Here is a 115343-nt window from a genome sequence, read left to right on the forward strand (position 1 = left end):
ATGTGTTGTTGTTTATTTATTTCTTCATACATGGTTATTAAATGATGAAGAGAGTAAAGTAGTCCGAACTAGTAAGGATATCATCTCCTTTTTAGAATCTCAGGGTCCCAATATTACGATTCAGCAAATCCAACAAAATACAGGTTTACTGAAATCAATTGCCGATCGAGATGAAACGGTCAGATTGTTTAATGTAGATGGCATAGAAATCCTACGTATTAATCATACGTCAGAAGCCGTACCTCTTACTGCAATGCAAGAGGTTATCGAGACGACAATCGACAAGCAGGATGTATTAGTAATCAACGAGCCATTGCAACTAGGCTTTTTTCAGGGATATATTCAAGTCATACATCCGTTAACAAGCTTTCAATCACTGATGCATTATCTACTGACAGCGATGCTTATAGCAGGGATAGGCGCATTAGTGTTATCGGGTTCTATCGGCTATTATCTTGCCAATTATTTAATGAAGCCATTACGGGAATTGCGTGCATCGATGAAAAAGGTGATGGATCAGGGGTTTAATGAGCCTATCCAATTGACTTATACATCACATGATGAGATTGGCGATTTATTGAAAATGTACAATGCTATGATGAATGAGCTGCAAATTTCTTTTACTAAGCAGCAACAATTTGTGGCAGACGCTTCCCATGAGCTGCGAACACCCATACAAGCAATTGAAGGACATCTTTCACTTTTAAAAAGATGGGGCAAAAACGATCCTGCCATTTTAGAAGAATCGATAGATACCTCTTTATCGGAAATCGCACGTATGCGCAAAATGATAGAGGAATTATTAGAGCTTGCACGGCGTGAAGAAAAAGATCATGCGAGTGAGGCAAATGCACTGGTGGTACTCCAAGCGGTGATAGATGAACTGAAGCTCGTGCATCCACAAGCGCGAATTTTGCTGTCGAAGCATGGTGAAATAGGTCCGTTATTTATTACCGAAAATGCACTAAGTCAAATCGTTCGTAATATAATAGAGAATGCTATTCGTTATTGTGAAAAAATTCCTGAGATACAAATTTCTATTTCTGTTGCTGGAAATTATGCATGTTTAGAAATTGCTGATAATGGTATAGGAATAGCACAAGACAATATTCCGTTTATTTTTGATCGTTTTTATCGCGTGGATGAGGCAAGAAATCGTCAAATTGGTGGAACTGGCTTAGGGCTAAGTATTTCGAAGATGTTACTTGAAAAATACAATGCAACAGTAGAAGTCAAGAGTGAGGTTAATATTGGAACCGTTTTCTTCTTGAAAATCCCGCTAAAATATTAAGAAAAATGCACGCTTTATTTCATTATTCCATCCTTTGCGAAAAAAATTGCTTAATTTGCTAAAAAGAGTTGTATTTTTTGTGAAGAGTAGTAAGATTGAGATGGAAAAAACGTTCTTTAAAATATGGAAAAGTAGTGTGAAACATTCTTTTAAAGAACGGCTAAATATTATATAATTAATTGCAATTTAATTAATGGAACTGCCGAAAGGCAAAATTTGGAGGTCATTTTTCATGTCGAACAACGTTACAACTGTAAGTTCTCCATGGTCAGCTTTCTCTGGTCCTAACTTAGGATATGTGATGGAGCAATACGACTTATTCTTACAGTCTCCTGAAGAAGTAGAACCGGAGTTAGTATCTTTATTCCAACAATTTGGTGCACCAGTAGTAGTAGAAGGTGAAGTAGCTGTAGCTAGTCATACAGCAGCGGCTCCTGCTGGCGATTACAAAAAAGTGTTAGCCGCTGTAAAATTAGCAGACACAATCCGTACACGCGGTCATTTAGCGGCAGATATTTATCCACTGAAAAACCGTGAACTACAAACAGCTCAAATTGAAGAAAGCGCGTTCAACTTAAGCGCTGCAGATTTAGCTGAAATTCCTGCAGCAATCTTCTTCAAAGATGTGCCAGCAAACGTGAAAAATGGTAAGGATGCAATTGACTATTTAAAAGCTATTTATACAGATAAAGTAGCATTTGAATATGGTCACGTAGTAGCTACAGAAGAACGTGATTGGATTCAAGCGCAAATCGAATCAGGCTTATTTAAACAAGCATTATCTCCTGATGAGAAAAAAGCCTTATTAGATCGTTTAACTCGCGTTGAAAATTTCGAGAAATTTATTCATAAAACTTTTGTAGGACAAAAGCGTTTCTCTGGTGAGGGCTTAGATACGCAAATCGTTCTTTTTGATGAAATCATTAAAACAGCAGAAGCGAAAAACGTGGAAAACGTACGTATTGGTATGGCACACCGTGGTCGCTTAAATGTTTTAACTCACATTTTAAATAAACCGTATGACATGATGTTCTCTGACTTTGCACATGTTTCTAATGATTTATTTATGCCAGAGCATGGTCGCCTTGAAATCACAAAAGGTTGGACAGGTGATGTTAAATACCACATGGGTGCTTCTTACAACCGTGAATCAGGTATGAATGTGAAATTGGCTTACAACCCTTCTCACTTAGAAGTTGGAAATCCAGTGGTACTTGGTGCGACTCGTGCAACACAAGATGATACGTCTAAACCAGGTCAACCTGTTTTCGATCGTACAAAAGGCTTAGGCATTCTTGTACATGGTGACGCTGCATTCCCAGGTCAAGGGATTGTAACGGAAGTGTTAAACTTCGCTAAAACAGAAGGCTTTACAACAGGTGGTACAATCCACATTATCGCAAACAATATGATCGGGTTCACAACTGAACATTATGATTCTCGTTCTTCTGTGTACTCTTCTGACCCTGCTAAAGGCTATGAAGTACCAGTAATCCATGTGAACGCGGACAGCCCAGAGGCAGTGGCACAAGTGGGTCGCTTTGCAGCTAACTACCGTCAAACATTTGGCAAAGATATTATCGTAGACCTAGTAGGTTACCGTCGTCATGGTCATAATGAAACAGATGACCCAACTGTAACAAACCCAGAAACATATAAATTAGTTTCAAAACATGAAACAGTACGTGCATTATATGGTGCACAATTAGTGGCTGAAGGTCTTGTATCTACTGATGATGTAGCAGCTTTAGATACAGCTATCTATGCAGAAATGCAAGCAGCCTATGACCATGTAAAAGAAATGGCAGATAAAGATGATCATCATCAATTAGAAATGCCAGAAGAATTAAAAGTAGATTTCCCACAAATTGATACAGCGGTTGGTGCGGAACGTTTAGAAAAAATCAATGAAGAGCTCCTAGTGTTTGAAGAAAACTTTGAGCCTCAGAAAAAGCTTGGTAAAATTTTAGAAAAACGTCGTGATGCTTATGCGTCAGCTAAAATCGACTGGGGTCATGCGGAAACTTTAGCATATGCAACAATTATCCAAGATGGCACACCAGTACGTTTTACAGGTCAAGATGCACAGCGTGGTACATTCTCTCAACGTCACTTAGTACTACATGATAAAAACAATGGCAATGTATTCACACCACTTCACCATATTTCTGGTGCGAACGCATCCTTTACAGTACACAACTCACCACTGACAGAAGCAGGGGTAGTAGGCTTTGAGTATGGTTACAACCTAGAAAACAGCCATGTATTAACTGTCTGGGAAGCACAATTCGGTGACTTTGCGAATATGGCGCAAGTGATGTTTGATAACTTTATTTCAGGGGCACGCTCTAAATGGGGTCAAAAATCTGGCTTAGTGATCCTTTTACCACATGGTTATGAAGGTCAAGGTCCAGAGCACTCTTCAAGCCGTATGGAACGTTATTTACAAATGTCAGCTGAAAATAACTGGTTTGTAGCAAACTGTTCAAACGCAGGCAACTACTACCACTTATTACGCCGTCAAGCAGCGTTATTAGGTACTGAAGGGGTACGTCCACTTGTAGTCGTATCACCAAAATCATTATTACGTCATCCATTAGCAGCCGCTAATGCTGAGCAATTAGCAAATGGTTCATTCCAAGAAGTGATTGAACAACCAGGTTTAGGTGCTAAACCAGAAGCTGTAGAACGCATCGTTTTAGGTACAGGTAAAGTGATGATCGATTTAGCCGATCGCGTGAAAGACGGAGAAGGCTTCGATCACTTACACATTATTCGTGTAGAACAACTTTACCCATTCCCAAAAGAGCAAGTTGCTGGTATTATTGCTAAGTATCCTAATGTGAAAGAAATTGTTTGGGTACAAGAAGAACCTAAAAACCAAGGCTCATGGAATTATGCATTAGAAACATTATATGAACTTTCAGAAGGTAAAAAGCTTCGCTATGTAGGTCGTCCTGCAATGAGCTCAACTTCTGAAGGAGACGCAGATTCTCATAAAGCTGCACAATCAGCATTAATTGAAGAAGCAGTTGCTGAGCCAGTAAAGGTTAAATAATCACATATAAATATTGAAACCGGGCTACTTGCCCTTAAGCGGTAGCCCTTCTATGTGCGTAAGCACGTTAATCAAAGGAGGAAATGAAAGTGGCTGAAATTAAAGTCCCTGAATTAGCAGAATCGATTACAGAAGGTAGTATCGCACAGTGGGTTAAAAAAGTGGGCGATCGCGTTGAAAAAGGTGAATTCATCGTTGAACTTGAAACAGATAAAGTAAACGCTGAAATCATTTCTGAAGAAGCAGGTGTATTAACACAAATTTTAGCTGAAGAAGGCGACACTGTTCTAGTTGGTCAAGTTATCGCAGTAGTAGAAGCAGGCGAAGGCGCAGCACCTGCACCAGCAGCGGCTCCAGCTGAAGCAGCTCCAGCTCCAGCAGCACCACAAGCAGCACCTGCACCAGCGGCAGCAGCTCCAGTAGTAGAAGAAACTTCTGGTGAGCGTGTTATCGCATCTCCAGCAGCACGTCGTCTTGCACGTGAAAAAGGTATTGACCTTGCAGCAGTATCTCCAGTAGATCCACAAGGTCGCGTACGTGTACAAGATGTAGTAGCACACGGAACTGCACCAGCGGCAGCAGTAGCACCTACACCAGTAGCAACTACAGGTGGCCCAGTTGTATTCACACCAGCAGCTAATTCTGATCGTGTAACAATTGAAAAAATGAGCCGTCGTCGTCAAACAATTGCAAAACGTTTATTAGAAGTTAAACAATCAACAGCTATGTTAACAACATTCAACGAAATTGACATGACAAACATCATGGCACTTCGTAAACGTAAACAAGAAGAGTTTGTGAAAGCAAACGACATCAAACTTGGTTTCATGTCATTCTTCACAAAAGCTGTTGTTGCAGCACTGAAAAAATACCCATACGTAAACGCTCAAATCGTTGGCGATGAAATTCATTTAAATAACTTCTTCGATATCGGTATCGCTGTATCAACTGAAGAAGGTTTAGTAGTACCAGTTGTACGTGATGCAAACAGCAAAAACTTCGCTGAAATCGAAAAAGATATTGCTAACTTAGCGACAAAAGCTCGTGATAAAAAATTAGGCTTAAATGATATGGCTGGTGGATCATTCACAATCACAAACGGTGGTGTATTCGGTTCATTAATGTCAACACCAATTATGAACGGTACTCAAGCTGGTATTTTAGGTATGCACTCTATTGTTAACCGTCCAGTTGCTGTAAATGGGGAAGTTCAAATCCGTCCAATGATGTATGTAGCACTTTCTTACGATCACCGTATCATCGATGGAAAAGATTCAGTAGGATTCTTAAAAACAGTTAAAGAATTAATTGAAAACCCAGAAGATTTATTATTAAATTCATAATACCATTAAACCCTGCGAACAATGTTCAGCAGGGTTTTTTTGTGCATATGAAATCTTTCGACCGATTCTATTTTTGAAAGAGTACTAATGTTATATCGTATAGAGGAGCAAAAAAGAAATAAACACAACTTTTCTCACATAGAAAACATACTCTATAATAAAAATGTGTTGTAATTTTCAGAAATATTGACGAAAGCTCAATGATTTAAAATGGATAGAGAACGCATAATAACCTAATATTGTCATTAATCAGAAAAATGTTAAAATCGTCTTGACGAACATATTAGTTTTATAGTAGTATCTAAATATCAATTAAATAAACAAACCTCACGAATGTTACCAGTGAGGTAGAGGCGCGGTATTTATTAGTTCATTGTTGAGTACAAGCAAGCGAAGACGCAATGAAGAAGGAAATATCGCCGAAGTATAAAAGGAGCTCGTACTTTTATGCTGGGTCTGCAGTGAATAAGTGCAGGACTGTCCTAGTAAATTGATTTCCAGGTTTACTAGGTTGTGCTATCTCGGAAATATGGAAATAATAGTGAGGATTTGGGCAACTGTCATAAAAGGTAAGACCTAAGTTCAATAAACTTAGGTCTTTTTTAGTACAGTTGTCTTATTTTTTTACAGAAAAGGGGAGTTTTTCATGAAAAGAAAATGGTTGTTAGTAATGATCTCTATCATGACAGCAATTGTGCTAGCTGCATGTGGCACTAGCGACAAAAAAGACGGCGGTTCAGGTGATGCTGGCGCGGACAAGGAAGAAGGCGGCGGTGAATTCCGCATTGGAATGGAGGCTGGCTACCCACCATTCAACTGGACACAGCAGGACGATGCTAATGGCGCGGTAAAAATTGCTGATAATGCAGAGTATGCAGGCGGCTATGATGTACAAATGGCGAAAAAAATCGCTGAAGGCTTAGGCAAAGAGCTAGTTATCGTAAAAATGGAATGGGACGGCTTAGTTCCAGCGCTACAATCAAACAAAATTGATGCAATCATTGCGGGTATGTCACCAACAGAAGAACGTAAGAAAACAATCGACTTTACTGAAAACTACTACACGTCGGATTTCGTAATGGTGATTAAAAAGGGTAGCAAATATGAAGGGGCAAAATCAATTCAAGATTTCTCTGGTGCAAAAATTACATCCCAATTAAATACATCGAACTACACAGTTATTGATCAAATTAAAGGTGTAGACAAACAAACTGCTATGGAAAGCTTCCCGGCAATGCGTGTCGCTTTAGAGGCTGGCAAAATTGATGGTTATGTAGCAGAACGTCCAGAAGGAATTTCCGCTGCAGCAGCGAACGATAAGTTCACATATGTTGCATTTGAAGAAGGCTTTGATACAGATCTTTCTAACACTTCAATTGCTGTAGGTTTACGCAAAGAAGATGCAAATCGTGAAAAAATTAACGAAATATTAAAAGGTATTACAGAGGACGATCGTCAAGCCATTATGGAAGAAGCGATTAAGAATCAACCAGCAGCACAATAATGACAAGGCACGGACTAGTTGCTGGTCCGTGCATGATCATTTCATCATTATCAAAATGAGAACCTCTCTACATAATGATAATGTCCTAGCGTGACAAATCATAGAATGGTAGAAAGAGCTAGGACACGAAAAAGATAAGCAAGCAACATGACATTGTAAGGAGGAACATCATGAGTCTTGAATGGATAATTTCAATTATTGAAAACAACTGGCAAATGTTTTTACGAGGTGCGTATTATACGTTACTGATTTCGATTATTAGTACAATTATTGGTGCATTCATCGGATTTTTCATCGGAATTATGCATACGATTCCAGTTCGTAAAAAAGGAATAAAATTTTATAGCCTGAAGCTTATTAATTTTATCCTAACATGCTATGTTGAATTTTTCCGTGGTACACCAATGATTGTACAGGCTATGGTTGTCTACTACGGATTAGATATCGCGTTTGGAATTGACATGCATTTTATCACAGCAGGTATTTTAGTCGTTTCTCTTAATACAGGGGCATACATGGCAGAGATTGTGCGTGGTGGGATTGTATCGATTGATAATGGTCAATACGAGGCAGCATCAGCGATTGGGATGAATCACTTCCAAATCATGCTTCACGTAGTCCTGCCGCAAGTAGCACGTAACGTTTTACCAGCAACAGGTAACCAACTAATTATGAATATTAAAGATACAGCCGTATTAAATGTCATCGGCGTAACAGAGTTATTCTTCCAAACAAAATCAATTTCAGGTAACAACTTCCGTTATTTTGAATCGTTCTTTGTCGCATGTGTTCTTTATTTCATTATGACATTTACCGCATCTCGCATCCTTCTATATGTTGAAAAACGTTTGGATGGACCGGATGCCTATCAAAAAGAACAAAAAGAAGCTGTATAGGGGGACGCACAAATGGCAGTCATTAAAATCGAACATTTAAGTAAATCATTTGGACGTAACCAAGTGTTAAAAGATGTGAATTTCCAAGTGGAAAAAGGCGAGGTTGTTTGTTTAATTGGTTCCTCTGGTTCTGGTAAGTCTACACTACTTCGTTGCATAAATTTATTAGAAACACCAAGTGGCGGGCAAATAATTTATCAGGGAGAAGACATCCTAGATGAAAAGCACAATATCCAAGAATATCGTACCCATCTAGGAATGGTATTCCAGCAGTTCAATTTATTTAATAATCATAATGTGTTAAGTAATTGCACAGTCGGCCAAATCAAAGTACTTAAGCGCTCGAAGAAAGAAGCGGAAGAAACAGCGCTGAAATATTTGAAGATCGTAGGTATGGATCAATATGTAAACGCTAAGCCACGTCAGCTTTCAGGCGGACAAAAGCAACGTGTAGCAATTGCTCGAGCACTGTCTATGAATCCCGAAGTAATGCTATTTGATGAACCGACATCAGCACTGGACCCAGAAATGGTAGGAGAGGTGCTGAAGGTTATGCGACAATTAGCAGACGCAGGGAATACAATGTTAATTGTGACACATGAAATGGAGTTTGCTAAAGAAGTGGCAGATCGTGTCGTCTTTATGGATAAAGGTGTGATTGTGGAAGAAGGCCCACCATCACAAGTATTAGTCAATCCACAGCATGAACGTACGAAAGAGTTTTTAAAACGTACTTTAAAATAAGCACAAAAAAGTGAGTCCATTATTTTGGACTCACTTATTTTCTAGAATTCCATTCTGCATAGAGCACAAAGCAGATTGCGAATGCTACAGCAATGATAAAAAACCATTGCGGTACACCACCAAAACTCATGAGAACACCCCGAATTTCATTTTTTTTTGGATAGAATAGGTATAGTATTTCTTTTTTCTCCACAAAAGACCAAAAATATTATAAAATAAGCAATAGACATTAGCTTTTGCTAGTAAAGAGAGGTAGAGAGAATATGTTACATTTAAAATGGAAAGATGCGCCAACATTACGAACGGTTACCTGCAAACATACAAATGCATCGAAATACTTAGTGTCCAACGTCTTAACAGTAGGTAAAGAATATGAAGTAAAAAACGAAACAGAAGAATTCATTTTTATTATCGACAACACAGGTAATGTCGGCGGCTATTATAAGGATTATTTCGAATAAATAAAAACAGGGTGGTTCAGAGCATTTGCTGAGCCACCCATTTTTTAATCTCGCTGATAGCCTTGAGCACCCGCTACATCTTGCAGCTGTTGTTTCTCTTGTTCGGTTGCCGTATGCAAAGCAAAGACATCCTTAATTGCTGTTTGTAATTCATGCTGTGTTTCTTTAAATTTTGAAACTTGCTGTTCAAAAGATGGACTTGTAAAACGATCATGTGTCTTTGATAACCGTTCCTCTAGTCGGGCATAGTGCTGATCCATATGCATCGATAGCATCATTGCCAGTTGGTTTTTCCATAGCGGAATTAGCGTAACAATTGAGAACTCAATTTTTTCGGCTAACGTTTGATTAGCTTGTTGAATCATCCGTATCTGAGGAGCCGTTTGCAGGGCTACTTGCTGAGATACTTGTAAATCATAAATACGTTGGTCCAATCGTTCAATTTGCGCAGCAAAATCATTGAGCTGCTGAATAGCGAGCGGCTGTTTGCTTGCTTGGACACTCATTATTTGTGCTGGTAGCTCTACTTCAATAGCTTGTTGTTTTTTCATTTGACCTGCTGCAATGGCAGTAGCCAGTTCCTCAAAAAATCCTCGATTATGGTTATAAAGTGCTTCTAAGTTTTCCACATCTTTAATCAGCTGGAGCTGTGCACGTTCTAGTTGAACACCAATACGTTCTACCTGAATACTAATACGCTCAAATTCTGTTAACGTTTGCTTGACCGAGGGCTCTGTTTTACCAAACATTTTTTTGAAGAACGTTTGCTTCTTTGGTTCTAAAGCTGTCGGGTCTACTCGATCTAGTGTCTGCATTAAGGAATCAAGCATTTGCCCAATTTTAGTAACGTCCTTTTGCTTCACCTGTGCAAGCATTCGATCCGCAAATTGAGATAGGGCTCGCTGCGAATCTTGCCCAAGAGATAGCAATGATTCAAAATCAGTTAAATCGATTTGACTGGCATATAGTAATGCACGACTTTGTGCAAGAGGCGATAGCGTTTCATATGTCGCCATCGCCTCATTTTGTGGAGTTGTTTCTAAGTAGGATTGGACTAGTGGAGAAAGTCCAGGTATGGTATTAAGTTGAAATGCGTGTTCATTAGCCGTCATTTATCATCGCCTCGCCAGTCCAATTGTTCTCTACGTCTTAAATTGGAGCGATTTGCGAACTCGATCTCCATTTGCAGATGATCGATATCATTAGCAAGCGCATCCTTTAAATCAATTTGTATTGTATCATTTAAATCGGTAAGAGTTTCACGTGTTTTGGATAACGTCAATTGAATTTCCTTATCCTTCACAGGCTGCCTTGAAAGCATTGTATATTTATCCGTTAATTCCACCGCAGAAGGTAAATGCGCATAGAAAAATGGTTCCACATTATAAAACTTTCGCGGGTCTGTCTTCACAATTTTAACAATATTTTTTGAGATACGTGTCATCTCAAGAAGTTGTTTAAAAGCAGATACAGAACGGACACGTAAATAGTTTTGACTTAATGTTTGAATATGCTTATTGGCTGTAGATAATTGTGTGTCAATATGCTTGAACTCTTCTTTTGTGATACCTGCTATTTGCATGACCTTCTTTTTTTGTCTATGTTTCAGCAACGTTGTACTCGTCGCATATGAACCCGCAAACAGTAAACCACCAAGGAAGAATCCAGGATTTGCCGCAATTGCTGCGATAGAAACAGTTGTAAGCGAAATAAGAAAGCTGGCACTATGTCTAGAGAAAAACTGTCCGACACTAAGCATTGTTTCATCCTCCTTGCTTTTCAATATGTCTATCTTCTTATACGAAATAATCGACATAAAGTTTCATTGAAAAATAAACCCTTACATAAATTTTACTGCTAATTGTTAACTTTCTCAATGATAATACATAGAATAAGTGAGATGTTTCGATGGAAAAATAGCGGGAGACCGCTTTTCGATAAAATGTGTGTGAGTCGATTTTCATCAAAGAGACCGATGAGCCGTTGGTTACTATGTTTTTTACTTGAATGAGTGGTTCTATACGGTATATGATCGATTTTGGTAGTAGTGAGAGCGGTTCTATACGAAATATGATCAGTTTCGGCAGTAATGAGAGCGGTTCAATACGGTATATGATCGGGTTTTCCATTAGTGTGAGCATTTTTAATCAACCCAAGAATACATCTAACAAGGTGTGGCTTTTTCTTTTGTCATTCTAAATTGATTATAGAAGGTACATCGAATTATCGTCTTTTCCCTTAGCATCTGGGCAAATTGCCTAGGTGTTTTTTAAAATAAAAATTTAAAAATTCTAAAAAATTAAAGGGATTTATAAAATAATGCAGAATATAACAATTGTAAACCAAATTATCAAATATATGGAGGATGGAAATGATGAAAAAGAAAAAATCGATGTTGTCTATTTTAGGTGTTCTATTTTTAAGCTTAGGATTAGCTAGTGGTGCAAGCGCGAGTGCTAGCAAACCACATTATGAAAATGACGGCGGTGGAGGTTCATCAAAGCCACCAAGTTGTGTCAAAGCACCTTGCCCAATGCAATAATTAATGAAGATAGAGCATCCATTTAATCGTGGATGCTCATTTTTTATGACAAAATTTTATGAAATACAATGATTTCCACTCATATCATGATTCATGTAAAGTAAGCTATAAAATAATGAAGCGATTTTCTGTTATATATGGTGAGGGGAAATGCAAAGTGCCATATAATGGAAGAATTCTTTCCGACAGACTTCATCAAAAATAAGAAGATGTATAATGAAACATCTCCCCAAATTTGAGGACTTCACCAGCCTCATGCGTAATTCTCGCTGCAGAGGTAATTGGTAGCTGAATTTTGACCGCAAGATACAATGTAGCAGATATACAAAATAAAAAGACTGGGGACTTTACCCCAATCTTAATAAACTTGCCCCCGGAAACGTATTCAAGATAACAATATTCATACTATCAGTAAAGGTGCCATAAACCTTGATAAAATGTTAAAAGGCAAGAGCCAAACTAAACAATGTCTGACTCCATGCGTATATAGCCTTTTAAATCATCGTACATTTCTAATGAAAAGGAATTGGAATCAGCTTGTGGACTAACGCCTTTTTGGACAAAAAGGAGGAATTCATTGAGTGCTTTTTCAGAGCCTTCCACTTCGACCTCAATTTGCTCAGCATTATTTAGTCGACAGTATCCTTTTAATCCTAATTCAATAGCCTTTTGTTTGATAAAGAAACGATAACCTGTGCCGTATACATCACCAAAAAATTTGATACTTGCTCGTTTGTTCACGGGAATACCTCCTACTAGTGAAAAGGGGAATACCTCTTCTTTTTAATGCATAACACGTTCTTTTTCTAAATAGGCAATCAAGTTATTAATATAATAGAGAACATGCTTAGATGCTTCATCCACTTCTTTGAGGTGGACATCTGCTTTTTCGATATTACCTGCTTTATGAGCTTCTGCGGCAAGCTTTGCTGATTCATGGACACGTAAATGGTAGCCATCTAAATCATGATAGTCCTGAAGATGGCCGAAACGTTCTACTGTGCGAGGTGCTGTATACCATTTGCCAAGTCGACAGTCTCTATGAGAAGAAACATCATTTGGTTCAACACTTTCAAGGCCTAAGAACATGTTGTAAATACGCCACTTCCATAAAATGTGATCTGCTTTCGATAATTGAAGAAGGGCAATAGAGGAAAGCTGTACATTATTGTTGGCAATAATATCATTACGGAAACGATTAATTTCTTTCCCTAATAGATGAATATCACTAGATGTATTGTGACTATAATCACGAATATCTTCCTGCAAGCTTGAAATTTCAATCATTCGTGCGGAGACTTCATCAATCGCTGCCGCTTGTTGCTGAGAAATGGCTGCTGTATTTGTTACATCTACATTAATACCCTCAATTGCATGCACTATAGCATTTAAGAGCGGTAACGAATCTTTTGCCTCAACGGTTGCTTCCTTAATAATCGCTGTCGTTTCGGTAATTGAGTTGGATACATCATTAGAGTAGCTCTTTAAATGATGGACGTTTGTCGATACTTCACTAAGTGCAGAAACTGTATTTTCCGCAAGCTTTCGTACTTCTTGTGCAACGACCGCAAAGCCTTTGCCATGTTCACCCGCACGCGCGGCTTCTATGGAGGCATTGAGTGCCAGTAGGTTTGTTTGATCGGCGATTTGATTAATTAATGTTACAACCTGTTCAATATCATTTACCCGTTTTTGCAATTCTGAAAATGATTCGACAATGGACGTAAAGGTTTCTTCCGTTTTAAATATTTCCGCTAAGGCATGCTCAATGGCATTTTTTCCTTTCGTTGCATGATCAACCGATTCAGTCGTTTTCTCAGATATATGGGAAGACATACGCGCTACCTCATTAATAGAAGCGGCAATCTGTTCTGTTGCGGCAGTGGAAGATTGAATTTCTTCATTTTGCTTATCTAAGCTAAACACTAAATCTTTCATGTACATAATTTTTGCATTGACATCCATTAACGAGGATACTTCGCCTACTACGTTTTCAACGATGCGTTCTGTTAATACTTCCACTAGCAATTCTTGATCGACATTGACAGCGGCTTGGAAAGATTTCATGTATTGAAAAGCTTTATTCGGCTTAATTCCGAAATTATGTAAAATATAGGTAGTGATATAGAAGGCAAATTGATTGAATACAACAATTAATTTACCAGGCTCGTATTGATGTTGACGAAATAGATTGAAAAATTTTACCGTTTCATCGACGTAATCATCGTCACGCGTTGCTAAGAAAAACTGTGTTAAGTATTGATTGATATTTTCTTCACTAATGGTTAATTGAGAGGTAGGGGAAATCTCGCTTAAATAATGATGAAAAATGGCATTCATAGAAGGGGTAATATCTTTTAGCTTTTGGTAGAGTGTTTTTAAATGCTCCTCGTCCTGTGAATTGAAGTGATTAAATGCCAATGTTTGATGAAATCGGCCTGTTGCATGTAAATCTGTACCACGTTGAAGTAGCTGTTCTAGCTCTGCTTTCGGTCGAATACTTGAAAACATAAAAATACCTCCCAAAAAGTATGTATAATAAGGTAATAATAGCATAATTCAGGTGGTTTTAATAGACATTTCAGATGTGTTTGATAAAATGAAAATATCTAATGACAGCAAGGAATGGGCAAATATGTATACAATTATTTACATGAAAGCGGACTATGAGCCTTGGTGGAAATTTGAAGGTTGGGAAGCTTTTATTCAAACAGAAGATACATTTGAAACAAAGGAGCTCTTTGAACGAGCTTTACAGCAAAAATTAGCACACTTTCGTTCCTCATATGACAATGAAGTGGCGAAGGAAGGGCAGTACTGGGCGTTTTGGTCTGAGGATGAAAGCTTTTATTGTGAGGCTTGTGATGACGATGCACAAGTATATCATGGGATAATTGCGTGTAAAATAGAAGAGAAGTAAAATAATTTTGAAATAAAATAAAAAAAGATTTTTTCTTTATTTGACAAAATTATGAATGGCGTTTATACTTAAGTTAACAATTTAATTGCTTCACCGGAAACATGAATTCACATATTACAAAAAGTGATCGCGTTAGTTCGGTACTCTTTGTAATATGTGAATTTTTTCAATCGCTGAAGAAATTACATATTGTTCACTTTTATTTTTTGGAGGTTTTCTTAAATGAAACAAGGTACAGTAAAATGGTTTAACTCAGAAAAAGGTTTTGGATTCATCGAAGTTGAAGGTGAAAACGACGTATTCGTACACTTCTCAGCTATCCAAGGCGAAGGTTTCAAAACTCTTGACGAAGGTCAAAAAGTGGAATTCGAAGTTGTAGATGGCAACCGCGGACCACAAGCTGCTAACGTAACTAAACTTTAATTCTCCATAATTAAAATTACTTTCGTTAAACCCAAGACATCCTATGCAAATAGGATGTCTTTTTTGTATCATTTGAAAGTTTATGGATTACAAATCTAAATTTAGGTTAAATATAAAGTAGGGGTAGATAGCTTCGGCAAAGTAGAGGATAGCCTTGTAAACGTGAAGGATAGCATCGCCAAAGTAGCGGATAGTTCCTCAAAAGTGTGGATAGCCTTTCCTATGTGAAGGATAGCCTTGCCAAAGTGAAGGATAGCACAGCCAAAGTAGCGGATAGTTCCTCAAAAGTGGCGGATAGCCTTGCCAAAGTGAAGGATAGCTTGGCCAAAGTGAAGGATAGCTTCCCAAAAGTGGCGGATAGCACAGCCGAAGTAGAGGATAGCTCCCCCGAAAGTAGCGGATAACTGAGCCAAAATGAAGGATAAAGCTACCAAACTGAAGGGTAACGTCCCAAAAGCAGAGGGATAACCCCTCAAAATGAAAGAAAAACCCCACAAGTATTCAAGATAGCTTGTAAGATAGGAGGCAGATCAATATGGATAACTTAGAGAAACTACCGGATGAGCAGGAGCAGCAAGATTTTTATCAGAAGCTACGTACGAAATTAGTAGCTTTTCTTGGATCGAAAAAGGGAAAAAGTAATAAGTTTACGCCGTATTTAATGTTTGTGCCTGATTTATTTCATTTATTAGTGAAGACATTAACGGATGCAGGGGTTGATAAAAAAAGCCGTACATTGATAGGGGCGTCCATTGCGTATTTTATATTGCCACTGGATTTGATGCCAGAAGGGTTGCTGGGCTTTGGTGGTTATTTAGATGATATTGTCTTAGCGACATTTGTGGTGAATACGATCATTAATAAATTGGGGCCAGATGTGGTTGACAAGCATTGGACGGGTGATGACAAGCTGTTACATGTGCTGCAAAAAGTGGCGGAAGTCAGTGATGAGGTAGTGAGTAAAATTCCTGTTAAATTGCCCATTGCTCAGATTGTTAAGCAAGAGAGTAAAGATAAATAATATTATTATGTAAACTAAATTCCGGAATGAACCTGTGTAAGCAGGTTCATTTTTTATGTTGTTCCAGTACATGATGGAGCTGTTGAACTGGTACAAATAGGCCGACACGTCCAATAGGTTCATATTTCATCGTTGCAAAGATAATGCCAATGACCTCGCCATATTGATCAATTACTGGGCTACCACTATTTCCACGATATACAGGTGCTTGTAACATCACCACTGGTTCCTGCCAATCCTCTAATTGGATTGGTTCGAGTAATGTCCCTTCATTGGCTATACCCGTGAAGGCAAGAGGGTTACCAATAAAATAGACATGTTCATCAGTTGAAAACGGTGGATCTTCAGCAAGAGGAAGATAGGGGAGTTGCTCAGCTTGCACTTGTATTAAAGCTAAGTCGATAGCTGGATAGCTCTCAATTAATGTAGCTTCCATCAGTCCCTCATCTGGAAATACAACAGATAATGTCGTTGCATGTTCTACTACGTGAGCATTGGTGACAATTAGACCATCAGAAGAGACGGCAAAACCTGTCCCTTTACTCGAGCCTGTCGAAATTTCAACGATAGCCTTTTTATACGTTTGGATATCTTCTTGTGCTGAGAGTCGTGTCGACACCTTCATAAATTCAATGGCAGGGATGGAGTAAATTTGAAAAATTAGCGCAAAAGTATTGAAAAACAGCATCAAAGCGATCCCCCATACGATCCAGCGTACAAAAGGTTTTTGTTTCTTGGGTTTCCTACCATGGAAGCGTTCTTCTCGTTCTTGTGCTAATGCTTTTTGCTGCTCCTCGAGTACGAGTTCAATAAATTCTTCTTCCGTCAATTCTTCTTCTTTCGTTGTTGCATTATGTATATCACTCATATAAGGCCCCCTTAGCTAAAAAACAGACGCCCAAGCAGGACGCCTGTTAACAGCAAATTACTCTATTTTTTGCAAGGTAGATGTCACAACAAACGGTTCTTCTTGATCGGTCTCCATCGTATCTTCTGAACGAATTAAGCCTATGCCATGCGCAAAATATTTGGTCGTCGTGACTTTATCATCGGTGCGTGATAGCTGGATGGCATTTTGATAGACTGTTGTGCCTGTATGAACTGTGGCAGTCGTTGATTGGATGGTCCAGCCTTGAAAGCTTGTCCCCACTTTTAGGGGCTTTTGCAGAATTGTTTCTAGTACTGGGTAAGATGCAGCCTCTGTCGCACTTGGTAGGCTTGGCTTACTGTCAACAGGTTCACGATAGACTAGGTCAATACTTGAATCGGAAATGCGATAGATTTTTAAAAGAGTTACTCCACCATTATCCTCAATTTGTGCAATGTGTTGTGAATCGAGATAGGAAGTTTGCAGGGTATAGCTGGCAAATTCATTGCCTTCCCCTTGAAAATAGGCGGTTGAGCCATCAGGTGGAAAATAGGATAGAAGTGATGTTTGATCTTGTTCTACAGGTTGCTTGTCCTCCACAGGCAATGGTGATTGTTCTGATTCTTTGTTGACTTCTTCACTACAACCGAAGAATAAAAATGCAAGAGAAAGTACTAGGACATGATGTCTCATAGGCAAACTCCTTTGCTATTTTCTTTCATTATACGTGAATGGGGACGGTTATACGAATGAAAAGAGATAACAACTTATAATATTATTATGTAAACAAAACAAGAAACTTGTAACAAGGGAGAAAATTAACTATGATAGAAATGAAGTTAAAAAATGGGGGGCACACATATGTATAGACATGTAGATGATTTTTTACAGGAATGGTCGAATGCATCTAATGGAACATTAAATGTGTTACAAGCTTTAACAGATGATAAATTAGATCAAAGTATTGTGGAGGGTCACAGTACACTTGGCTGGTTGGGCTGGCATTTAGTCGGTTCAGCAGGTTATTTTAGTTATCTAGCAGGCTTAAACGTGCCATCGATTCGTCAAGAAGATCCAGTACCAACAACAGCTGCTGAAATCGTAGCTGCTTATGAAAAGGTTGCAAACGGTGTAAGTGAGGCAGTCGCAAAGCTTTCAAATGAGGACTTACTAGAAGTTGTCACTGGTTTTAAAGCTCCAATGCCAAAAGGCGCTCTATTACGAGTATTAATCGATCATCAAACACATCATCGTGGACAAATGACAGTCTTATTGCGTCAAGCAGGTTTACCAGTTCCAGGTGTTATGGGACCAACAAAAGAAATGCAATAAGCAATGATGCAGCAGATAAGTAAATAATCTGCTGCATTTTTTTATTTGACACTTACCTACTAGTAAGTTAGTATAAAGCCATGACAAATAGAAAATCACAAATAATTGAATTAACATTAAAGAATATTCAAGAAAAAGGTTTCACATCATTTAGTTATGATCATTTAGCAAAAGAGCTAGGGGTTACAAAGGCAAGTATTCACTATCATTTTGAAAAGAAAGGGGATTTAGGTGTTGCTGTTTGCGAAAGAATTCAGCATGGTTTAGAGGGGGCATATACATTCATTAAAGAATCTTCTATGCCAGCTGTGGAAAAGCCTTTCGCTTTTATTTTGCGACGTGTACAATTTCTTGAGCAAGATGGAGTTTGCCCGATTTCTGCTCTACAGGCAGACTATCAAGAATTATCACCATCTATGCAAGAAAAGATTCAAGAGCTTAGTCAAATGGAAATCGATGTCTTTGTAGTGTTATTGAAAGAGGCAAAACAACATGGTGCACTGAAATCGACAAATGAGGAGGATTTAGCGTCATTGGCTATGCTACTCATTTCCAGTACAAAAGGTGCTTTACAATATAAACGTGTTTTAGGTGAAGATTTCTTTCAGAAAACGCTGGAGCAATTAAAGGAACTATTAAAGTAAATGAAAAGGAGCGTTGTCCATGGTACGTAGAGTCGTAGTCACAGGATATGGGGTGGTCTCCCCTTTAGGTAACACAGTATCAGCCTTATGGGAAAACATTAAAGAAGGAAAGTCAGGAATTGATAAAATTCATGCAGAGGAATTTAGCGGGATTAACACCCAAATTGCAGGTACCATCACGGATTTTGATGCAGCGCAATATATGGATAAAAAAGAACTGAGTAAGTATGATCGATTTGTTCAATATGCTATTGCCGCTTCACAGCAGGCTTTAGAGCAAGCAAATCTAAACATGGAACAGGTCGATAAGGAGCGACTAGGCGTATATATTGGCTCGGGTATTGGGGGCATAGATACTATTCTAGCGAATCATCAAGCGTTCATCGAAAACGGCCCAAGGAAGGTGTCACCATTTATGGTGCCGATGATGATTAGTAATATGGCTGCAGGGATACTAGCGATTAAAACAGGCTTTAAAGGGCCGAGCTTTTCACCTGTTTCAGCTTGTGCAACTGGTAACCAAGCCATTGGTGAAGCTTTTTTAGCTATTCGACATGGCTATGCTGATGGTATTTTGGCAGGTGGAGCAGAGGCACCCATTAATCCACTAAGCTTTGCAGGATTCTCACGTATGAAAGCTATGTCTACAAGAAATGAGGAGCCAACAAAAGCGAGTCGTCCATTTGATAGCGCACGAGATGGCTTTGTCATGTCAGAGGGGGCAGGAATCGTGTTCCTAGAGGAATATGAACATGCCAAACAAAGAGGTGCAACCATTCTTGGAGAGATAGTAGGCTATGGAGTTACGACAGATGCTTATCATATTACATCACCGGATTATACGGGAGCTGCCAATGCCATGAAATTAGCTTTAAAAATGGGCGAAATTGATGTATCAGCTGTCGATTATATCAATGCACATGGTACTGGTACGCCAGAGGGTGATAAATCCGAAACAAAGGCGATTAAAAGTGTCTTTGGCAACGATGCCTATCAATTAAAAGTAAGCTCTACAAAATCGATGACTGGTCATCTTTTTGGAGCAGCAGGCGGTATCGAGGCGATCATTACCTTAAAAAGTATCATGGAGAATATCATTCCACCTACAATCAATTATGACACGCCAGATCCCGAGTGTGATTTAAATTATGTGCCAAACGAGGCGCTTCATCAAACGGTCAACATTGCTTTATCCAATGGCTTTGGCTTTGGTGGTCATAATGCAGTACTAGCCTTTAAAAAGTTTGAGGAATAAAATAATAGAAAGAGGATGACAAGGATGGTATGGAATTGGATGTTCATACCATCCTTTCTATTTTGCTGTATAATAATGGAGAAATAATGCCGAAAGTACGAACTATATGGAGACCAATAAAGCAATATTACTATTCTTGCCATACCAGCATTAGGGGAACGAACAGAATTTTATCGTCCATTGGCCAAGCAATTAAATGAATTTCGTTGGGTTGTTTGTGAACTACCAGGACATAAATGGCTATGACACGAAGGATAGTTCGATTATTAGTTATATACATAAATTAAACCATTTACTAGACTCTTTAGCTGTAACAAAAGTTCATTTAGTTGGCGCATCAATTGGAGCGACAATCATACAAGCCTTTTATCAGCAGTACGCGGAGGTTGTTCAATCACTTCTTTTATTAGATGGCGGCTATTATTTTTTAGGTGATCGTCAAGGCTCTCATGAAGAAATGACTTTACAAACAATCGACAATTTTGAAGAGATCAAAGCGGCAGTTCACGAATTCATCTATGGAATTGAAGGGCTAAACCCCAAGAATTACGAGCAATTTGAACAGTATTTTTTAGGGAACTATATTCTTGATAAAGGATTTTATAGACATCATTGTGATGTGGCTTCATATAATGCTCTCAGTCAGGAGGTAGAGACAATTAATTATTGTTTAACGAAGCAGCCTACTATCCCAGTAAATTTACTTCTTGCTGAAAATAGCATAGATGAGTTTAAGGGCAAAAAAATAGTGGAATATCAACAACGGCATCCCTTAGCAAATGTTCAAATCGTTCGTAATGGTCATCACTATTTACCTTTAACCCATACGGAGGAAGTAACAAGTTTTCTACAAATTAATTTAGCAAGAAGTTTGTAATTATATAATTTTTTCTTATGATGTATTAGCAGAAAAACAATATTCTTCTTATGACTGTTATGTGTTAAATTGAGGGAAAGGGGGTTGAAAGATGAAAATTTTTGATGCACATTTTCATATTATCGATTTAAACTTTCCGATTAATGAAAATCAAGGATACACACCACCGAGCTACATGGTAAAAGATTATCTAAAGGCAACTAGTCATCTACATATAGGGGGAGGAGCCATTGTTTCAGGATCTTTCCAAGGTTTTGACCAAGCCTATCTAGTTAAAGCATTGACACAGCTAGGTCCCTCATTCTGTGGTGTGACGCAATTACCGTATACTGTGACGGATGAAGAAATAGTAGATTTACATAACAATGGGGTAAGAGCATTACGCTTTAATATTAAACGAGGTGGCTCAGAGGATGTATCTAAGCTAGATCGCTTTGCTAGAAGAGTGTATGATTTGGTAGGCTGGCATAGTGAATTGTATATCGATGCTAAATCGTTACCGGATATTGCTTCAACCATTGAAGCATTACCCGCTATATCTATCGACCATTTAGGGCTATCGGAGGAAGGGCTTCCTCATTTAGTCAAGCTAGTGGATAAAGGCGTACGGGTGAAAGCGACTGGTTTTGGACGTGTGGAACTCGATGTCAAAAATGCTTTACAAACTATTTATAACGTCAATCCAGATGCGCTTATGTTTGGGACAGATCTGCCATCCACAAGAGCAAAACGTCCTTTTAATAATGCCGACATAGAATTGATTCAACAGCTTTTTGATGAACAGGCTGTTGCTAAAATTCTCTATCAGAATGCGATGCAATGGTATTTCAAATAAATAATAAAATCCTCTACCTAATGATCGGTAGAGGATTTTTTATAGAAATTAGCTTAAGCCTTGACTATCTTTCCATTCTAAAAATTCATCATATGTTAATTGCTTATCTAAAATAGAGCCGTCTTCACGGATTTCGATGACACGGTTCGCAATTGTTTGGATGAACTGATGGTCATGAGATGTGAAAATCATAGCGCCTTTGAAACGAATTAAGCCTTCATTTAAAGCTTGAATTGATTCAAGGTCAAGGTGGTTCGTTGGTTCATCTAGTAAAATAACGTTTGCTGTCGCAAGCATCATTTTTGATAGCATACAACGTACTTTTTCTCCCCCTGATAAAACAGAAGGTGATTTTTTTACTTCCTCGCCTGAGAATAGCATACGTCCTAAGAAACCACGTAGGAAGCTTTCTGTTTCATCATCAGGTGAGTATTGACGTAGCCATTCAACTAATGATTTCTCAGAACCCTCGAAGTACTTATCATGATCGTTTTCGAAGTAGCTTTGAGATGTTGTGACACCCCATTTAAATGTACCAGCATCCGCTTCTCTTTCTTCCATTAAAATATCAAGGAGAGCTGTTTTTGCCATAGGGCTACCAAGTAAAACGATTTTATCTTCTTTGTTCATAGAAAAACGAATATCTTTAAATAACGTTTCGCCATCTTGAGTAGCTGTAAGGCCATCGACTGTTAAAACATCATTACCGATTTCACGGCCAATTTGGAAGTTGATGAATGGATATTTACGGCTTGATGGCTTAATATCATCTAGCTCGATTTTATCCAGCATTTTTTTACGAGATGTCGCTTGCTTCGATTTAGAAGCATTCGCAGAGAATCGTGCGATAAACGCCTGTAATTCTTTAATTTTTTCTTCTTTTTTAGCATTTTGGTCTTGTGCCATTTTTTGTGCTAATTGAGAAGATTCATACCAGAAATCATAGTTACCCACATATAATTGGATTTTAGAGAAGTCCAAGTCCGCAATATGTGTACATACTTTGTTTAAGAAGTGACGGTCATGGGATACAACAATAACTGTGTTCTCAAAGTTAATTAGGAATTCTTCTAACCATTGAATAGCCTTTAAGTCAAGGTGGTTGGTAGGCTCATCGAGTAAAAGAACATCAGGCTGACCGAATAATGCCTGTGCAAGTAATACTTTGACTTTGTCAGAGCCTTCAAGGTCACCCATCAGCATGTAGTGAAGGTCATCTGAAATACCTAAACCGTTTAATAATGTAGCTGCTTCTGAGTCAGCTTCCCAACCGTTTAGCTCTGCAAATTCACCTTCTAGCTCTGCTGCACGCATGCCATCTTCATCTGAGAAGTCTTCCTTAGCATAGATAGCGTCTTTTTCTGTTTTTACATCATAAAGGCGCTTATTCCCCATAATAACAGTATCAAGTACTGTATGCTCATCGTATTCAAAGTGGTTTTGCTTTAGGACGGATAAACGTTCGTCCTTGCCCATTGATACGTGACCTTCCTGTGCTTCAATTTCACCAGAAAGAATTTTTAAGAATGTTGATTTACCAGCACCGTTTGCTCCAATTAAACCGTAGCAATTTCCTGGTGTGAATTTTATATTTACGTCTTCAAATAGTTTACGATCGCCATAGCGAAGACCTACATTACTAACTTGAATCATGCAAGTTCCTCCTTTTTTCACAATGGCTCTAGTATATCATGAAATATGTTCCATAGTCTATAAACATTATTAAATCAAGGTTTTGCGTTCTTTCAACCTATTTTGTTAAACATAAATTGAATAAAGATACAATTAAAAAGTTTTTCTTGATGTAACTTTCTGCAAAGTTGAGACGTCTATATTGTTGTACGATTAACTATTCTTGAAAAAGAATAGAGAAATGACATCATTTACCATGGGGATTTTGGTTGCTTCTTCACAAAGATATCGACTAAAATAATGCTGACTGTTATCAGGTGAACTTAGGTTTCTAATCACCACATGTGTATGTACATAACCCCGTTTGGAATGCCAGCTGATCGTTCCCTTCGATCATTCATACTATTTTTATGCGATTACTACAATTGTCCAATTGGTTGACAAAAAGCATCCAATCCTCATTAATCATTGTATTCATTGATATTAGTAAATCAATTCACATAGAAAAGTTCCGTAGATTAGGTGTGTTTTAATGTACGGTTAAGAGGCTTACATTTGTAGGCAAATGTAGAAATTAGGACATTCAGCTCTTTCAAGAGGTGGAAATGATGATAAAATAAACATGTTTATGGAAAAATTAACTATTGGAGGTACTTTATGGGTAAAGGCTTATTATGGACAGCCACTTGTGTAATAGTAGTTTTACTAGGGTTTGGAAGCTACTATTTTATTAAAGAAATAACAAACTCTATGGCATACAATAAATTAGTGGATGAGTATAAAAAGCCAGAACCAATAAACAATATAGAGGCAGACTATGATGTGATCGTTATTGGTGGAGAACCTGAGGGGGTAGCAGCTGCAGTAGCTGCGGCTCGCAATGGTGCGAAAACATTATTGGTAGAAAAACGACAAGAGCTTGGTGGTTTATTTACATACGGAATGCTGAATTTCCTCGATATCCCCCGTGATGGCCACAATAACTCGATCAGTAAAGGTATTTTCAAAGAGTGGCATGAGCTTGTCAAAGGGAATGACGCTTTTGGCATTGTCGGTGCGAAGGCAGCCTTTAAAAAACTAATTGATGAAGAGCCAAATTTAACCTTATCAGTGCAAACCGAGGTATTGAAAGCGAATGTGAATCAACAGCAAGTAACCTCAGTCGAATTAAAAAATGCGTACGGTACATATGTTGTGACGGGGAAATCTTTTATAGATGCCACACAGGATGCTGATTTTGCTGCAATGTCGAATGTTCCTTTCTTTGTAGGTGGAGAGGATATTGGCATAAAGGATAAACGCATGGCTGTGACTTTAATGCTGCATTTAAAAAATGTAGATTGGGATGAAGTGAAAAAAGCAGCGAAGTCTGACGTATTTGGCGGAGCCAACTTAAATCATACGGTTATGTGGGGCTTCACAAAGCTACATGATGAATACAAGCCTATACAAGAGGGCACGAGATTAAGAGGGTTAAATTTAGCGCGCGTCGATGATGAATATTTTATTAATGCCTTACAAATCTTTGGCATTGATGGCTTGAATGACAACTCCAAACAAGCGGCCATTGCGGCAGGTAAGAAAGAAACGTTACACATTCTCAAATATTTACAGGAAAATTTCCCAGGATTTGAAAAAGCGGAAATTGTCAGCTATCCAGAAGAGCTGTATGTGAGAGAAACAAGACATATTTGGGCCGAATATCAATTACCCATGGCTGATCTTTGGAAAAATAGTGATCAGTGGGATAGTATTGGAATTGCCTCGTACCCAGTGGATGTGCAAGCACAGACACCTCATGACTATGGCTACGTTATTGCTGCACCAAAGCAGTATGCCATTCCTTTCCGTTCATTAGTACCGAAGGATATTGATGGCTTGCTTGTGGTTGGACGCTCAGCCGGTTATTCGTCACTGGCAGCTGGTAGTGCGCGTGTTGTGCCTACCGGAATGGTAACAGGTGAAGCGGCTGGTACTGCGGCTGCACTAGCTTTGAAAGAGAATATCAGCTTTAGAGACATGAGCAAGGATAAAAAGCTTATTGCCTCTTTAAGAAAGCAGCTCGAAAAACAGGGAGCTTATGTTGATTCATTTTCTGTTGAGTATCCGTATCAAGGAAAATGGTATGATGAAGCCATTCAAACACTCATTAATTACGGTCTTGTAGTAGGTGGCTACGAAAATGATTTAAAAGTCGATAGTAAGGCAACAAAAATTAAGTTTGCTAAAATGCTAAAAGAGAGTATGCTCCGTGCTGGTGGAGAGAGTGCCACAGCTAAGAAGGATCAGCTCGAAATTGTCATTAATAAAGTTTATAATAATGGTGATGAAGCCATTATGAGAGATGAAATGGCACAATATTTGGCTGACGTTCTTTTAGGCAAATCCGATGCTACTAGCTGGGATACGTTGATTCAAAAAGGAATCGTCACGGAAAAAGTGGCGAAGAAAGTCAGAGAGAATAAGAATTTAAAATTAAAAGAGATGTACGCCATCATGGCCGATGTCATTCACTATGTAGAAAAAGAACGTTCCTCCTGATGAGGAGCGTTTTTTTCAAAAGGAAAATGAAAATCATATTGACGCCAACTAGAAAGTCCTGTAATATATGTCAAAATCATAAAAAAATTCGATGAAAAAGAGAGTAGTTGATGGGACAGCTGGCAAGCGAGTTAGGGATGGTGTGAGCCTAATACAGAAACCATGAATGAAGCGCACTTTGAAGAAGATTCTCGAACTAGTAGTAGAGAATAGCGGGGCGTCACCTCGTTAACAACGGAAAGTGGTCATAACAATGGCAACTAGAGTGGTACCACGGGATTACTATGCTCTCGTCTCTAATTTATAGAGACGGGGGCTTTTTTATTTGAACAGGAGGATGGGAAAATGAATAAACAAATTGCTAATAGTATTGCAGAAGTTTTTAATCAACAGTTATCGGTGGATGAGATTGAACATTTATTAGAAAAACCAAGAACTTTAGAGCTTGGGGATGTGGCATTTCCGTGCTTTACGTTAGCTAAAACATGGAAGAGATCACCGCAAAGTATTGCCGCGGATATAGCGAATCAGTTAAAAAGTGATGACATCCAGCGTGTGGAGGCTGTGGGTGGCTATGTCAATATTTTTTTGAATCAACAGCAAGTGACGCAGCATGTGTTAAGCAATATCCTGCACGAGAAACACTTATATGGCACCAATCAAACTGCCATGGGACGCGTCGTGTTAGATTTTTCATCGCCCAATATTGCGAAGCCTTTCTCCATGGGACATTTACGTTCAACGGTCATCGGCAATGCATTAGCTAATATTGCTACGAAAAATGGCTATCAAGCGATTCGTATCAATCATCTAGGTGACTGGGGCACCCAATTTGGTAAACTCATCGTGGCGTATCATTATTGGGGTGACAAACAGGCCATTACAGCATCACCGATTGAGGAGTTATTAAAGATTTATGTGAAGTTTCATGAAAAAGCAGAGCAAGATCCAACACTAAACGAACAGGCACGTGCAGCCTTTAAAGCGTTAGAAGACGGCGATGAAGAGGCACTCGCATTATGGCAGTGGTTCAGAGATGTCTCCTTAGTAGAGTTTCAGACAATCTATCAGCTACTCGGCATTGATTTTGATGCCTTTACGGGAGAGGCCTTTTACAATGATAAAATGACAGCCGTTGTGACAGAGCTAAAAGATAAAGAACTCTTAGTAGAATCAGACGGGGCATATGTAGTTGAGTTAGACAATATGCCACCGTGCTTAATTACAAAAACGGATGGAGCTACGCTTTATGCAACGCGTGACTTAGCTGCAGCCTTCTATCGTCAACAGCACTACCAGCCAGAAAAGATTTTCTACGTGGTCGGTAATGAGCAATCACTACACTTTAAGCAACTATTTCAAGTCATCGACAAAATGGGCTATGCTTGGGCAAACCATCTACACCACGTACCATTTGGGATGATGCTTAAGGATGGTAAAAAAATGTCTACACGTAAAGGCAAAGTGGTGTTGCTTGCTGATGTGCTCAAAGAGGCTATTGCAACGGCCAAGCACAATATTGAAGAAAAGAACCCTCATTTACCAAATAAAGAACAAGTAGCACAGCAAGTAGGGGTAGGTGCGGTCATTTTCAATGATTTAAAATATCATCGCCAAAATGATATTGAATTCTCAATCGAACAAATGATGAATTTTGAAGGAGAAACAGGGCCATATGTGCAATACACCTATGCACGTCTGTGTTCAATTTTAGAAAAAGTCGAGGTACCATCACATGACGTGACTCTCGAAGCATTAGGTGAGCAGGCTTGGCCGATTATTTTATTATTAGAACAATTTCCTAACGTGGTGGTCACAGCTTTTGAACAGGCAGATCCGTCGCTAATAGCAAAGTTCGCGTTACAGCTTGCACGTTTATTGAATAAATATTATGCACAACATAAAATATTAGCCGATGATGCACAACAAACATCACGTATAGCACTATGTTATTGTGTCGCAATCATCTTAAAAGAATCACTCACTTTATTGGGCATCGAGTCACCTGCAAATATGTGAGGTAGCACGATCATAGATTGTCTTGTCAAAGTCGCAGTAGAGAGGATATTGAACAAATGGTGAAAAAACAATGGACCGTTTCGCTCATACTGGTGGTAGTAAGTATATTTTTAATTGCGCTCAATATGAGACCAGCAGTAACAGCAATTGGACCACTATTTAACGTATTAGCATCAGCCTTGCATGTCTCCAATACGAGCATCAGTTTACTAACTTCGATTCCCGTTTTTTGTATGGGATTATTTGCTCCACTTGCTGTACCTCTTCAACGAAAGCTTGGGACGAAATCGTCTATCACACTGTTAGGCGTCATCCTTGTTGTAGCGAATGGATTGCGTTTTTTTAAAGAAAGCTATCAATTACTAGTGATCACCAGTTTTATGGCAGGTTTGGCTATCGCTATAATTGGTCCGATATTAAATGCGTATATTAAGAAAAAATTTCCGCAGCGTTTTACGGCAGTGATTGGTATCTATTCATTTGGCATTGGGGTAGGGGCTACCTTAAGTGCAGCGTTAACTGTTGCTTTTTATCATGCTTTTGCTAATAGTTGGACCATTGCACTTGGGCTATGGGTCATACTAGCTATTGTCGCAGTTGTCTTTTGGTTATTGGCCATTCCAACAGAGCAGCCAGAGTTTGGGCAAAACGTGGAAACGTCTGAACAGAGTCGGAATCCGTGGACATCTAGACGTGCCTGGGTGATTTTACTGTACTTTGGTTTACAAACGTCGCTGTTTTTCTCCATCATGTCTTGGCTCACACCTCTTCTGCAGGATAAAGGCTCGACACTAGAGGCAGCTAGTACCATGCTCACATGTATGTCAATTGTGCAAATGATTGGAAATATGGCTGTGCCAGTATTCATGGAAAAATGGCCAAATCGAATGACTTGGATTCGAGCATTAGGCTTAGTAGGCGTCATTGGATTTACACTATTGTGGCTCACATCAGGGACCCTTTTATGGTTAGCTGTTTTATTGATTGGCATAGTCTTAAGTGGTCTATTTCCGATTGGCTTGTTGTTACCACTTGATGAGGCCCAAAACGATCAAGAGGCCAATAGCTGGTCCTCGATGGTGCTATCAGGTGGCTTTATGCTGAGTGCCATAATCCCAATCATGATTGGGGTTGGCTATGACATAACAGGCAACCATATGTGGACATATGTCATCTTTCTTGTGTTGATGGTAGGCATTATAGCAACGACAGGACTATTAAAAAAATAAGAGGATATGCGTTAACAGGCGCATGTCTTTTTTTTGAAAATTATTTTCCGATTCAGTTATCCTCCAATTCTCACAACAAATGTTATGTTTCATAAAAAATAATAGGTAGAATGAAATAAATAGAGACAAGTTGCTGCATTTTTCTAATATTGATTTTTAAATAATAATATTATGTAAACTTGAAACATCACCATTCCTTGATTATGATAGACAATAGAGAATGATGAAAAGAAAGTTTTGGTGAAAGTATGTATAAAAAAGTGCTCGTGTTAGGAGCGACAGCTTTACTCATCACAGGCTGTGATAGTCAAATAGGAGCAGGCTGGTTTCAAAGTAAAAAGGCAGAAGTCCACAAAGAGAGATCGATTGTCGAGCAAGAAGAAAAAATTATTCCAGAAGTAAAAGTTATCGGAGAGCATGGTATTGGGGCAGGCATTATAATTAAACAACAGGATGATCATCTGTTCATTTTAACGAGTGGAGCACTTGTCGCATCCAAACCAACGGCTCTTATCCAGTTCGGTCAAAATAAGTTAGTGGCAGCAGATGTTCATTTCATGTCAACAGCACATAATATGGCCCTTTTACAAGTTTCGTATCAAGCAAATGTCCAAGTGCCCAAAATCTATGAAGGGGAACTTAATCAGCTAGCAGTTTATGTCAATGGCATGCCCTATACCATTCAGAAATACCAAGATAAAGTAGCGGCTTATTATATTCAAGCAGAAGAAGCCCTACCTTTAGGAAGCCCTGTTATGGAGGCAAACAACGGGGCTATTGTTGGACTTTATTTTAATCGTCAGCAACAAGGTGAGTCCCAACCATACATACTGCCAATAAAGGAAGTCCAGTCCTTTGTGGAGGAGTGGATTGAAGATGGCATGACACCTAGTGTTCGTTTATCCCAATCTAAAAACCTATATCCTTATATTGAACAGGGTGATAAGGAAGCAGTACAGCAAGCTATCGACCAATATGGCGAAAATATCTTTGCCTATAATACGGATGAAATTAAGCTATTTTTAGATACGTTCCATAAGTATTTAAAGGGGGCAGTGGCCATTCAGGATGCAAGTGTCATGGAACCAATCGTTGGATCAGAAGATTTACAAGAAACCCTTACAAGTATGGTTGCCTATTATGCCTCCAAACAGGCGAAGATCCATTTCTCTGATACGAGCATACAGGATATTCAAGTGGAAGAATCCCATCTCCTTGTGAGAGCCAAAACGGAATATATACTAACGAATGCTGCTGGGCAGGAAGCGCTTGCCCACTCCATCATGCTGTATGAATTAGAAAAAAATGACCAGGGCGAGTACAAGCTACTTCGTCTAACAACCGAGGAGTGAATTGTACATGGAGCAAGCAAGACAAATGCTACAGCATCATTTTGGCTATGACGCCTTTCGTCAAGGACAAGCCCAAATTATTGAACAAACATTACAAGGGCAATCAAGCCTTTGCGTAATGCCAACAGGTGGAGGGAAGTCCATTTGCTATCAAATTCCTGCCTTAATGCTAGAGGGCTTAACCATTGTTATTTCGCCGCTTATTTCCTTGATGCAAGATCAGGTCGAGGCGTTACGTGCGGCGAACATTCCTGCTGCTTATATTAATAGTACATTGACAGCACAGGAAGTGGATGAAACGATGCAGCTAGCTAGTGCTGGGTATTTAAAACTTCTATATATTGCACCAGAGCGACTAGAAAGTACTACGTTTCTTCAAGCCCTGTCTTCGTTAACTGTACCCCTAATCGCTGTAGATGAGGCTCATTGTATTTCCCAATGGGGTCATGATTTTCGACCAAGCTATCGCTCTATTCAAAAGCTCTTTACTTTGTGGCCACAAAAACCAACTGTTTTAGCGTTGACTGCCACGGCAACGCCAGCAGTCTGTGAGGATATTCGTCAATTATTAACGATTGACGAGCGGGCAACGGTTATCACAGGCTTTGCTCGTGATAATTTGGCTCTCACGGTGTTAATTGGAGAAAATAAGGAACGTTATATTAAAAATTACTTAATGAAAAATAAACAGGAAGTAGGTATTATTTACGCTGCTACTCGAAAAGCAGTAGATGCGATTTATGATATGTTAAGTCGCTCCGGGGAAGCAGTTGCCAAATATCATGCGGGCTTATCAGAGGATTTGCGAATGGCAGAGCAGGAGCGATTTTTAAAGGATGAGGCACGTATTATGGTAGCCACCAATGCTTTTGGCATGGGGATTGATAAAAGTAATGTGCGCTTTGTCTTGCATTATCAAATGCCTCGCAATATGGAGAGCTATTATCAAGAAGCGGGTCGAGCTGGGCGAGATGGTCTACCAAGTGCCTGTCTCTTACTTTACGCCTCTGGCGACGTCCAAACACAGCGTTTTTTAATTGAACAAACACAGGATGAAGCACGTATCACTCAGGAGTTAGCAAAGCTCCAAACAATGGTCGACTATTGCCATACAGAGGGTTGTTTACAAAATGCCATTTTATCGTATTTTGGTGAGGAACAGGAAGAGCCTTGTGGACGCTGCAGTAATTGTAATGATGGACGCACTGTGACAGATGTGACCGAGGATGCGCAGAAGGTGCTTGCTTGTGTCGTGCGTATGGGACAAAAATTCGGTAAGACGATGGTTGCCCAAGTGTTAATTGGCTCTAAAAATCAAAAAATCGCTGAATTTGGTTTTGCTCGATTATCGACCTACGGCATTTTAAAAGGACAGTATTCCTCTAAAGATGTCTCCAACTTTATTGAGTTTTTAATTGCAGAAGGTTTATTGGCCGTGAAGCATGGGACATTCCCAACCATTTATGTATCAGCAGAGGGCAAGGAAGTACTACTTGGCAATCGTCAGGTTATGCGTAAGGAAGCTGTCACAGTGAAGAAGCTGGTGGACAATGATCCATTATTTGAACATTTACGGGTGTTACGAAAAGAGATTGCGGATGAAGAAAAGGTTCCACCATTTGTTGTATTCTCCGATAAAACATTGCGTGATCTATGTGATAAAAGACCAGCTGTACTGGAGGATTTACGACAGGTAAGCGGTATTGGTGGGGTGAAATTTGACAAATACGGTAAGCGCTTTTTTGAGGCGCTGCAATCGTTTGTAGAAGCCTCATCATAAGAATTTTCAGCTGTTTTCGTACAAAAGGTGTCTCCAACATGTGAGACACCTTTTATTATTGCTTATTTTTCCCAATGTTTTGTAATGAATTCATCTCGGCCAGAAATGGCACGATCTTTCTGATAGTGTTCAGCCTCTTTTTTATAATAGTCTTGGTGATAATCTTCTGCTGGATAGAAGCGTTCAGCATCGCGAATTTTGGTTACAATAGGTTTATCAAAGCGCCCACTGTTGGCAAGCTTTTCTTTGGAAGCCAAAGCGATTTGCTTTTGCTCATCTGTATAGGTAAAGATGGCTGTTGTATAGGATTCTCCACGATCATGGAACTGGCCAAATGCATCTGTTGGGTCAATTTGCATCCAATAAATCTCAAGAAGCTGTTCATAACTAAAAATAGTAGGATCGAATTCAATTTCGACTACTTCCAAATGACCTGAAGTCCCTTTCTTGACATCTTCATAGGTTGGATTTTCTAAATGGCCGCCCATGTAGCCAGAAGTGACTTTATGTATACCGTCCCACTCGACGAATGGCTTCACCATGCACCAAAAACATCCGCCAGCAAATGTAGCTTTTTCTATCATATTGCATCATCCTTTCTTTTGTGAAATTATTATAGCATTGTTTTGCTCCAAACTGGGTAAATGGGTGTAAAATAACGAGTAGATAGAAAAACATGGAATCGATACTGTCAAAATGAAACTTTCTAGCTAATCAATCGTTACATTAACTATATCAAAATAGAGGAGTTAGTTGTTATGGAAGAGCAAGATTATACGAGACGCTCACAACGTCCGAAAAAACGGAGACTACGTAAAGGGAGAGCTTTTTTTACATTAATACTACTCTGTATCATTGTCATCGGAGGTTACTCTATTATGCAATATCGTAGTGGGCTTGAACTGGCTAATGATACGAATGTAGCGCAGGAAGACTTTTCTGGTGATACGATCAAAGGGGATATCGAGAACTACTTGATTTTAGGTGTCGATACACGAGGTGAGGAAAAATCACGTACAGATACGATGATGGTATTATCGTGGAATAAAGCAAATAATGATTTAAAACTCGTATCCTTTATGCGGGATATTTATGCTGATATCCCAGGCTATCAATCCTACAAGTTGAATACAGCTTACTATTTAGATGGCGTCCAACTATTGAAGGATACATTGACGAATATGTTTGGCTTGCCGATTCATCATTATGCATTAATTGATTTTAAGAACTTTGAATCATTAGTTGATATTTTGGCACCGAATGGTGTGGAAATGGAAGTAGAAAAGGATATGTCTGAGAATATTGGGGTAGAGTTAAAGCAAGGTGTCCATCGCCTAAATGGACAAGAGCTACTAGGCTATGCTCGTTTCCGCCATGATGCTGAAGGTGACTTCGGTCGTGTCGCACGTCAGCAAAAAGTCATTGAAGCTTTAAAAAATGAGCTATTAACACCTAAAAATGTTTTACATTTACCAAAATTTGTAGGAGCAGCTCAAGGGTATGTGACAACGGACTATTCATCAGCTGAGGAAATGCAACAAGTGCTTAAATTGCTATCTAAGGGCAAAGTAAACATTGAAAAAGCTACGATTCCTATTGAAGGAAGCTATCAATTCCAAAACTTTAGCCATGCGGGTGATTCCATTGTCATCGATGTAGAGCAAAATAAAGCCTTTTTAAGTGAATTTCTTGGCATTTCACTGGAGTGATATTTCGCAAAAACCAACATTATCCTGTAATATAAAGGTAGAGATTTGGATTGGGGTGGATATATGGAAAAAGACAGACCAAAAGAGCGTTCAAACCTGCTAGCAACCAAGTTTATACGTTTTTTAGGTGGTAGAAACCTATTATTTACACTAGTTATTTTATTATTAGTTGCATGTGTTATTTTTATGTTTAATCAAGTTTCCTTTATCTTTACCCCGCTACAAGTATTATTTGAAGTAGTGATTTTACCAGGGGTACTAGCCGTCATTGGCTACTATTTATTGCGGCCATTACTGGCGTTACTCGTTAGATGGCGCATCCCAAGAATTTGGGGTATTTTACTACTCTATATAGCGGTAATTGGTGTGATAACACTTCTTGTTGTGTTGGTTTATCCGTTTTTACGCGATCAATTTACCAATTTAGCACAGGAATTCCCTGAATACTTCATGACATTCACACAAAATATTGTTGGATTCCTAAATAATTCTCGTTTTAATGAGTATTTAGCGACACTTAATTTTGATTACAATGAAGTGGTGAAAAATTTCACAACCGATATGGTGAAAACGGTGAGGGAAACAGCTACCAATGTAGCGCAAGGTGTTGCTACTGGTATTACGGGCTTCCTATCAACATTAACAGGCATTATCCTATCCCTTGTGACAGTACCGTTTATTTTATTTTACCTACTAAAAGAGGGCGAAAAATTACCGAAATTTATGCTGAAAGTGTGCCCACCACGTATGCGTAAAGAAGTCACTGAAATTTTCCATGACATGGATAAGCAAATTAGTTCTTACATACAAGGACAAATTTTAGTATCCATGTGTATCGGGGCCATGGTAACGATTGGCTTTTTAATTATTGGAATGAAGTATGCGTTATTACTCGGCTTCCTAGCCATGATTACTAGTGTGGTGCCTTATTTAGGTCCTGTCATTGCCATCACGCCAGCCGTTATTATCGCGCTTGTTACTTCGCCATTTATGCTAGTTAAGCTAGCAATTGTTTGGACAATCGTTCAGTTAATCGAGGGGAAATTCATTTCGCCACAAATTATGGGGAAATCATTAAGTATCCACCCGATTACAATTATCTTTGTATTATTAACAGCAGGCTCGTTATTTGGTGTTCCTGGTGTCATTTTAGGGATTCCCGGCTATGCGATCTTTAAAGTGTTAATCACACATCTATTTAAGCTCTTTAAACAACGCTATAACCGTTACGAAGATGATGTCCATCAAAAATATGATATCTAATCAGCACACAGCTATTGCCATATGGCAGTAGCTGTTTTTTGATGAAAGGGATATTGATATGCTATCCTTTTATTAGATTCACCAAAGGATGGGGGAAAAGGGAATGACATACATACCGATCAATTTCCAAGAAAAATTGGCTAAATTTCAGGAGCATTGGTCTCCAAAAGTTATAGCGGAAATGAATGATTATCAATTTAAACTAGTGAAAGTACAAGGGGATTTTGTTTGGCATAAGCATGAGGATACGGATGAGGTATTTATCGTCATTGAAGGGAGTTTAATAATCGAGTTTCGAGATGGTCATGTGCAGTTAAATGAAGGTGAAATGTTTGTGGTCCCACGTAATGTTGAACATAAACCGTATGCAGCTTCCGAATGCAAAATTTTGCTTGTAGAACCGATTGGCGTAGTAAATACTGGCGAGGAACAATCGGCGCTAACCGCTGAAAATGACGTGTGGATTTAATAACCTTGATTTTCATGATAAAACCCTTCCAACATGATGTTAGAAGGGTCTTTTATTTTCACTATATCTAGCTTTTTGCCAGTAATTTTACTTGTGCTAAGCGATCTACAGCTTCTTGAAGAAGTTCCTTAGGCTGTACTAAAGCTAAACGTAAATAGCCTTGTCCAGCAGTACCAAACACGGTCCCTGGAACAGTCACAACGCCAACTTGTTCAATTAATTGGAAGGCTAGCTCCGTACAGTCGATATCGTACGGATATTTCGCCCATACAAACATCCCACCATCTGAAGGTGCCGCATCCCAACCTAATGCTTGTAAGCCATTCATTAATGTCTTATGGCGTTCAGAGAAAGTGGCACGTAAGCTTTCCGTGATTTCCTCTGCGTTGTCCAGCGCTACAACGGCTGCATCTTGAATCGGCTCAAAAATACCAAAATCTAAATTGGATTTTAATTGTTTGATAATGGCGATCATTTCTGCATTTCCAGCGATGTAGGCAATACGTGTCCCGGCAAGGCTAAAGCTCTTCGATAATGAATTAATTTCCATGCCGACTTCTTTTGCACCTGGTGTAGCAAGGAAGCTAATAGGACCATCACCTGTAAAATAAAACTCTGAATACGCTGCATCATGTAGAACAATAATATTATACTTTTTAGCAAAGGCAACCACTTTTTCAAAATACGCTAAAGAGGGCATTGCGGGTACAGGATTTCCTGGTAAGTTTAAAATCAATAGCTTGGCCTTCTGAGCAATGTCTTCAGGTAAAGCGTCTAAGTCAGGTAAATAATTGTTATCAGCTGTTTGAGGCATATAATAAGGTGTTGCGCCCGCTAAGTGAATCCCTGCGTCATAGGCAACATAGGCAGGGTTAGTAGATAAAACGATGTCACCTGGATCACAAAAGGCAACTGGTAAATGAACTAAGCCTTCTTGAGAGCCAATTGTTTGAATGATTTCTGTAGCTGGATCTAAGTCAACGTTGCTACGACGTTTATAGTAGCGACTTACTGCTTCATAAAAACGTTGTGTACCTGTCAGTGTATAACCGTAAGACTCTGCTAAACCTGCTCGATAAGAAAGGTGCTCACGTATTTTATCATGTGGGGGAAGATCAGGACTCCCTAAGCTTAAATCAATTAACGTCATGCCCTTTGCTTGTTGTTCTCTAGCAAAATTTTTCAAATCTCCGAAAATTGCTGGTGTAAATAATGACATTTTTTTAGATGGTACGATTTTCAAAACTAGTACACTCCTTATTGTTGTATAAAGTGAAACGTCAATCGTAGGAGATGTCTTATCTCCCAATCGATTGGTTATGTTCACGAATCGGGCTTTTACAGGCCGTTGATCTTACTATGACCTGTTTATGCGAGATAACAGAATAGTAGTACACATTTTATCATACTAAAGCACATAAAGGGACAGATATTCTGAAAAAAGAAAATATTTATATAATGAAGAAGATGTGTGCATAGACTAGCGAAAATAGATTGTCTGTTGTTGGAATAAGCTACTATAAATTCCTTCATGGAGGGAAATGTATTATACTGAGTATAAAGTTTTTCAGGTAGGGGGAGTCTGATGAGAACCGAGCAAGAGATGTTTGACTTACTATTGACGACGGCACAATACGACGAAAGAATTCGAGCTGTCTATTTAAATGGCTCAAGAGCAAACCCACATGTTGCAAAAGATATGTTTCAAGATTTTGATATGGTCTATGTTGTCACGGAGACGGCCTCCTTTTTAGAGGATGACAAGTGGATTCATCTCTTTGGCGACTTACTGATGGTACAGGAGCCTGATCTACTGGATAAAGGACTTGGTTTCGACAAAGACTTTGCTTATAGCTATACATATTTAATGCTATTTACAGATGGCAATCGAATAGACCTTCGCTTATTATCAACTCAAGCAATGCTAGATGAGTATGGAAAGGATAAGCTAACAGTTCCTTTACTAGATAAGGATCAGCTTTTGCCACCTATCTCTCCAACCTCTGATTGTGATTATCATATTAGTCCACCTACTAAGGGGCAGTTTGACAGCTGTACGAATGATTTTTGGTGGTGTTTACAAAATGTTGCGAAGGGGATATGGCGGGACGAGCTGCCCTATGCTAAGCAAATGTTTGAGGACACAACGAGGCACGCTCTTCATCAAATGCTCAATTGGTGGATTGGTCAGCAGCACCATTTTCAATTATCTACAGGTAAAATGGGGAAGTATTTGAAAAATTATCTGCCAGAAAATTATTGGGCATTGTATAAAAAATCCTATGCAGATGCCAATTATGATCATATGTGGAGTGCTATTTTTGCTACATGCACACTGTTTCGAAGCATCGCAAAAGACGTTGCGCATCACTTTCATTTCTCATACCCTCATAAAGATGATGCGAATATGACGGTCTATTTAAAGCATGTACAAATGCTACCACGGGATGCGAAAAGCATTTTGTAGAGTGGAGGGAGTTAGCAGTGAAGGTATATTCACTAAGCGGACCAAGCGGCACTGGCAAAAGTACTAGTGCACTTGCCTTTGCCCATAAATTAGGCGTAGTGGCCATCATTGATGATGGATTACTTATTATTAATGGCGTAAAAGTCGCTGGCGTTTCAGCGAAATTTGAAAAAAATACGATTACCGCTGTTCGGCGTGCTATTTTTACCGAGCAAGAACATCGAGAGGCAGTTAAAAAAGCGTTAGCTAGCTATAAGGTGGAGGCCATTTTGCTGATTGGGACCTCTACTAAAATGACGAATAGCATTGCGAAGCAGCTGGAGCTTGGACCTATTGAGCACTATTATCAGGTGGAAGATGTTCGTTCCTTGAAGGAAATTCAAAAAGCTCGTTTTATCCGTCAAACACAAGGTAAGCATGTTATGCCCATTCCATACCGACAAGTGGAGCAAAATTTCTTTAAACGGTTAGTGCAAAAGGGGATGGAGATTTTTTCATCAAAACGTGAAAAAATCGGGGAAACGACCATTGTGCGACCTGATTTTCAGCGAGAGTATATCGAGATTAGCAAGCATGTCTATGTTGATTTACTGACTTATTGCTGTAATCAACAAGCCATTGTCCAAAAGGTAGAGCACGCTCAATTTGTGCTAGGTGATCAGGCTGAAGCGATCCTCACTATTCAGGTGAAGCTGCCGATCGATTACCCATTAGCAGCGCATGTATTGGAACTTCAACAAGCGGTGCAGGAGTCGTTTTATCTGCATTTTGGCTATGAATTAGATGCGATCGATGTTCAGGTCAAAGTGGCTTTACAAAAGAAAAAATCATAAAAAACAGGTACTCCCCATCGCACCAGGGCGAAAAGAGTACCTGTTTTTTATTTCGGCTGTCGAGTGAAGTGCGGCTGGCGTTTTTCAACAAAGGCACGGCAACCCTCTGCAAAATCGCTGCCCACAAATGGTGTAGAGCCCTGCCATAATGTTGGCACACTATCAAGACATTCTTGCACGGATTGTTTAACAGCTAATAAGGATTCCGGCGACATCCCTGCAACGAGCTTGCCCATGCGGATCATATATTTATTTAAGTCTTTTTCAGCTACCAAATAGTTGAGCATTCCTAGCTTGAAGGCTTCTTCGGCTTTAAACATTCGACCGGTAAAGACTAAATCCTTTGTTGTGGCAGGACCTACTAGCTGTACTAAACGCTGTGCAAATTTATTATTTAAAGTAATGCCTAATTTTCCGACAGGGATACCAAGTTTCGCTTTGTCGGAGCCAATACGGATATCACAGGCTAAGGCTAATTCTAAGCCAGCGCCCATCGCAGGCCCATTAATGACGCCAATCGTAGGAATGGGTAAGCGCTCAATGGTGGAAATGGTTTTTTCCATATGTACAAACGCTTCTTCGGCTTTGTCGAGGGAGATGGCATTAAATTCTTTAATATCAGAGCCTGCGGTAAAGTTTTGGCCAGAGCCTCGTAAAATAAGGACTTTATTTTTAGGATTGTCTAATACTTGTAGAGCTATTTTCGCTAATTGATCCCACATGTTTGCGGTTAATGCATTTTTGGCTTGTGGTCGGTGAATCGTAATAATGGCCAGACCAGCTGTTTCTTGATAAATAATTTTTGCATCTTCTGCTTCCAATCGAGTCGTCTTTACTTGCATAGTAGAAAGCCCCCTACATGTTAGTTTCTGTCTTTATTATATAACACAATGAAAAATAATCACGGAATTATACGAATTTTCATATAAAGTTGCGTTGTTACACGAAAATAGAAGAAAAAGATAGCATATGTACTAAAACAGGGGGAAGAATTTTACTATTGTAATAAAGTAAAAGATGTGAGAAACTAAATGTAAGAACATATGTTTCTTATTTACGTAAGGAGTACTTGCTGCAAGAAGCGGGTGTGTGTAATGATAATACAGATTATCCGACACTAAAGTAATTGTATTTAATTATGAACTGACGCACCCAATATATAGTAAAATATAAACATACTACGCACAGTAAACAAGGAGGGGCCATATGGTAACACTCAAGGAAGCATGGGATAGTTACTTTTTACTGCTGCAATCACTGAAAAAAAGTGCTGCAACAAAAAAGCAGTACAACATGGATGGACAGCAATTTTTAACGTTTGCCCATGAACAGAAATACTTGTATGTGGATCATCAATTAAAGAATTTACTTAAGCTTTATAGTGACTATCTAAAGGAAACCTACAGCAATATCAATACATTTAATCATAAAATAGCGACTTTACGAGGCTTTGTTGACTTTATTTTTCTACGTGAATGGGTAAAGCCTTTTGATTATCAAGTTATATTACAGCCCAAAAAAAGACAAAAAGAGGCATTACAAGTACTGACAAATAAACAGATCATGCTCATTGCCAATGTTTGGCCAACTTATTTTCAATATGCCAAAACAGAGGAGCATGCCTGGCTGGCGAGACGTAATGGTGCCATTGTTCAAATGTTGATGGAAACAGGTTGTAAGCCAGCAGAGCTTGTGCGCATGAAATGGTCGCACATCATCGAAGAACATGCGACTATTTTTATTGCCAATCGGAATGGGCGTCGAGAAATAAAATGCTCAGCCGTACTTATGGACATGCTAGCACAATATAAAAAAGAGACAGCACACCTACATGGACAAGAGGTTGGGGAATGGATTTGGGTAAGTGAGGCGAGTGTGGCAAAGCCAATTTCAACGAAGACAGTGGAGCGTATTTTCCAAACGATGTCTCAAGATATAGGTAAAAATGTAAGAGCAACAGATTTGCGTTATACCGTTATGCAACGGTCATTTCAACAAGACAAAACACTGGAACATATTCAACAAGAAATGGGCTATGTACGGAAATGGGTGCTGACAGAAAGACAGCAGCGCTTCGAATAAAATCGGTGAGACCGCATTATATGACTTAAACGCAAAATCAGTGGAGCTTTTTTATGCTCCACTGACTCTTTCTTGTTCTTTATAAATGATTTAATGCTTTCACACTGACTTTTACCGTTAAATCATGCTTTCCTCCAGTATAAACTCCTTCTACAGGGCTTATATCACTATAGTCGCGACCAATACATAAAATAATATGGTTTTCTAAAACTTCCACATTATTTGTTGGATCAAGGCCAATCCAGCCTATACCTGGTATCATGACCTCTACCCATGCATGTGTCGCAATATCGCCAATAAGGGCCGAATTTTCATCTACATATAAGTAGCCACTGACATAACGAGCAGGGATTCCTTTTGCACGCAAAACAGCAAGCATTACATGGGTGAAATCCTGACAAACACCTCGTTTTAATGCAAAAGCCTCACTTGCTGTTGTTGTTACATCTGTTGCTGTTGGGTCATATTCAAAGCTTGCATATAAATATTGCATTAAATTAAGTGAAAAGAGCACAGGATTTTCAGCATGACCGATTGCATGATAGACTTCCTCTAATTGCTGATCCGTCATAAATGTAAAATGAGTTCCTTTTAAATACGGTAAATAATGCTCGTAAAATAGCTGTGAATGAAAGATTGTCTGCATTTCAGGCGAATACTGAATACGATGAATAAAGGGTGCACGCTGAATACTGACAATCGAGGATGTATGAATTTCTAATGTTTGATGCTGCTCTGGTATATAAAAAGACCCAACTGTATTACCCCATATATCTGTATGCTCACGGGTAAGAGAGGATGGCGTTATGGCAATTCGATAGGATAATAATCGCTGACGCTCATCACTACGTGGCTTTAAACGGATCGTATTTAAACTTTGGTCGACTTCAGATTCATATTGAAAAACGTTTGTATGCTGAATTTCAAATTTCATCGTGTCCGCTTCCTTCTGCTTACTGACTTGCCTGTTGAAAGGGAGCTGTGGTGGATTCCTTTCAAGGTTGTACGCTGGGTTCATATAAATGATAAATTGTCGAAAAAGTATCACTAAAAGCAATACATTGAGACAATCTTTCCTCCATTATAGTAATGGTTTCTTCAATAGTTATTTGCCAAAAATCAATATGATCGATTGCTAAGATAAGGCTTCTAATATTCCATTGAAGTGTTAAAAATCTTGAGGATAGTGCATCATGTTCAATAGCCATTATCGCATCTTCTATTTTCTTTAAACAGTACATGACAGAACTTGGGCAATGCTCATCTTGTACTAAATAGCGAATGACCGTCTGTAAATTTGTTTGGCGATGCTTGCGCATAAAAGACTCCCTTGCTGCCGCAAGCTCTAATAAAAATGCACCATCACCTTCTTCCAACGATAATCCCGCTTGCTTTTGCTGTTCTACAATAATGACTGTCATGCGAATTGTTTTTTCTGCGCGCTCAAGCCATTTCCCGACCTGCATGAAATAATAGGGGAGCGCACGATCCATTGTACTCTCTATCAATCCCGTTTCCATCCATAACGTTTTCCGCACTTCCTGTAAAAATGCCTGAAGCTCAATGAGTGGGATTGGCCGTTCTCTTGTCAGTATGGCCTGTCGCTTTGTTAAATAAAAGTCATTTTGAATTTCCCATAGTTCAGTTGGTAGACTATCACGCGTTACTCGTGCATTTTCTCGAATCGCACGTAATGTGGCATGGAGGGCATTACTATTTTTTTCAGAAAATAGAAGATAGTCAATCAATGGGTTAACTCGGACTGTATTGTAATTGTCTAAATATTCCTCCTTGGAGGCGCAAATATTTAACACAGCCTCCCAATGATCAATATAGTCATGCTCTTGCCCAGATTGCTCCAACATATTCAACAGCTGTATCTGTAATATATGTGCATTTGTTTGTGAGCGTTCACTATACCGAGCCATCCAGTACAACGCGTCGGCTACTCGACTTAGCATGCTGCAACTCCTCCTTTAAAATCCACGTATCCTTCGCACCACCACCCTGTGATGAATTCACAACGAGTGAGCCTTCTTCAAGTGCCACTCGTGATAAACCACCAGGTAAAACATAACAATCCTCGCCCTTCATGACATACACACGCAAATCGACATGGCAAGGGTAGAATCGTCCATTTTGAAAGGCAGGTGCTCTAGATAGTTTAATCGTTGGTTGGGCAATGTATTGCAGTGGGTTCTTGCAGATTTTTTGCTTAAACAAAGCGATTTCTTCCTCACTTGCATGGGGACCAATTAGCATATCATAGCCCCCAGAGGCACTGACATTTTTAATGACTAGCTCCTGCATATGCTTAAGCACCCATTCACGCTGCTTGTCATCTCCTAGGTGATAGGTTTTCACATTCGGTAATATCGGTTCTTCCTGTAAATAATAACGAATCATGTCAGGTACATAGGCATACATCGCTTTATCATCAGCCACACCGTTTCCAACGGCATTTAGAATAGCAACATGACCAGCTTGATAGGCTGCCATTAAATGAGGGACACCTAGTAAAGAATCCTCACGAAAGACAGCAGGATCTAAGAAGTCATCATCGATACGACGATAAATGATATCTACTTGCTGTAGACCATATATGGTTTTCATATAAACTTTCAAATCCTGTACGACTAAATCACGACCCTCTACTAGCTTGATATTTAAATGCTGGGCTAGAAAAACGTGATCGTAGTAGGCTGAATTGTAAATGCCAGCTGTAAGGAGCACGGCTTTAGGCTCACGATCTGCTTGCATGGAGGGAGGTCGATGTGCCAGAAGGGCCTTTTTCATATAACACATCTGTTTATCCAATGGTCGAATAGTATGTTTTGAGAAAAACTCCGGATACACTTCCTTCATGACATCCCGATTTTCGAACACATAGGAAATGCCAGACGGATTGCGTAAATTATCCTCTAGCACATGATAACGACCTTTTTCATCACGAATTAAATCGATACCTGCTAAAAATATATGATTCTTGATTGGCACTTGAAGTCCCGTCATCATAGGCGTGAAGTAGGGATTATTTTCTACAAGCTGTCGAGGAATGAGCCCATCTCGAAGTATGTTTTGCTGACCATAGACATCCTGTATAAATAAATTCAAAGCTTCTACACGTTGTTTGACACCTGCCTCAATGTGAGACCATTGTATTTGAGGAATAATAATCGGGACACAATCAAAAGGCATTGTGCGCTCAGTTCCATCCTGTGTTCCATATACCGTAAAGGTAACCCCTTGTCTGAGAAAGCTTGCCTGTGCTTGTCGGTATTTTTCTTCCAGTTGCTCCTGTGAAAAAAGGGATAGCTTATGATGAAAAGAACGGTAATGAGGCTTTGGCTTATTGCCGTCAAACATTTCATCGAAAAAAAGACTAGAATCATATAATTTCTTCATCATATGGATCGCCTCCGAATTTAAGTAGTAGTGAAAACATGTTACACTGTGAATAAATACATAAAAAGGAGCTAACAATCATGACCATCATTAATTTAATGCAAGCTTATGAATTAGATAAACTTTCCAAATTAGATTTAACAGACGAGGAGATTTTACGTGCCTTACGAGCGGGGGATGTATCAGCTTGGCAAGAACAAGTACCAAACTATGAATTTAGTGAGACAATGGCTCTTTATAAAGAAGGGGAACAACAATTCTTAGATGCACTACATGGCCATTATCGAATTAAGTATGTAACATTGCCAGGCATCCAACGTTTATTGCATCTACGCTTTCAATTAGAAGAAGGGAAGGATTACCAATTATTAGAAACGGGTATCCAGCACTTAACGTGTGATGAGGAAACAGTCACAAAAATTCAACAAATGTTATCGACAAACTGGTCACTAACAAAACAATCAGATGGAGCATACTCAGTATTTGTAAAATAACCGCTTTATCCAAAAAATACCATACACATTGTGAGACGAATCGACATGGGTGGTTACCCATCTACTGTTTTTTCAAATCGTCTCACAGCGCAAACCATTTTTGTGAAAAATCCTGATTTTTTGCGTACGCTCGAAAAAAACTCCTCTCAAAATCCAAAATCCTCCCATAGTCTTTTTTCTTTAACGCAACCCAGATAAAGTCTACTAGATTTTAATATTCATATCCCGTGAACTTTATGCCTAAAATGTAGCAACTGTCACAAATCCTTTATAACGAAATCCTCTTTTGAATTGAAAGGGGATTTTTCATTGCACATAAAAGAACATTTGTTCTAAATACACAGAGAGAGCATTTTTTATGCAATTAAGTTCCCAAATTTATATTTGGGAACGTTTTTTTATGGTAAAATAGAGCAAATAGAGGTGATTTTTGATGCAAAAAACGAAGCAACCAAAATTTATGAAGGATTTCCTTGTCTATTTAACAACCATCAAAGGAAAGTCACAGCGTACAAGAAAAGAATATGAATATGATTTGACTTTATTTTTCCGTTTTCATAAAGCAGTTCAAGAGGATTTGGGGATAGAGAATTTAGATGCTATAGATATTGCCACAATGACAATAGAAGAAATTCGTGCTATTACGTTAGAGGATCTTTATTACTTTATGGAGTACTGTGAAGTTCAACGAGGTAATTCTGCTGCGGCGAGAGCTCGAAAAGTCGCGACTTTAAAATCTTTTTTCAAATACTTAAAAGGAAAACGTCGACTCATTGAGGAAAATCCTGCAGATGAATTAGAAACACCGAAGATCGGCAGAAAAAGACCTATCTATATGAACCTTCAAGAAGCTACACAATTTATAGAAGGTATTCAGATCAATCAGGCATCACCGCGAAATTACTGTATGATGATGTTTTTCTTAAATTTAGGAATTCGTGTAACAGAGCTTTGCCAGCTTAATACAACCTCGATTCAAGGACGGTATTTAACGGTTATAGGGAAAGGCAATAAGGAACGAACGGTCTATTTAAATGATAGCTGCATGCAGGCACTTGCAGACTATGAAAATAGTGGCAAGACCCCTTATAAGGGAGACGGTGAGGAACCACTTTTCGTATCACAAAAAGGCACGCGCTTTACACGTCAAACGGTTGCTAAAATTGTCAAACGCATTAATCAGCAATCAGGACTGCAAAAGGAACGACTAACACCGCATAAACTACGCCATACTTCTGCAACGATGATGTATAAAGCTGGAGCAGATATACGTAGCCTCCAGCATATTTTAGGGCATTCAAGTGTTGCAACAACGCAAATCTACACGCATATAGAAGATGAGCAGCTGCAGCATGTACTAGAAAACAATCCATTTAATATGGTACGGGAAAGATGATTTTCTACCATCAGTAGCGAATATATAAGAGAATACGAAATGAAATGGGGTGTTTATGATATCAATTGTAAAAGATCATCTTGATGAAACGCGAACGGCACTGCTTCAGACGATTCACACTTTAGATGATACGCTCTTTAATGTTAAACCGGATGCACAGAGCTGGAGTGTAGCACAAATTTGTCATCATCTTGTTTTAGTGGAGGAAGCAACGAAAAAAGCCATAGCATGGGGAGTAAAAGCACAAGAGCAAACATCGCCCGCACGAAAAGATGTACTGCTTATTTTGGATAGGTCAAGGAAATTTCAAGCACCAACTATCGTTGAACCTACGGAACAGCCTTTTACGATGGAAGCCATGTTGGATTTACTAGCGACAACAAGGAAGAATTTCCTAGCCTTTTTACAAACAATCGAAGAACCCGAACGATTAGCAAAGCATGCGGTGAAGCATCCTGCATTAGGAGAATTGCCACTGGATCAGTGGATTGAAATGGTCTATTTGCACGAACAGCGTCATATCGAGCAAATACAAGAAACAGTAAGAGCAATATGAAATGATTAAAGGAATTGGGGCACTCAACGTAGAGCTCGAATTCCTTTTCTTGTAATGAAATTTTTCTGTTATAAACTCTTGACGTGCTACATAATCTGTTATATATTAAATAAAAATAAAAACAACTGTTATAAAACAGTTTGAATTCAAGGAGGAATTTTAGATGTCAAAGTATCGTGATGGCTATGAATTTTATTGTGAAATGTGTGAACGTTATGGGTTAGAACCAATTTCTTTCCGCTATTATGTCTTGCAATTATCCCAGCAACAACTTTCTGCCTATAATATGCAAGCAAAACAATTAGGAATTTAAAAGGACGTGGTTATGACGGAAGCCGACGTGAATATTTTATGAAAAGCCCAGCCATACTAAACAAAATGGACTGGGCTTTCGTCATTCACAAGAAATTTCAGATCATTCATTGACAAGTAAATAACGCTGTTATATATTTTTAATAAAATAATATTTCTGTTATATAACAAAATATTAGTTATGAATAAATCAAGTATAGTCGCAAGAGTGAAAGGAAGTTAGAAGGATGACAGATTATCGAGAAGGGTATGAGTTTTATCGACAAGTATGTGAGGAGCATGGCTTAGAACCGATAAATTTTCACTATTATATGTTGAATTTATCCCAAGAGCAGTTAGATGCATACAATCAACATGCGAAAACTTCAGGAGGATCAATTGAATATGAGATCTCTTAGCGTGTAAAATACCTTACTGCCTACGGAGGACGGTAAGGTATTTTTGCATATTTACATAGTTATGTGCATTTTAAAGATAAATAGCCTAAAGTTAGTGCTTTTAATAGTACTAAAGTATTTAAAAACGCCATGATTAGACGATTTTCGGGAAAAATTAATCACTAATTTTTGTCTATTCTATTAAAAACTATCAAATGGAGCTTTGATTGTTTTTGATATTTGGGTTGAATTAACTGCTTTTCTAGGACTATAATATAATTACATAAATAAGGGCGATATACCACAACTTTATACCTCGCTGTAAGATAAAGCAAAAGTACCAAACCCTTCATATTTTAATGAATGGAGAATGAGAATGATGAATATCACGCCTAGTAGTATTAATCAAATGAACTACAGTCTAAAAGAATTACAAGATATCTTTTCTGCTATGAATAGTTCTATCATTGTAGCAATAACAGATCGCACCGGAAAAATCACTTTTGTGAACGATCATTTTTGCAAAATTTCGAAGTACACGCGTGAAGAATTATTAGGTCAAGATCACCGTTTACTAAATTCAGGTTTTCATCCAAAGTCTTTCTTTAGAGAGATGTGGAAAACAATTGGTAAAGGTGATATGTGGAATGGCGAGGTGTGCAATCGTGCGAAAGACGGCAGTTTATATTGGGTGAAGACAACCATTTTCCCATTCCTAGATGAAAGGGGAAAGCCTTATCAATATATCGCCATTCGAGTCGACATTACAGCACAAAAGGACATCAAAAAAATTACTCACATTGCCTATCACGATGAATTAACAGGGCTGCCAAATCGTCGTAAATTAGAACAGCGTTTAGAAAATGAATTTCATCAATCTCGACGTACAGGAGAAAAATTTGCGTTATTTTTCATTGATGTAAATCGCTTTAAACACATTAATGACGGGCTTGGGCATATTATCGGTGATATGTTTTTAGTGGAAATGTCCAATCGATTACGAAATATTGATTTTACCTCTAATTCTTTCTATCGCCATAATAGCGATGAATTTGTCATGATTTTAAATGATGTGAGTCGTATTGAAGAAATGGCCAAGGAAATTATTAACGTTTTCCATGAGAGCTTCATCGTAGATACCTATGAATTTTATGCAAGTATTAGTATCGGCATTAGTATCTTCCCAGATCACGCAAACTCCGTAGAAGAATTATTGAAAAATGCTGATATTGCTATGTATGCAGCAAAATCGACGCGAGGTAACCAATATCGCTTGTATCGTGAGAATATGGATGAAGCCAATGATAAATGGCTTTTATTAGAAACAAAATTACACCAAGCACTAAAACAGGATCGCTTAGAATTGCACTATCAGCCTAAAATAGATTTGAAAACAGATACGGTCATTGGTATGGAGGCATTGCTGCGCTGGTATGATCCTGAATTAGGACATATTCCACCAGATCGCTTTATTCCGTTTGCTGAAGATTGTGGGCTCATAAATGATATTGGTGTTTGGGTATTACGTAAGGCCTCCGCCCAAGCTTGTTTGTGGAATGAAACACATGATTTATCGTTACGCGTAGCTGTGAATATTTCTCCAATTCATATTAGTACAGATGGCTTTGTGGAAATGGTGCGGGAGGTTATTGCAGAAACTGGCATTGACCCTCATTTATTAGAAATTGAAATTACTGAAATGAGTATGCTCGATTATACGGAAGACTTAATTGATACTATTAAACAATTGCGAGCACTTGGCATTACCATATCACTAGATGATTTCGGTACAGGCTATTCATCGTTAAATTACCTAAAAAAATTCCCAGTAGATGTACTTAAAATTGATCGTGCTTTTGTGCGGGATATCGTACCCGAAAAATCAGGAATCGCCATGATTTCGGCCATGATTTCTTTAGCCCACGCCTTAAATCTGCAAGTAGTTGCTGAAGGCGTTGAGGAGGAAGCTGAATTAAACGTTCTTCGCGAGCATGGCTGCGAATATGTCCAAGGCTATTATTTCAGTAAGCCTTTATCTGTTGGTGATTTTACGAATTTAATCGTTAACACCGTCACAAAATAAAATCAGTTATGAATTGCTATTCTTGAATGATTTTGCTAAAGTGGGATAAAGTAACTGTTAATAACCATACAATTTGATGATGTGGCCAAGTAAGTACGAATTGTGAGACAGAAAATATAGCAACTGCTGAGAGCTATATCACCGCTTCTGTACTGAACACCTACCACGGAGATGTTATGCAAACATAACCGAGTCGTTTTCGTTACCAAACGTGAGAGGGTTTTAAGTGAAAACTTAAAGCTAAACCAAGGTGGTACCACGTCTATCCAGCACAAAGACGTCCTTATTTTAAGGACAGCTTTGTGCTTTTTTATTTCAAAAATATATGGAGGAATGCACATGTCAAAACAACAAGAAGATTTTTCAAAGTGGTATATTGAAACCATTCAAAAGGCGGATTTAATGGATTATACACCTGTTCGTGGATGTATTGCCTTTAAACCAGATGGCTACGAAATTTGGGAACATATTCAGGAGGAGATGGATCGTCGCTTTAAAGAGACAGGGCATCGTAATGCCTATTTCCCAATGCTTATTCCTGAATCCTTCTTCCAAAAGGAAAAGGATCATATCGAAGGATTTTCACCTGAGCTTCCATGGGTAACAGAGGCAGCAGGAGAACAATTAGAGGAACGCTTAGCGCTTCGACCAACCTCTGAAACAATGATTGGACACCTGTACTCAAATTGGATCAAAAGCTACCGGGACTTACCAGTGCTTATCAATCAATGGGCAAATGTTTTCCGCTGGGAAAAGAAAACACTTCCTTTTATTCGCACATCCGAATTCCTATGGCAAGAAGGACATACAGCTCACGTCGATGAAGAGGATGCTCGAAAAGAAACGATGCAAATGCTCGACATTTATAAAGAAGTAGTGGAACAAGTGCTAGCAATTCCTGTCTACGATGGTCAAAAAACGCCTTCAGAACGTTTTGCAGGTGCTGTCGATACGTATTCCATTGAAGCCATGATGAAAAATGGGAAGGCTGTGCAAGCAGGAACATCGCATTATCTCGGGACAAAGTTTGCTGAAGCCTTTAACATCAAGTATTTGAATAAAGCGAATCAGCATGAATATGTTCATACGACATCTTGGGGTACGTCTACACGGTTAATTGGTTCCGTTATTATGGTCCATGGCGATGAGCAGGGTCTGATATTACCTCCTCGTATTGCGCCAACACAGGTAGTTTTAATTCCAGTTGGACCATGGAAGAAGAACCCTCAAATTATGGAACATTTAGACGAAATCTTTGCTGCCTTAAAAGCGAAAGGAATTCGAGTTCGTCTGGATGATTCAGACCAGTCACCAGGCTTTAAGTTTAATGAATGGGAGCTAAAAGGGGTGCCAGTTCGCGTTGAATTAGGACCACGTGACCTGGAGAACAACCAAGCACTAATGAAAGCGCGTGATGAACAAGACAAACAAACAATCGATTTAGCTACAATTGTCACAGCTATTGAAGAGGAGCTAACAACGATGCAAACGCGTTTACTGGAAAAAGCCCGTCAATTCCGTGAAGCAAATGCACACACAACAATTGATACACTTCCACAACTTCAGCAGCATATCGAAACAACGAAAGAAAACAGCTCAATTCCAGGCTGGGTACTTGCTGGATGGTGTGGCGAGGATGCATGCGAGGAAAAAGTGAAGGAAGAAACAAAATACACATCCCGCAACATCCCATTCAATCCACCAACAACAAAAACAACATGTATTGGCTGTGGAAACAAAGCAAAGCATACAGTTTGGTTTGCGCAAGCGTATTAATATCGTTTGAACACCCTCCTATTTTGTAGGAGGGTGTTGTTGTTAAGTGGAAATTCTACTCGAGCAGCTAAGTTTTCATCAAGATTATGTTAAAATAAAGGACGTTATGACTTGAATTTCCTAAAGAAATGAGGACATGCATGGCGAATGTACAAGCATTATTCAATAACTATCTTAATATCAAATTCAATCGAGGATTACCAGCTGTTCCAATGGAGGACTTTGAGTATGCAGTATTAGAAGATCAAAGTGCGGAGCTCTTTTTCAGTGCTCATGAGCATGAAACATTTTTGGCGTGGGCAGAGGAGCTTCAACCTCCAGATCCACAGTACGGTGATCCACCAAATGGGAAACCTATACTTTCATCGTATTTCCATCAGCTCGATGTTTACGATGAGCAAGTATTTTACTATGTACACTATACCATTAATTCAACTACAAGGATTATTCCTCGTCATCCATATAATACAATGAATGACCGGATGAAAAATTATTGTTTCTTCCAACTAGCTCAACTATCGTATATGACAATGTTAAACGAAGAGCAAAAGCAACAATTAAAAGATTTCTTGTTCTTTTTCTTTTTGTATGCTCATCCAGTGAATGAGGAGACGCTTTACGCCTTTTCATTCCAAGACCAATCGATAGTACATACAAAAACGAATATTCGTCTGGAGCAATATCTTTCTTTTTACCATGATTATTTTTTTGAGCACGCCCACAACTATCAGGATTCATTAGTGTTAGCGCCTGAGGAAATAAACGCTTGTAAGCATCTTACGTTAGAGCTCTTAAAAACATTAGAGGGGAAATCGCATAAGCTTGCGATGCCTCAAGAAGAAGGGCTTGAGGAAATCCTCCGGTTAATTAATGATGTGGACCACTTTTTACATATGTATAAGGAAAATAAATTAGCATTCTTTCAATTGCTAAACAACATGCTGTTAGAGGAGCTGTCCAATCCTTACCGAGAGCATTGTATGAGTATGTTATTACAAAATTACGCCATTTATATTTTGAATTTTCATTTTGATGAACTCCAAGCGTTAGTTGAGTATTTTCAAGACAACCCATTATTATGTAAATTTATACTCAATAAAATGTTTGCGGATACGATTTTTTTGCAGAAAATCATGAGGCAATCCAATATCGACATCAACAACTATCCGAAAATTACGCAGTTTTTCGACGAGGAAGCTAAAAGAATATATCTTGATTGATAGTAAAGGGAGAAAAGTAATATGACAGAAACAACAGGCTGGAAAAATAATGCGCAAGATCATCGATTTATTGCTTCATTTAGTGGTGGAAAGGATAGTGTCTTAGCTTTATATAAAGCATCGCAGGTAGGTCAAGCAATAGGTCTTATCGTGATGCTTGAGGAAGAAGGGCAACGCTCAAGGTCCCATGGGATGCCACCAGAGCTTATCCAGGCACAAGCAGACTCGATCGGATTACCTGTCTATACGGCTGCAGCAAGTTGGGCAGAATATGAGCATGTGTTTATTGGTCTTTTAGAAAATGCAAAAAATCAAGGGGCAGAGGTATTAGTGACAGGAGATTTAGACATGCCTGAACATGGCTGCTGGCATGATCAGGTGACAAAAAAGGCAGGATTAAAGCTTGGTATGCCTTTGTGGGAGATGAACCATCGTCAAGCTGTCGATGAATTTATTAACTTAGGATTTATCACGATAATTGTCACGGTCAACTTATCCTTAGGTATGACCGAAGAAGATTTAGGAAGAACACTTACCTACGAATATGTACAGGAGCTTGAAGCCCGCGGCATTGACCCTTGTGGGGAGGGTGGAGAATTCCATACAACTGTCATCGATGGACCACTTTTTAAGCAGCCTATTCAAGTTCGGAAATGCTCAATTGTACGAGACGGAGACTATGCATTTCTACCTTTAGAACTTGCGTAAAATCACTCAAGATAACCTTTAATGTGATGACCAATTCATTACATTAAAGGTTTTTTTACCTCAACTTGTCATTTTGTTTCATGTGTAATAAAGTTATTACATATGAAAGATATACTAAAAGGTGATGAACTGTTAACAGTATTGGGTGCTCTGTCAAATCCTTATCGTTTAAAAATTATTGCTATTCTCCATCAAGAAAAGCGATATGTTAGTCAACTTGCAAGAGAGTTAGCAATCAGTAGACCATTACTATACTTACATTTACAAAAATTAGAGGAAGCTAACTTAATTAATGGCTATCACGAAGTTTCTGAAAGTGGCAAAGCGATGAAGTATTACACGCTAAACCCTTTTAGCATTACATTAAATGCCGATTTCATTGCCCAAGTTGCTAGCGGCATAACGGATAAAAAAAGAAAGGAATAACATTGTTTTTAGATGGTTTACTAATTATGAAGGGAGTTGATGAAATGTCGTCCATGTCCATTTCAATCTTTTCGGCATTCTTTGCTTTGCTGCCACTGATTGTTCTTGTTATTATTTTTGTCTTTGTAATAAGCGTTATCCGTCGTATGGAACGTCGTGCAGAGGAACGTTTAACATTAGATAAAGAAACAGCCCATTTGCAACAACTGCAAATTCAGGAAATTAATAACCGTTTAACAAATATTGAAAATATCTTAAAACAAATTGATTAAAGTACAAAGGTTATTACCTCTGTACTTTTTTAATTCAATTTTTCTTTTAAGAGGGTATAAAAACAATTCGATATTGTCTAAAATAACATTTGACTGGACACTAATTGGTGTCATATAATTAAGACACCAATCAGTGTCCTATTAGAAAGGGTGGTGGTTTTGAGTAACAATCATCAAGAGCGTGACGTCTATGTAGCCATTGCTGATCCGACAAGACGAAAATTAATTGGTTTGTTGGCAGAGGTAGATGAGTTACCACTTCACGAATTAACCGCTCAATTTGACATGGGGCGTACTGCCGTATCGAAACATTTGGCCATCCTCAAAGATGCAGGTCTTGTTATGGCTCGCAAGGAAGGTAGAGAGACCAGGTATCGGCTGAATGCAGCACCATTGAAAGAAATACAAGATTGGGTCTCGTTTTATGAAGGATTTTGGAAAGAAAGAATATCAAAACTACATCTTTTATTGGAGGAAAACAAATGAAACCAGATGTATCATTAGATTTTAAATTTACAAGTTCCATCGAAAAAGTGTGGCATGCGTTAACAGATCCAGAGACGCTTGCAAAATGGATTTGGAGCAATGATTTTCAGCCAATCGTCGGCCATCAATTTCAATTCCGTGCTGAGCCAAATGAATGGTGGGATGGTATTGTAAATTGTGAAGTACTTGCAGTTGAAGAGCCTCATAAATTATCATACACGTGGTCTAGTGCTGGCGAAACAACAACAGTAACTTGGACACTTACAGAACAATCTGATGGAACTACACAGCTTCACCTCGACCAAAGTGGATTTAGTGAAGAAACAAAAGCTCGTCAAGGAGCTATTGAAGGGGCTAAATATGCTTGGACAAATATGGGTTCACAGCTTGAAAAAGTGTTAGCCTAATCATCATCATTCAAATAACCTTACAATGAAGAACGCAATTCCTTAGCAAGAATTGTGTTCTTTCATTTTCTAACAAGCCTAATACACACGAAAGGATCACGACATGAAGATCAATCAACTCATTGCCAATAATATCAACCGTTTAGATGTAGTTTTACCAGAAGATCAATCACTAGGAATTGCAGGGTTGTCTGGCTCAGGGAAAACGACATTTTGTCAAACGATTGGGGAGGAATCCAAAAAACGTCTCGTTTCTTTATTACCTAAGTCTGAATATCAATATTTGTTTCCAAACATTATGGAAACGAACTTCAGTGCGATTCAAATGGAGGACATGCCATTAGTTCTTTTCCTAGGGAAATCATCTATCTCTACAAATCCTCGTTCAACAATTGGTACACATACAGGTGTTTTTAAAGAAATACGTGATCGTTTGGCAGAAGAATTTCAGCTGTCTCCAGAGGTTTTTTCCTTTAATAACGCTTTAGGCTGGTGTCCTGCATGTAAAGGACGAGGCACGACGAAAAATGTAGAGTGTAAAAAATGTCAGGGTAAACGCTATAGTCCAGAAGTGGAGCAACATCGACTAACTTTATGGAATGAACCCTATAGCATTTCTGATATTCATAATTTAAGCATCGAGGCTATCTATTCTTTATCAAATGAATTAACAATTAGCGAAGAAAAACAGCATATACTTCAAAATATCATTCAAATGAACATTGGCTACTTAACATTGAATCGTATTATGGGGACTTTATCAGGTGGGGAATTAACTCGACTTTACTTAGCAGAATTCATGGCAACGAGCGAAAATACAGTCATCATTGTCGATGAAATATCGGTTGGTTTGGACCATGATACGTTATTAAAAATATTGGAGCAAATTCAACAACTGGGCTCTAAAAATCAAATTTGGCTTATCGATCATTCAGATACGGTGCTCGACACTGCAGACAAGCCTTTATTCTTCGGACCAGGTAGTGGGAAATACGGTGGGAAAATTGTAGACGAGTCCCCTCGACCACAGCCAATTTATTGGGAACGAAATCACGTAATGCCCACTACCTACTACCAATTCCAAGACCTCCATTGTCGGAATATCCAAATGAATAGAATAGAAATTCCTAAAAACCGACTTGTTACTTTTACAGGGGAATCTGGGTGTGGAAAATCAACACTTGTCAATGAATGTATCGCGAAAGATTTTGTTAAACGCTATCCAAAGGATAAACTTGTGATGGTTGGACAAGATCGTAATCAATCCATTACAAGTCGATCTACTGTCGCAACATTCCTCGATATTAAAAGGAAATTAACAAAATATAGTGAGGAGATTGAAGATATTTTTCAACGTTCGATTGAGGATATCATTGATGAACTCCCTAATGAAGACATCGCCCATAAGCGGTTAAGCTTGCTGATAAAATTAGGACTTGGCTATTTAACATTGGAAAGAAAGACACAATCCCTTTCTACTGGTGAATTCCAATGTGTACATCTTGTCTCAGAGTTATTTGCGAATTCTCGAAACCCACATACACTATTTATTTTTGACGAGCCGTCTAAAGGGTTATCTCAAAATATTTTAAATCAGTTCATTGATAGTGTAAGGGACATCCTTGAAGATGAATCCATTTCCATCATCATGATTGAGCACAATGCCTATATGCTCGAAAGCTCAGATTTTATCATCGATTTTGGGAAAAGACAGCAGGAACCTGTGACACATCTTGAGGTGGTCAGTCAAGAAGACTATTTTAATCAAGTGAAGCATTCACAAAACATAGCTCCTTTACACATTGCGTCAACACTTGATTCTAGAAATGGCATTCAATACTTAGAAGACCATCAGATTAGCTATTTTAAAATGGCGGAAAATATTTATAAAGGGGGAATCTTAAAAAGCCTATCCTCTATGGCTCGACTTATATACAGTGATTACGAATCGAACAGGATTGCCCCAGTCATTGCTATTGATCTAGAGCGACATTTATATAGCCAATATAGTTTTCTCTATGAAATTGGGGGGCTTATCAACCATATTGTCGCTTCACATCCAACGAATAAGGATACAAAAAGCTTTGATTTCTTTAGCCAAGAAAATCACTGTCCAAGCTGTTCGGGGCGATTAGAAATAGAAAAATTCGATTTTGATATCGTAGTACAAAATAAAAATGTGCCATTTTGGGACGGTTTATTACATCCAGATGTGATGGATGTCTTAAAATACTACCAACATTCAAAATTAGAATTCCTCTTTGAAGAGATTAAAAATGAACTTGGCCAGGATATAAGTAAAAGCTACAATGAAATGACAGAAGAAGAAAAACATACATTTTTATATGGCTATTGGGATCAATCTTTTTATGATAAGACAACGAAATCCTCGAAAAAATGGGAGGGCTTTAATTTAATCATTGGCCGCTATATTGTCATTTCGAAATCTAAGATAAAAGAGCAAATGAAAGAAACAAGAAAAATGGTGCCTTGCCCAATCTGTCATGGCACAGTGCTTAATCATCAGAAGAAATTACGATTTGGGGACACAGATATCCGAGACTTAATCCATCAGTCACTAGATGAAGTCATTAAAATTGTAGGGAGCTTACCACAATTAGAAAAAATGAAAGCAATCGTTGGTGGAGATATGTCGTTACTCCAAGATGTCTCCTTGTTGCCAAGAGAAACGCAAGTAGCGTTGAAAATGCTGGAATTGGAGCTTGCAAGCTTTGTAGGGTATGAAATCGTTCTGCAAAACGCTTTACCATTCTGGGAAAAAATCGAAAGCAATTTAGACGTTATTAGCCGTAAAAATCAAGTAACGATCTGTGATTTTGCTAATATTTACGAGACGAGAGAAGCAATAATCGACCAGTATTTTACGAATGGCAAATACAAAAAACTTACCTATGTGTATGAGGCGTTTGGCTACAAAAAAATCGTCACTCAAATCAACAAAGTTAAAGCAAATCATACTTGCCCATTCTGTAAAGGGAAAAAGGTTCTTTCAGAGGATGGTCTACATGATGGCGTCTACAAGTTAACCGTCCCTTGTGTTAGCTGTGGTGCAAGTGGTATTAATGAAGAGGGGCGTCAGCAAATCGTCGATGGTATTGCTGTACAAACTTGGCTAACAGGAAAAGTAAGGGATGTGGTAAAAGAAGGCTCTCATCTTGAGGCTGTTGCTCATATTCCAATTTTCAATCGCATTCGTGAGTTAAATAAACAAGAAATGATGGCGGTCTATCAATACTTACAACATAATAACTAAGCTCAACTTGTTAGAAAACCCATTTGCGCACAGCAAGTGGGTTTACTTCATTTGATTAATCACACTAATTTTTCCAAAAAAGTTAACATTCTGTGTCGTCTTTGCCATTTTAATCGTACTATAAAGGTAGCTGGATTGGCAGTAAAAGGGAGGTTATTCTTTGGTCAAAAAAGTACTGTTATTTGGAGATATTGGCATTGATGATACGGTTGCCTTAATTTATGCAAGGCTAAATAAAGAAATAGAAATTGTGGGCTTAGTTGCAGACTACGGAAATGTCTCGCGAGAAGATGCGGTGTCCAATATTTATTATGTGATGAAATTATTCGATTTCCCACAGGGTATTCCCGTTATTTTGGGAGCAGAGGTTCCTTTAACGGGGGAACAACCCACTTACTACCCAGAGATACACGGACAACGAGGGCTGGGACCTATTGTACCAAATGACGATCACGAATTAAAAATTGAAAACTTTTTTGAAATTGTCAATATAATTGAAAGGTATAAGGATGAGGAGCTTATTATTGTCAATATTGGTCGGTTAACCTCACTAGCTACAATGTTTATCCTTTACAATGACCTAATGAAAAATATCAAGGAATACTATATTATGGGTGGTGCGTTTTGGGTTCCTGGAAATGTCACTACAGTGGCAGAAGCGAATTTCCATGGTGATCCGTTTGCTGTGAAAATTGTGCTAACCTACGCAACGAATGTAACAATCATTCCATTGAATGCCACACAAAAGGCAATTGTTACACCAGGGATGGTGGACTATATTGATTCATTTGGGCAAACAAAAATCCTTAAACCATTAATGGACTACTATACTCGTTTTTATCAAGAACGGGACCCTTCTTTATTAGGAAGCCCCGTCCATGATGCATTAACGTTGATGGCAACAATTTATCCTGACATGTTTATCTATGAGTCCTATCCGGTCATCATTGTGGATAAACTTGAAGGTCCGGCAAGAGGGCAAAGTATTGCCGAAACACGGCCATATGAAAATGGTAACAATGGAGCAAAAAGACATCGTATTGCCTTTGATATTCATTATGACAAGTTCTTCCATAACTTTTTGGCTATCATGACAGGTCAATTAGTTTGAGCCTATTCAAAAACCCCATCTCGTAGGATCACAAATTTAACATTGACATTCACTTTCATGTCTTTATACATTTTATGCCATTTTTCTTTTGTCAGCTTAGAATGTCTCACAGAACTTCTATATTTCTCACCAAAACCAAAAATATCCGATTCGACTTCCTGACTATGGGCGATCACTCTTTCAATTTCCTTTGTCAATTTTTTTCAATTGCATCCTGTAGTATTTTTACATTCTTCGCGTCGCCTAAATTGATATCAGGATATACCTCTAAAACTCTTGACCGAATGTCGATGTTAAGATCAAATTCTGGTGTATCCGCATTCACTAATTTCATCTTTCTATTTGAATGGATGGCATCAAAGGCCACAGTTATTTTTTCTGCAGGTTTTTGAAGAACTTTAGATGGAATATCCTCTTTGTCTAAGATCGTTTCAAACAATCCAACTTTAAAGGTGTCTCGGACAATTTTAACGTAAAAACTATCGTTTGCTGGAAGGGAACCCACCATTTTGCTCCCTTTAAAAAGAGCTACGCCACTTAATTCAACAAACTCGCCATTTCTTTTAATAATCGGCATGGCTATATCTTTTCCAAATGAATAGTAATCATGTGCGATTTGATGGAGCGTTGCCGAAATCATATATTCCTGTCTCACATTTTGTTCGATTAACCGAAATATATGTTGGCCAATATCCTCGATATCTTTATATTCGTAGCTCAATAATGACGATGATTTACCCTCTACCACAGCCATATAGATACTATTACTAACACTAGCGTTTTCTAGGTTTGTATCTATATAATAATGCAGACTTTCTTTCGCTAATTCGTCACCAAACAAAACAACCCTCATTTGACCGACCATGACTTTTTTTGAGAGCCTGCGATTCGCTTCCATACGATTACCTTTACTTGTTTCATTTTCGGTCGTTAAAACTTCTACATTACTTTGAAATTCTGGATTTACTTCACGAATAACGGCTGTCGTCGCTATTTTTTCTTCAGTTCCTTTATCGTAACCAACCAATGTGGTTAATCCTACTTTATCTAAAATATTTGTCTGCGCGCATCCATATAAAAAAATAAATGATACAAAAACAATAAAATAGCATTTAAGTTTGTTCATCTTTTTTCACCTTCTTTGATGTGAAGTTCTTTTTCAGCACGGCAAGCATCCATAGCAAAATAGGGTAAACAAAGATTACGTAAAATGCCACATGTCCAAAAACAGTATTAATCGCATTAATTTGAGTACGGGTTTGTACGAATAATGTACCGATAAACACAAAGAAAGAGAATAACCAAACAAACTTCGTCCCACTTATATTGACTAAACGAATAGCCCCTCGGTAAGCAGCCCATAAATAAAGACACATATTCGGCAAAATGATTAACATCCAATAACAAACGGCGATAAATTCAAAGCGCTCAATAAAAGGAAAGCTAATAAAACTAAATAATGTTAATGTGGCCCATATCGTTTTTAATAATTTACCTTCACTATAATAGGTAATTGACACCAGCATGACGGATAAATAGATAAAGGTTGTAAACAGCAAACCTAAATGAACATGTTTTTGAACATTTTTCTTTTCTTTTACAAAGGGATAAATAACGTTTAAGATTTCAAAGCCAATAATGGTGAAAGTCATTGAAAAGGTACCTTTTAAAATCGAACGAAAGTCATTTTCCAGAACCGGTAATAAACTTTCTGCTACTGAATACTTCAAAGGAAAAGCCAACATAGGAAAAATCCATAAGGAAAGTATAATACTAAAAAAGGCCAGACCTACAATTACGCGTAGCCCTCCAGTAAAGGCATAAATAACGACAATGAGTAAAGTTGCTGACAGAAACCATGTCCCTATTCCAGGAAACAACCACACTTGGATTACTTCAATATAATTTCGTAAAACGGAAAAGAATGCTACAGAGCAATATAATACATACATGGCATTGAATAAATTGCCTATCCATTTGCCAAAGATATCTTGTTGAATGCCATATAAATCATTGGAGCCATAAATCTCTAATGTTTTAATCATAAAAAATGCGACGATATGAGAGGCAATCCCTGCTAGTAAAACTGAAATCCATGCGTCTTGTCTTGCATCTTGATAGACAATTCGTTGAAATCCCTGTATACCAACCCCAACTTGTGCGCCATGTATGACAAAAAACAGTAAATAAGCGCTAATCATATCTTTAGGGCTAAGTTGTATAGGTTTTGTCATTTTACTTCACCTTCATTTCAACTTTTTTCCGGTTTTACAGGTTGAGGCTCAAATTTATTTTCATCTTTTGGTCTAGTTAAAGCAGGTCTTTTCGCTGTTAAAGGTACAGGCATTCTGATGATGCTATCTCGAATTTCTTTCATTCTAGGTGGATAGAATGGAGACATATACGGAGCACCCAAACTTGTCTGGCGTATAAGATGAATAAGAATAAAACAGAAAGCCAACATGATACCATAAAAGCCCCAGAATCCTGCTAGTATAATAATTGGAAAGCGAATAAGACGAATAACGTTCCCCATCATATAACTAGGTGACGTGAAAGAAGCCAGAGCACTTAAAGCAATAATGATCAGTAATATATTACTTGTAATACCAGCTTGTACCGCTGCAGTACCAATTACAATACCGCCTACGATACCAATTGTTTGGCCGATTTTCGTGGGCAATCTTGCTCCCGCTTCTCTCAGCAACTCAATAATAAATTCCAGCAGCAATGCCTCAAATATCGGTGGAAAAGGTACTAACGCCCTTGATTCACTTAAAGGTACTAAAAAGGCTTGTGGTATGACTTCATAATGAAAGGTTACAGCTGCTACATAAAATGGTGTTAAATAGACGGATATAAAGAAGGCAGCTAAACGTAATAATCTTAGAAAAGTGGCAATTTGCCATCTTAAGTTTTGATCTTCCTGACTTTGGAAAAACTCTGTAAACGCTTGTGGGCAAACAATAGCCATGGAGCTGCCATCTACAAGAACACCCACTTTGCCATCCAAAAGAGCATCGCATAATCTATCTGGCCTTTCAGTCATAAGCATTTGTGGGAAGACTGATAACGAATTATCATCAATCATTTCTGCCAAAACTGCGCTATCTAATAACTGATCAATATCAAGGTCTGATATTCGTTGACGCAATGTATTAACCATTTGATCGGAGGCAATACCACTCATATATAAAATGGAAACTGATGTATTCGTCCGCCTGCCAATTTTAAGCTTTTCATTACAAAGCTCAGGACTCACTATGTAGCGACGAATTAACGAAATATTTGTAGCTAGGCTTTCATTAAATCCAACCTGTGTGCCAATTACCTGTGATTCATTTTCAGGCGCTGATAATGCTCTAGATTCCCTTGTAGCAATATCAACCAATAGAACATTAGAGTAGCCATCGACATGAATCAAAACAGATCCATTGACCATGGATTTTACAGTTTCCCTAAGTAAACTGGTTTCATTCACTTCAGGAACAGAAAGAGAAATCTCAATATCCTCCGGTTTTTCATATGGATGATTCTGTAAAATTGCTATAATATCATTATTTAACGTTTGGTTATCGACTAAATTTTCAATATAAATAAGGGTAAGATTTGGTGGAATAGATTTTATAATTAAATCAGCTGGATTATTAGTAGCAGTTTTAATCGATTGAATAAAATGATCTGTCGCTTGAGCAACCCTTACTAGGTTTTCTTTAGGCGCCTCTTTTGTTGGTGGTGGTTGTTTTTTATTGAAAGGTAGTTTAAATTTCATTTTAAATAAAAGGCTCCCTTCATGGTTAACTTCGTTTATAGAATAGGCTTTAAAAGGGGATTCTATACTTTTTTCTGCAAGTTTGCAGTGGACAGCATTTAACAAAAAGTGGTAGTATTATAGGTATCTTAAAAACAGAACGGAGTTTAGACCATTATGCTAAAACTGATTATCGCAAATTAAATTCCATGGAATTTAATAGTGGGGCATTTCTATAATTTTTAGGAAATTATAGGGTTTATTTGGTATTGCCCTTTTGCGATAACGAAGAGAAACATGATCATGTCTAATCCACAGTAAAACTGTTAGCTACTTTTGGTAGCTAGCTTTATTTTCTGTGTAACCAAGGACTTTATGAGTGTGTGCTCATAAGGTCTTTTTCTGTTTTTAGGAGGTGATGATTCCCAACAAAAAGGACGTAGTGAAATAAAAGGAGGGAATTGAAGTGGAAAAATATGAACTAGTATTTGATTATCGTCATGATGAAAAATTAAAGGCAAGTTTTAATGATTTAGCAATCAAGACATTTGGTTTAGATTTTCGAGACTGGTACAACAAAGGATATTGGAATGACCAGTATATTCCGTACTCATTTGTTATGGAAGGTAGAGTCATTGCCAATGCCTCGATTAGTAAAATGTCGTTAGTAATCAATGGTGAGCGACTAAACGGCATTCAAATCGGTACAGTCATGACCGACGAAAACTATCGTAATCAGGGTTTATCTAAGCAGTTGATGCAGGAGATTCTCAATAAATACGAAGATATCTGTGATGTCATGTATCTTTTTGCCAATAACACTGTATTGGATTTTTATCCAAAGTTCGGCTTTACACGGATTCATGAAAGTGAATTTAGCTTAGATCTCACAAAAAAAACTATTCAACCGAACAATGCTACCTTACAGCGACTAACAATTGAACAGGATCTTGTCATTCTAGAAAACTATGCGAAAAATCGTCAAGTCAATTCTAGTATTATTGATGTCGAACAGAACGAAACCCTATTAATGTTTTATTTCACCATCGTATTTCATGATGCCATTTACTATCTAGAAGACTTAGAAACAATTGTGTTAATGGAAGAAGACGGTGGCGTTATAAATATTTACGATATCATCTCCATACGGCCATTCGATGCGGAGACTGTGTTAGCAAGCGTTGTTAAAGACACTACAAAAAAAGTAGTATTCTATTTCACCCCTGACTTCACCCTCGAGGGCATGACAACAACCATCATGCCAAATGAGGACGATGCCCTATTTGTCCTCTCGAAAAAACCACTACTAGAAGGAAATTTTATGTTCCCTCTAACATCGCATAGTTAAGTGAGGGAGGGGGTAATCGCTACTGAAGGGGATTTTGATCACTTCAGTAGCGAGATGAGCGCTTTTGTAACAAATTGGAGCGGTTCGAGCGTTGATATGAGCGCTTTATGATGAAATTGGATCACTTCAAGCAGAGTTTCGAGCGCTTTTGTATCAAATTGGAGCACTTCAAGCATAGATATGAGCGCTTTTGTAACAAATTGGAGCACTTCAAGCAGAGTTTCGAGCGCTTTGATATGAAAAAGGAGCGCTTCGGGCATAGATATGAGCGCTTTGGCATGAAAAAGGAGCGCTTCAAGCAGAGTTTCGAGCGCTTTGACATGAAAAAGGAGCGCTTCAGGCATAGATACGAGCGCTTTGGCATGAAAAAGGAGCACTTCAAGCAGAGTTTCGAGCGCTTTGGCATGAAAATGGATCACTTCAAGCAGAGTTTCGAGCGCTTTTGTATCAAATTGGATCACTTCTAGCATAGATACGAGCGCTTTTGTATCAAATTGGAGCACTTCAAGCATAGATACGAGCGCTTTTGTATCAAATTGGATCCCTTCCAGTAAAGATAGGATCACTTCTAACAAGAATCCAAGCTCCTCATTACTATAAAAAAGAGGGAGTCACAAACTTGACTCCCTCTTTATCTATTAGGAAAGGACCTGAATAGTTGATTCTTTTTTAGTTGTCACTTTTAATGTTAGCAGCATCAGAACTACCAAAGTAAATAATAATGCTATGAGGGCAACGTCAAAGGTGTTCGTTATATCTTTAATGACCCCCACGAGCATTGGAATAATCCCACTTATAATATAGCCTCCGAATTGAATCATGGCTGTCCAATCGCTTGCTTCCTTTGGTGTAGATGTTGCATCTAAAGGGAGAATCATGGCTAATGGGAATAAGCCTCCAGCACCAATCCCAGCTAATGCGGCACAGAAAACAGGTGAGATTCCGCCAATGATTAACATGAAAATGCCGGTAAAAGAACTCAATGCACATAGCAGCATCCACGGTTTTCTCTTGGTACTATTATTAATAATGATTGGAATAATAAAGCTACAAATCATTTGCATAACGGAAAAAACCGTAACGGTTGTTGCCGCGTAGGCATCACTATAACCAACGTCCTGTACTTTCGGAGCGAGCCATGTTGCCAGGGAATAATAAACACCGGATTGCAAACCAAACATGATCATAAGGAGCCATACATATCGGTTTCCCCATGGTAATCGACTTTTTTGACTTCCAGATTCGTTTTTAGTTGGCTGTGATTGTTTTGATTTTTTAATAATGGGAATCCAAACTAGGACACCCGCAAGCGCAAACACAGACCATATCGCTAAAGCTGCGTTCCAGGATTGATGAAAAGCGTGCATGACAGGCACGACTAAACCAGCGCTGAGTGACGCCCCGATCCCCATTCCCGCAGAATAAACCCCAATCATAGAGGATGAAGATCTAGGGAAATGCTTTTTAATGTAACCAGAAATTAATGGCCCTGTTATGGCAATGCCTATACCACTTAGAATAGCAGTTACTAGTAAAAGCACAGGCGATGATGCGATTAGTCGCAATGCTGTTGACACACCAATTAATAAAACTGATAAAGCAATTGTCAGCTCGATGCCCCAGCGTTCACTTAACTTCCCGGCTAATGGTGCAAAAATGCCCATACAAAAAACGGGTAGGGCAGTTAATAAACTGACGACAGCACTAGACATGTGCAAGTCCATCTGAATATTTTTTAGCACAGGTGAGATAGAAGTGATGGAAGCTCTTAGATTCATCGATAGAATGAATAAAGAAAAAACGCTCCAAATCATATATAGATTTTTTGATTTTACTATCATAGAAGTACATCTCCTTGTATAATTAAAAATGCTTATTTGATATACTATAGTTAACTTTTCATCAACTAAAGTAAACTATAATTTATCAACTTGTATACTATAATATACTAATTATACAAAGTCAATGGGGAGGGTGCATCTTGATGAGTGAGGAAAATATTGACTTATCTGGTCAAGTTGGGGTTAATTTAAGGGAGATACGTAAAAATAAAAGAATGAGCCTTGAGGAGTTAGCAGCTATAAGTAATGTCAGTAAATTGACGTTAGGTAAAATCGAAAGAGGGGAAACCAATCCCACTGTCAATATTCTATGGAAAATATGTAGAGGGCTTAATATTCCACTTGTTTCGTTGTTAGCTTTTGAAGAAAATATCGAGGTTCATCGTTTTGGATCAGACTATCAATTTGCAGGGCATAATAACGATTGGTTTGTTGAACCACTTTTTAAAACTCATGGAACAGAATGGTATAGAGGCTGCCTTGAACCAAATAGCGAGTACAGTGAGTGCCACTTAGCTGGTTCTGAAGAAATTGTGCTCGTGTTAAATGGACAGTTGGAGCTGAAGGTAGGAGAGAAAAGCCATCAGTTAAATCAATGGGATGTCATCAAATTTAAAGGTGAAGAGCTTCACACATACATCAACCGCTCTAATGAAAAAGTCCATTTAATGCTGTCTTTAACGTATACAACTCCGTAGTTTGGCAAGTAAAAAATCGTCCTTACTTAACAAGTAATGGACGATTTTTATAATTCCTTGATTTTCATTCATATAGAAAAAAGTCGATTTCCTCAAGCTTAGGAATCGACTTTTTTGTACAAAAAAATATGTAAAACACATTGAAATATGGTAAGTATTATGGTAAATTTATATGGATAGACATTGTATAATTATTATACACCGCATTATCCCTATTCTAATTATACAATACACTCTATTCTTTCGTCAACACTTTTATTATTAATTTTTTGAGGGGTGGTTGCGATGAAAACAGCAGGAGCAAACGAGCAGATTGGAGGAAAAACCACACAGTAGATCTACAAGGCAATTTGAATGTGTAAATGAACTTAGAGGCGATGAAAGGCTTCATAAAGATGTGAATGAAATTTTAAAAAAGAAAGTAGGACTGATACTTACATGTCGGAGAAAAACATTTCTATTCAGACGAAAACGCCATACGGCATGATTGCCATTTTATTTATTGGGGCCTTTGTTGCTATTTTGAATGAAACACTACTAAATATTGCTCTTCCTGCTATTATGGAAGAATTCAAAGTCAATGCGACGGCAGTACAATGGCTTTCAACAGGATATATGTTGATAAACGGTATTTTAATCCCAGCGAGTGCCTTCTTTATTCAACGCTTTACCGATAAAAAATTATTTATGACAGCGATGGCCTTGTTTACGTTAGGTACATTTTTAGCTAGTATTGCCCCAGCATTTGGTGTGTTATTAGCGGCACGAATGATTCAAGCTGCAGGCTCAGCGATTATGATGCCATTATTAATGAATGTGATGCTAACTGCATTTCCAGTGGAAAAACGTGGGGCCGCAATGGGGATGTTTGGTCTCGTAATGATTACTGCTCCAGCAATTGGACCTACTCTTTCTGGTTGGATCATTGAACATTATAGCTGGAGAATGTTATTTGATATTGTGTTACCAATTGCTATTTTAACCTTAATTTTTGCAGCCTTTAAGTTAAAGGATGTTACACCACAACGTGCGATTAAGCTTGATATTATTTCACTTATTTTATCAAGTATAGGATTTGGTGGCTTGCTATATGGCTTTAGTTCCGCTGGGGAAAAAGGATGGGATCATGTCCTTGTATATGGCACGATTATAATTGGAACGCTTGCTTTAATTACCTTCACCCTTCGTCAGCTACAAATGGATGAGCCAATGCTTGAGTTTCGTATTTTCAAATATCCAATGTTCGCTTTATCGTCAGCCATTTCCATCGTTATTTCAGTGGCCATGTTTTCAGCCATGATTTTAATGCCAATTTACATCCAAACGATTCGTGGTATTTCACCAATGGATTCTGGTCTACTTATGCTACCTGGTGCGATTGTGATGGGGATTATGTCACCAATTACTGGAAAGCTCTTTGATAAATACGGTGCTAGAAGCTTGGCTGTCTTTGGCTTAATTATTACCATTGTGACAACGTATTACTTCAGCAAAATTAGCATGGATACGGCTTATTCAACACTAGTAATACTCTATACTTTACGAATGTTTGGCATGTCCATGGTTATGATGCCAGTAATGACAAATGGATTAAATCAGTTACCAGCCTATAATAATCCACACGGAACAGCGATGAACAATACATTACAGCAAGTTTCAGGTGCGATTGGTTCTGCCGTATTGATTACCATAATGAACAATAAAACAACAGCTAAGGCAGAGGAGTTAGCTGCGAGCGCAATGAACAATATGAGTGCCAATGCCGCTCAAGCAACGACACAGTCTACCAGCGAATTAAAACAACAAATCTTAAATGAGGCTATGCTCCATGGTATTAATTTTACGTTCTTCCTATCAACATTGATTGCGACCATCGCACTCATTCTCGCTTTCTTTATTAAGCGAGTTAAACCAAGTCATGAAGCTTATACTGGTGGGGAAGTTGATGAAAAACAGTTAGCGGAGTAAATAGAAAACGGGTATTGCTTGAATAAAGCAATGCCCGTTTTTCTTATTGAACAATTCAATCATTCTATTAGCAATGAAATATTTAATTAATGTCTTTGAAACTGCTAAAACAAAGTTAGATGTTGTGAGCGTAGTTTTATCAACTGTTGGCTTTGGGATCATCAATATGAATGTCACGCTGATGATGTATGCTGATATAATTTTATTACCTATCTATCTACAAAACGGTAGGGGATTTTAAAGTCAGTACAAGGCAAGCTGGCTTTTTTAATAGAGGAGAGTATGTAAAAAAAGCGTCTCATCTTAAGATGAAACGCCATTTTTTGAGGTTATTGAGTTAATCGTTGGATGAAGGCATCTAATTGTGCCAATGTGACATTGTCGTTTACGCCAAATGTTCCGTCCCCTTTACCAACCGTAATTTTATTGGAGGCGAGAATGGCTACATATGTGTTAGCCCAGTGAGCGTTAGGAACATCCGCAAATTGTTCTGCAGTTCCTTGTTGTTTTAAATTAAAGGCTTCCACTAAAACTTTCGATAATTGACCACGAGTCATAGGTGACCCAGGATTGAATTTCCCATTTTCATCACCTGTGAAAACACCGATTTTTTTCAGCGCTTCTGCAGCACCTGCATATTTGGACGATGGTTTGATATCTGGGAAACTTGAATTAGTGTTACTAGTATTTAACTGTAATTTATTCGCTAGTCGAAGAGCAACTTCACCGCGCGATGCATAAATGCTAAAGTCGATTTCTGCTTCTTTTACTTCACCAAAATCATTGTCAGTAAAGGTTGCCACGCGTTTTGCTCCTACATAACGAGATCCCCAGTAATAAGGGTCGTTAATTTTATCGATTTTAACGCCAGAGCTTGTCGTTGCCGAAATAAAGCTGTTGTCACCTATGTATATGCCAACATGGGAAATTCCGCTTCCCGATGTATTAAAAAATACGAGATCACCAGTCTTTAAATTGTCTTTAGAGATTGCAGTACCCTGCTGATATTGGGCTTTTGATGTACGTTCAAGTGAAATGCCTAGCTTAGAAAAAACAATTTGTGTATAAGCTGAACAATCCACACCTGTTTGTATATTTGTTCCTCCATACTGATAAGGAACACCTAAATATGCTTTTGCTGTATTCGTTATATCTGCTATTGTCGCCGCTTTTGCATCATGAATACCTACACCTGTAAAGAACATAAACGATGCAAAAATCGGTAGTAACCATTTTTTCTTCAATTAAACCTTACCCCTTTCAAAAAGCTTTCGCCTTTGAATAATGTAAGGATAGCATGAATGAGACAAGAATTATTTTTCAATAATATTACCGATTACCCCTAAACACCAAAATTGAAACCTTATTTTTAACTCTGTAAAACTTCTGCAATAAACATGGGCAATTTTACTAAAAATATATGAAATATTTGTCTATATAGGGTTATTAGTGTTAATTTACATATAATAACCTAAACGAAAAAACGCACTGGTCGTAAATTTACCAGAAAAAAATGCAAAAGAATACTGGAGGGTTTTCGATGTTTTTAAAATCTGATAGTGTCACTCTTAGAAAAACAAATAAGCAAGATGTAGATTTTGTTTGTAGCCTAGAAGCAATGGAAGAAAATTCGAAATATATTATTCCGTGGTCAAAGGAAAAGCATGAAAAAGCATTGGCAAATACAGATGTTCTACATTTAATTGTGGAAGATCGAAAAAGAAGTCAACCTGTAGGCTATCTTATTATTGCTGGATTAGAAAATCCCGATTTAAGCATTGAGCTTGTAAGAATTACGATCAACGAAAAAGGAAAAGGGTATGGTAAGGAATCCTTTAACCTTATTAAAGATTGGGTATTTACGAAATTTCAAGCTCATCGTCTATGGCTAGATGTGAAAGTAAATAATGTGCGAGCTTTTAAGCTTTACCAAAAACAGGGCTTTGTAGTAGAGGGAACATTAAGAGATTGTCTCAAAACAGAACATGGCTTTGAATCTTTACATATTATGTCTATTTTAAAAAATGAATATGAAGAATTAACAAAGGAGGGAACATGTTGCAGCACATCTTTAATGAGTTGATAAAACAGGACATAAAGCCGTTCTTAGCCACATTCGGCTTCAACAAGAAAGGTCTGAATTTCTATAAGAAAACGGACAACCTCATCTACCTAATCAATTTCCAAAAATCTGCTGGGAATACAGCTAATCAGGTTCTATTTTATGTGAATTGCGGGATTTACGCAGCTGAGTTGGCACAAATTCAATCGAAAGAAATTCTGACATCACCGAAAGAAGTAGAATGTCACTTCAGGGCAAGGATGAGAGAAATAGCTGACACTGCTCCAGATCGATTTTCTATCACAGCTACTACTAATATAGATAACGTAAGAAAAATGCTACTTCCTTGTTTAGAAGATGTCCTTCATTTCTTTGAAACGATGACCAGTGCCAGATCCATTGTTGATTATTATACGTCAGGCCCATTTTTACATTTAGGTGAAGAGAGCTTTCATTTGCTATTACAGGCCAATGATGTAACTGCAGCGAAACATTACTTTAATGCATTACGTAAAAAGCATGGAGCTGAACAGAGGTGGTCCATTTTCGAACAACAATACCATGCTATATTCAATCAATATGGAGTGAAACTTGAAATAATTTAAGATAAAACCAGCACTCATCTCAATTGAGTAGCTGGTTTTTGTTATTGTCTAACGATTAAGCTCTTCCTTTTGGCTTATGTTCATTTTGTTATCTAATATTCTCCCGATTATCGGCATAAAGAAATGCAGGATAAAGCCTCCTAAACAAACTGTTAATAACGTACCGACTCCAATTGGCCCTTTAAAAATCATGGCAAGTACTAAAAATAAGACATAAATAATTGTTCTTGAGAAAAATATCGATTTTTTCGTCATTTCTTTTATTAATATAGTTAGTCGATCTACAGGAATAGGTGCAAAATTTGTATGTAAATAGGTTGCGGTTCCTAACCCAGTCACTATCAATCCTATGCCAAAACAAATGGCTTGGCTATACCAAAAGTCTGGTGTTACGAAATCGCGTAATAGAAATAACCACATATCTATCCCTATACCAGTAATAAATGCTGTAATCAAGCCTACTATTTCGGGCTTTTGTTTGGCTATTAGGGCATTACTACCGATTAATAGGATGGCCAGAATGATTTCCCAGCTACCTACTGTCAAGCCCACATTTCTAGACAAGCCTACTAAAAGAGCATCAAAAGGAGAGGTGCCGAGATTGGATTGTATAGTGAAAGAAATACCAAGCGTTAAAATTAAAAGGCCTACTACATAAAAAGCATATCTCAAATTGCAGCCCCCTTTCCATTATTTTTGTTGCAAATACAACAAAATTGCGTTACATTGACTATATACTCTTTTTATTGCATTTGCAATATAAAATCTAGAAAGAGCTTAGTAGGAGGGCAAGAAATGACAATTAAAATAAAAAAGTGTAACCGTGAAGATTTAAAAAAGCTACAAGAAGTTAGTATTGAAACATTCCATGATACATTTAAAGAGCAAAATTCACCTGAAAATATGAAAGCATATCTTGAAAAAGCCTTTAATGAAAAACAGCTGGCACAAGAATTAGAAAATGCTGCTTCACAATTCTATTTTATTTTGGACAATGAAGAAATTGCTGGCTATTTAAAGGTAAATATTGATGAAGCCCAATCTGAAGAAATGGGGGATGAGTCACTTGAAATTGAAAGAATCTACATTCGCGACAAATTTCAAGGAAAAGGGTTTGGCAAACATTTGTTCAACAAAGCATTGGAAGTAGCTATGGCGCAAGACAAAAAAAGTATTTGGCTAGGTGTTTGGGAGAAGAATGATCATGCCATTGGTTTTTATCAAAAAATAGGCTTTGTCCAAACTGGAGCCCATTCATTCTATATGGGTGATGAAGAACAAATTGATCTTATCATGACCAAAACACTTGCCTAAATGTTTAATGGCAGAAACGTTGATATCACAACATTTCTGCCATCTTTTTTATTCAGTTCTATTTTTCTTCATAGCCTCTGCCACAGCAGCCGCATGTGGATCTTCTTCTTTATAGAGCTCGTTAATAATATTAGCATAGTCAGAAGCATTACGATTTTGACTTAATTTATAGGCAGCTTGCACCTCTTCTACCTTGATTTTAAATCCTTTAATTCCTTTGATTTCTTGCTGTAAAAGCTCTGGAGATAGTTTATCCCATAATACAGGATTTTCACGGAAACTTTCATATTTTTCAAGTAGACTCGTTAAGTCTTGTTCTAACTCCTTGCCATCTATTAGACTGGCTTTCCCGTAAATATGGACAGCTTGATAATTCCATGTTGGTACGTTTTCTTTCTCATACCAAGAGGATGATATGTAAGCATGAGGTCCATTAAATATGACAAGAATATCATTTACTTCCTCAAAGGTCTTCCATATAGGATTTCCATAGGCTAAGTGACCTGTTAGATAATAATCGTCCTCGATTTTATTCAGTAGTACCGGGATATGAACTGCTATTGGCTTACCTTTTATGGTTGAAACAAGTGTTGCAAAGGAATTCTCTCGAATAAATTCTGTGATTTCTTCTAAATCAGTTATTTTGTAATACTTAGGAATATACATGTCAATCTCTCCTTAGTTCTTCAAATTCATTGCGAGTATTTCGAATAAACAAACTATTACAGGTAGGCGTCTTTACATTTTCTCCTCAACAATGTAGATTTTATTATAAACAATCACTGGTACCCCTTAAAAGTGCCAACAATGCTATTTCCAAAGGAGCCAAGGAACGATGCTCGAAATAACGCCAAACTTGAATAATCAGGAACCACTTTATCTTCAATTGTACAATTATTTAAAAGCTGAAATTCAACATGGAAACATTGTTGCAAATACAAAATTGCCATCACAGCGCAGTTTAGCTAAGCATTTACATATTAGTCGAAATACAGTGGACGCAGCTTACCAACAGCTCCTTGCAGAGGGTTATGTTTGGAGTAAAGAACGGGAGGGGCTATATGTTGCTGCACTTGAAAAGGGCTATTTTCAAATGGGCCCTAGTCTTTTTGAATCACCTCCATTAGTGTCTCAGCCAGAACAAGAACTAATGACCATAAAGTATGATTTTAATTATGGGGATATCAATTTAAAAGACTTTCCCTATAAAATTTGGCGAAAGTTTACTATGCAAAGTCTTAATGAAGATAATGCCCATCTTTTTTTATATGGAGATCCACAAGGAGAGCTCGAATTAAGGAAACATATAGCAAGCTATCTTTACGAAGCTAGAGGAGTTCAATGCTCAGCAGACCAAATTGTTATTGGTGCAGGACTACAACATCTTATGGGAATCGTATGTAACTTAATTGGACGGAACGAGCTTTTTGCCATGGAGGATCCAGGTTATTACCGGGTGCGTTATCTTTTGAAGGATCATGGTATAAAGATGAAGCCCATACCTCTTGATGATCAAGGGATTCAGATTGACCATTTAAGAAACAGTAATATTAAAGCTGTTTATGTCACGCCATCTCATCAATTCCCAATTGGTACGGTTATGCCAATCACAAGAAGACTAGAGTTATTAGAATGGGCTAAGTCAGAAGATGCGTATATCATCGAGGATGATTATGATGGGGAGTTTCGATATTCGGGTAAACCAATACCAGCTCTACAAGGTTTAGATTCAAATGAACAGGTTATTTATATGGGCACCTTCTCAAAGTCATTAATTCCGTCCATTAAGCTAAGCTACATGGTTCTACCGAGAAAATTAATCGATCTTTTTAAACGGAACAGCTATTATGTTCAAACTGTATCAAGACACCATCAGCATACTTTACAATTATTTATAGAAAGTGGCCATTGGGAAAGGCACCTCAACAAATCAAGGAATGGCTATAAGCGAAGATATGAGGTATTAATAAAGGCCATTCATCAAATATTTGGAGACAAAGTAAAATTGTATGGGGCTAGCAGTGGCTTACATATTCTACTTGAACCAAATAATAAGATGTCGGAAGAGGAACTGATTGAAACTGCGAGGTTAAAAGAAGTAAAGGTTTATCCTACCTCTATTTTTTATGCGAGCCCTTCTGAGATAAAGTCTGCAAAGGTGCTGCTTGGATTTGCCAATCTAGAGGAAGCAGCAATTGAACGGGGGATTGAGCTGTTAGAAGCTGCTTGGTTTAGGAAATGAAGATTCATATTCGAACATTCTAACGTTCTATTTTTACAGCTCTTGTATATACATATAAGAGATGATTGGAATGGGGGAGAAGCATGCAGTTTTATTATGGCAATCAAATGCCGTTACGTGTTCTTGATGAAGCTGAATTTTGGAAACATCAAGAAGAGTAACATACGGTAGTGATTAGGGAGCTTGTCAAAGATTTGGAGCAGCAATACGTCGAGAGATTGAAGGAATGGGAAAAAGCCTTTGCTCAGACACATCAGCAAGTTGTTAGATATATAGAAACTGTCAATCGCTCACAAGGACAAGTTTCCCAAGCACTTTTTCAAGATATTTTGCAGCTTACTTCTTTTTGTCTCCAACAGAGTGAACAATTTATTCAATTTTGTCGTACGCTTATGCAAGACAGTAAACCGATCAGCACCAATCCAACAGCCAAAGTTGTATTAAATCATATTATTGTAGAATCTGAATATTTTATCGGCATCGCACAAACCATTTTATATCAACAATCACTTTAAACATCCATTTCCTTCGATCAAGGTCTTTATCAGATCTTGATCTTTTGTTATGATCATACTAATTTTTAAAAAAGTGATAGTATTCCAAAGTAATAGAAAGTGGGGGAGAAAAAATGGAGCTAAAAAATATAAAAGATACAAAACAACTTAATGAAGAACTAGACGGGCTATCCGAGCTTTTGAAAACGGTCGTTGACGAAGGTGCATCACTAGGATTTTTACCTCCTCTAGCGCAAGAACAAGCACTAACATATTGGCAAACAGTCTTAGCACCAGACGTCATTTTTTTTATTGCCAAAATCAATCAAACAGTGGCAGGCAGTATTCAATTGCATTTAATGACAAAGCCGAATGGACGTCATCGAGCTGAAATTTGCAAATTAATGACGCACCCAGACTTTAGACGTCACGGCATTGGGCGCGCTCTGATGCAAATAGCAGAAGAAAGAGCAAAGCAAGAAAACAGGTCTTTAATAGTATTAGATACAAGGGAAGGCGATCCTTCTAATCAATTGTACAAATCCTTAGACTATCAGGAAGTTGGTAAAATACCCGCCTATACTATTTCTTCAAAGGGTGAATTAGAGACAACGGTTATTTATTATAAATTGATTTAGTTTTTACACCGTTTGTATCTGTCAAACGGTGTTTTTATCTATTGATATGAAAACACCATCAATTAAATATAGAATATTCTGTTAATTGGTGCTAGAATTACACTTATCATTATATAGTACACATCATTATATTTTTATTTTTTGCTAGGAGGTATTCATGGTTAAGAATAATGATTACGAGAATGTTGCCTTTGACCAATTGGAAATGTTACGAAACGATTTTAGTAGTAACCGCATGACTAATCATTTTGTCGATAAAATTGATAATTATTATGTTCTTTGTATTTATGAACAAGTAACTTCTTCTCATAATAAAAAACCGAACATACCTCTTTCAGGTACATTACCCTTGCATCATCATGTTACTTCCAGCTCCTTCGTCATATGGGATCGTACTTATAAAGAGAGTGAAGATTTATTCATGAATTTAAGAATTTCCTCTAGAAATCGTGTGATAACTTGGATTGCTACAAAAATAATTATGTATTTATTTCAACAATATGAGGAACAGGTAAAAGCAACTAATAAACGAAAATCGAAACATGTCAACGCGCTTCATTTTGAGAAATATGTGCTCCGAATGGAACAAATCATTAAAGCGAATACGTTTCTTGGTGAAGATACTGCATGGGACGAGTTTTGCTCCTGGTTTCAAATGTATTTAACAGATTGGGTATTAGAGGAAATCGAATGTTCGATTGGCTTTGAAGGGATGAATCAATTAAGTACCCATGAATTAAATGATTTATTTTATCAACAAATAACAAAGAATCTTTCTTCAAACGACCGATTTATTTCAAAATATACGGACATTGTGAATAACTATACGACCGAATGGTTCAATAAAATTTTAGCTTCCATGAAGTTAGTCCATTTATCCTTAGAAGAGATAGAATCATTGCTCCGAATATCAGAACCATTGAATCAGAAAATACTTCCTCACAATCAAAATCTTATTTTAGCATTAGGGGTAGAGCATTATTTGCATGTAATGAATAACGCTCCTTATCAGTATGTTAGAGAAGCCCTTTATAAAAAAAGTTTCCAAAGCATGTACGAAACACTTTGGCCTACAACATCCTTATACAAAGGAAATGTAGAAGGAACTATTCAATTGATTCCTTTTCAAGCTAAAGAAAGGACCATCGCTTCACAAGCAATGATAGAAAAAGCGCAAGAACAAGCACAAAGCTTAACAGATTTAGACGTCGATATGTTCGATGCTTTATGTAGTATTTTTCTCTCAAAAGCACGGTATACGGAAGATATAATCGAAGTTCCTTTTCATGATTTATTAAAAATACGAGGCCTAAAGCCGAAGCTAGGAGGCGAAGGGAGAAGAGGCGGTTATGAGCAAACTCAAAAGGACAAAGTTTTGCAATCGCTTACAAAGATTCAAAGTCTATGGTTAGAATTGAACAAAGCCACTGTATATGAAAAGGGTAAAGCTGTCCAAACACAGCTTCAGGGTAGAACTTTTCTTTTCGTTGATCATCATCGCAAAGAATATGATATAGCTTATATTAATCAACAAAAAACATTTACTTTTACAGTCGATAAAGTTTTTTCAAAGTATCTTTATGGGTCAGGCAGGCAAATTGCTCTTTTGCCAATCCAAACCCTATATTACAACCCATATAGTCAAAAGTGGGAGAAACGATTAGCGAGATATTTTAGTTGGAGATGGAGAACTCAAGCAAGAAAGGGAAACTTCTTGCAGCCTAATAAGATTCGAACATTATTAGACGCTATCGGAGAAAAAGTAAATGAACGTACACCATCTCGGACGAGAGACCGTTTAGAGAACGCATTGGATCAGTTGCTTGAGGATGGCGTGCTATCTGCATGGCATTATCATAAATGGGAGGAAAAGATCGTTAATCATAAAGGCTGGGTTCATATTTGGTTGGATTCTACCATTATAGTTGAACCACCTGACATCATAAAAGAACAGTATCGTTCTATTGAAAACACGAAAAATACGGCACAAAAATCAATTGATTTCCAAGACAACACATCTTCTAATGCAAAGGGAGCAGCATTGGGGCTTCAACTTAGAGCAATACGTAAGCAATGGAATTTATCCCTGCTACAAGTTTCGGAGGAAATTGAGATTTCAACTTCCTATATAAGTCATATTGAACGAGGGATTAAAACACCATCGATCAAAATTCAACGTAAAATAAAGAATTGGATCCAAAGGTTTACTTAACACTATAAAACCACCTAATATATCGTAAAAAACGGTATATTAGGTGGTTTTTTGTTTTTTATCTTCTATATCCCTGGCTATGATCCTTCCCATATGTCGTGGCTATCGAGTGTAATTGTCGTGGTTAGGATGTACAAAAAATAAATTGTGAACGTTTTAGCTCTTGCTATGCTTGTGTTTCTCCCTATTTTTCTTTTTTTTACTTCCTAATAATTAAATCATTTTACATGTACTTTTTTTCCTCGATTTTCAACTTCGTCAGATACAATGTTCACCATCATCAATTGTTTTTCTATTATTCGAAACCGAGGTGAAATAATGACGAAAGAATTGAAAGCTTATGAATCACTAGAACCTTTGTTTAACCCAAAGTCTATTGCAGTACTTGGTGCCTCTACCAATCCACATAAGATTGGATACATTCAATTGAAAGCACTATTAGATGGAGGGTTTGTTGGCGTCATTTATCCGATTAATCCTAAAGCTAGTGAGATAGAGGGAATTACCTGCTATCCTTCGATCACAGCTATCCCTGGTGAAGTAGATTTAGCTATCTTTTGTGTAGGGGCTGATCAAATTCAGGAGAGTCTTAAAGAATGTGCAAGCAAAAATGTCAAAGCAGCGATTATTTTTGCTTCTGGGTTCTCTGAAATTGGCGAAGAAGGTGTTAAATTACAGCAGGAGTTAGCAAACATAGCATTAGCAAATGGTATTCGAATCATTGGTCCTAACTGTGTGGGATTAGTCAATACAACGAATGGCATGATTGGCACATTTTCACCTGCTATCCTGGCAGTGCCCCTACATGAAGAAAAAGCAGTTGGATATGTTTCACAGAGTGGCGCATTTGGCGTTTTAACGTATATGGCCGCTGCCCAAAAAGGATTAAGCTTTAATTACTTTGTGAGTGTCGGTAATGAAATGGAAACTGAATTTGCCGATGTTGTGGAATATATGATTCATGATCCAAAAACGAAAATCATTACTGGTTATCTTGAAGGTGCAAAAGATAGTAAAAAACTTCGACATTTAGCACATGAAGCGTTAGATCGGCAAAAGCCCATCGTCTTGATGAAAACAGGGAGAAGTACTGCTGGAAGTAGAGCAGCCGCTTCACATACAGGCTCACTTGCTGGATCAGATCTCATCTATGAAGCGTTTTTCAGGCAAAGTGGTATCGTTAGAGTCGATGATTATGAAGATATTATTACCTTCTCAAAATTATTTTTATCCAATAAATTGCCAAAGGGGAAAAATACCGTATTAATTACAAGCTCTGGTGGCCGAGGAATTAATGAGGCTGATCGCTGTGAGGGGTTTGGATTATCGATTATTCCTCTATGTGAAAAGACGAAGAAAGAAATTAAAAAGCATATTCCTTCATTTGGTAGTGCTCTTAATCCAATTGACTTAACAGCAGCAGCATCAGTAACCAATCCTGAATTATTTATTGCTCCTCTTCGAGCACTTGTGGCCGATCCTGATGTTCATAATATTATCTTAACGGAATTTCCATTAGGCTGGGATGCTGATCATCCTTATCTTCAAGAATTTATAGATATCTGTAAGAATTCGGATAAATTTGTCTTTATAACAACATTCCCTTTAGAAGGCATGTCTGTCCCAAAAGGAAAAGACGAGCTTGAGAAAAATGGTATTCCGGTTATTCCTGGTGATTTAAATCCAATTAAAGGCTTAGCAAAGCTAGTGGAATATAGTGAGAGATTAAGAAAACATCAACAAACAATTCATCAAGAAGACAAATCTCCTAAGAAAACTATAGCCATAGCACGTGAATCATACTCGATATTAAGTGAATCACAAGCAGCAGACATACTAGATCTTTATGATATTCCAACAACGAAACGAGGCATTGCCACTACTGTAGAGGAAGCTGTTCATTTAGCAAATTCTATTGGTTATCCAGTCGTTTTAAAGATTGATTCAGCTGATATTCCTCATAAAACAGAGGCAGATGCAATTCGGCTTAATGTTCAAAATGCAAGCGAAGTAATGAAAGCGTTTACTGAAATTTATGAAAATGCTTTGAAGTTTAAAAAAGATGCACAAATCAACGGCATATCAGTTCAAGAGATGCTGCCTGAAGGTACTGAGGTCATTATTGGAGCTACTAAGGATCCAAATTTCGGACCAGTTATCATGTTTGGGTTAGGCGGTATATTTGTTGAAGTATTTAAAGATATTTCTTTTAGAGTGGCGCCGCTAACGAGAGCCGATGCTGAAGAAATGATTGAAGAAGTGAAAGGGAAGGCCCTTTTAAAGGGGGCGCGTGGGAAAGTACATGCAGATATCGAAGCCATTATTAGCGTGATATTGAAAGTATCGAAGCTAGTTACTGAAAATGAAACGATGATTGAAGAATTAGATATTAATCCGTTAATCGTTTATGAGGATGGCATCAAAGCAGCTGACGCAATGATTGTAGTGAGTAAAAATCTGAAAGAAAAGTTAGTAGTAAGGGGGTGAGTACATGGAGCTAGATCAAAGCTTAGTTGGTTTAACTGGACCACAGTTCGTTTTTGAGGTGGAAAAAAGACATATTCGTCAATTTGCAGAGGCAATTGGAGATCCGAATCCACTTTATGTCGATGAGGCTTACGCAAAAACAACGATTTATGGGGGGATTATTGCACCGCCAAGCTTTCCAGTAGCAATAGGAGCTGATAGTGGTCAAGGAATTGAGCTGCCCTTGGATTATAGTCGTATGCTACATGGTGAGCAAGAGTTTATTTATCGTCGACCTATTCGCCCTGGAGATCGCTTGCATTGTCAAATGAAGGTGACAGATGTTTATGAAAGGGAAGGTAAAAATGGTCCCATGCAGTTTTTAGTAATGGATACAGAAATGAAAGATGATGAGGGCGAGCTAGTTGTTATTAGTCGTACAAATATTATTTATAGCACATTAGCAAGTAATAAAGCATAAATATTTGGTTGAACTAAGATTGTGATAACTTCGTTCAACCGCCAATACATGACAAAGGGAGGAAGAATCTTGCTTCAATTTAAAAATTTACGAGAAGGACAAAGACTTGCACCATTAGTAAAGCCACCAGTAACAAAGGTACAGCTTGTCAAATATGCAGGGGCCTCAGGTGATTTCAATCCTTTACATACGGATGATGCTTTCGCTCAAAGTATTGGGATGCCTGGTGTAATAGCCCATGGGATGCTTGTTATGGGTTTTCTTGGACAATACGTAATGGAACTAGCTGGTACATCTGCAACTCCGACTAATTTTAAAATGCGCTTCGGTTCAATGACAAGACCTGGTGATGAAATATCCTGTTCAGCTATCGTAAAAAAAGTCTATGAAGAGAAAGCAAGACAATTTGTTAATTTAGAACTATATGCCGAGAAAGCTCCAGGAAAAGTTGTGGGGGTTGGAACAGCGACTTTACAAATGATGTAACAAAAAGGGGGATGGCCATATGACTACTATTAAAGATCGCTATGCCATTGTGGGCGTAGGAGAAAGTGAACGTTCTAAAAGTTCAGGAACCACACCTTTACATTTAGCATTAGATGCTGCCCGTGCTGCTTTAAGGGATGCGGGATTAGAAGCAAAAGAAATTGATGGCTTCATGAGCTACTCTGAAAATGATTCTTGCACAGCTCATCAAGTAGCAACCTATCTAGGTGTAAGACCAAAATATGTAAAAGACATTATGGGAGGCGGAAGCAGTACAGAAATGTTAATTGCCGATGCAATTGGGTTAATTGAGACAGGTCAAGTCAGTACAGTTCTTATTTACCGTTCGATGAATGGCCGCTCTGGTGTTCGTATGGGGGGTGGTGGCTGGGATGTCAATATGCTTCAAGCAGCAATGGACGGCGGAAGTTTTTTTATTCCCTATGGAGCTGGTGGTCCTGGTCAATGGTTCGGCTTATTTGCAACACGTCACATGCACCAAACAGGAATTACTCAAGAACATTTAGGCCATGTGTGTGTCAGCTTTTACGAGCATGCTCAGCGTAATCCAAAAGCATTTTTTTACGGTAAACCATTAACGATGGAAGAGTATTTAAAGACACCACCTTTAAGCTATCCATTCAATCGACATGATTTTTGCTTAGAATCAGACGAAGCCAATGCGATTATTGTTACATCTGCTGAAAAAGCGAAGGATTGCAAATCAAAGCCTGTCTATATTATGGGCATCGAAGCAAGACAAGCCGTATCACACGCACATTATTGGACGAATTTAGATGAAGTGGCATCAGATTACGTTGCACCTTCCCTTTATAAAAAAGCAGGAGTAACAGCACAGGATATCCAGGTCGCATCGATTTACGACTGCTTTAGTTGGGTAGTATTGCGTCAATTAGAGGCTTACGGCTTTGCCAAACGTGGAGAAGTCGGTGATTTTGTTGCAAACGGCCATCTAAAAATGGGTGGTAAGCTACCTACAAATACAGCTGGTGGGATGCTATCAGAAGGATATACACATGGCATGAACAATGTCCTTGAAATTGTCCGTCAAGTTCGTCATGACTATAAAGGAACTGGTCGACAAGTAGAAAATTGTGAAATAGGTATTTGTACTGGGTGGGCTGGTCCTGACATCGCAGGTGCAATGATTTTAAGAAACTAGGAGGGAAACTCATGACTTATCAAAAACCAATACCCGTGAAAACACAGGATAATGAACCCTATTGGGATGCGGCTGATCGGCATGAACTCATGCTCCAAAAATGTGAAATATGTCATGCGTATAATCATCCACCTGGCCCAGCCTGCGCAAAATGCGGTTCAACTGAACTAAGCTGGGAAAATCAAGGTACTACAATTATGGGAACGATCTATTCTTATGTTGTATCGTATCGTCCGTTCTTACCAGGGTTTCAGGATGAGCTACCAACGATTATCGTCGTTATTAAGTTAGACCATTTACAAGAAGTAAAGATAATTGGTAATTTGCTAGAGTGTTCACCTGAGGATATTAAGATTGGTATGCCAGTCAAAATGATTTGGCAGGCTATTACGGAAGATCGCGCACTTCCACAATGGATACTGGCATAGTATTGCTTTTAATTGAAAGGAATGATGAGATGGATTTTTCATTTACGGAAAAGGAAGAACAATTTCGCCAAGAGTTAAGAGCATGGCTAGAAACGAACTTACCAGCTGGATGGTTACAGGGGAAGGTCCAGCTAGATAAAGAATCGAAGGAGTATGAGCTATTTTTACGAGACTGGCAAAGGAAATTATATGAAGGTGGTTGGGCAGCAATTGCATGGCCGCAACAATACGGAGGCCGCAACGCCACGCTAATGGAGGAAATTGTCTATCAACAAGAAATGGTACGCATAAAAGCTCCAGCATTGATTAATTATGTGGGTCTTCATATGGTAGCTCCAACATTAATGCAAATTGGTACTGAAGAGCAAAAGGAAAAATATATCCAAAAGATTATTACCGGTGAAGAAGTCTGGTGCCAAGGCTATTCTGAGCCAAATGCAGGTTCAGATGTAGCAGCTATCCAAACGACAGCGGTGAAAAATGGAGATCGTTGGATTATTAATGGTCAGAAAGTTTGGACAAGTTTTGGTCATGTAGCTGATCGTTGCTTTTTGATTACAAGAACGAGCCGATTAGAGAAAAAACATAAAGGAATTACGGTATTCCTACTCGACATGCATCAGCCAGGAGTAGAAACTAGACCAATTGTTTCGATGGATGGTCAAAAAGATTTTAATGAAGTGTATTTAAATGATGCTATTGCTTATGATACGGAAATTATCGGAGAAGTAGATGAAGGTTGGAAAGTTATCATTGCACTTCTTATGCATGAAAGAACGGGCATTGGTGGCCAAGTATTTACGTTAGAGCAACAGTTCAATGATCTCGTTACTTTAGCGAAGGAATTGATTGATGATAATGAACCGATTATCAAAAATCCATTTGTTCGTAAAACAATGGTGGATTTATATACCCGTTCACGTGGATCACTATTAAACTATTATCGAAATTTAACGAAGCAATTGAAAAATGGCCACCCTGGCGCAGAAAGTTCGATGGATAAGCTCCTAGTTAGTGAATTAACAAAAGAGCTTTTTGCTCAGGCTATCTCAATGCAAGGTCATCGTGGTGTGTTGTGGAAAGAAGACGCCATGATGGATCGATCCTATTGGCAAGACAATTATTTGTATTCTTTTGGACAGACCATTGGAGGGGGCACAAGTGAGATCCAAAAGAATACTATTGCAGAAAGAATACTTGGATTACCAAAGGATATGGGTCGATAACTAGGAGGGGTGTTTAAAATGGATTTTTCTTTAAATCAAGAACAAGAAATGTTTCGAAGCTATGTACGTAAATATTTAGATGATATGGGACAAACAAAAATAGCCCGTGAAATTATAGAAGGTAATATAAGCTCATTGAAAACACTACATTCTGGTTTGGCAGAGCTTGGCTGTATGGGTGTCAATGTGTCAGAAGAATATGGTGGGATGGGGCTAGGTCAGCTAGATTTAGTACCCATATTAGAAGAAACAGGTCGTGCTTTACTCCCCGGTTTATATTTAGAAACAAATGCTTTAGCAGTCCCTTTGCTAGAGAAGTATGGAACAGACGAACAGAAAGCTAATTATTTACCGGCTATTGCAAATGGTGAACATACATTTACAGTTGCATGGTTAGAGCCAGATGGGAACTATAAACCAGCTCACGTTAGACTCAATGCTACATTACAAGGCGACGTTCTAACTTTAAATGGCGTAAAAACATTAGTGCCCGAAGCCGAGCTAGCAGATAGTATACTTACCCTAGTTCGTACCTCAGACGGAGAAAATAATCAAGGGATTTCATTAGTCATCATTGATAAGGACAAAGTGACTCTGCAATTAAAACAACAAAAAAACTTTGATCAAACACGTTTACTTACAAAAGTGATATTTGATGAAGTACAAGTATCGAGGCATCAAATTCTTGGCCCAATTGATCATGGATGGGACGTTCTACTGGAGGGTCTATTATCATTTAACGCAGCACTTTGCGCGACGATTGTGGGAAGTATGGACAAGATTGTAGAGACTGCAGTTGAATATGCTAATATTCGCGAGCAGTTTAATCAACCAATTGGTAGGTTTCAAGCAATTAAGCATCGATTAGTAGACATGAAAATGGATTTGGAAACAGCTCGTTCATTAGCTTACTATGCGAACTGGGCGATAACAAGCAAGCCAGACGATCAAGTAGAAGCCATTTTGAGTGCTAGATTATTTGCAACCGATGCCTTTATCAAAGTAGCATCCGATAGTATTCAAATTCATGGTGGTATTGGCTTTACAGAGGAACTTGATTGTCATCTGTATGTGAAAAGAGCTCGTTTTTATGAAAATTATTTAGGGAGCACCCAGCAATATTATGAGCAAACAGCAATTGCATTAGGATGGTAGTGTAGTAGAATGTCTTTCAATTTCTGTGTGGCTATGTAAGAAGGCAAGCAACCTCATATTACGAAAGGGTGGGAAAGTCAGTGAAAACAATTAGTGATTTGAAAGACTATAAAAATGTTATTAATGGTCAGTTAATGCCGTCTTCTTTAGGTAAAAAAATAGAGAGCTATAATCCTGCTACTGGTAAGGCTTGGGCGACAATTCCATGTAGTACAGTCGAAGATGTTGAAGCAACAGTGACTGCAGCTCAAAACGCACTTCCAAAATGGGCCACTCTTTCTGCTAGTGAACGAGCTAGTTATTTACGACGTATTGGGGATTTGATATCACAATTTGGAGACGAATTAGCTGAATTAGAAACAAAAGATAATGGTTGGGTTATTCGTGAAACAAAGTATGGTCTGATTCCAACATTAACAAATATTTGGTATGATGCAGCTGCAGTAGCCACAAATGTTGGCAGTAAAGGGGAAACCGTTCAACTAGGACCCAACACCGTAGGGTTTACAATCCGAGAACCATATGGGGTAGTGGTAGGAATAATTCCTTGGAATTCAGCATTATGGACATTCACCGTTAAAGCAGCATATGCACTTGCAGGTGGCAATACGGTCATCATTAAACCATCAGAGTTTGCCACTGTTGCGCCTCTTCGCTATGGGGAAATTATACAAAGTGTCTTACCACCAGGCGTAATAAATGTTATCTCAGGTACAGGAGCTGAAGTGGGCGATGCACTTGTTCGTCATCCACATGTTAACAAAGTGAGCTTAACTGGTTCTGGAAACACAGCCAAAGCAATTGCTCAATCAACCGCACAAAGCCCTAAATCCATGGTACTTGAGCTTGGCGGTAAATCACCCAATATTGTTTTTGAAGATGCGGATTTAGCTAAAGCAGCAAGTGGAGTAACGCTAAATGGGATTTTTACTGGCAATGCAGGACAGCTTTGTGTAGGTGGCTCAAGAATTCTAATTCAACGATCCATCCTTTCTAACATGATTTCCCTTATGAAAAAAGAAATTTCTCAACATATTCATTTAGGTAACACATTCGATATGCAAACGTCTATGGGACCTGTAGCCAATGAAATGCAATTTAAAAAAGTAAGCTCGTATATCGAGTTAGGGAAACAAGAAGGAAGCGAAATTATTATTGGTGGTCAATATGGTGGAGCAAACTTGTTACCCGAACAAGAAGAATTAGCAGATGGTTACTGGATCGAACCGACTTTAATATTGGTAGACAATAATCATTTGCAAATATGCCAAGAAGAAATTTTTGGTCCAGTTGCTGTAATAATTCCATTTGATACGGAAGAGGATGCACTTGCCATAGCAAATGATACTGCATATGGATTAGGTGCTGGCGTTTGGACCTCCGATTTAAACCGAGCACATCGTATGATTCACGCAATTGAATCAGGAAACGTCTGGGTAAATACGTATCGCATTGTAGGAACTGAATTACCATTTGGTGGACGAAAAGGGAGTGGCTTTGGCGCAGATACGGTCCTCGATTATACACGTGAAAAAACATGTTATATTCAAATTGGCTAACAAGTAGCAGAAAAACATGATGTCCGATAAAGTAAAAATGAAATGGGGAATAATATGCCTCAAGCAAATAAAGGGATATTTTATGGATGGTACATTGTTATAACAAGCTTCTTGATTATGTTTTCTGCATTTTCCATTGTCAATTCTCTACACAGTTTATTTCTTGTACCTGTAACAGAGGAATTAGGCATGACTAGAACTACCTTTTCATTTGTACTTTCAGTTGGTGGTTTAGGTGTCGCGATTGCCTCCCCCTTTATGGGAAAGCTACTTGCAAAAAGAAATATGAAGCTCATTATGGCGGCTTGTGTCATTCTTGCAGGTTGCGGTTTTATGCTATACTCGCTCGCACAATCAGCAGTATATTTTGCTATCGTTGCATTTTTTATCGGGATAAGCGTTGCAGGTTTTTCTAATATTCCTATTTCTATTATGCTTACGAATTGGTTTTATGAAAAAAAAGGACTGGCAATGGGATTGGCATTTGCGGGTTCAGGCGTCGGAACGGCTGCACTTAGTCCCATTTTAACAACGTTGATTGCCAATTATGGCTGGAGAACAACGTATGTGATTGCCGGTGTGCTTATTATCGCAATATCGCTACCTCTCATTTTATTCTTTACAAAGAAAAGCCCTGCTGAAAAAGGTATGATTGCACTTGGTAAAGATCAAGTAGAAATTAAGCAGGAAAGTAAAGATCAATCCGGTGTAACATTGGCAGATGCCAAGAAATCGGGCGTATTTTGGTTATTTATTTTCGGTGTTGTTTGCTTTGCACTTGTTGCAGGTGGAGTACAAATGCATATTCCAGCTTATTTAATGGATATTGGACACCCCGCGCTATTTGCAGGTACCATTTTCGGACTATTATCATTATCAAATACTGTTGGAAAGTTGATACTAGGCGCGATTTTCGATAAGTTTAGAACAACAGGCGGAATCTTGTTTGTCGGAAGTTGTATGACAATTGCAATGGTATCTTTACTGATGGCAGAAGCCAAAATCTTGGCGTTCGTGTTCGCCATTGCCTACGGTTTCAGTATTGTGATCGCTACAATTGGCCCACCATTCATGACAGATGATCTGTTTGGACAAAAAGATTTTGGTGCTATTTTTGGGTTTATTCAAATATTCTTCGTTGCTACAAGTTCATTTGGTGTGATTGTCTCTGGATTTATTTATGATGTTACACAAAGCTACAAAGTGGCATGGATTATTTTCCTAGGTTTATTTATCGTAAGTATGTTTAGTATTTTCATCGCCAATAGGAGGATGAAGAAAAAGAGAGCATATATTGAAGAGATACCAATGAATAACAGTTTTGAAGGTCTATAAAATTTTTAGCAAGAATTCATTATTTCATTTCTTTTACAAAAAAAAATCCCAGTATTAAACTGGGAAATTAATGATTCATATCCTTCAGACCAGGGCTGTGTTCATTTGGCATCTCTGGCATGAGTGGTACAGGGAACCCTTCAGGCGGGGGAGTTACATTAAGTTCTCCGCCATTTCTACTTGGCGTTTGTCCTTGGAAGATTTCACCGATACGTGTTGGATCTAATCTGAAGTTAAATTGGGCATTATGATAGCCCATTTCGACGAATTTCCTACATTCGGGATATTTGTTGATATCATAATTCGGCACTGGGAACAGTTTTCCCCAATCAACTCCTAACGTTTCTAATGCTTTGGCAAATGCGTTTTGATGGGCATTATCTCGAACGATTAGAAATGCAAGGGTTTCCCTAAATGTTTGATTTGAACTCATCTCATAAATACGTGTTTTTTGGAGTACACCTGTAGACTCAAGCACTAAATTATCTAATAAATCCGCAATCAAATTTCCATGTGCATACACCCAAGAACCATTCCAAGGATTACCTGCAGCATCTACAGGTAAAGAGGATTGCGCCCCCACAATATAATGATGAGGATTAGCATGTCTAACAGCTTCATCCAAAGGGGCTTGGTCGGCGCCGTTACTACCAGGAGCAGAAGATTCACCTGAATCGTTTAGCAATTGGTTTATTGTATTTTGTACGAGCTCGACGTGGGCAATTTCTTCTAGGAAAACGCCACGAAGTAAATCACGATATTGTGTTTCTTTCCCTCTAAAATTAGAGCTTTGGAAAAAGTATTGCATCATGGTTCTCATTTCACCATAATGACCACCTAGTATTTCTTGCATAACACGTGCTGCTTGTGGATCCGGTTTGTCAGGCTTAATAATGTTAATTAATTCTTCTTTATAGTAATACATTTGCATTCCTCGATTCGGGGAAATTGACTTTACTTTTCAGGATAATTGACATGTAATGGCGGTGGTACAAGCCATCCTTTATTTTTGTTTAAACGTAAAAGCTTTGCACCAAGTTGAGCTTTAGCCATGTGGAATTGTCCATACATTAATGCGACATCCTCACGAGTAGACGTACCCATTGCTTGACTACATGCCACTAATCCAGCAGCAACATCAGCAGTAAGAGCTGCACTAATTTCAGGATCGTTAAACTTTGCACCTGGAGGAATATCTTCCAATCTTGCGACAGGTCTTTCAGGTGAAGCTGGTGGTAGAGCTATTCCATTCGTTTTTAGAATTTTTTCTAATTGTTTTACTTCTTCTCTACACGTTTCGATCAAATCTTCAATTATTTTTTTAAGATCTTCATCACCAGCATGATTATAGAACGTTTGATAGCCAGAAATCATACCATAATCTGCAATTAAACTTGACCAAACACTAAATACTTCACCATAATGCAATGGTTCATCTTTTGGATTTCCACCAAGAATACCCATATTCTACACTTCCTTTTCTGGTTTTCACCTTTTTTTTCAAACAAAGATAGTATGGATGAATAAAGAATAAACATTCCTTTTAATCAAAAGAATTTAAAGACCTAGCATGATTTTTTGCACTTACGTATAAAAGAAGCCACAGAGAATAAATCTCTGCAGCTCTTTAAGTAGTGAGACACTACGCACTTTTATTGTGGTTGTATATTGTGGTTTTATACATGTGTATCATAATTTAAGCATGATAGTATAAATCACCGCAATAAGGACAATTTATAGCTTATTGGAGGTGAGAGTTATGGCGAAAGAAAAGAAAAAGAATGAATTAGAGCAAGAAGAAGTAGCAATGGAATTTAATATTGAAGAACTAGAAGTGAAAGAACAAAAAGAACAAAAGAAAGAACAACAACAATTTAATAAAGAAAAAAAGTAAAACATTAAAAAATATCACAATCAATCAGTTGTGGTATTTTTTTCATTATAAGAAGGTGTATCCTAGTTATTTTAGCGATACATCTTTTTTTGTTTAGTTAAGCCGATGAAAATAATTGGAATATTGTGTTAATATATACTTGAATAGCGTGTAGAAGGGGAGGGAGTAGATGAGTGAAAAGCAATTATTTGAACAAATGAAAATGTGGCGTAATTGGACTGTTGAATTTCTACGTATAATTCCCGAGGATATTGTGGACCAAATACCCGATGGCCATACGAACAATATCCGTTGGAACGCAGGTCATTTATTAGTGGGTTGGGATCATAGTATGTTTCCAGCTGTTCATCAAGAAAGACAATTACCTTTATCCTATCATTTAATGTTTCCGAGTGGGAGCAAGCCCGATAATTGGACTGAACAGCCTCCAACGATGGAACAAATAATTACGCTTCTAGAGGAACAACCGCTACTTATTGAACAAGCGTGTAGTGGCCATCTAAATGAACCTCTGAAAGAGCCTTTTTTAGGCATGAAAACCATAGGGGATATGGTCATTTTCCATATGAACCATGAAAGCCACCACATGGGCATCATCAAAAGCATGAAGCAAACGCTCTTGAAGGAAGTATCTTTATAAATAGAAAGGAATCCATTTTGATGTTTCAAAATGGATTCCTGTTTAACTACATCGATATCGTTTTAGTTGCCACAGCTTCTTGAAATGCCTCGTCATGCTCAACAAAAACCATTGTGGGATTAAAACTTTGAATGAGCTCTTCAATTTGCATGCGTGAATAAATATCTATAAAGTTTAAAGGTTCATCCCAAATATAGATATGTGCTTTTTCACACAAACTTTTAGCAATCAAGAGCTTTTTCTTTTGACCACCGGAATAATGAGAAATATCTTTTTCAAATTGAATTCGATCAAAATCCATCTTTCTTAGGATGGATTTAAATAGCGTCTCATCAATATTATGCTCTTCGATGAAGTCCGACAGCATGCCATTTAAATGCGAAGTATCTTGTTGAACATAGGAAATGATAAGGCCCGATGCTAAATGTATGGAGCCTGTATACTGAATAGGGTCTCCTAGAATTAGTTTAAGGATGCTACTTTTTCCGCTGCCATTCTTTCCATCCAACACAATACGGTCGCCTTGCTCCACCTTGAAGCTAATTGGCTTATTGACAATGTGATCATCATAGTGAATAGATACATCAGCTAAAGTTATTAATTCCTTTGATTGAATGGCCAATGGTTCTAATTTTAGTGCCTCTGTTTTTTCTACATTTTTAAGTAGTTTTGACTTTTCCTCAATGGCTTTTTGTTGTCTAGATTCAATGTTCTTTGCCCGCTTCATCATCTTGGCGGCTTTATGTCCAACAAATCCTTTATCTAGCTTAGACCCGGAATTTGTTGTCCCATTTTTGGAAGCTTCCACTTGATTTGACCAGCCTGAAGTACGCTTCGAAGACTGTTTTAATCGATCTATATCTTTTTGTAGACGTTGATTAGTTGCTTCTTCGTGTTCCTGCTGTCTATCAAAATTCAGCTTCCATGAAGAATAGTTGCCACTTTGAACATCAATATTGGCTCTATTGATGGATAAGATATGGTCTACACAGCCATCTAAAAAGGCTCTATCATGAGAAATTAAAATGAATCCTTTTTTCTTCCGTAAATATTCTGAGACAATCTTTCGTGCATCTGTGTCAAGATGGTTGGTTGGCTCATCAATTAAAAGAAATTGGCCCTCAGTTAAAAATAATGCAGCAAGCAACACCTTCGTCTGCTCTCCGTTTGATAATGTTTTGAACGGTCGGTACATAACCTCAGCATCAACATCCAAATAGGATATTTCACGAAGGCATTCCCAATCTTCAGCCTGTGGGCAAATTTCCTCAAAAATTTCGTGAGTAAATTTGTTCTGATCCGAAACAGGATAGGGGAAGTAAGTAAATTCTACTGATGAAATGATTTTCCCACTATATTCATAATTCCCTAACAAAAGATTAAAGAATGTTGTTTTACCTCGGCCATTTCTACCGATAAACCCAAGTTTCCAATCCGTATCGATTTGGAAATTTACCTCTTCAAAAATATTGTCAAAGCTACTTGGATAAGAAAATGTTAAGTTTTGTACTTGTATCATGGACATGCTAGTTCCTCCTTTGTATAGCAACAGTTTTACTTTTCATACAAAGTCGGTATATCCATCTATTTTAATATTCCTCCGTATAGGCAGATGGATATTAACGACTTATACGGAGTGTTACATGCGTAATAATAGTGTCTGAATCAATCATTTTTTCCCTCTCCTTTTTAGTAGATGAAAGTTACAGAAAAAATTCTAACTATGAGAGCATAAAAAAACCTCCCAATATCAATTGGAAGGATTAGTCTTTTGCTTTAAAAAATTCGTCATCTTACTTGCCATGAACAGATCATGACAAATAAATGGAAACTGATTATTAAAAATGGACAGACTAACCCTATATTTTGTAGTTTGAAGTATTTCATTTCAAATAAAAATATAGATTAGTTCATCATTGTTCATTCATCAGTCCTCTCATAATTGTATTTCCATAGTAACAAATTTTTTCAACGAATACAATCCTGCTTCAACATCTCACAAACTTTTCCCTTCTATCATAATAGGAACAATTAAGTGACTATATCACTTTAAAGTGCGTACTTACCTTCGTCGAATACACTTCTTATAATACATTTATGGATCAGTAATACGTCCATGAACATTAAAAATAACCGCATTTGATCAGAACTACATTTCCGATTAACTGAAGGATAGCTGGAGGTAGTGATATGAGTACTTTAAGTATAGATGAAATTTTAAAAGAAGAGGAAACACTTCAATTTTCCACTTTTACAAATGACGATGCCCTGCGCTTAGGCTTATTAATTATTGAAAAAGCGAAGCAAGAAGGGAAATCCATTGCTGTTGATATAACAAAGAATGGTGTTCAATTGTTTCATTATAAAATGACAGGAATGACTGAGGAAAATAGTCAGTGGATTGAACGAAAAAAGCGGGTTGTTTCGCTGCACAACCACAGCTCGTATTATTTACAGATGCAAAGTGAGTTAAGTGGAATTCCATATCATGAGAAATATTGCTTAGATGCCTCAAAATACGCTGCGTTTGGTGGAGCATATCCTATCCAAATAAAAAACGTTGGGGTTATCGGTATAATAACAGTTTCAGGATTAACCCCTGAGGAAGATCATGACTTAGTCATTAGAGGAATTAAAAATTTGTTAAATGATGAAGTTTAAAGGAGAATCATTATGCCATTAATTGAGGTAAATACATGGCCATCCATGTCAACGGAAGAAAAAAAGGAATTCATTTTTACACTTACTGAACTAACAACAAATTTACTAAAAATTGTTCCAGACAAAATCCAAATATTAATAAAAGAACTTGAGAAAGAAAACTGGGGAAAAGCTGGGTCAGTTGCATCTGATCCTAGCTTTGCCGATAAGAGTAGAGTCATGAATTGGAATACACAAGAGTCTTATCATACACAGGCAAATACAGTAGATGGAATGGCCATCATTACGATTGATATCTGGAATACATTTGATCAAGAAACAAAGGATATATGGGTAAAGCAGCTAACACAAACTACATCTAAATTTACGCACGCACCTTTGGATAAAATACTTATTGTCATCAGAGAAATGATTCCAGGGGATTGGGGGCAAAGTGGAGTAACAGGGGCAGATCCAAATTTTCTTTCCAAAAGTCGAACATATTAAAATTCGTAGAAACAAGTTTCAGAAGTTTTAAAAAGGGGAAAGGAGCAAGAAGTGCTTTATGAGTCAATTTTCCAATTATCATAGTTATAATCGAATGTATAAAGAAGGGGAGTTAACACTAGGTCTCCATATTCCATTAGAAAATTATCGTTTTGGTACGCCTACCATGGAAAAACAGGTGGAGTTATCACAATTAGCCGAGAATTATGGTTTTACTAGCCTATGGTTTCGAGATGTATTATTAGAAGATCCTTCTTTTGGTGATCCAGCAGTAGGTCAAATTTATGATATGTTGATTTATTTAACCTATTTAGCAAGCCAAACAAAGGAAATTGCTTTAGGAACATCAGCTATCGTACTTTCTTTACGTCATCCCTTACGAGTCGCTAAAGAAATAGCAACGATTGATCAGTTATTTCCCGAGCGCCTAATTTTGGGTGTTTCATCTGGAGATCGTAAAGCCGATTTTTATGGTTTAAATGTGAACCATGATGATCGAGGAGAACGTTTTATTGAAGCCTTTCAATATTTAAATCAAGTATTATATGAAGATTTTCCTTCTATTCGTTCTACTTTAGGTGCTATTCAAGGAAGTAATTTAGTTCCAAAACCAACGAAGCGCATTCCAACGATAATAACAGGTTTTGCGCAGCAATCAATGGAATGGTTTGCGAAGAACGGCGATGGTTGGATGTATTATCCACGAAGTCCACACCTTCAAGCAGAGGCTATTCGACAATGGAGAGAGCTTGTGGAACAGTACTGTCCGGGAGTTTTCAAACCATTCACACAGCCCATGCACTTAGATTTAACAGAAGATCCAAATGAAATGCCTACGCCGATTCGTTTAGGATTCCGAGTAGGGCGAAACCGGTTAATCGAACTACTAAATATTTATAAAGAAATTGGTGTCAACCATCTCTTCTTTGCATTATTTGACAGTAAAAGACCTGCAGAAGAAGTAATTCATGAGCTTGGACAAGAGGTATTACCTCATTTTCCGGCAATAAATAACAACATCTAGAAATACAGAGGAGTGAAAGTGCTGAATTTTGCCTTGTCACTCCTTCTTTACATATTTACTGTTTAAAAGAAGTGGAGAATTCCATACTACTACTTATTCAAATAAAAACGTGCTTAGGAGTGATTACGATGTTTTTAAATTTGAAGGGGAAAACCGCGCTCGTTACAGGTTCTACAGCAGGGATTGGTAAGGCCATTGCAAAATCATTAGTATTAGAAGGCGTTACGGTCATTATTAACGGACGTCATGAAGATAAGGTTCTTCAAACAATAAAAGAACTACAGGAACAGTACCCAGAAGCTAGTCTTCAGCCTTTGATATCTGATTTAGGAACAGCAGAAGGATGCCAAAAGGCAACAGAAGAATACCCAAAAGTAGATATTTTGATCAACAACCTAGGGATTTTTGAGCCAAAAGAATACTTTAACATCTCGGATGAAGAATGGTTGAAGATGTTTGAAGTCAACATTATGAGTGGTGTTCGCCTTACACGATGGTACCTCAATCAAATGATTCAAAAGAGGGAAGGAAGGGTTATTTTTATTGCAAGTGAAGCAGCCATTATGCCATCGCAAGAAATGGCTCATTATAGCGCCACGAAGACGATGCAACTTTCCCTGTCGCGTAGTTTAGCTGAGCTGACGAAAGGAACAAATGTGACGGTCAACACCATAATGCCTGGTTCTACATTTACAGAAGGCGTCGAAACGATGTTGAATACCTTGTATCCTAATGAGCATTTGACGATGGAAGAAGCTGAAATGCGATTTATGAAAGAAAATCGTCCAACCTCTATTATACAGCGACTGATTCGTCCAGAGGAAATTGCTCATTTTGTTACGTTTTTAAGTAGCCCACTGTCTTCTGCTATTAATGGGTCTGCATTGAGAATTGATGGGGGATTAGTACGTAGCGTCTTTTAATAAAAGTATAATAAATAAGGCATTAGGACTGGATTCCTATGCCTTTATTTATGTATCCCCCTAATTAATCTGCAGGTCTTGGCCCTCTATTGTCCTGAGAACTTTCCGAGATCAAAATTGGACGAACTGTAATGTCTCCAATAACACGTATTTGACAAGAAAGCCGCAAGCAATCATCATATAAGTTTTCATCTATATTTTTAATAGCAAAAGCGTTTTTCTCTATTTTCGAAGTATCTTTATACTCTCCAGCTAATACCTCTACTCGACAGGTAGTACATTTTGCTTTTCCTCCACATTGATGCAGAATATTGATACCATTATCTTCAAGAGCTAGAACTAATTTTTTTCCTTCCTCAACCTCAAAGGTTTTCCCTCCAAATACGGTGACAAATGGCATAAATTTTACTCCCTTTCTAATGTAAATCTTAATATAAGTTTGTATGTTATAGGCGAATCTCATACAAAAAATCGTCCATTTGCTAAATATAAACAAATTGGCTTCTTTCAATATTTCGGGAGCTGAATAATCAATAATATTAAAGTTAAAATTAATATTATTAATTATTTTAATTAAAAAATTAAAATTCATTGTTTATTTATTCAATTATTTATTATATAATCAATTTAACTTAAAGGAAGGAGTACACTATGGCTTATCAAGTAATCACAAATTGTCCTGTCTGTAGTAAAACATTGAAAATTACAAAGTTACAGTGTTCTCATTGTCACACAACGATTGAAAATGAGTTTGAATTGTCTAAGCTAGCATCCTTATCTAAGGATCAACTTCATTTTGTGGAAGTATTTTTAACATGTCGAGGGAATATTAAAGAAGTTGAAAAGGAACTAGGGATTTCATATCCAACGGTTCGCGGTAAGTTAACAGAAATTATTTCATCACTTGGCTATGGACAAAAGAAGAAAAATGAAGTAAATGAGAAAAAAATTGTGGCCATGTTGGAAAATGGTGAAATCACAACGGAAGAGGCCATCAAGCTCTTAAAAGAAGAATAAGGAGGAATTGACCATGAAAGAAGAAATTACAAAAGTATTAACGATGATCCAAGAAGGAAAGATTGATGCAGATAAGGGTTCAGAGCTCATTCAAGTATTACAAGAGAAAGAAGAATCCGGGAATAAATTCGCTGAAAAGCCAACTAAATATTTAGATAAGACTTTAAAAGTACGTGTTGTCTCAACGGAAAATGATAACGTCACGGTCAATTTACCAATCAAACTTGTTAAAGCAGTTTTAATGGCTGGACATAGTATCGCAGCGAGTATTCCACAATCGGAAAAATACGTGAAGGATATTGATATAAACCTTCTCCTTGAAGCAATCGAAAATGAATTAGATGGGCAAATTGTTGATATTAAATCCGCCAACGGGGATTCCGTTTCGGTCTTCATTGAATAGTGGTTAGCTTATGATGCATGTAAAAGTGAAAGCAAAAGACGTTCGGCTTACTGTCCCCATTCCATATGCTTTGATAAACATCGCTCTTGCCATTTTGTCTTCTAAATTGATTCAGCAAAATGTAAACAAATGGACAAAAGAGTACTTCGAAAGGAAAAAAGTTGATTTTGTCTTTCCAATAATCGACAAAGAATCCTTAAAACCTATAGTCAACGAGATGAAAAATTATAAAGGACTTGTACTTGTAGATGTCAAAGCTAAAGATGGCACAGAGGTAAAGGTTAGACTATAATAATTAAACCACTTACTAGTCAAATAGTAGGTGGTTTTTTGTACAAAAGTTTCAAATCCATTATGAAGAAGGAGCTTATTAGCTTTCTATTGAATTAAGTACTATAGAAAATATTGTTTTCTAAAGGAGCTAATGAAGATGAAAAAGGTGTTTGCAGGGATATTCATTGCTTGGATTCTCATAATGGCAACGTCAACTACTAATGCCGCAACAAAAATTCAGCTAAAAGTGGATGATGTTGTAATTGTAACTGATGTAAACCCTGAAATGAAAAATAATCGTATGATGGTACCTTTACGTGTCATTAGTGAAAATTTGGGGGCCAAGGTAGACTGGACCAAATCGCAAGTGACGCTTACAAAAAGCACTATGAAGGTAATCTTAATACAGAACAGTCGTACAGCTGTGGTAAACGGACAAACGATATTACTTGATACACAGCCTTATGTAAAGAATGGGCGTATCTTTGTTCCATTGCGCTTTCTAGCAGAAACCTTTGGCAGTAAGGTCCATTATAATAATTTAACTGTCAAAGTTGAAACGAAGCCGTTAATTATTGATGGGGTAGAAGTAAAGTCGATACTGCATGAATACCACATGACAATGGGCGGAATTGAGGAGCAATTAAAAGGCAATGCCTATATCGAAGAAATGTACCATCTTTTTGTAAAAAATAAAGGAAGTAAGGTCGAACCACCAGCAGATTTCACGTAGTCTTTTCACAGTGCTATACCTGGGAGCTATTATAAAATAGGACAATATGATTTTTTAAACGAAGAAGGCAACAATATCAAGCGTTTTGATCTCTATTCATTAATTCAAATTTCAGAACAACCATTTCTAGAGAAGCCAGATAGTTTGATTTACAATGCAGCTGAAGATCAATGGTATTTGTATAATAAAGCAGCCAGTCAATCTATTTACACGTTAATAGACACGGCTAAGAGAAACGGATTTGTGACTATTAATAGTAATACAGTTCCATGAGGCTATTTATTTGGTTTTAACCATCTCTCGATTTGTTTAAACAAATAAAGCGTACCTGCTATTTGTAGCCACTCAAAGAGAGTGGTTTTTTTGCATCTCAAAAAGCTAATATCTCATTATGACAATCTTAGAGTACTTAAAATGAAATTCTATTTTATTGTGGGAATAAAGTATATAACTACTTTGTCTGCGTCTTTACTAATAGGCACTTTTTGGTGCTCATATTACTTTAAAGTGCGTACTTTTTTATTTTCTTTAGGTGCCTCATAATCAATATTGCAGATGAAGAAATGACTTTTGATAAGTAATCAGTCATTGATCATACTGGCAATCAACAAAAGAACTAATCTTAGGAGGATTTAATAATATGAGAAATCTATTACAAGGAAAATTAGGTTTTGGTACAGCGCCTCTTGGTAATATGTACCGTAATATCCCAGAAGAAGAAGCAATTGCAACTGTAGATGCTGCTTGGGAGAGTGGCATTCGTTACTTTGATACAGCTCCACTTTATGGCTCTGGTTTAGCTGAGATTCGTCTTGGTGAAGCCTTATCAAAAAGAAATCGTGACGAGTACGTTTTAAGCACAAAGGTAGGTCGAATTATTTCGGATGAGTTGGAAGATCCATCTGCACGAGATTTAGGAGAAAAAGGTGGGCTTTTCGAATTCGGACGTAAAAACAAAATTATTAGTGATTATAGCACGGACGCAACCCTTCGCTCAATTGAGGACAGCTTGAAACGTTTACAAACAGACCGTATAGATTTTGTTTATATTCATGATGTAGCGCAAGATTTTTATGGCGATGAGTGGATTTCACAATTTGAAACAGCTCGTACAGGAGCCTTCCGTGTGCTCACGCAATTACGTGAAGAAGGCGTTATTAAAGGGTGGGGACTTGGAGTAAACCGAGTAGAACCAATTGAATTACTACTGGATTTGGAGGAAGTAAAACCAGATGTATCCTTACTAGCTGGTCGTTATACATTATTAGACCACGAACGTGCGCTACAACGAGTAATGCCAACAGCTAAAAAAAATAATATGGACATTGTCGTTGGTGGCCCATATAGTTCAGGTGTTCTTGCAGGAGGCACTCACTTCGAATACCAAAAAGCGTCACCAGAAATTATGGCGAAAGTAGAAAAAATCAAAAGTATTGCAGATCGTCATCAAATCAGCATTAAGTCAGCTGCTTTACAATTTTCATTGGCGAACCCAGCAGTTGCTGCTGTCATTCCTGGCGCAAGTAAACCAGAGCGAATTGCAGAAGACCAAGCTGCATTGAAAACAATTATCCCAGCAGCATTCTGGGAAGAAATGCGCGAACAAAAATTGATCGCACCACATGCACCACTACCAATCGATTTTATATAAAAAGGAGAGTAAAGAAAATGGCAAATACTATTACATCTATTAGAATTTCAGCTTCACCTGAGGAAGTATGGCAATTAATTGGTGGCTTTGACTCGCTTCCAGACTGGTTACCCTATATTCCAAGCAGTAAAGTAACGGAAGGTGGACGTGTACGTCACCTTGCTAACCCTGATGGAGATGCTATTGTAGAGCGTTTAGAAAATTTCAATGACAAGGAACGTTACTACACGTATTCAATTATGAAGGCACCGTTTCCGGTTACTGATTATTTATCTACAATCCAAGTCAAAGAAGATACTGACGGCCAATCATCGTTGGTCGAGTGGTCTGGCAGTTTCACACCTGTGGATGTAAGTGACCAAGAAGCTATTGAGCTATTCCATGGTATCTATCAAGATGGATTAGAAGCATTACAAAAAGCATTCTAAATTGAAGTTTTATAATGAATAAAGAGTGTCTTTAAGTTCAAATTTGACTTTAAGACACTCTTTTTTATTCTAAATCATAATGAATTTTTAAATCGCTAGATTCTAATCGTTTAGCATAAATTGTCGTAACGTGTGTGATGATAATAAATAGTAATGGAAATGTTTTTATAAAAGTTGTTGACATGGAGTTAACTCCAAGAACTACACTTCTTGTGAAAGGAGCATTCATAGCTTTGGTGCGAGAACAACAGCAAAAGAAGCTATGGGAGGCAAGAATTTATCTGGTAAGGTAGCAATCGTAACAGGTGGATATTCAGGTTTAGGGCTCGACATCACCCGAGTATTTGCAGAAGCTGGGGCAACTGTAATAGTACCCGCAAGAAGAATCGAAAAAGCCAAGGATAATCAATCGGAAAATATACTATTATTGTAATAGCATGTATTTTACTGTAACTAGTAAAAGCATGCTATTTTTGTAGTAAAAAATAAGGAAGTTTCTAACCCAAAGCTTGCTGATGATACACTCGAATTTATGGATGTATTCATAGTAGGGAGTATCCCATTTCTTATCACACTTTATTTTTTACGTAAAAAGAATCCAGCCCATCATCATTTCAAGGTAATAGAAAAAAAGAAACGAATGAGATATAAAAATCAATTAGAGAAAAAGACTTCAATTTAAGTAAACTAACCGAAATTTATCTGACGGCTTTTTACAGATAAACATAATTATTTTACCGTCTATATTAGCGATGTCGGTAGTTAATCCAATTTTAATAGAAGAATAAAAAAAGCTAACATGTAAGTGTAGAACAGTGGCAATAGCCGTTGTAGAATGAATTTGTCAATTTAGGGTTAAACAATGTGTTTAATTATGTTGGCTTTGAATTTTTACTTTAGCTATTAAAGTTGAAGAACTTCTATACTGTGTTACAAATTTCCTATAAGGAAAGAACATATTTGATGATGCTCACATGTTCTTTCCTTTAAATTACTTAGAGTAATATTAGTCCTCTAATCATTTTACCAGTTGTTCACCAAAACAATTTTCCCAACTGCTTGTCCTGACTCCATGTATTCATGGGCTTTTGAAACTTCATCAAATGTAAAAATACGTGGATCTAGTAGAGGTCGTAGCTTGTCTTCCTCCACCACACTTGCAACCTTCTTTAATATTTCTCCATAATGTTTATGCATGTCTTTATTCACTATTTTTAGTAGCATGAAGGTAACATGTAGAGAAAGGCCCTTCGAATGTACTGGTGTTAGGTCATGAGTTGAACGAGTCGCAATGGCTGTTACAGTTCCATGTACCGCTGCCGCTTCAAAAGAGCGGTCAAGATTTTCACCCCCAACTGTGTCAAACACTAGGTCAAATCCTTTTCCGTCAGTATATTTTTCAACGTATTCCTGAACGGTTTCTTCTGTATAATTAATCGTGATATCTGCACCGAGGCGCTTAGCCATCTCTAACTTTTCTTGTGAAGAGGCAGTTGTATAGACGGTTGCTCCTCCCCACTTGGCGAGTTGAATGGCGATGTGTCCTACACCTCCAGTTGCTCCATGAATTAATACTTCTTGCCCTGGTGTAAGTCTAGCTCGGTTAAATAATGCCTCCCAGGCTGTTATAGAAACAAGTGGCAAAGCCGCAGCTTCTTCCATTGTTAAATTTTTTGGCTTATGAGCGAGTAAGTCAGCATCTGCTAGCATATATTCAGCAAGTGAACCGCCACTAGTCCCTTTAAAACCACCCGCACATCCAAACACCTCATCGCCAATGACAAACTTAGTGACTCCCTCGCCTACTGCACATACCAAACCAGCTACATCTCCATGTAATACTGCTGGGAACTCCGGAGCAACTGCTGGAACTGAACCGGCCCGAACCTTTGTATCAATAGGGTTAACACTAGTTGCTTTCACATGGATAAGTACATGTCCCGGCTCTATTTCAGGCTTCGGAATCTCCTTATGTTGAAAGACGGATGGTTTACCAAAAGATTGAATAATTTGTGATTTCACTTTTGTCACTCCTTTAAATAAAGAAAACTAGATACGGTAGAGCTTATTGCATTTATAAGTCTATAAAAATAAGAAAAGAAGGAATATTCTGTTTTTTCCTTGTAATATCTATGATACTTTATATAAAATAAATTTAAAAGCAGGCGCACTTTTGTTAATCGCAATAGTGTAGATAAATTAAAAATAATTACGAAAGGCAAGGGGCTAATTTAGTAGTCTATTTATATGGCTCACTAAAAGTACAGATTCGAGTTATCAGACAGAAAGGATTGAAGCAATTTGGAATTACGGCATTTAGAATATTTTTTAATGCTTAGTAAAGAGCTCCATTTTACCAAAGCTGCTGAAAAACTAGGAATTTCTCAACCTACTTTAAGCCATCAAATTAAAATGCTGGAAAAGGAAATAGGGTATTCTTTATTTAACCGCGTTGGGAAGAAGGTTGAACTAACGAAGGTTGGAGAAATCGTCCAACAAGAAGCCCTGAATATTCAAGGCTCTATCTTAAGTATCTCTTCACAAATTACGGCATTATCAAATGTGGAGATTGGGGAATTGAAAATTGCTGTGTTGCCAGGGGAAATAACGGACTTGGTCTCAACTTTATGTATTCAATTTAATCAGCTGTACCCAAATATAAAAGTCATTATTGAAACGACAGATCAAGTAGAAAAAGCCGTTTTACAAAATCAGGCTGACTTTGGTATTGATTTTCATCTAACTCCCAATGACTTGTTACAAGTGACGAAACTATACGATGAAGATTTTTACCTCATTAGTAATCAAAGAAATAAAGAGCAAAACGTATCATTTTCTTCAGTTTTAGATTATCCTCTCATCTTATTTCCAAGTATGCATCAATGTAGAAAATTACTTAATAAGGCCAGCAATGAGGTTGGCAAACCATTAGAGCCAATCGTTGAAACATCAAGTATTCGATCGATCTTAAATTTAGTTCGTCATGGTGTTGGTCGCAGTATAGTCTCTCGAACTTTATACGATTTTTATGAAACGGAGGATTTATTTTTCCAACATATCGAAAAACCATCTTTATCTAGAGCCGTTTACCTCATCATGAAAAAGGACTGTTTTATTAATTATGCAGCACGTGAATATATTAAGCTACTTGTACGTGAAATCGAAAAGCTCCATTTTCACACAGAGAAAGATGCGATAAATTCTTTGAACAGCTATGTATTATAGTTTTTTTCTATCATTATCATAGAAATCATGAGATAGACTAAAGGCTGAGTTCTTTTTACAATATAGACAAGAAGCTCATATATTTGAATATATTGTAAGGTGAGTTTTGATTGGCAATAATGTTATGCATTTTTTATCCCAAATTTACAAAGGAAAAAAGTACTACAAATCTATTATGAGGTGATTGTTAATGCGAAAAGATTTAAGCCAATTTATTAGAAGTACAGCATTTTTGGACAAGGTTGTTTCAGCTGAAGAGGCTGCTTCATGGATTGAAGATGGAATGAACCTTGGAATGAGTGGATTTACTCTATTCGGTGAGCCAAAGGAATTTCCACTTGCACTTTCTAAGCGAGGAAAAAATGAAAACTTTAAAGTTAACTTATATACAGGTGCTTCACTAGGGCCAACTGCAGACCAATCAATGGCCGAGGCAGGTATCATTAACCTGCGTGTTCCTTACCAAGGAAACTCTGTAATGCGTGGTAAAGTTAATAAAGGTGAATTATATTACATTGACCAGCATTTATCACATACTGCGGAAGAAGTTAGAAAAGGAACATTAGGCAAAATTGATTATGCCATTATTGAAGCTGCTGGCATCACTGAAGATGGTTATATCATTCCAACTGGCTCAGTAGGAAATTCACCGATTTTTGTAGAAAAAGCTGAAAACGTTATCATTGAAATTAATACTACTGCGCCTCGAGCATACGAAGGTCTTCATGATATTTTTGTTCAAAAAGAGCAAGGTGAACGTAGAGAAATTCCTATTTATACAGTATCAGATCGGATTGGAGAAATTGGCATCAAGGTCGATCCAGATAAAGTAAAAGGCATTGTTTTATCAGAACAGCCTGATATTCCATCACCTTTATTTGAACCAAATGAAGAAACACAGCAAATTGCCAATCATCTACTAGACTTCTTAGCTAATGAAGTAGCTGCAGGGAAATTGCCAGAATCATTAGCTCCGTTACAATCTGGCGTAGGTTCAGTTGCGAATGCCGTTTTAAATGGCATGAAAAATTCTCAATTTAAAGATATTGAAGTGTTCTCTGAAGTACTGCAAGATGGTGTCTTTGATTTAATTGATGCTGGTATTGTTAAATTTGCAGCTGGTACAGCCTTCTCGCTTTCGAAGAAACGTGTTGATTCATTAGCAGAGGATTTAGAAAAATATAAAGATAAAATTATGTTTAGGCCACAAGAAATTTCCAACAATCCAGAAGTTATTCGACGTTTAGGCGTGATTTCTTTTAACACTGCCATTGAAGTAGATATTTACGGTAACGTCAATTCAACACACATTAACGGCACTAAAATTATGAATGGTATTGGTGGGTCAGGGGACTTTGCTCGAAACGCTAGAATTACCATCTTTGTAACGTCTTCACTAGCCAAAGACGGGGCGATTTCGACGATTGTACCTTTCGTATCGCATATTGACCATACAGAGCATGATGTAGATGTTATTGTGACAGAGCAAGGCTATGCTGATCTGCGTGGGCTTCCGCCAGTGAAGAGGGCAGAAAAATTAATCGAAATTGCCCATCCGAAATATCGACCACAATTACGTGCTTACTTTGAAGAAGCAAAAGAGAAAGTGGGGGGACAAACACCACACATTCTTGAAAAAGCTTTCTCATTCCATACACATTTAAAAGAAAATGGCACAATGCTATTTGAAGAGAATAAAGTAACGAATTAATGTGCGGACAAACACCTTAATGTGGTGAAATATATTTTCAAAGTTACTGTTATTATCAGAAGAAGATTTAATCAAGATAATAATAGGGAAAAGGGGGATGAAAAATGGATGTAAGATACCCAATTGGCAAACTACAGGTTCCTGAAAAAGTAACATTAGAAAATATAAAAGAATGGCTAAAGGAAATCGCAACTTACACGACTCGTTTAAGAGAAACAGTAGGCTCTTTAAATGAAGAGGAGTTAAGTAAAACTTATCGTGATGGTAGCTGGACAGTTCGTCAACTTGTTCATCACATTGCAGATTCTCAATTGAATATGTATCAACGTTTGAAGCTAGCTTTAACGGATGAGAATCCAACAGTTCCAGCTTTTGATGAAGAAAAGTGGGCCATTCTACCAGATACCAAGCTTCCTGTAGAAACTTCTATTAAGATGTTAGAAGGAATAAATGAGCGAATCCTATTTCTAGGAAGTACTTTATCTGAGGATCAATTAGATCGAAGCTTTATGCACCAAAAAAACGGTAAAATAACAGTTGCCACTAAAGTGGCAAAATTAGCTTGGCATGAAGAGCATCACCTTGCCCATATACAAATCGCATTAGAAAAATAATAGAAGTGGCTTATCGAGATTCGGTAAGCCACTTATTTAATGAGAGCCGGAACAACACGAATATAAATGATTTCTCCTATTATTTCTACCATAGTTTGCGTGACAATGATCGCTGCTACAAGAGTATTTATATTTTCTGGTAAAGCTAGTGCCAGTGGGAGGACAACCAGTGAGTTACGAGTTGAACCACTAAAAACTAATGCTCTACCTGATTTACTATCAAGTTTAAACGTTTTTCCAATGAATTTTGAAAGAATCGGCATAATCACCATAAATAGGATATATATTGGGATGACCTTTATGATCCACTCCAAGGAAGCCGATAATTTTCCAATTTGTGATGCGACAACAACAAAAAGAGTTAACGCCATAAAAGGGACGGGCAGCCAGGCGGATAGATGAATTAATTGATCCCCAACTTGCGATTTTTTAGCAAAAAGTTGGAGCGATATCGCAATGACTAAAGGTAGTACAATTAGCACTAAAAATGCCTCTAGGAAAGGTGACGCTTCAACAATTCTGGATGCTTCCTTTCCAAGAAATAACCACAAATATAAAGGTAATAAAAGCATTTGAGTGAAGAAGAGAATAGGTGTTGAGATCAGCATAGCTTTTTCATTCCCACGTCCAAGAGCTGTAAAGACAATCACATAATCAATACAAGGTGTAAGCAACACTAAATAAACCCCAAGCAATAAAGGTGGATGTTCGGGTAATAGCATTGTTAGTAGCCAAACAACGATAGGGACAGCAACATAATTGACCGTTAGAAGTGCCCCAACAAAACGACGATTAGCAAATGATTCCTTCAACGCTGTAAATGGGATTTGAGAAAACATACTAAACATTAAAATAGCAATAACAAATGAAATGGTAACGTCAAGTTGTTCACCCACAAAAGGTGCTAATAATCCTACGCCAGCTGCGATTAACAACACAATTACATACAGGAAAACTTGATTGTTTTCTAATTTTTCTCTTGAAATCATGATAACTCCTATTTCAATCCCTACTTTTAACAAAGTAGAAAGAGCATTCTTTAGATTCAATTCTAATGTACCATATCATGTTTGTTCTAACTAGCTGAAAAAGGGTCGTTAACATCGGAATTGCTCCTAAAGGATACTCAATTTGAGTGTATGTGATAACGTATGGGGGATTATTCATATGGGGAGTCACTATATTTATGGCGACGTTCCAGCATCGGATTAAATTGAAACAATACAATACTTCCAGCTTTTCTCGAATAATGACCTATCATTAAAATTAATTAAGAGCATCTAAAACAGCTAGAAAAGGTTTTATGAAGGGGGATTAGAATATATGAATGTTATGGAAAAAGAGGATTTAAAAATTTCTATTATCATACCTGCCCATAATGAAGAAAAGTATATTGGAAAATGTTTAGAATCTGTTTCAAGAGCCTCTAAATTATGTAAAAATCAAGTTGAAATCATTGTTGTGTTAAATCGATGTACAGACCGAACGGAAGAAATTGCAAAATCGTATGATTGTATCATTGTAAAGAATAATGATAAAAACCTTTCGAAAATTAGAAACGCAGGTGTTGAAATAGCTAGCGGTGAAATAATCGTAACAATTGATGCAGATACCCAGATGAATGAACATGTGTTGTCTAAGGCACAGGAGAACTTAATTTCAGGGAAATACATTGGCGGCGGGGTTACAGGGAAATTTGAAAGAATGTCTTTAGGAATTTTTGTTTCCACTTTGTTATTAATTGGACCACTATTGTTTAAATATGGAGCCATTTCTGTGGGAATCTTTTGGTGCTATAAAAAGGATTTTCAATCAATCAACGGATTTAATGAAAATATGCTAATGGCAGAAGATGCAGATTTCGCTAAACGATTAAAAGTGTGGGGAAAAAAGAACGGGAAGAAATATGGGACAATTCAAAACGGGATGCTCACTTCTACAAGAAAGTTTGATAAACATGGAGACTGGGTTTTACTGAAACGGCCGAAAATGATCCTAGCCTATCTTAAAGGAACAGACCAGAAATATGCGGATGAAGCCTATTATGAAAATCAAGATAGATAAAAATAAAAGCGGTAACGACTTCATTAAGAAAAGAATTCATTTTGTCTTTCCAAAATTAAATCGAATAAAGAAAAGCATTGAAAAACATTTTATAGTAAATTATTCTAATTACATCAATATTGATCAATCATTTTGAAAGGAATGAATTGATATCTTTGACGTCAATGTATCAATACCAAAAGATAAAAATGAATAATAATCCTATTTCTAACTTTGAGGCTACCATAAAAAAGGAATATGCCAATATAGCAGGTATTGCGATTAGAAAAGATGGTCATTTGATTTATGAGACATATTTTGATGGATACACTAAAGATGATGTATTGCATATAGCCTCTGTAACAAAAAGTATTATATCTATTCTTATTGGTATGGCAATAGACAAAGGATATATTAACAATGTAGAGCAAAAGGTTTTAGAATTTTTTCCAGATTATACAGTGAAGCGTGGCGAAAAAACAATTCAAATAGTCACGATAAAAGACTTGCTGACTATGACTGCACCGTATAAATACAAGTCAGAGCCCTATACAAAAGTTTACTCAAGTGATGACTGGGTAAAAGCTACATTAGATTTACTTGGAGGCAGAGGACATATTGGGGAGTTTAAATACTCAACCGTTGGCGCACATATTTTATCGGGTGTTCTTACAAATGCTACTGGTCAATCTGTCAAGGACTTCGCTATAGAGAGCTTATTTAAACCTCTCAACATTACAGCTCCTCAACATACGTTTTTACGAAATAAAGAAGAACATTTCGCTTTTCTTAAAGATCAATATGTAACGGGTTGGGTAGTGGATCCTTCAGGTGTAAACACTGCTGGTTGGGGGCTTACTTTAACGCCACGTGATATGGCGAAAATAGGTCAGTTGTATTTAAATAGTGGTGTATGGGGCAACTCGCAAATCCTTTCTTCCAAATGGATAGAGGACAGCACAAAGGAAAAAAGTCGATTCGGAGAGTTGTCATATGGATACATGTGGTGGATAGTTGATGATGATTGCTATGCAGCACTGGGTGACGGAGGAAATGTCATTTTCAACAACCCCAATAAAAAAATGGTCGTTACGATTGCGTCTCGCTTTATACCACGTGCCAAAGATCGAATTGAATTGATTAGAAAGCATATTTTGCCATTGTTTGGTTAGAGTCAAGGGATGGCGAAGGATATAAGAAAAATAAGATATAGAGATCCATTTTTTATTAGCCATCTGAATTTGATCAGATGGCTTTATTTATTTCCCTATTGGTCGCAATAATTCTTAAAACTTGAATCATTGAAGAAACTCAAGTTGATCATTGACTAAGCTTAACTTCCGGTAATTATTGAAAAGACAGATAAATAATAAATTATATTTTGGTTAGTTTAAGATTAGATCAATTAATCAACAAGGAGGGTTTTCGATTGGCTTCTAACAAAAATGATAATAGCCCAAAATTACAAAGAAAATCGAAACCAAAGTTGAAAAAAGAAGAAATTACCGTTGTTGACTCAAAATCTGCACGTAAAGCTGTAGTCGCGACGGCTGTTGGTAATGGAATGGAATGGTTTGATTTTGGGATATACTCTTATCTTGCAGCTACAATTGGACAAGTATTTTTCCCTGAAGTAAGTGGCCCTATGCAATTAGTTTATTCTTTTGCGACATTTGCTGTTGCCTTTATTGCTCGACCTATTGGTGGCATTTTCTTTGGTATGCTTGGGGACCGCCTAGGCCGTAAAAAAGTTTTAGCTATAACCTTAATCATGATGGCTCTAGCCACATTAAGTATTGGCTTGATCCCTAGCTATGCGTCTATTGGCTCTACTGCCACAATTATTTTACTCATTGCTCGCTTAATTCAAGGATTTTCGTCTGGTGGAGAATATTCAGGTGCTATGACGTTTATTGCTGAGTCTACTCCAGATAAGAAAAGAGGATTTATGTCAAGTGGTCTTGAGGTCGGCACCTTAGTTGGCTATATCGCAGGCGCAAGTCTTGTTACGTTACTTACGTTTATGTTAGGGGAGGAAACGATGCTAGCATGGGGTTGGCGAATTCCGTTTCTTTTATCTGCCCCTATTGGTTTAATCGGCTTTTATTTACGGAATAATTTAGAAGAAACGCCTGTTTTTGAAGCGATGCAGGAAAAAAAATCTGACGATGAAGATCATATATCCGTTAAGCACATTTTACAGTTCCACTGGAGAGCAATCCTTATAGGTATGTTTGTTGTATTCTTTTATATCGTTGTAAACTATACCATTTTATCTTATATGCCTTCACACTTAACCGTTGTACTTGGTTATGGAGAAGCAGAAGGACTATTATTAATTGTTATTGCCATGATTATTATGATTCCGATTGTTTTGTTAATGGGGTATTTTAGTGACCGGATTGGAGCAAAAAAGATCATTCAAGGCGGTTTAATTGGTTTGATTATTTTAAGTATCCCTTCGTTTAACTTAATTGGTAGTAATAACTCATTACTTGTCTTTCTAGGATTAATGATTCTTGCGGTATTTTCCTCCTCTTTCCAAGGAACCATGCCTGCATTATTGCCCTCACTATTTTTTACCAAAGTTCGGAATGGGGCATTAGCCATTACATTTAATATTTCTGCCTCCTTATTTGGTGGTACGACACCTTTACTTGTATCATGGTTAATTAGTAAAACAATGAATGAAATGGTACCAGCCTACTATCTAATATTTGCATCTGTTATCGGTATTATTGTTGTAACCATCTTCGTAAAAGAAACTTCAGGAAAAGCTCTTCGAGGTTCACCGCCAGCAGTTGCAGAGAAAGCTGAAATCAAAGAGATTTTAGAAGAACCTGAGGAAGCATTATGGTGGCATGACGAGAGGAAAGAGATTGAAGAACGTATTGAAGATCGTTTGGACATAAAAATAAATGAAGAAGAAAAAAATAATTGACTTTAAAGATAAAAACCATCATAACCAACATTCTAAAAGATTCCGTGTAGTGTTAAAGCATGGAATCTTTTTATTTTATATATCCTCCAACTAAAATGCGCAATTGCCTCTTGAATGGAATTTATAGTATGCTTAACCAAAAAGGAGGAGATACATGATGGTTAGACAATTGATCATTGGTGACGCTATGTATGAACTAGCTACAACGCGTCGAATTTTAGACTGTTTGCCCGATGAGCATATGACATGGAGGCCTCATGATAAATCGATGACGCTCGGCGGACTGGCCACCCACTTAATCAACCTGCTGAACTGGCAAGTGGCAATTTTTCAGCACACCGAGTTTGATCTCTCAACGGTGCCGCTTCGTCGAGAGGCATTAGAAAATCGCTCTGACATTCTAGTTGAGTTTGATGCAAACGTCGGCAAAATAGACAAGCTACTAGCCGATTGTGACGAGAAAACGCTCGGTGAAGAATGGACTCTACGCCATGGCGAGCAAATCATCCGCCGTGAACCACGAGCGCTTGCCTTCCGTACCTTCGGCTTAAGCCATATGATCCATCACCGTGCGCAGCTGGGGGTATACTTACGACTTCTCAACATTCCAGTGCCAGGTATGTACGGCCCTTCTGCAGATGAGGAAGCTCAATAATCTAAAAACCTAAAGTGTGAGGACGTATATAAGGTAACTTGGACAAGTATCACGAGTAAACAAAAATTGTTCTAAAAATAAAGCTGTTTTAACTATCTTATTTTCTAGATCAGGTGCTCATTATAAGTGAGCATCTGTTTTTATACTGAATTGCTTACATGTTAGTTATTTTATTAAATCCGTTACAATCTGAACAATTAGCAAAAAAAAGATAATTGGTAATATAAGGTGAACCCACTTTATTTTAATATAAGGAATAATCTTTAAACCTAAGAAAGAGCCAACAATTGAGCCCATTGAAACAGGAATCGCTATGCCCCAATTAACAATGCCAGTAAAGTAATAAAAGAGAAAGGCACCTGTACAGCTTGAAAACGAGATAATTCTTGTTAATTCAACTGCTTTTACATAGTTATATTGTTTTTTCAAGAAATAGGTTATATTCATAAGAGCTGAGCCTGGTCCAAAACCACCGTCATAGATTGAAATCGCAAACGGAATGAGTTTATTAGTCACTTGTTCCTGTGTTTCTTTTATTTCTTTAACAATGAATGTACTACTGCGAATAACAATAATAAATCCCAAAATTAAGCTTATACAAGCTATCACATTCATAATTTGCTCCGATAATAGAAGGGCTAAAAACGCACCAAACACCCCTCCTAAACTCGAAAAAAATAATAAAGACGAGTATTGTTTTAAAGATACCTGTCCTTTTATGACAAACGTAACGACATTGGATAGAGCTGAAATTCCTGTCGCAAATTTATTAACAGCAATCGTGGTATGAATTGGAATGCCAATAAGTAACATCGAAGGCATTAAAATAAAGCCAGCAGCACCAAAAAGAACGCCAATTATTGCCGCAAGTAACCCAATTGTAAATAAAATAAAACCCTTTGCTGATACCCATTCTTGTAATAAAATTTCCACTTAAATCACCTCTATCCTTAAATTACTGTTAAACTATATATAAAACAAATATATAATAATTGTTTATTCATAAATTTTATTTATGAATAGGGAGGGGTGATTAAAATGAATTTGCATGCATTAAGAATATTTACGAATGTGGCAAAGCTTGGTGGAATTACTGCAGCAGCGAATAGTATGCTACTTAGTCAACCTGCTGTTACGATTCAAATTCGGAAATTAGAGAATGAAATTGGAACAAAATTAATTGAAGGCAAAGGACGAGGGATTCAGTTAACTCCAGAGGGGAGGTTTTTATACGAGCAGGGAATGCGTTTATTTTATTTAGAAGGACAAATCGATGAAAAACTCGCTAAATTTTTAGCAAAGGAAGACAAAATACATATAGCTTCTTCTTACATTCCAACTAATTATATACTGCCGCCTTATATAGCACAGTATAAGCTTGCGAATCCTCACATTGAATGTATTGTATCGTTAGGTAATGTAAAATCTGTTGAGGAACAGGTTCTGAATTATGAGGTAGATATTGGTTTTGTCGTTCAAAGCAATATTGGTCATAATGATCTTCAATTTGAAAAGATTTTAGATATCCCGTTCTGGTTTATTGTCCACCCATCACATTCTTTAGCAAATCAATCCGTTGCCATTTCCGAACTATCGATCGAAGACTTTATTTATCGGGAGCGTGGTAGCTCGACATTAGATTTACTGGAGTCAGTATTTTACACGTTTAATGCGCCATTACCTAAGTTTGGACTTCAAATGCAGGGCTTGCATGAATCGATTAAAGTTGTGGAAGCAGGATACGGTATGACTTTAGCACCCTCCTATAGTGTGATAGACAATATAACAAATGGAAAACTGGCTCGAGTATTTGTTGAGCAGGTAAATATCCAACAAAGTTTATTTATCTGTACACGCAAATCAGAAATAGCAGAGCATCCATTTATTCAATATTTAAAAGCTCATTTAGACAGGTTAAAGTAATCAACAATATAGAACTAGCATTTAGGGCATGCTAACTTCTCGATTATTGATTACTTCAGTTTAACAGTTCATAGGTGAGAGGAACTAGCTATTATTAATGGTTTAGAGCCATGCTACACATTACATGTAGCATGGCTCTTTATAAGTCATTTTTATTGTGAAGAAACAAGTAGGAACTTGACAGGTTTCTCTTGATAGTTGTACCAGTAATGCGTTTTTCTAGCATCAAACATTTTAGACTCGTTTTCTTGCAAAACAAATTTTTGCTCCTCAATAATAATGGTCAGTTCTCCTTCTACAACATAGATAAATTCATAACCGTCATGGGAAAGAGCGTTTCCTTCATTTTCTCCAGCCTTTAATGTCACAAGCATGGGGAGATAGGAAGCATCTATATTCCCATCTGATAAGTCTAAATAATGGAATTGGGAACGTATTTCATGTAATTCTTCATTGTTAGTAGGGAAAAAAATACTTGGATTTACACCTAAAGCATCTGCAATTTTCTTCAAAGAGTCTAATGTTACATTAGATTTTCCTCTTTCCACCTGTGATAAGAAGCTAATAGAAACTCCTGTTTGAGTGGCAAGCATTTTTAATGTATATTGTCTTTCTTTGCGTATTCTTTTCAATGTCTCTCCTAGAAAATCTGATGTCATCATATCAAACCCCTTTATTGATTATACTATTTTATTCTATACACGTTTTAATAGAAAGCATAATAAAAAAGTAATTTCTATTATTGACAGAGAATTCGGGTAATTGTAAAGTAATAACAAGAATAAATTGAAGTACCACTTCAATTTCAAACAAAGGGGGAAAATAGATGGATGGAAAACAAATGAGAAAGATTTGGATTGCTAGTTTGGTAGGGAGTTCCATTGAATGGTTCGATTATTTTTTGTATGGCACA

The 115343-nt window shown here is 37.7% G+C and carries 111 protein-coding genes, 3 pseudogenes, 1 riboswitch and 1 other annotated feature (2 of these 116 running past the window's edge); of the genes and pseudogenes, 85 read left to right on the forward strand and 29 right to left on the reverse strand.

Annotated features, from left to right (window positions below):
* The 7 genes from MKY49_RS10825 to MKY49_RS10855 all read left to right on the forward strand — a co-directional run.
* Positions 1 to 1291 carry the 3' portion of a sensor histidine kinase gene (locus tag MKY49_RS10825; RefSeq protein WP_312506956.1) on the forward strand. Its footprint begins 95 nt before the window's first position, so 1291 of the gene's 1386 nt are visible here — the last part of the coding sequence; its start codon lies off the left edge, out of view; it ends in the stop codon at positions 1289 to 1291.
* A 232-nt stretch (positions 1292 to 1523) separates the two neighbouring features.
* Positions 1524 to 4349, forward strand: coding sequence for a 2-oxoglutarate dehydrogenase E1 component (locus MKY49_RS10830; protein WP_274797152.1), 2826 nt, complete (start codon positions 1524 to 1526; stop codon positions 4347 to 4349).
* Between the two features lie 89 nt (positions 4350 to 4438).
* Complete coding sequence (gene odhB / locus MKY49_RS10835; RefSeq protein ID WP_341386197.1) at positions 4439 to 5692, forward strand: 2-oxoglutarate dehydrogenase complex dihydrolipoyllysine-residue succinyltransferase; 1254 nt, start codon at positions 4439 to 4441, stop codon at positions 5690 to 5692.
* 340 nt (positions 5693 to 6032) lie between these two features.
* Positions 6033 to 6219, forward strand: a riboswitch (Lysine riboswitch).
* A gap of 119 nt (positions 6220 to 6338) precedes the next feature.
* Positions 6339 to 7196 carry a transporter substrate-binding domain-containing protein gene (locus tag MKY49_RS10840; protein WP_274797155.1) on the forward strand — a complete coding sequence of 286 codons (858 nt, stop codon included), beginning with the start codon at positions 6339 to 6341 and terminating at the stop codon, positions 7194 to 7196.
* Positions 7197 to 7366: 170 nt separating this feature from the next.
* Entirely contained in the window at positions 7367 to 8092 is a 726-nt protein-coding gene (locus MKY49_RS10845) for an amino acid ABC transporter permease (protein ID WP_274797156.1), read from the forward strand.
* A 12-nt stretch (positions 8093 to 8104) separates the two neighbouring features.
* Complete coding sequence (locus MKY49_RS10850) at positions 8105 to 8836, forward strand: amino acid ABC transporter ATP-binding protein (protein ID WP_274797158.1); 732 nt, start codon at positions 8105 to 8107, stop codon at positions 8834 to 8836.
* A 263-nt stretch (positions 8837 to 9099) separates the two neighbouring features.
* Positions 9100 to 9297 (forward strand): DUF6501 family protein, encoded by a 198-nt coding sequence (locus tag MKY49_RS10855; protein ID WP_016994029.1) that lies wholly within the window; start codon positions 9100 to 9102, stop codon positions 9295 to 9297.
* Between the two features lie 44 nt (positions 9298 to 9341).
* Here the strand turns inward: MKY49_RS10855 and MKY49_RS10860 are convergent, their stop codons facing one another.
* Positions 9342 to 10409: a toxic anion resistance protein gene (locus tag MKY49_RS10860; RefSeq protein ID WP_312507347.1), complete on the reverse strand. Its 1068-nt coding sequence runs from the start codon at positions 10407 to 10409 to the stop codon at positions 9342 to 9344.
* Positions 10406 to 11056 carry a 5-bromo-4-chloroindolyl phosphate hydrolysis family protein gene (locus tag MKY49_RS10865; RefSeq protein ID WP_341386198.1) on the reverse strand — a complete coding sequence of 217 codons (651 nt, stop codon included), beginning with the start codon at positions 11054 to 11056 and terminating at the stop codon, positions 10406 to 10408. The genes MKY49_RS10860 and MKY49_RS10865 overlap by 4 nt, the downstream gene beginning before the upstream one ends.
* 612 nt (positions 11057 to 11668) lie before the next feature.
* On the opposite strand from MKY49_RS10865, the gene MKY49_RS10870 reads away from it, so the two are divergent.
* A complete protein-coding gene (locus MKY49_RS10870; RefSeq protein ID WP_322605097.1) occupies positions 11669 to 11839 on the forward strand; it encodes a hypothetical protein in 171 nt (56 codons plus the stop codon).
* A 459-nt stretch (positions 11840 to 12298) separates the two neighbouring features.
* Here the strand turns inward: MKY49_RS10870 and MKY49_RS10875 are convergent, their stop codons facing one another.
* Positions 12299 to 12580: an acylphosphatase gene (locus MKY49_RS10875; protein ID WP_274797163.1), complete on the reverse strand. Its 282-nt coding sequence runs from the start codon at positions 12578 to 12580 to the stop codon at positions 12299 to 12301.
* Between the two features lie 42 nt (positions 12581 to 12622).
* Positions 12623 to 14350, reverse strand: a complete 1728-nt coding sequence (locus tag MKY49_RS10880) for a methyl-accepting chemotaxis protein (RefSeq protein WP_322605098.1) — start codon at positions 14348 to 14350, stop codon at positions 12623 to 12625.
* A gap of 88 nt (positions 14351 to 14438) precedes the next feature.
* On the opposite strand from MKY49_RS10880, the gene MKY49_RS10885 reads away from it, so the two are divergent.
* The 4 genes from MKY49_RS10885 to MKY49_RS10900 all read left to right on the forward strand — a co-directional run bounded on the left by MKY49_RS10885 (position 14439) and on the right by MKY49_RS10900 (position 16203).
* Complete coding sequence (locus MKY49_RS10885) at positions 14439 to 14759, forward strand: DUF1033 family protein (RefSeq protein WP_341386199.1); 321 nt, start codon at positions 14439 to 14441, stop codon at positions 14757 to 14759.
* A 222-nt stretch (positions 14760 to 14981) separates the two neighbouring features.
* Positions 14982 to 15182, forward strand: a complete 201-nt coding sequence (locus MKY49_RS10890) for a cold-shock protein (RefSeq protein WP_004230088.1) — start codon at positions 14982 to 14984, stop codon at positions 15180 to 15182.
* Between the two features lie 224 nt (positions 15183 to 15406).
* The gene (locus tag MKY49_RS10895; RefSeq protein ID WP_341386200.1) at positions 15407 to 15586 is read left to right on the forward strand and encodes a hypothetical protein; all 180 of its coding nucleotides are present in this window, start codon (positions 15407 to 15409) and stop codon (positions 15584 to 15586) included.
* Between the two features lie 131 nt (positions 15587 to 15717).
* The gene (locus tag MKY49_RS10900; RefSeq protein ID WP_341386201.1) at positions 15718 to 16203 is read left to right on the forward strand and encodes a YkvA family protein; all 486 of its coding nucleotides are present in this window, start codon (positions 15718 to 15720) and stop codon (positions 16201 to 16203) included.
* 46 nt (positions 16204 to 16249) lie between these two features.
* Here the strand turns inward: MKY49_RS10900 and MKY49_RS10905 are convergent, their stop codons facing one another.
* Together MKY49_RS10905 and MKY49_RS10910 are read right to left on the reverse strand one after the other, a co-directional pair.
* A complete protein-coding gene (locus MKY49_RS10905) occupies positions 16250 to 17071 on the reverse strand; it encodes a S1C family serine protease (protein ID WP_341386202.1) in 822 nt (273 codons plus the stop codon).
* A gap of 57 nt (positions 17072 to 17128) precedes the next feature.
* A complete protein-coding gene (locus MKY49_RS10910) occupies positions 17129 to 17764 on the reverse strand; it encodes a hypothetical protein (RefSeq protein ID WP_341386203.1) in 636 nt (211 codons plus the stop codon).
* A gap of 168 nt (positions 17765 to 17932) precedes the next feature.
* Between MKY49_RS10910 and MKY49_RS10915 the strand changes: the two genes are divergently transcribed.
* From MKY49_RS10915 to MKY49_RS10935, 5 genes are all read left to right on the forward strand, one after another.
* The gene (locus tag MKY49_RS10915) at positions 17933 to 18403 is read left to right on the forward strand and encodes a DinB family protein (protein ID WP_274797170.1); all 471 of its coding nucleotides are present in this window, start codon (positions 17933 to 17935) and stop codon (positions 18401 to 18403) included.
* Between the two features lie 80 nt (positions 18404 to 18483).
* Positions 18484 to 19047, forward strand: coding sequence for a TetR/AcrR family transcriptional regulator (locus tag MKY49_RS10920; protein WP_274797171.1), 564 nt, complete (start codon positions 18484 to 18486; stop codon positions 19045 to 19047).
* Positions 19048 to 19066: 19 nt separating this feature from the next.
* Positions 19067 to 20302, forward strand: a complete 1236-nt coding sequence (fabF, locus tag MKY49_RS10925) for a beta-ketoacyl-ACP synthase II (protein WP_341386204.1) — start codon at positions 19067 to 19069, stop codon at positions 20300 to 20302.
* 217 nt (positions 20303 to 20519) lie between these two features.
* On the forward strand, positions 20520 to 21179 hold the full coding sequence (locus tag MKY49_RS10930) for an alpha/beta fold hydrolase (RefSeq protein WP_341386205.1): 660 nt from the start codon (positions 20520 to 20522) through the stop codon (positions 21177 to 21179).
* A 91-nt stretch (positions 21180 to 21270) separates the two neighbouring features.
* Positions 21271 to 22014 carry an amidohydrolase family protein gene (locus tag MKY49_RS10935; RefSeq protein ID WP_341386206.1) on the forward strand — a complete coding sequence of 248 codons (744 nt, stop codon included), beginning with the start codon at positions 21271 to 21273 and terminating at the stop codon, positions 22012 to 22014.
* A gap of 48 nt (positions 22015 to 22062) precedes the next feature.
* On the opposite strand, the gene MKY49_RS10940 is transcribed toward MKY49_RS10935, so the two are convergent.
* Positions 22063 to 23667 carry an ABC-F family ATP-binding cassette domain-containing protein gene (locus MKY49_RS10940; RefSeq protein ID WP_274797175.1) on the reverse strand — a complete coding sequence of 535 codons (1605 nt, stop codon included), beginning with the start codon at positions 23665 to 23667 and terminating at the stop codon, positions 22063 to 22065.
* Between the two features lie 636 nt (positions 23668 to 24303).
* Between MKY49_RS10940 and MKY49_RS10945 the strand changes: the two genes are divergently transcribed.
* The 5 genes from MKY49_RS10945 to recQ all read left to right on the forward strand — a co-directional run bounded on the left by MKY49_RS10945 (position 24304) and on the right by recQ (position 32567).
* Entirely contained in the window at positions 24304 to 26187 is a 1884-nt protein-coding gene (locus MKY49_RS10945) for an FAD-dependent oxidoreductase (RefSeq protein ID WP_341386208.1), read from the forward strand.
* Positions 26188 to 26269: 82 nt separating this feature from the next.
* Positions 26270 to 26488 (forward strand) — a binding site (T-box leader).
* A gap of 44 nt (positions 26489 to 26532) precedes the next feature.
* A complete protein-coding gene (gene argS / locus MKY49_RS10950; RefSeq protein WP_341386209.1) occupies positions 26533 to 28206 on the forward strand; it encodes an arginine--tRNA ligase in 1674 nt (557 codons plus the stop codon).
* A 56-nt stretch (positions 28207 to 28262) separates the two neighbouring features.
* The gene (locus MKY49_RS10955; protein ID WP_341386210.1) at positions 28263 to 29435 is read left to right on the forward strand and encodes an MFS transporter; all 1173 of its coding nucleotides are present in this window, start codon (positions 28263 to 28265) and stop codon (positions 29433 to 29435) included.
* 248 nt (positions 29436 to 29683) lie between these two features.
* Positions 29684 to 30787 (forward strand): TcaA NTF2-like domain-containing protein, encoded by a 1104-nt coding sequence (locus MKY49_RS10960; RefSeq protein WP_341386211.1) that lies wholly within the window; start codon positions 29684 to 29686, stop codon positions 30785 to 30787.
* 7 nt (positions 30788 to 30794) lie between these two features.
* A complete protein-coding gene (gene recQ / locus MKY49_RS10965; RefSeq protein ID WP_341386212.1) occupies positions 30795 to 32567 on the forward strand; it encodes a DNA helicase RecQ in 1773 nt (590 codons plus the stop codon).
* A gap of 62 nt (positions 32568 to 32629) precedes the next feature.
* On the opposite strand, the gene msrA is transcribed toward recQ, so the two are convergent.
* A complete protein-coding gene (gene msrA, locus MKY49_RS10970; protein ID WP_341386213.1) occupies positions 32630 to 33151 on the reverse strand; it encodes a peptide-methionine (S)-S-oxide reductase MsrA in 522 nt (173 codons plus the stop codon).
* 174 nt (positions 33152 to 33325) lie between these two features.
* On the opposite strand from msrA, the gene MKY49_RS10975 reads away from it, so the two are divergent.
* The 3 genes from MKY49_RS10975 (at position 33326) to MKY49_RS10985 (ending at position 36008) form a co-directional block, all read left to right on the forward strand.
* A complete protein-coding gene (locus MKY49_RS10975) occupies positions 33326 to 34276 on the forward strand; it encodes an LCP family protein (RefSeq protein ID WP_341386214.1) in 951 nt (316 codons plus the stop codon).
* 63 nt (positions 34277 to 34339) lie between these two features.
* Positions 34340 to 35539 (forward strand): AI-2E family transporter, encoded by a 1200-nt coding sequence (locus MKY49_RS10980; RefSeq protein WP_341386215.1) that lies wholly within the window; start codon positions 34340 to 34342, stop codon positions 35537 to 35539.
* A gap of 103 nt (positions 35540 to 35642) precedes the next feature.
* On the forward strand, positions 35643 to 36008 hold the full coding sequence (locus MKY49_RS10985; RefSeq protein ID WP_341386216.1) for a cupin domain-containing protein: 366 nt from the start codon (positions 35643 to 35645) through the stop codon (positions 36006 to 36008).
* A gap of 67 nt (positions 36009 to 36075) precedes the next feature.
* Here the strand turns inward: MKY49_RS10985 and MKY49_RS10990 are convergent, their stop codons facing one another.
* Positions 36076 to 37251, reverse strand: a complete 1176-nt coding sequence (locus MKY49_RS10990) for an aminotransferase class I/II-fold pyridoxal phosphate-dependent enzyme (RefSeq protein WP_341386217.1) — start codon at positions 37249 to 37251, stop codon at positions 36076 to 36078.
* Between the two features lie 342 nt (positions 37252 to 37593).
* Between MKY49_RS10990 and MKY49_RS10995 the strand changes: the two genes are divergently transcribed.
* Together MKY49_RS10995 and MKY49_RS11000 are read left to right on the forward strand one after the other, a co-directional pair.
* Positions 37594 to 38475 carry an aminoglycoside 6-adenylyltransferase gene (locus MKY49_RS10995; protein ID WP_341386218.1) on the forward strand — a complete coding sequence of 294 codons (882 nt, stop codon included), beginning with the start codon at positions 37594 to 37596 and terminating at the stop codon, positions 38473 to 38475.
* A 17-nt stretch (positions 38476 to 38492) separates the two neighbouring features.
* Positions 38493 to 39308 (forward strand): ATP-binding protein, encoded by an 816-nt coding sequence (locus tag MKY49_RS11000; protein WP_341386220.1) that lies wholly within the window; start codon positions 38493 to 38495, stop codon positions 39306 to 39308.
* A 47-nt stretch (positions 39309 to 39355) separates the two neighbouring features.
* On the opposite strand, the gene MKY49_RS11005 is transcribed toward MKY49_RS11000, so the two are convergent.
* Positions 39356 to 40150, reverse strand: coding sequence for an enoyl-CoA hydratase/isomerase family protein (locus MKY49_RS11005; RefSeq protein WP_274797193.1), 795 nt, complete (start codon positions 40148 to 40150; stop codon positions 39356 to 39358).
* A 364-nt stretch (positions 40151 to 40514) separates the two neighbouring features.
* Between MKY49_RS11005 and MKY49_RS11010 the strand changes: the two genes are divergently transcribed.
* A complete protein-coding gene (locus MKY49_RS11010) occupies positions 40515 to 41390 on the forward strand; it encodes a tyrosine-type recombinase/integrase (RefSeq protein ID WP_274797194.1) in 876 nt (291 codons plus the stop codon).
* A 79-nt stretch (positions 41391 to 41469) separates the two neighbouring features.
* Here the strand turns inward: MKY49_RS11010 and MKY49_RS11015 are convergent, their stop codons facing one another.
* The 3 genes from MKY49_RS11015 to MKY49_RS11025 all read right to left on the reverse strand — a co-directional run bounded on the left by MKY49_RS11015 (position 41470) and on the right by MKY49_RS11025 (position 44795).
* On the reverse strand, positions 41470 to 42324 hold the full coding sequence (locus MKY49_RS11015) for a transglutaminase family protein (RefSeq protein WP_274797196.1): 855 nt from the start codon (positions 42322 to 42324) through the stop codon (positions 41470 to 41472).
* Between the two features lie 61 nt (positions 42325 to 42385).
* The gene (locus MKY49_RS11020; RefSeq protein ID WP_341386221.1) at positions 42386 to 43351 is read right to left on the reverse strand and encodes an alpha-E domain-containing protein; all 966 of its coding nucleotides are present in this window, start codon (positions 43349 to 43351) and stop codon (positions 42386 to 42388) included.
* On the reverse strand, positions 43305 to 44795 hold the full coding sequence (locus MKY49_RS11025) for a circularly permuted type 2 ATP-grasp protein (protein ID WP_341386924.1): 1491 nt from the start codon (positions 44793 to 44795) through the stop codon (positions 43305 to 43307). The genes MKY49_RS11020 and MKY49_RS11025 overlap by 47 nt, the downstream gene beginning before the upstream one ends.
* 80 nt (positions 44796 to 44875) lie before the next feature.
* Here MKY49_RS11025 and MKY49_RS11030 point away from each other — a divergent pair, with 80 nt between their 5' ends.
* The 15 genes from MKY49_RS11030 (at position 44876) to MKY49_RS11100 (ending at position 59693) form a co-directional block, all read left to right on the forward strand.
* The gene (locus tag MKY49_RS11030) at positions 44876 to 45289 is read left to right on the forward strand and encodes a hypothetical protein (RefSeq protein ID WP_274797198.1); all 414 of its coding nucleotides are present in this window, start codon (positions 44876 to 44878) and stop codon (positions 45287 to 45289) included.
* A 433-nt stretch (positions 45290 to 45722) separates the two neighbouring features.
* Positions 45723 to 46685, forward strand: coding sequence for a tyrosine recombinase XerC (locus tag MKY49_RS11035; RefSeq protein WP_322605113.1), 963 nt, complete (start codon positions 45723 to 45725; stop codon positions 46683 to 46685).
* Positions 46686 to 46740: 55 nt separating this feature from the next.
* Positions 46741 to 47241 (forward strand): DinB family protein, encoded by a 501-nt coding sequence (locus MKY49_RS11040; protein ID WP_274797200.1) that lies wholly within the window; start codon positions 46741 to 46743, stop codon positions 47239 to 47241.
* 163 nt (positions 47242 to 47404) lie between these two features.
* A complete protein-coding gene (locus tag MKY49_RS11045) occupies positions 47405 to 47554 on the forward strand; it encodes a hypothetical protein (RefSeq protein WP_004230023.1) in 150 nt (49 codons plus the stop codon).
* Positions 47555 to 47780: 226 nt separating this feature from the next.
* Entirely contained in the window at positions 47781 to 47951 is a 171-nt protein-coding gene (locus tag MKY49_RS11050) for a transcriptional regulator (protein ID WP_274797202.1), read from the forward strand.
* A 355-nt stretch (positions 47952 to 48306) separates the two neighbouring features.
* The gene (locus MKY49_RS11055; protein WP_274797204.1) at positions 48307 to 50013 is read left to right on the forward strand and encodes a putative bifunctional diguanylate cyclase/phosphodiesterase; all 1707 of its coding nucleotides are present in this window, start codon (positions 48307 to 48309) and stop codon (positions 50011 to 50013) included.
* A gap of 339 nt (positions 50014 to 50352) precedes the next feature.
* Positions 50353 to 51789 carry a proline--tRNA ligase gene (proS, locus tag MKY49_RS11060; RefSeq protein ID WP_341386223.1) on the forward strand — a complete coding sequence of 479 codons (1437 nt, stop codon included), beginning with the start codon at positions 50353 to 50355 and terminating at the stop codon, positions 51787 to 51789.
* Positions 51790 to 51929: 140 nt separating this feature from the next.
* On the forward strand, positions 51930 to 53009 hold the full coding sequence (locus MKY49_RS11065; RefSeq protein WP_341386224.1) for a hypothetical protein: 1080 nt from the start codon (positions 51930 to 51932) through the stop codon (positions 53007 to 53009).
* A gap of 21 nt (positions 53010 to 53030) precedes the next feature.
* Positions 53031 to 53717: a Dph6-related ATP pyrophosphatase gene (locus MKY49_RS11070; RefSeq protein ID WP_341386225.1), complete on the forward strand. Its 687-nt coding sequence runs from the start codon at positions 53031 to 53033 to the stop codon at positions 53715 to 53717.
* 102 nt (positions 53718 to 53819) lie between these two features.
* Positions 53820 to 54143, forward strand: coding sequence for an ArsR/SmtB family transcription factor (locus tag MKY49_RS11075; protein ID WP_322605118.1), 324 nt, complete (start codon positions 53820 to 53822; stop codon positions 54141 to 54143).
* 44 nt (positions 54144 to 54187) lie between these two features.
* Complete coding sequence (locus MKY49_RS11080; protein ID WP_341386226.1) at positions 54188 to 54415, forward strand: hypothetical protein; 228 nt, start codon at positions 54188 to 54190, stop codon at positions 54413 to 54415.
* Between the two features lie 159 nt (positions 54416 to 54574).
* The gene (locus tag MKY49_RS11085) at positions 54575 to 54901 is read left to right on the forward strand and encodes an ArsR/SmtB family transcription factor (RefSeq protein WP_274797212.1); all 327 of its coding nucleotides are present in this window, start codon (positions 54575 to 54577) and stop codon (positions 54899 to 54901) included.
* A complete protein-coding gene (locus MKY49_RS11090; protein WP_274797213.1) occupies positions 54898 to 55308 on the forward strand; it encodes an SRPBCC family protein in 411 nt (136 codons plus the stop codon). The genes MKY49_RS11085 and MKY49_RS11090 overlap by 4 nt, the downstream gene beginning before the upstream one ends.
* A gap of 103 nt (positions 55309 to 55411) precedes the next feature.
* On the forward strand, positions 55412 to 58582 hold the full coding sequence (locus tag MKY49_RS11095; RefSeq protein ID WP_341386227.1) for an ATP-binding cassette domain-containing protein: 3171 nt from the start codon (positions 55412 to 55414) through the stop codon (positions 58580 to 58582).
* Between the two features lie 160 nt (positions 58583 to 58742).
* Positions 58743 to 59693: a nucleoside hydrolase gene (locus MKY49_RS11100; RefSeq protein ID WP_341386229.1), complete on the forward strand. Its 951-nt coding sequence runs from the start codon at positions 58743 to 58745 to the stop codon at positions 59691 to 59693.
* Positions 59694 to 59695: 2 nt separating this feature from the next.
* On the opposite strand, the pseudogene MKY49_RS11110 reads toward MKY49_RS11100, so the two are convergent.
* The 3 genes and pseudogenes from MKY49_RS11110 to MKY49_RS11120 all read right to left on the reverse strand — a co-directional run bounded on the left by MKY49_RS11110 (position 59696) and on the right by MKY49_RS11120 (position 63465).
* Positions 59696 to 60819: pseudogene (locus tag MKY49_RS11110) on the reverse strand (Ger(x)C family spore germination protein).
* Positions 60806 to 61927 (reverse strand): GerAB/ArcD/ProY family transporter, encoded by a 1122-nt coding sequence (locus tag MKY49_RS11115; protein ID WP_341386231.1) that lies wholly within the window; start codon positions 61925 to 61927, stop codon positions 60806 to 60808. The pseudogene MKY49_RS11110 and the gene MKY49_RS11115 overlap by 14 nt, the downstream one beginning before the upstream one ends.
* A gap of 17 nt (positions 61928 to 61944) precedes the next feature.
* Complete coding sequence (locus MKY49_RS11120; protein ID WP_312507336.1) at positions 61945 to 63465, reverse strand: spore germination protein; 1521 nt, start codon at positions 63463 to 63465, stop codon at positions 61945 to 61947.
* Positions 63466 to 63910: 445 nt separating this feature from the next.
* Here MKY49_RS11120 and MKY49_RS11125 point away from each other — a divergent pair, with 445 nt between their 5' ends.
* Entirely contained in the window at positions 63911 to 64792 is an 882-nt protein-coding gene (locus MKY49_RS11125; RefSeq protein ID WP_341386232.1) for a GNAT family N-acetyltransferase, read from the forward strand.
* A gap of 38 nt (positions 64793 to 64830) precedes the next feature.
* Here MKY49_RS11125 and MKY49_RS11130 read toward each other — a convergent pair whose 3' ends face one another.
* Together MKY49_RS11130 and MKY49_RS11135 are read right to left on the reverse strand one after the other, a co-directional pair.
* On the reverse strand, positions 64831 to 65367 hold the full coding sequence (locus tag MKY49_RS11130) for a hypothetical protein (RefSeq protein ID WP_341386233.1): 537 nt from the start codon (positions 65365 to 65367) through the stop codon (positions 64831 to 64833).
* A 63-nt stretch (positions 65368 to 65430) separates the two neighbouring features.
* Positions 65431 to 66633, reverse strand: coding sequence for an MFS transporter (locus MKY49_RS11135; RefSeq protein ID WP_322605123.1), 1203 nt, complete (start codon positions 66631 to 66633; stop codon positions 65431 to 65433).
* A 143-nt stretch (positions 66634 to 66776) separates the two neighbouring features.
* Here MKY49_RS11135 and MKY49_RS11140 point away from each other — a divergent pair, with 143 nt between their 5' ends.
* The 3 genes and pseudogenes from MKY49_RS11140 to MKY49_RS11150 form a co-directional block, all read left to right on the forward strand.
* Positions 66777 to 67331, forward strand: coding sequence for a helix-turn-helix domain-containing protein (locus tag MKY49_RS11140; protein ID WP_274797322.1), 555 nt, complete (start codon positions 66777 to 66779; stop codon positions 67329 to 67331).
* 438 nt (positions 67332 to 67769) lie between these two features.
* A complete protein-coding gene (locus MKY49_RS11145) occupies positions 67770 to 69299 on the forward strand; it encodes a DHA2 family efflux MFS transporter permease subunit (RefSeq protein ID WP_341386234.1) in 1530 nt (509 codons plus the stop codon).
* Positions 69300 to 69333: 34 nt separating this feature from the next.
* Positions 69334 to 69537 (forward strand): annotated as a pseudogene (locus tag MKY49_RS11150) (hypothetical protein); the annotation flags it as partial.
* 91 nt (positions 69538 to 69628) lie between these two features.
* Here the strand turns inward: MKY49_RS11150 and MKY49_RS11155 are convergent.
* Positions 69629 to 70543 (reverse strand): C40 family peptidase, encoded by a 915-nt coding sequence (locus MKY49_RS11155; protein ID WP_322610842.1) that lies wholly within the window; start codon positions 70541 to 70543, stop codon positions 69629 to 69631.
* A gap of 296 nt (positions 70544 to 70839) precedes the next feature.
* Between MKY49_RS11155 and MKY49_RS11160 the strand changes: the two genes are divergently transcribed.
* Together MKY49_RS11160 and MKY49_RS11165 are read left to right on the forward strand one after the other, a co-directional pair.
* Entirely contained in the window at positions 70840 to 71382 is a 543-nt protein-coding gene (locus tag MKY49_RS11160) for a GNAT family N-acetyltransferase (protein WP_341386235.1), read from the forward strand.
* Positions 71355 to 71966: a DUF4304 domain-containing protein gene (locus MKY49_RS11165; RefSeq protein ID WP_274797228.1), complete on the forward strand. Its 612-nt coding sequence runs from the start codon at positions 71355 to 71357 to the stop codon at positions 71964 to 71966. Before MKY49_RS11160 ends, MKY49_RS11165 begins: the two co-directional genes overlap by 28 nt.
* Before the next feature lie 48 nt (positions 71967 to 72014).
* On the opposite strand, the gene MKY49_RS11170 is transcribed toward MKY49_RS11165, so the two are convergent.
* Complete coding sequence (locus tag MKY49_RS11170; protein ID WP_322610839.1) at positions 72015 to 72638, reverse strand: YczE/YyaS/YitT family protein; 624 nt, start codon at positions 72636 to 72638, stop codon at positions 72015 to 72017.
* Between the two features lie 123 nt (positions 72639 to 72761).
* On the opposite strand from MKY49_RS11170, the gene MKY49_RS11175 reads away from it, so the two are divergent.
* Entirely contained in the window at positions 72762 to 73280 is a 519-nt protein-coding gene (locus MKY49_RS11175; RefSeq protein WP_312507608.1) for a GNAT family N-acetyltransferase, read from the forward strand.
* A gap of 48 nt (positions 73281 to 73328) precedes the next feature.
* Here MKY49_RS11175 and MKY49_RS11180 read toward each other — a convergent pair whose 3' ends face one another.
* Complete coding sequence (locus tag MKY49_RS11180; protein ID WP_341386236.1) at positions 73329 to 73946, reverse strand: FMN-binding negative transcriptional regulator; 618 nt, start codon at positions 73944 to 73946, stop codon at positions 73329 to 73331.
* A 169-nt stretch (positions 73947 to 74115) separates the two neighbouring features.
* On the opposite strand from MKY49_RS11180, the gene pdxR reads away from it, so the two are divergent.
* The 13 genes and pseudogenes from pdxR to MKY49_RS11245 all read left to right on the forward strand — a co-directional run bounded on the left by pdxR (position 74116) and on the right by MKY49_RS11245 (position 89185).
* A complete protein-coding gene (gene pdxR / locus MKY49_RS11185) occupies positions 74116 to 75522 on the forward strand; it encodes a MocR-like pyridoxine biosynthesis transcription factor PdxR (RefSeq protein WP_341386237.1) in 1407 nt (468 codons plus the stop codon).
* An 83-nt stretch (positions 75523 to 75605) separates the two neighbouring features.
* Positions 75606 to 76037 (forward strand): annotated as a pseudogene (locus MKY49_RS11190) (DUF2935 domain-containing protein).
* A 113-nt stretch (positions 76038 to 76150) separates the two neighbouring features.
* Positions 76151 to 76654: a GNAT family N-acetyltransferase gene (locus tag MKY49_RS11195; protein ID WP_341386239.1), complete on the forward strand. Its 504-nt coding sequence runs from the start codon at positions 76151 to 76153 to the stop codon at positions 76652 to 76654.
* A 157-nt stretch (positions 76655 to 76811) separates the two neighbouring features.
* Positions 76812 to 78866: a helix-turn-helix domain-containing protein gene (locus MKY49_RS11200; RefSeq protein ID WP_341386240.1), complete on the forward strand. Its 2055-nt coding sequence runs from the start codon at positions 76812 to 76814 to the stop codon at positions 78864 to 78866.
* Positions 78867 to 79184: 318 nt separating this feature from the next.
* Entirely contained in the window at positions 79185 to 81353 is a 2169-nt protein-coding gene (locus tag MKY49_RS11205) for an acetate--CoA ligase family protein (protein ID WP_341386241.1), read from the forward strand.
* A gap of 4 nt (positions 81354 to 81357) precedes the next feature.
* Entirely contained in the window at positions 81358 to 81813 is a 456-nt protein-coding gene (locus MKY49_RS11210) for a MaoC family dehydratase N-terminal domain-containing protein (RefSeq protein WP_341386242.1), read from the forward strand.
* Positions 81814 to 81882: 69 nt separating this feature from the next.
* Positions 81883 to 82299 (forward strand): MaoC/PaaZ C-terminal domain-containing protein, encoded by a 417-nt coding sequence (locus tag MKY49_RS11215; protein ID WP_341386243.1) that lies wholly within the window; start codon positions 81883 to 81885, stop codon positions 82297 to 82299.
* Positions 82300 to 82318: 19 nt separating this feature from the next.
* Positions 82319 to 83482 (forward strand): thiolase C-terminal domain-containing protein, encoded by a 1164-nt coding sequence (locus MKY49_RS11220; protein WP_341386244.1) that lies wholly within the window; start codon positions 82319 to 82321, stop codon positions 83480 to 83482.
* 11 nt (positions 83483 to 83493) lie between these two features.
* On the forward strand, positions 83494 to 83910 hold the full coding sequence (locus MKY49_RS11225; RefSeq protein WP_341386245.1) for a Zn-ribbon domain-containing OB-fold protein: 417 nt from the start codon (positions 83494 to 83496) through the stop codon (positions 83908 to 83910).
* 29 nt (positions 83911 to 83939) lie between these two features.
* Positions 83940 to 85136 carry an acyl-CoA dehydrogenase family protein gene (locus MKY49_RS11230; protein WP_312507619.1) on the forward strand — a complete coding sequence of 399 codons (1197 nt, stop codon included), beginning with the start codon at positions 83940 to 83942 and terminating at the stop codon, positions 85134 to 85136.
* Positions 85137 to 85154: 18 nt separating this feature from the next.
* Positions 85155 to 86291, forward strand: a complete 1137-nt coding sequence (locus tag MKY49_RS11235) for an acyl-CoA dehydrogenase family protein (RefSeq protein ID WP_312507620.1) — start codon at positions 85155 to 85157, stop codon at positions 86289 to 86291.
* An 80-nt stretch (positions 86292 to 86371) separates the two neighbouring features.
* A complete protein-coding gene (locus MKY49_RS11240; protein WP_341386246.1) occupies positions 86372 to 87850 on the forward strand; it encodes an aldehyde dehydrogenase family protein in 1479 nt (492 codons plus the stop codon).
* Between the two features lie 54 nt (positions 87851 to 87904).
* The gene (locus MKY49_RS11245) at positions 87905 to 89185 is read left to right on the forward strand and encodes an MFS transporter (protein ID WP_341386247.1); all 1281 of its coding nucleotides are present in this window, start codon (positions 87905 to 87907) and stop codon (positions 89183 to 89185) included.
* A gap of 67 nt (positions 89186 to 89252) precedes the next feature.
* Here MKY49_RS11245 and MKY49_RS11250 read toward each other — a convergent pair whose 3' ends face one another.
* Together MKY49_RS11250 and MKY49_RS11255 are read right to left on the reverse strand one after the other, a co-directional pair.
* Positions 89253 to 90110 (reverse strand): manganese catalase family protein, encoded by an 858-nt coding sequence (locus tag MKY49_RS11250; RefSeq protein WP_274797237.1) that lies wholly within the window; start codon positions 90108 to 90110, stop codon positions 89253 to 89255.
* Positions 90111 to 90139: 29 nt separating this feature from the next.
* Positions 90140 to 90649, reverse strand: a complete 510-nt coding sequence (locus MKY49_RS11255) for a DUF3231 family protein (protein WP_274797238.1) — start codon at positions 90647 to 90649, stop codon at positions 90140 to 90142.
* Positions 90650 to 90944: 295 nt separating this feature from the next.
* Here MKY49_RS11255 and MKY49_RS11260 point away from each other — a divergent pair, with 295 nt between their 5' ends.
* Both MKY49_RS11260 and MKY49_RS11265 read left to right on the forward strand, forming a co-directional pair.
* Positions 90945 to 91079: a hypothetical protein gene (locus tag MKY49_RS11260; RefSeq protein ID WP_274797240.1), complete on the forward strand. Its 135-nt coding sequence runs from the start codon at positions 90945 to 90947 to the stop codon at positions 91077 to 91079.
* 169 nt (positions 91080 to 91248) lie between these two features.
* Positions 91249 to 91719: a DinB family protein gene (locus MKY49_RS11265; RefSeq protein ID WP_341386248.1), complete on the forward strand. Its 471-nt coding sequence runs from the start codon at positions 91249 to 91251 to the stop codon at positions 91717 to 91719.
* 46 nt (positions 91720 to 91765) lie between these two features.
* Here the strand turns inward: MKY49_RS11265 and MKY49_RS11270 are convergent, their stop codons facing one another.
* On the reverse strand, positions 91766 to 93244 hold the full coding sequence (locus MKY49_RS11270) for an Lsa family ABC-F type ribosomal protection protein (RefSeq protein ID WP_341386249.1): 1479 nt from the start codon (positions 93242 to 93244) through the stop codon (positions 91766 to 91768).
* Between the two features lie 665 nt (positions 93245 to 93909).
* On the opposite strand from MKY49_RS11270, the gene MKY49_RS11275 reads away from it, so the two are divergent.
* From MKY49_RS11275 to MKY49_RS11290, 4 genes are all read left to right on the forward strand, one after another.
* The gene (locus MKY49_RS11275) at positions 93910 to 94380 is read left to right on the forward strand and encodes a heme-degrading domain-containing protein (RefSeq protein ID WP_274797244.1); all 471 of its coding nucleotides are present in this window, start codon (positions 93910 to 93912) and stop codon (positions 94378 to 94380) included.
* Between the two features lie 12 nt (positions 94381 to 94392).
* Complete coding sequence (locus MKY49_RS11280; RefSeq protein WP_341386250.1) at positions 94393 to 94866, forward strand: tautomerase family protein; 474 nt, start codon at positions 94393 to 94395, stop codon at positions 94864 to 94866.
* Between the two features lie 58 nt (positions 94867 to 94924).
* The gene (locus MKY49_RS11285) at positions 94925 to 95890 is read left to right on the forward strand and encodes an LLM class oxidoreductase (protein ID WP_341386251.1); all 966 of its coding nucleotides are present in this window, start codon (positions 94925 to 94927) and stop codon (positions 95888 to 95890) included.
* A gap of 128 nt (positions 95891 to 96018) precedes the next feature.
* A complete protein-coding gene (locus MKY49_RS11290) occupies positions 96019 to 96813 on the forward strand; it encodes an SDR family NAD(P)-dependent oxidoreductase (protein WP_274797247.1) in 795 nt (264 codons plus the stop codon).
* Between the two features lie 64 nt (positions 96814 to 96877).
* Here MKY49_RS11290 and MKY49_RS11295 read toward each other — a convergent pair whose 3' ends face one another.
* On the reverse strand, positions 96878 to 97213 hold the full coding sequence (locus MKY49_RS11295) for a 2Fe-2S iron-sulfur cluster-binding protein (RefSeq protein ID WP_274797323.1): 336 nt from the start codon (positions 97211 to 97213) through the stop codon (positions 96878 to 96880).
* Between the two features lie 251 nt (positions 97214 to 97464).
* On the opposite strand from MKY49_RS11295, the gene MKY49_RS11300 reads away from it, so the two are divergent.
* The 7 genes from MKY49_RS11300 to MKY49_RS11330 all read left to right on the forward strand — a co-directional run bounded on the left by MKY49_RS11300 (position 97465) and on the right by MKY49_RS11330 (position 101751).
* Positions 97465 to 97830 (forward strand): DUF2089 domain-containing protein, encoded by a 366-nt coding sequence (locus MKY49_RS11300; protein ID WP_322605137.1) that lies wholly within the window; start codon positions 97465 to 97467, stop codon positions 97828 to 97830.
* A gap of 13 nt (positions 97831 to 97843) precedes the next feature.
* Positions 97844 to 98233, forward strand: a complete 390-nt coding sequence (locus MKY49_RS11305; protein WP_322605138.1) for an SHOCT-like domain-containing protein — start codon at positions 97844 to 97846, stop codon at positions 98231 to 98233.
* 10 nt (positions 98234 to 98243) lie between these two features.
* Entirely contained in the window at positions 98244 to 98525 is a 282-nt protein-coding gene (locus MKY49_RS11310; protein ID WP_274793127.1) for a hypothetical protein, read from the forward strand.
* Between the two features lie 138 nt (positions 98526 to 98663).
* On the forward strand, positions 98664 to 99239 hold the full coding sequence (locus MKY49_RS11315; protein ID WP_341386254.1) for a copper amine oxidase N-terminal domain-containing protein: 576 nt from the start codon (positions 98664 to 98666) through the stop codon (positions 99237 to 99239).
* 640 nt (positions 99240 to 99879) lie between these two features.
* Positions 99880 to 100890 carry an aldo/keto reductase gene (locus tag MKY49_RS11320; protein ID WP_341386255.1) on the forward strand — a complete coding sequence of 337 codons (1011 nt, stop codon included), beginning with the start codon at positions 99880 to 99882 and terminating at the stop codon, positions 100888 to 100890.
* Between the two features lie 17 nt (positions 100891 to 100907).
* Complete coding sequence (locus tag MKY49_RS11325; RefSeq protein ID WP_274793130.1) at positions 100908 to 101318, forward strand: SRPBCC family protein; 411 nt, start codon at positions 100908 to 100910, stop codon at positions 101316 to 101318.
* A 262-nt stretch (positions 101319 to 101580) separates the two neighbouring features.
* A complete protein-coding gene (locus MKY49_RS11330) occupies positions 101581 to 101751 on the forward strand; it encodes an SDR family NAD(P)-dependent oxidoreductase (protein WP_341386256.1) in 171 nt (56 codons plus the stop codon).
* A 590-nt stretch (positions 101752 to 102341) separates the two neighbouring features.
* Here MKY49_RS11330 and MKY49_RS11335 read toward each other — a convergent pair.
* Positions 102342 to 103340 carry a zinc-dependent alcohol dehydrogenase family protein gene (locus tag MKY49_RS11335; RefSeq protein WP_341386257.1) on the reverse strand — a complete coding sequence of 333 codons (999 nt, stop codon included), beginning with the start codon at positions 103338 to 103340 and terminating at the stop codon, positions 102342 to 102344.
* A 279-nt stretch (positions 103341 to 103619) separates the two neighbouring features.
* On the opposite strand from MKY49_RS11335, the gene MKY49_RS11340 reads away from it, so the two are divergent.
* The 3 genes from MKY49_RS11340 (at position 103620) to MKY49_RS11350 (ending at position 106868) form a co-directional block, all read left to right on the forward strand.
* A complete protein-coding gene (locus tag MKY49_RS11340) occupies positions 103620 to 104543 on the forward strand; it encodes a LysR family transcriptional regulator (RefSeq protein WP_274793132.1) in 924 nt (307 codons plus the stop codon).
* Between the two features lie 190 nt (positions 104544 to 104733).
* Positions 104734 to 106254, forward strand: a complete 1521-nt coding sequence (locus tag MKY49_RS11345; RefSeq protein WP_341386258.1) for a succinate CoA transferase — start codon at positions 104734 to 104736, stop codon at positions 106252 to 106254.
* Positions 106255 to 106358: 104 nt separating this feature from the next.
* The gene (locus tag MKY49_RS11350; protein ID WP_341386259.1) at positions 106359 to 106868 is read left to right on the forward strand and encodes a YfiT family bacillithiol transferase; all 510 of its coding nucleotides are present in this window, start codon (positions 106359 to 106361) and stop codon (positions 106866 to 106868) included.
* A 32-nt stretch (positions 106869 to 106900) separates the two neighbouring features.
* Here MKY49_RS11350 and MKY49_RS11355 read toward each other — a convergent pair whose 3' ends face one another.
* Positions 106901 to 107857, reverse strand: coding sequence for an arsenic resistance protein (locus tag MKY49_RS11355; RefSeq protein ID WP_341386260.1), 957 nt, complete (start codon positions 107855 to 107857; stop codon positions 106901 to 106903).
* Between the two features lie 334 nt (positions 107858 to 108191).
* Here MKY49_RS11355 and MKY49_RS11360 point away from each other — a divergent pair, with 334 nt between their 5' ends.
* From MKY49_RS11360 to MKY49_RS11375, 4 genes are all read left to right on the forward strand, one after another.
* Positions 108192 to 108932, forward strand: a complete 741-nt coding sequence (locus tag MKY49_RS11360) for a glycosyltransferase (protein WP_274793136.1) — start codon at positions 108192 to 108194, stop codon at positions 108930 to 108932.
* A gap of 164 nt (positions 108933 to 109096) precedes the next feature.
* A complete protein-coding gene (locus MKY49_RS11365; RefSeq protein ID WP_341386926.1) occupies positions 109097 to 110083 on the forward strand; it encodes a serine hydrolase domain-containing protein in 987 nt (328 codons plus the stop codon).
* A gap of 257 nt (positions 110084 to 110340) precedes the next feature.
* A complete protein-coding gene (locus MKY49_RS11370; RefSeq protein WP_322605146.1) occupies positions 110341 to 111852 on the forward strand; it encodes an MFS transporter in 1512 nt (503 codons plus the stop codon).
* A gap of 157 nt (positions 111853 to 112009) precedes the next feature.
* Positions 112010 to 112507 carry a DinB family protein gene (locus tag MKY49_RS11375; RefSeq protein WP_341386927.1) on the forward strand — a complete coding sequence of 166 codons (498 nt, stop codon included), beginning with the start codon at positions 112010 to 112012 and terminating at the stop codon, positions 112505 to 112507.
* Positions 112508 to 112672: 165 nt separating this feature from the next.
* Here MKY49_RS11375 and MKY49_RS11380 read toward each other — a convergent pair whose 3' ends face one another.
* A complete protein-coding gene (locus MKY49_RS11380) occupies positions 112673 to 113440 on the reverse strand; it encodes a sulfite exporter TauE/SafE family protein (RefSeq protein ID WP_341386261.1) in 768 nt (255 codons plus the stop codon).
* 105 nt (positions 113441 to 113545) lie between these two features.
* Between MKY49_RS11380 and MKY49_RS11385 the strand changes: the two genes are divergently transcribed.
* A complete protein-coding gene (locus tag MKY49_RS11385; RefSeq protein WP_341386262.1) occupies positions 113546 to 114430 on the forward strand; it encodes a LysR family transcriptional regulator in 885 nt (294 codons plus the stop codon).
* Between the two features lie 152 nt (positions 114431 to 114582).
* Here the strand turns inward: MKY49_RS11385 and MKY49_RS11390 are convergent, their stop codons facing one another.
* The gene (locus tag MKY49_RS11390; RefSeq protein WP_341386263.1) at positions 114583 to 115089 is read right to left on the reverse strand and encodes a helix-turn-helix domain-containing protein; all 507 of its coding nucleotides are present in this window, start codon (positions 115087 to 115089) and stop codon (positions 114583 to 114585) included.
* Positions 115090 to 115256: 167 nt separating this feature from the next.
* On the opposite strand from MKY49_RS11390, the gene MKY49_RS11395 reads away from it, so the two are divergent.
* Positions 115257 to 115343: the 5' end (the start) of an MFS transporter gene (locus MKY49_RS11395; protein WP_341386264.1), read on the forward strand. It continues 1254 nt past the right edge of the window; only the first 87 of its 1341 coding nucleotides appear in the window; it begins with the start codon at positions 115257 to 115259; the stop codon falls past the right edge of the window.

Source organism: Lysinibacillus sp. FSL M8-0134 (assembly GCF_038069745.1).
GTDB lineage: Bacteria > Bacillota > Bacilli > Bacillales_A > Planococcaceae > Lysinibacillus > Lysinibacillus irui.

Coding starts and splice junctions, on each gene's coding strand:
- MKY49_RS10830 (WP_274797152.1), top strand. CDS start 1,524: ATGTCGAACAACGTTACAACTGTAAGTTCTCCATGGTCAGCTTTCTCT.
- MKY49_RS10840 (WP_274797155.1), top strand. CDS start 6,339: ATGAAAAGAAAATGGTTGTTAGTAATGATCTCTATCATGACAGCAATT.
- MKY49_RS10845 (WP_274797156.1), top strand. CDS start 7,367: ATGAGTCTTGAATGGATAATTTCAATTATTGAAAACAACTGGCAAATG.
- MKY49_RS10850 (WP_274797158.1), top strand. CDS start 8,105: ATGGCAGTCATTAAAATCGAACATTTAAGTAAATCATTTGGACGTAAC.
- MKY49_RS10855 (WP_016994029.1), top strand. CDS start 9,100: ATGTTACATTTAAAATGGAAAGATGCGCCAACATTACGAACGGTTACC.
- MKY49_RS10860 (WP_312507347.1), bottom strand. CDS start 10,409: ATGACGGCTAATGAACACGCATTTCAACTTAATACCATACCTGGACTT.
- MKY49_RS10865 (WP_341386198.1), bottom strand. CDS start 11,056: ATGCTTAGTGTCGGACAGTTTTTCTCTAGACATAGTGCCAGCTTTCTT.
- MKY49_RS10870 (WP_322605097.1), top strand. CDS start 11,669: ATGATGAAAAAGAAAAAATCGATGTTGTCTATTTTAGGTGTTCTATTT.
- MKY49_RS10880 (WP_322605098.1), bottom strand. CDS start 14,350: ATGTTTTCAAGTATTCGACCGAAAGCAGAGCTAGAACAGCTACTTCAA.
- MKY49_RS10885 (WP_341386199.1), top strand. CDS start 14,439: ATGAAAATATCTAATGACAGCAAGGAATGGGCAAATATGTATACAATT.
- MKY49_RS10890 (WP_004230088.1), top strand. CDS start 14,982: ATGAAACAAGGTACAGTAAAATGGTTTAACTCAGAAAAAGGTTTTGGA.
- MKY49_RS10900 (WP_341386201.1), top strand. CDS start 15,718: ATGGATAACTTAGAGAAACTACCGGATGAGCAGGAGCAGCAAGATTTT.
- MKY49_RS10905 (WP_341386202.1), bottom strand. CDS start 17,071: ATGAGTGATATACATAATGCAACAACGAAAGAAGAAGAATTGACGGAA.
- MKY49_RS10910 (WP_341386203.1), bottom strand. CDS start 17,764: ATGAGACATCATGTCCTAGTACTTTCTCTTGCATTTTTATTCTTCGGT.
- MKY49_RS10915 (WP_274797170.1), top strand. CDS start 17,933: ATGTATAGACATGTAGATGATTTTTTACAGGAATGGTCGAATGCATCT.
- MKY49_RS10920 (WP_274797171.1), top strand. CDS start 18,484: ATGACAAATAGAAAATCACAAATAATTGAATTAACATTAAAGAATATT.
- fabF (WP_341386204.1), top strand. CDS start 19,067: ATGGTACGTAGAGTCGTAGTCACAGGATATGGGGTGGTCTCCCCTTTA.
- MKY49_RS10935 (WP_341386206.1), top strand. CDS start 21,271: ATGAAAATTTTTGATGCACATTTTCATATTATCGATTTAAACTTTCCG.
- MKY49_RS10940 (WP_274797175.1), bottom strand. CDS start 23,667: ATGATTCAAGTTAGTAATGTAGGTCTTCGCTATGGCGATCGTAAACTA.
- MKY49_RS10945 (WP_341386208.1), top strand. CDS start 24,304: ATGGGTAAAGGCTTATTATGGACAGCCACTTGTGTAATAGTAGTTTTA.
- argS (WP_341386209.1), top strand. CDS start 26,533: ATGAATAAACAAATTGCTAATAGTATTGCAGAAGTTTTTAATCAACAG.
- MKY49_RS10955 (WP_341386210.1), top strand. CDS start 28,263: ATGGTGAAAAAACAATGGACCGTTTCGCTCATACTGGTGGTAGTAAGT.
- MKY49_RS10960 (WP_341386211.1), top strand. CDS start 29,684: ATGTATAAAAAAGTGCTCGTGTTAGGAGCGACAGCTTTACTCATCACA.
- recQ (WP_341386212.1), top strand. CDS start 30,795: ATGGAGCAAGCAAGACAAATGCTACAGCATCATTTTGGCTATGACGCC.
- msrA (WP_341386213.1), bottom strand. CDS start 33,151: ATGATAGAAAAAGCTACATTTGCTGGCGGATGTTTTTGGTGCATGGTG.
- MKY49_RS10975 (WP_341386214.1), top strand. CDS start 33,326: ATGGAAGAGCAAGATTATACGAGACGCTCACAACGTCCGAAAAAACGG.
- MKY49_RS10980 (WP_341386215.1), top strand. CDS start 34,340: ATGGAAAAAGACAGACCAAAAGAGCGTTCAAACCTGCTAGCAACCAAG.
- MKY49_RS10985 (WP_341386216.1), top strand. CDS start 35,643: ATGACATACATACCGATCAATTTCCAAGAAAAATTGGCTAAATTTCAG.
- MKY49_RS10995 (WP_341386218.1), top strand. CDS start 37,594: ATGAGAACCGAGCAAGAGATGTTTGACTTACTATTGACGACGGCACAA.
- MKY49_RS11005 (WP_274797193.1), bottom strand. CDS start 40,150: ATGCAAGTAAAGACGACTCGATTGGAAGCAGAAGATGCAAAAATTATT.
- MKY49_RS11010 (WP_274797194.1), top strand. CDS start 40,515: ATGGTAACACTCAAGGAAGCATGGGATAGTTACTTTTTACTGCTGCAA.
- MKY49_RS11015 (WP_274797196.1), bottom strand. CDS start 42,324: ATGAAATTTGAAATTCAGCATACAAACGTTTTTCAATATGAATCTGAA.
- MKY49_RS11020 (WP_341386221.1), bottom strand. CDS start 43,351: ATGCTAAGTCGAGTAGCCGACGCGTTGTACTGGATGGCTCGGTATAGT.
- MKY49_RS11025 (WP_341386924.1), bottom strand. CDS start 44,795: ATGAAGAAATTATATGATTCTAGTCTTTTTTTCGATGAAATGTTTGAC.
- MKY49_RS11030 (WP_274797198.1), top strand. CDS start 44,876: ATGACCATCATTAATTTAATGCAAGCTTATGAATTAGATAAACTTTCC.
- MKY49_RS11035 (WP_322605113.1), top strand. CDS start 45,723: ATGCAAAAAACGAAGCAACCAAAATTTATGAAGGATTTCCTTGTCTAT.
- MKY49_RS11040 (WP_274797200.1), top strand. CDS start 46,741: ATGATATCAATTGTAAAAGATCATCTTGATGAAACGCGAACGGCACTG.
- MKY49_RS11045 (WP_004230023.1), top strand. CDS start 47,405: ATGTCAAAGTATCGTGATGGCTATGAATTTTATTGTGAAATGTGTGAA.
- MKY49_RS11050 (WP_274797202.1), top strand. CDS start 47,781: ATGACAGATTATCGAGAAGGGTATGAGTTTTATCGACAAGTATGTGAG.
- MKY49_RS11055 (WP_274797204.1), top strand. CDS start 48,307: ATGATGAATATCACGCCTAGTAGTATTAATCAAATGAACTACAGTCTA.
- proS (WP_341386223.1), top strand. CDS start 50,353: ATGTCAAAACAACAAGAAGATTTTTCAAAGTGGTATATTGAAACCATT.
- MKY49_RS11065 (WP_341386224.1), top strand. CDS start 51,930: ATGGCGAATGTACAAGCATTATTCAATAACTATCTTAATATCAAATTC.
- MKY49_RS11070 (WP_341386225.1), top strand. CDS start 53,031: ATGACAGAAACAACAGGCTGGAAAAATAATGCGCAAGATCATCGATTT.
- MKY49_RS11075 (WP_322605118.1), top strand. CDS start 53,820: ATGAAAGATATACTAAAAGGTGATGAACTGTTAACAGTATTGGGTGCT.
- MKY49_RS11080 (WP_341386226.1), top strand. CDS start 54,188: ATGTCGTCCATGTCCATTTCAATCTTTTCGGCATTCTTTGCTTTGCTG.
- MKY49_RS11090 (WP_274797213.1), top strand. CDS start 54,898: ATGAAACCAGATGTATCATTAGATTTTAAATTTACAAGTTCCATCGAA.
- MKY49_RS11095 (WP_341386227.1), top strand. CDS start 55,412: ATGAAGATCAATCAACTCATTGCCAATAATATCAACCGTTTAGATGTA.
- MKY49_RS11115 (WP_341386231.1), bottom strand. CDS start 61,927: ATGACAAAACCTATACAACTTAGCCCTAAAGATATGATTAGCGCTTAT.
- MKY49_RS11120 (WP_312507336.1), bottom strand. CDS start 63,465: ATGAAATTTAAACTACCTTTCAATAAAAAACAACCACCACCAACAAAA.
- MKY49_RS11135 (WP_322605123.1), bottom strand. CDS start 66,633: ATGATAGTAAAATCAAAAAATCTATATATGATTTGGAGCGTTTTTTCT.
- MKY49_RS11140 (WP_274797322.1), top strand. CDS start 66,777: ATGAGTGAGGAAAATATTGACTTATCTGGTCAAGTTGGGGTTAATTTA.
- MKY49_RS11145 (WP_341386234.1), top strand. CDS start 67,770: ATGTCGGAGAAAAACATTTCTATTCAGACGAAAACGCCATACGGCATG.
- MKY49_RS11160 (WP_341386235.1), top strand. CDS start 70,840: ATGTTTTTAAAATCTGATAGTGTCACTCTTAGAAAAACAAATAAGCAA.
- MKY49_RS11165 (WP_274797228.1), top strand. CDS start 71,355: ATGTTGCAGCACATCTTTAATGAGTTGATAAAACAGGACATAAAGCCG.
- MKY49_RS11175 (WP_312507608.1), top strand. CDS start 72,762: ATGACAATTAAAATAAAAAAGTGTAACCGTGAAGATTTAAAAAAGCTA.
- MKY49_RS11180 (WP_341386236.1), bottom strand. CDS start 73,946: ATGTATATTCCTAAGTATTACAAAATAACTGATTTAGAAGAAATCACA.
- pdxR (WP_341386237.1), top strand. CDS start 74,116: ATGCTCGAAATAACGCCAAACTTGAATAATCAGGAACCACTTTATCTT.
- MKY49_RS11195 (WP_341386239.1), top strand. CDS start 76,151: ATGGAGCTAAAAAATATAAAAGATACAAAACAACTTAATGAAGAACTA.
- MKY49_RS11200 (WP_341386240.1), top strand. CDS start 76,812: ATGGTTAAGAATAATGATTACGAGAATGTTGCCTTTGACCAATTGGAA.
- MKY49_RS11205 (WP_341386241.1), top strand. CDS start 79,185: ATGACGAAAGAATTGAAAGCTTATGAATCACTAGAACCTTTGTTTAAC.
- MKY49_RS11210 (WP_341386242.1), top strand. CDS start 81,358: ATGGAGCTAGATCAAAGCTTAGTTGGTTTAACTGGACCACAGTTCGTT.
- MKY49_RS11220 (WP_341386244.1), top strand. CDS start 82,319: ATGACTACTATTAAAGATCGCTATGCCATTGTGGGCGTAGGAGAAAGT.
- MKY49_RS11225 (WP_341386245.1), top strand. CDS start 83,494: ATGACTTATCAAAAACCAATACCCGTGAAAACACAGGATAATGAACCC.
- MKY49_RS11230 (WP_312507619.1), top strand. CDS start 83,940: ATGGATTTTTCATTTACGGAAAAGGAAGAACAATTTCGCCAAGAGTTA.
- MKY49_RS11235 (WP_312507620.1), top strand. CDS start 85,155: ATGGATTTTTCTTTAAATCAAGAACAAGAAATGTTTCGAAGCTATGTA.
- MKY49_RS11245 (WP_341386247.1), top strand. CDS start 87,905: ATGCCTCAAGCAAATAAAGGGATATTTTATGGATGGTACATTGTTATA.
- MKY49_RS11250 (WP_274797237.1), bottom strand. CDS start 90,110: ATGTATTACTATAAAGAAGAATTAATTAACATTATTAAGCCTGACAAA.
- MKY49_RS11255 (WP_274797238.1), bottom strand. CDS start 90,649: ATGGGTATTCTTGGTGGAAATCCAAAAGATGAACCATTGCATTATGGT.
- MKY49_RS11260 (WP_274797240.1), top strand. CDS start 90,945: ATGGCGAAAGAAAAGAAAAAGAATGAATTAGAGCAAGAAGAAGTAGCA.
- MKY49_RS11265 (WP_341386248.1), top strand. CDS start 91,249: ATGAGTGAAAAGCAATTATTTGAACAAATGAAAATGTGGCGTAATTGG.
- MKY49_RS11270 (WP_341386249.1), bottom strand. CDS start 93,244: ATGTCCATGATACAAGTACAAAACTTAACATTTTCTTATCCAAGTAGC.
- MKY49_RS11275 (WP_274797244.1), top strand. CDS start 93,910: ATGAGTACTTTAAGTATAGATGAAATTTTAAAAGAAGAGGAAACACTT.
- MKY49_RS11280 (WP_341386250.1), top strand. CDS start 94,393: ATGCCATTAATTGAGGTAAATACATGGCCATCCATGTCAACGGAAGAA.
- MKY49_RS11285 (WP_341386251.1), top strand. CDS start 94,925: ATGAGTCAATTTTCCAATTATCATAGTTATAATCGAATGTATAAAGAA.
- MKY49_RS11290 (WP_274797247.1), top strand. CDS start 96,019: ATGTTTTTAAATTTGAAGGGGAAAACCGCGCTCGTTACAGGTTCTACA.
- MKY49_RS11295 (WP_274797323.1), bottom strand. CDS start 97,213: ATGCCATTTGTCACCGTATTTGGAGGGAAAACCTTTGAGGTTGAGGAA.
- MKY49_RS11300 (WP_322605137.1), top strand. CDS start 97,465: ATGGCTTATCAAGTAATCACAAATTGTCCTGTCTGTAGTAAAACATTG.
- MKY49_RS11305 (WP_322605138.1), top strand. CDS start 97,844: ATGAAAGAAGAAATTACAAAAGTATTAACGATGATCCAAGAAGGAAAG.
- MKY49_RS11310 (WP_274793127.1), top strand. CDS start 98,244: ATGATGCATGTAAAAGTGAAAGCAAAAGACGTTCGGCTTACTGTCCCC.
- MKY49_RS11315 (WP_341386254.1), top strand. CDS start 98,664: ATGAAAAAGGTGTTTGCAGGGATATTCATTGCTTGGATTCTCATAATG.
- MKY49_RS11320 (WP_341386255.1), top strand. CDS start 99,880: ATGAGAAATCTATTACAAGGAAAATTAGGTTTTGGTACAGCGCCTCTT.
- MKY49_RS11325 (WP_274793130.1), top strand. CDS start 100,908: ATGGCAAATACTATTACATCTATTAGAATTTCAGCTTCACCTGAGGAA.
- MKY49_RS11330 (WP_341386256.1), top strand. CDS start 101,581: ATGGGAGGCAAGAATTTATCTGGTAAGGTAGCAATCGTAACAGGTGGA.
- MKY49_RS11345 (WP_341386258.1), top strand. CDS start 104,734: ATGCGAAAAGATTTAAGCCAATTTATTAGAAGTACAGCATTTTTGGAC.
- MKY49_RS11350 (WP_341386259.1), top strand. CDS start 106,359: ATGGATGTAAGATACCCAATTGGCAAACTACAGGTTCCTGAAAAAGTA.
- MKY49_RS11355 (WP_341386260.1), bottom strand. CDS start 107,857: ATGATTTCAAGAGAAAAATTAGAAAACAATCAAGTTTTCCTGTATGTA.
- MKY49_RS11360 (WP_274793136.1), top strand. CDS start 108,192: ATGAATGTTATGGAAAAAGAGGATTTAAAAATTTCTATTATCATACCT.
- MKY49_RS11365 (WP_341386926.1), top strand. CDS start 109,097: ATGTATCAATACCAAAAGATAAAAATGAATAATAATCCTATTTCTAAC.
- MKY49_RS11375 (WP_341386927.1), top strand. CDS start 112,010: ATGGTTAGACAATTGATCATTGGTGACGCTATGTATGAACTAGCTACA.
- MKY49_RS11385 (WP_341386262.1), top strand. CDS start 113,546: ATGAATTTGCATGCATTAAGAATATTTACGAATGTGGCAAAGCTTGGT.
- MKY49_RS11390 (WP_341386263.1), bottom strand. CDS start 115,089: ATGACATCAGATTTTCTAGGAGAGACATTGAAAAGAATACGCAAAGAA.